This is a genomic window from Gemmatimonadaceae bacterium, from assembly GCA_036496605.1.
Lineage (GTDB): Bacteria > Gemmatimonadota > Gemmatimonadetes > Gemmatimonadales > Gemmatimonadaceae > AG2.
Map to the genome: position 1 here is coordinate 1 of DASXKV010000068.1, position 115343 is coordinate 115343.

General features: G+C 62.8%; 97 protein-coding genes (1 of these 97 running past the window's edge). 39 read left to right on the top strand and 58 right to left on the bottom strand.

Annotated elements, in window-relative coordinates:
- On the bottom strand, nt 1-3058 hold a 3058-nt coding region (locus tag VGH98_25475), incomplete at its 3' end, for an Ig-like domain-containing protein (GenBank protein HEY2379357.1).
- A gap of 570 nt (nt 3059-3628) precedes the next feature.
- Nucleotides 3629-3853: a hypothetical protein gene (locus tag VGH98_25480; protein ID HEY2379358.1), complete on the bottom strand. Its 225-nt coding sequence runs from the start codon at nt 3851-3853 to the stop codon at nt 3629-3631.
- A gap of 686 nt (nt 3854-4539) precedes the next feature.
- Here VGH98_25480 and VGH98_25485 point away from each other — a divergent pair.
- Genes VGH98_25485 through VGH98_25495 form a run of 3 tightly spaced genes read left to right on the top strand, consistent with a single transcriptional unit; the run spans nt 4540 to nt 8247 of the window.
- Nucleotides 4540-5958, top strand: coding sequence for an O-antigen ligase family protein (locus tag VGH98_25485; GenBank protein ID HEY2379359.1), 1419 nt, complete (start codon nt 4540-4542; stop codon nt 5956-5958).
- On the top strand, nt 5955-7199 hold the full coding sequence (locus VGH98_25490) for an ATP-grasp domain-containing protein (protein HEY2379360.1): 1245 nt from the start codon (nt 5955-5957) through the stop codon (nt 7197-7199). Before VGH98_25485 ends, VGH98_25490 begins: the two co-directional genes overlap by 4 nt.
- Nucleotides 7200-7209: 10 nt before the next feature.
- The gene (locus VGH98_25495) at nt 7210-8247 is read left to right on the top strand and encodes a polysaccharide deacetylase family protein (protein ID HEY2379361.1); all 1038 of its coding nucleotides are present in this window, start codon (nt 7210-7212) and stop codon (nt 8245-8247) included.
- Between the two features lie 5 nt (nt 8248-8252).
- Here the strand turns inward: VGH98_25495 and VGH98_25500 are convergent, their stop codons facing one another.
- Genes VGH98_25500 through VGH98_25510 form a run of 3 tightly spaced genes read right to left on the bottom strand, consistent with a single transcriptional unit; the run spans nt 8253 to nt 10648 of the window.
- Entirely contained in the window at nt 8253-8948 is a 696-nt protein-coding gene (locus VGH98_25500) for a hypothetical protein (protein ID HEY2379362.1), read from the bottom strand.
- Nucleotides 8945-9814, bottom strand: a complete 870-nt coding sequence (locus tag VGH98_25505; GenBank protein ID HEY2379363.1) for a YdcF family protein — start codon at nt 9812-9814, stop codon at nt 8945-8947. The genes VGH98_25500 and VGH98_25505 overlap by 4 nt, the downstream gene beginning before the upstream one ends.
- 30 nt (nt 9815-9844) lie before the next feature.
- Complete coding sequence (locus VGH98_25510; protein HEY2379364.1) at nt 9845-10648, bottom strand: hypothetical protein; 804 nt, start codon at nt 10646-10648, stop codon at nt 9845-9847.
- Between the two features lie 391 nt (nt 10649-11039).
- Here VGH98_25510 and VGH98_25515 point away from each other — a divergent pair, with 391 nt between their 5' ends.
- The 5 genes from VGH98_25515 to VGH98_25535 all read left to right on the top strand — a co-directional run bounded on the left by VGH98_25515 (nt 11040) and on the right by VGH98_25535 (nt 17959).
- A complete protein-coding gene (locus VGH98_25515; GenBank protein HEY2379365.1) occupies nt 11040-12077 on the top strand; it encodes a glycosyltransferase family 2 protein in 1038 nt (345 codons plus the stop codon).
- Between the two features lie 37 nt (nt 12078-12114).
- Complete coding sequence (locus VGH98_25520) at nt 12115-13200, top strand: hypothetical protein (protein HEY2379366.1); 1086 nt, start codon at nt 12115-12117, stop codon at nt 13198-13200.
- 211 nt (nt 13201-13411) lie between these two features.
- A complete protein-coding gene (locus tag VGH98_25525) occupies nt 13412-15400 on the top strand; it encodes a CDP-glycerol glycerophosphotransferase family protein (protein ID HEY2379367.1) in 1989 nt (662 codons plus the stop codon).
- A 77-nt stretch (nt 15401-15477) separates the two neighbouring features.
- Entirely contained in the window at nt 15478-16776 is a 1299-nt protein-coding gene (locus VGH98_25530) for a cytochrome P450 (protein ID HEY2379368.1), read from the top strand.
- A 91-nt stretch (nt 16777-16867) separates the two neighbouring features.
- Nucleotides 16868-17959 carry a hypothetical protein gene (locus VGH98_25535; protein HEY2379369.1) on the top strand — a complete coding sequence of 364 codons (1092 nt, stop codon included), beginning with the start codon at nt 16868-16870 and terminating at the stop codon, nt 17957-17959.
- A gap of 253 nt (nt 17960-18212) precedes the next feature.
- On the opposite strand, the gene VGH98_25540 is transcribed toward VGH98_25535, so the two are convergent.
- Genes VGH98_25540 through VGH98_25580 form a run of 9 tightly spaced genes read right to left on the bottom strand, consistent with a single transcriptional unit; the run spans nt 18213 to nt 27047 of the window.
- Entirely contained in the window at nt 18213-18686 is a 474-nt protein-coding gene (locus tag VGH98_25540) for a flavin reductase family protein (protein ID HEY2379370.1), read from the bottom strand.
- Between the two features lie 9 nt (nt 18687-18695).
- Nucleotides 18696-19430 (bottom strand): SDR family oxidoreductase, encoded by a 735-nt coding sequence (locus VGH98_25545; protein HEY2379371.1) that lies wholly within the window; start codon nt 19428-19430, stop codon nt 18696-18698.
- On the bottom strand, nt 19423-20829 hold the full coding sequence (locus VGH98_25550) for an AMP-binding protein (protein ID HEY2379372.1): 1407 nt from the start codon (nt 20827-20829) through the stop codon (nt 19423-19425). Before VGH98_25550 ends, VGH98_25545 begins: the two co-directional genes overlap by 8 nt.
- On the bottom strand, nt 20816-21079 hold the full coding sequence (locus VGH98_25555; protein HEY2379373.1) for an acyl carrier protein: 264 nt from the start codon (nt 21077-21079) through the stop codon (nt 20816-20818). The genes VGH98_25550 and VGH98_25555 overlap by 14 nt, the downstream gene beginning before the upstream one ends.
- Nucleotides 21080-21131: 52 nt before the next feature.
- Complete coding sequence (locus tag VGH98_25560) at nt 21132-22580, bottom strand: pyridoxal-dependent decarboxylase (protein ID HEY2379374.1); 1449 nt, start codon at nt 22578-22580, stop codon at nt 21132-21134.
- Nucleotides 22581-22593: 13 nt separating this feature from the next.
- Nucleotides 22594-23592, bottom strand: a complete 999-nt coding sequence (locus VGH98_25565) for a homoserine O-succinyltransferase (GenBank protein HEY2379375.1) — start codon at nt 23590-23592, stop codon at nt 22594-22596.
- Nucleotides 23589-24935, bottom strand: a complete 1347-nt coding sequence (locus VGH98_25570) for an O-acetylhomoserine aminocarboxypropyltransferase/cysteine synthase family protein (protein ID HEY2379376.1) — start codon at nt 24933-24935, stop codon at nt 23589-23591. The genes VGH98_25565 and VGH98_25570 overlap by 4 nt, the downstream gene beginning before the upstream one ends.
- Nucleotides 24935-25843 carry an amino acid--[acyl-carrier-protein] ligase gene (locus tag VGH98_25575; protein ID HEY2379377.1) on the bottom strand — a complete coding sequence of 303 codons (909 nt, stop codon included), beginning with the start codon at nt 25841-25843 and terminating at the stop codon, nt 24935-24937. The genes VGH98_25570 and VGH98_25575 overlap by 1 nt, the downstream gene beginning before the upstream one ends.
- Before the next feature lies 1 nt (nt 25844).
- A complete protein-coding gene (locus VGH98_25580) occupies nt 25845-27047 on the bottom strand; it encodes an acyl-CoA dehydrogenase family protein (protein ID HEY2379378.1) in 1203 nt (400 codons plus the stop codon).
- 305 nt (nt 27048-27352) lie between these two features.
- Between VGH98_25580 and VGH98_25585 the strand changes: the two genes are divergently transcribed.
- Both VGH98_25585 and VGH98_25590 read left to right on the top strand, forming a co-directional pair.
- Nucleotides 27353-27802, top strand: coding sequence for a phosphopantetheine-binding protein (locus VGH98_25585; GenBank protein ID HEY2379379.1), 450 nt, complete (start codon nt 27353-27355; stop codon nt 27800-27802).
- A 153-nt stretch (nt 27803-27955) separates the two neighbouring features.
- Nucleotides 27956-28798 (top strand): alpha/beta hydrolase, encoded by an 843-nt coding sequence (locus VGH98_25590; GenBank protein HEY2379380.1) that lies wholly within the window; start codon nt 27956-27958, stop codon nt 28796-28798.
- Between the two features lie 16 nt (nt 28799-28814).
- On the opposite strand, the gene VGH98_25595 is transcribed toward VGH98_25590, so the two are convergent.
- Nucleotides 28815-29225 carry a nuclear transport factor 2 family protein gene (locus tag VGH98_25595; GenBank protein ID HEY2379381.1) on the bottom strand — a complete coding sequence of 137 codons (411 nt, stop codon included), beginning with the start codon at nt 29223-29225 and terminating at the stop codon, nt 28815-28817.
- Nucleotides 29226-29362: 137 nt separating this feature from the next.
- Here VGH98_25595 and VGH98_25600 point away from each other — a divergent pair, with 137 nt between their 5' ends.
- Both VGH98_25600 and thrA read left to right on the top strand, forming a co-directional pair.
- Nucleotides 29363-31177 carry a long-chain-acyl-CoA synthetase gene (locus VGH98_25600; protein ID HEY2379382.1) on the top strand — a complete coding sequence of 605 codons (1815 nt, stop codon included), beginning with the start codon at nt 29363-29365 and terminating at the stop codon, nt 31175-31177.
- Nucleotides 31178-31227: 50 nt separating this feature from the next.
- Entirely contained in the window at nt 31228-33711 is a 2484-nt protein-coding gene (gene thrA, locus VGH98_25605) for a bifunctional aspartate kinase/homoserine dehydrogenase I (protein ID HEY2379383.1), read from the top strand.
- A gap of 59 nt (nt 33712-33770) precedes the next feature.
- Here the strand turns inward: thrA and VGH98_25610 are convergent, their stop codons facing one another.
- Complete coding sequence (locus VGH98_25610) at nt 33771-35303, bottom strand: GMC family oxidoreductase (protein ID HEY2379384.1); 1533 nt, start codon at nt 35301-35303, stop codon at nt 33771-33773.
- 414 nt (nt 35304-35717) lie between these two features.
- Here VGH98_25610 and VGH98_25615 point away from each other — a divergent pair, with 414 nt between their 5' ends.
- The 8 genes from VGH98_25615 to VGH98_25650 all read left to right on the top strand — a co-directional run bounded on the left by VGH98_25615 (nt 35718) and on the right by VGH98_25650 (nt 46090).
- Nucleotides 35718-36746 carry a FemAB family XrtA/PEP-CTERM system-associated protein gene (locus tag VGH98_25615; GenBank protein HEY2379385.1) on the top strand — a complete coding sequence of 343 codons (1029 nt, stop codon included), beginning with the start codon at nt 35718-35720 and terminating at the stop codon, nt 36744-36746.
- 34 nt (nt 36747-36780) lie between these two features.
- Entirely contained in the window at nt 36781-37956 is a 1176-nt protein-coding gene (locus tag VGH98_25620; GenBank protein ID HEY2379386.1) for a glycosyltransferase, read from the top strand.
- Nucleotides 37953-39119: a glycosyltransferase gene (locus VGH98_25625; protein HEY2379387.1), complete on the top strand. Its 1167-nt coding sequence runs from the start codon at nt 37953-37955 to the stop codon at nt 39117-39119. The genes VGH98_25620 and VGH98_25625 overlap by 4 nt, the downstream gene beginning before the upstream one ends.
- A 308-nt stretch (nt 39120-39427) precedes the next feature.
- On the top strand, nt 39428-41386 hold the full coding sequence (asnB, locus tag VGH98_25630; protein ID HEY2379388.1) for an asparagine synthase (glutamine-hydrolyzing): 1959 nt from the start codon (nt 39428-39430) through the stop codon (nt 41384-41386).
- A 26-nt stretch (nt 41387-41412) separates the two neighbouring features.
- Complete coding sequence (locus VGH98_25635; protein HEY2379389.1) at nt 41413-41682, top strand: acyl carrier protein; 270 nt, start codon at nt 41413-41415, stop codon at nt 41680-41682.
- Nucleotides 41683-41994: 312 nt separating this feature from the next.
- The gene (locus tag VGH98_25640; GenBank protein HEY2379390.1) at nt 41995-42924 is read left to right on the top strand and encodes a response regulator; all 930 of its coding nucleotides are present in this window, start codon (nt 41995-41997) and stop codon (nt 42922-42924) included.
- Between the two features lie 555 nt (nt 42925-43479).
- Nucleotides 43480-45009, top strand: a complete 1530-nt coding sequence (locus VGH98_25645; protein HEY2379391.1) for a sigma-54 dependent transcriptional regulator — start codon at nt 43480-43482, stop codon at nt 45007-45009.
- A gap of 25 nt (nt 45010-45034) precedes the next feature.
- Nucleotides 45035-46090 (top strand): HAMP domain-containing sensor histidine kinase, encoded by a 1056-nt coding sequence (locus VGH98_25650; protein ID HEY2379392.1) that lies wholly within the window; start codon nt 45035-45037, stop codon nt 46088-46090.
- Nucleotides 46091-46105: 15 nt separating this feature from the next.
- Here VGH98_25650 and VGH98_25655 read toward each other — a convergent pair whose 3' ends face one another.
- The 4 genes from VGH98_25655 to crcB all read right to left on the bottom strand — a co-directional run bounded on the left by VGH98_25655 (nt 46106) and on the right by crcB (nt 49027).
- Nucleotides 46106-47500, bottom strand: coding sequence for a citrate synthase (locus VGH98_25655; GenBank protein HEY2379393.1), 1395 nt, complete (start codon nt 47498-47500; stop codon nt 46106-46108).
- A 61-nt stretch (nt 47501-47561) separates the two neighbouring features.
- The gene (locus VGH98_25660; protein ID HEY2379394.1) at nt 47562-48275 is read right to left on the bottom strand and encodes a hypothetical protein; all 714 of its coding nucleotides are present in this window, start codon (nt 48273-48275) and stop codon (nt 47562-47564) included.
- The gene (locus VGH98_25665) at nt 48272-48592 is read right to left on the bottom strand and encodes a DUF190 domain-containing protein (protein HEY2379395.1); all 321 of its coding nucleotides are present in this window, start codon (nt 48590-48592) and stop codon (nt 48272-48274) included. Before VGH98_25665 ends, VGH98_25660 begins: the two co-directional genes overlap by 4 nt.
- Before the next feature lie 42 nt (nt 48593-48634).
- A complete protein-coding gene (crcB, locus tag VGH98_25670) occupies nt 48635-49027 on the bottom strand; it encodes a fluoride efflux transporter CrcB (GenBank protein ID HEY2379396.1) in 393 nt (130 codons plus the stop codon).
- A 142-nt stretch (nt 49028-49169) separates the two neighbouring features.
- On the opposite strand from crcB, the gene VGH98_25675 reads away from it, so the two are divergent.
- Both VGH98_25675 and VGH98_25680 read left to right on the top strand, forming a co-directional pair.
- A complete protein-coding gene (locus tag VGH98_25675; GenBank protein ID HEY2379397.1) occupies nt 49170-50633 on the top strand; it encodes a CopD family protein in 1464 nt (487 codons plus the stop codon).
- A gap of 18 nt (nt 50634-50651) precedes the next feature.
- Nucleotides 50652-51644, top strand: coding sequence for a threonine/serine dehydratase (locus VGH98_25680; GenBank protein ID HEY2379398.1), 993 nt, complete (start codon nt 50652-50654; stop codon nt 51642-51644).
- Nucleotides 51645-52200: 556 nt separating this feature from the next.
- Here the strand turns inward: VGH98_25680 and VGH98_25685 are convergent.
- Genes VGH98_25685 through VGH98_25695 form a run of 3 tightly spaced genes read right to left on the bottom strand, consistent with a single transcriptional unit; the run spans nt 52201 to nt 54883 of the window.
- The gene (locus VGH98_25685; protein ID HEY2379399.1) at nt 52201-52608 is read right to left on the bottom strand and encodes a hypothetical protein; all 408 of its coding nucleotides are present in this window, start codon (nt 52606-52608) and stop codon (nt 52201-52203) included.
- Nucleotides 52605-53570: a M14 family metallopeptidase gene (locus VGH98_25690; protein HEY2379400.1), complete on the bottom strand. Its 966-nt coding sequence runs from the start codon at nt 53568-53570 to the stop codon at nt 52605-52607. The genes VGH98_25685 and VGH98_25690 overlap by 4 nt, the downstream gene beginning before the upstream one ends.
- A gap of 29 nt (nt 53571-53599) precedes the next feature.
- Nucleotides 53600-54883: a VWA domain-containing protein gene (locus VGH98_25695; GenBank protein ID HEY2379401.1), complete on the bottom strand. Its 1284-nt coding sequence runs from the start codon at nt 54881-54883 to the stop codon at nt 53600-53602.
- 73 nt (nt 54884-54956) lie between these two features.
- Between VGH98_25695 and VGH98_25700 the strand changes: the two genes are divergently transcribed.
- Nucleotides 54957-56240 carry an MFS transporter gene (locus tag VGH98_25700; protein ID HEY2379402.1) on the top strand — a complete coding sequence of 428 codons (1284 nt, stop codon included), beginning with the start codon at nt 54957-54959 and terminating at the stop codon, nt 56238-56240.
- Here the strand turns inward: VGH98_25700 and VGH98_25705 are convergent.
- From VGH98_25705 to VGH98_25720, 4 genes are all read right to left on the bottom strand, one after another.
- On the bottom strand, nt 56156-56779 hold the full coding sequence (locus VGH98_25705; protein HEY2379403.1) for a cytidylate kinase-like family protein: 624 nt from the start codon (nt 56777-56779) through the stop codon (nt 56156-56158). The genes VGH98_25700 and VGH98_25705 overlap by 85 nt on opposite strands.
- A 105-nt stretch (nt 56780-56884) precedes the next feature.
- The gene (locus tag VGH98_25710) at nt 56885-57472 is read right to left on the bottom strand and encodes a GNAT family N-acetyltransferase (GenBank protein HEY2379404.1); all 588 of its coding nucleotides are present in this window, start codon (nt 57470-57472) and stop codon (nt 56885-56887) included.
- Nucleotides 57469-58773 (bottom strand): magnesium chelatase, encoded by a 1305-nt coding sequence (locus VGH98_25715; GenBank protein HEY2379405.1) that lies wholly within the window; start codon nt 58771-58773, stop codon nt 57469-57471. Before VGH98_25715 ends, VGH98_25710 begins: the two co-directional genes overlap by 4 nt.
- A gap of 324 nt (nt 58774-59097) precedes the next feature.
- Entirely contained in the window at nt 59098-61206 is a 2109-nt protein-coding gene (locus VGH98_25720; protein HEY2379406.1) for a molybdopterin oxidoreductase family protein, read from the bottom strand.
- A 256-nt stretch (nt 61207-61462) separates the two neighbouring features.
- Between VGH98_25720 and VGH98_25725 the strand changes: the two genes are divergently transcribed.
- Entirely contained in the window at nt 61463-61714 is a 252-nt protein-coding gene (locus tag VGH98_25725) for a hypothetical protein (GenBank protein HEY2379407.1), read from the top strand.
- A gap of 71 nt (nt 61715-61785) precedes the next feature.
- Here VGH98_25725 and VGH98_25730 read toward each other — a convergent pair whose 3' ends face one another.
- The 14 genes from VGH98_25730 to VGH98_25795 all read right to left on the bottom strand — a co-directional run bounded on the left by VGH98_25730 (nt 61786) and on the right by VGH98_25795 (nt 78200).
- The gene (locus tag VGH98_25730) at nt 61786-62835 is read right to left on the bottom strand and encodes an NAD-dependent epimerase/dehydratase family protein (GenBank protein ID HEY2379408.1); all 1050 of its coding nucleotides are present in this window, start codon (nt 62833-62835) and stop codon (nt 61786-61788) included.
- A 5-nt stretch (nt 62836-62840) separates the two neighbouring features.
- The gene (locus tag VGH98_25735; protein ID HEY2379409.1) at nt 62841-63914 is read right to left on the bottom strand and encodes a hypothetical protein; all 1074 of its coding nucleotides are present in this window, start codon (nt 63912-63914) and stop codon (nt 62841-62843) included.
- 75 nt (nt 63915-63989) lie between these two features.
- Nucleotides 63990-65318: a heterodisulfide reductase-related iron-sulfur binding cluster gene (locus tag VGH98_25740; GenBank protein HEY2379410.1), complete on the bottom strand. Its 1329-nt coding sequence runs from the start codon at nt 65316-65318 to the stop codon at nt 63990-63992.
- On the bottom strand, nt 65315-66487 hold the full coding sequence (locus tag VGH98_25745) for an FAD-binding protein (GenBank protein ID HEY2379411.1): 1173 nt from the start codon (nt 66485-66487) through the stop codon (nt 65315-65317). Before VGH98_25745 ends, VGH98_25740 begins: the two co-directional genes overlap by 4 nt.
- The gene (locus VGH98_25750; GenBank protein HEY2379412.1) at nt 66484-67959 is read right to left on the bottom strand and encodes an FAD-linked oxidase C-terminal domain-containing protein; all 1476 of its coding nucleotides are present in this window, start codon (nt 67957-67959) and stop codon (nt 66484-66486) included. The genes VGH98_25745 and VGH98_25750 overlap by 4 nt, the downstream gene beginning before the upstream one ends.
- Nucleotides 67956-68618 (bottom strand): LON peptidase substrate-binding domain-containing protein, encoded by a 663-nt coding sequence (locus VGH98_25755; protein HEY2379413.1) that lies wholly within the window; start codon nt 68616-68618, stop codon nt 67956-67958. Before VGH98_25755 ends, VGH98_25750 begins: the two co-directional genes overlap by 4 nt.
- 90 nt (nt 68619-68708) lie before the next feature.
- Nucleotides 68709-69602 carry a diacylglycerol kinase family protein gene (locus VGH98_25760; GenBank protein HEY2379414.1) on the bottom strand — a complete coding sequence of 298 codons (894 nt, stop codon included), beginning with the start codon at nt 69600-69602 and terminating at the stop codon, nt 68709-68711.
- Entirely contained in the window at nt 69599-73105 is a 3507-nt protein-coding gene (locus VGH98_25765; protein ID HEY2379415.1) for a glycosyltransferase, read from the bottom strand. The genes VGH98_25760 and VGH98_25765 overlap by 4 nt, the downstream gene beginning before the upstream one ends.
- A gap of 164 nt (nt 73106-73269) precedes the next feature.
- Nucleotides 73270-74163 carry an RNA polymerase sigma factor RpoD/SigA gene (locus VGH98_25770; protein ID HEY2379416.1) on the bottom strand — a complete coding sequence of 298 codons (894 nt, stop codon included), beginning with the start codon at nt 74161-74163 and terminating at the stop codon, nt 73270-73272.
- Nucleotides 74164-74486: 323 nt separating this feature from the next.
- The gene (locus VGH98_25775) at nt 74487-74693 is read right to left on the bottom strand and encodes a hypothetical protein (GenBank protein ID HEY2379417.1); all 207 of its coding nucleotides are present in this window, start codon (nt 74691-74693) and stop codon (nt 74487-74489) included.
- 121 nt (nt 74694-74814) lie between these two features.
- On the bottom strand, nt 74815-75405 hold the full coding sequence (locus tag VGH98_25780) for a 3D domain-containing protein (protein ID HEY2379418.1): 591 nt from the start codon (nt 75403-75405) through the stop codon (nt 74815-74817).
- The gene (gene aroB, locus VGH98_25785) at nt 75402-76487 is read right to left on the bottom strand and encodes a 3-dehydroquinate synthase (protein HEY2379419.1); all 1086 of its coding nucleotides are present in this window, start codon (nt 76485-76487) and stop codon (nt 75402-75404) included. Before aroB ends, VGH98_25780 begins: the two co-directional genes overlap by 4 nt.
- A gap of 50 nt (nt 76488-76537) precedes the next feature.
- Complete coding sequence (locus VGH98_25790; GenBank protein ID HEY2379420.1) at nt 76538-77083, bottom strand: cob(I)yrinic acid a,c-diamide adenosyltransferase; 546 nt, start codon at nt 77081-77083, stop codon at nt 76538-76540.
- Nucleotides 77084-77165: 82 nt separating this feature from the next.
- The gene (locus VGH98_25795; GenBank protein ID HEY2379421.1) at nt 77166-78200 is read right to left on the bottom strand and encodes a serine/threonine-protein kinase; all 1035 of its coding nucleotides are present in this window, start codon (nt 78198-78200) and stop codon (nt 77166-77168) included.
- A gap of 142 nt (nt 78201-78342) precedes the next feature.
- Here VGH98_25795 and VGH98_25800 point away from each other — a divergent pair, with 142 nt between their 5' ends.
- The gene (locus tag VGH98_25800; GenBank protein ID HEY2379422.1) at nt 78343-79365 is read left to right on the top strand and encodes an NAD(P)/FAD-dependent oxidoreductase; all 1023 of its coding nucleotides are present in this window, start codon (nt 78343-78345) and stop codon (nt 79363-79365) included.
- Nucleotides 79366-79406: 41 nt separating this feature from the next.
- Here VGH98_25800 and thrC read toward each other — a convergent pair whose 3' ends face one another.
- A complete protein-coding gene (gene thrC / locus VGH98_25805; GenBank protein HEY2379423.1) occupies nt 79407-80735 on the bottom strand; it encodes a threonine synthase in 1329 nt (442 codons plus the stop codon).
- Nucleotides 80732-83257, bottom strand: coding sequence for an aspartate kinase (locus tag VGH98_25810; protein ID HEY2379424.1), 2526 nt, complete (start codon nt 83255-83257; stop codon nt 80732-80734). The genes thrC and VGH98_25810 overlap by 4 nt, the downstream gene beginning before the upstream one ends.
- A gap of 870 nt (nt 83258-84127) precedes the next feature.
- Here VGH98_25810 and VGH98_25815 point away from each other — a divergent pair.
- On the top strand, nt 84128-85162 hold the full coding sequence (locus VGH98_25815) for a YihY/virulence factor BrkB family protein (protein HEY2379425.1): 1035 nt from the start codon (nt 84128-84130) through the stop codon (nt 85160-85162).
- A 183-nt stretch (nt 85163-85345) separates the two neighbouring features.
- Here the strand turns inward: VGH98_25815 and VGH98_25820 are convergent, their stop codons facing one another.
- The 4 genes from VGH98_25820 to VGH98_25835 all read right to left on the bottom strand — a co-directional run bounded on the left by VGH98_25820 (nt 85346) and on the right by VGH98_25835 (nt 89143).
- Complete coding sequence (locus tag VGH98_25820; protein ID HEY2379426.1) at nt 85346-86128, bottom strand: DUF2071 domain-containing protein; 783 nt, start codon at nt 86126-86128, stop codon at nt 85346-85348.
- 5 nt (nt 86129-86133) lie between these two features.
- Nucleotides 86134-86448, bottom strand: a complete 315-nt coding sequence (locus tag VGH98_25825; protein ID HEY2379427.1) for a MazG nucleotide pyrophosphohydrolase domain-containing protein — start codon at nt 86446-86448, stop codon at nt 86134-86136.
- A 133-nt stretch (nt 86449-86581) separates the two neighbouring features.
- Entirely contained in the window at nt 86582-87499 is a 918-nt protein-coding gene (locus tag VGH98_25830) for an ABC transporter permease (GenBank protein ID HEY2379428.1), read from the bottom strand.
- Complete coding sequence (locus VGH98_25835; GenBank protein HEY2379429.1) at nt 87500-89143, bottom strand: ABC transporter substrate-binding protein; 1644 nt, start codon at nt 89141-89143, stop codon at nt 87500-87502.
- A gap of 230 nt (nt 89144-89373) precedes the next feature.
- Here VGH98_25835 and VGH98_25840 point away from each other — a divergent pair, with 230 nt between their 5' ends.
- The 7 genes from VGH98_25840 to VGH98_25870 all read left to right on the top strand — a co-directional run bounded on the left by VGH98_25840 (nt 89374) and on the right by VGH98_25870 (nt 100953).
- Nucleotides 89374-89532: a hypothetical protein gene (locus tag VGH98_25840; protein HEY2379430.1), complete on the top strand. Its 159-nt coding sequence runs from the start codon at nt 89374-89376 to the stop codon at nt 89530-89532.
- Entirely contained in the window at nt 89532-91823 is a 2292-nt protein-coding gene (locus tag VGH98_25845; GenBank protein HEY2379431.1) for a BamA/TamA family outer membrane protein, read from the top strand. The genes VGH98_25840 and VGH98_25845 overlap by 1 nt, the downstream gene beginning before the upstream one ends.
- A 15-nt stretch (nt 91824-91838) precedes the next feature.
- Complete coding sequence (locus tag VGH98_25850; GenBank protein HEY2379432.1) at nt 91839-96491, top strand: translocation/assembly module TamB domain-containing protein; 4653 nt, start codon at nt 91839-91841, stop codon at nt 96489-96491.
- A gap of 4 nt (nt 96492-96495) precedes the next feature.
- On the top strand, nt 96496-97434 hold the full coding sequence (locus tag VGH98_25855) for a diacylglycerol kinase family protein (protein HEY2379433.1): 939 nt from the start codon (nt 96496-96498) through the stop codon (nt 97432-97434).
- Nucleotides 97435-97468: 34 nt separating this feature from the next.
- Nucleotides 97469-98848, top strand: coding sequence for a sigma-54 dependent transcriptional regulator (locus VGH98_25860; protein HEY2379434.1), 1380 nt, complete (start codon nt 97469-97471; stop codon nt 98846-98848).
- A 298-nt stretch (nt 98849-99146) separates the two neighbouring features.
- The gene (locus VGH98_25865; GenBank protein ID HEY2379435.1) at nt 99147-100136 is read left to right on the top strand and encodes a P1 family peptidase; all 990 of its coding nucleotides are present in this window, start codon (nt 99147-99149) and stop codon (nt 100134-100136) included.
- Nucleotides 100137-100155: 19 nt separating this feature from the next.
- Nucleotides 100156-100953 carry an SH3 domain-containing C40 family peptidase gene (locus tag VGH98_25870; GenBank protein HEY2379436.1) on the top strand — a complete coding sequence of 266 codons (798 nt, stop codon included), beginning with the start codon at nt 100156-100158 and terminating at the stop codon, nt 100951-100953.
- Here the strand turns inward: VGH98_25870 and VGH98_25875 are convergent, their stop codons facing one another.
- Nucleotides 100954-101394, bottom strand: coding sequence for a hypothetical protein (locus VGH98_25875; protein ID HEY2379437.1), 441 nt, complete (start codon nt 101392-101394; stop codon nt 100954-100956).
- A gap of 24 nt (nt 101395-101418) precedes the next feature.
- Here VGH98_25875 and VGH98_25880 point away from each other — a divergent pair, with 24 nt between their 5' ends.
- The 6 genes from VGH98_25880 to VGH98_25905 are packed head-to-tail and all read left to right on the top strand — an operon-like array spanning nt 101419 to nt 106943.
- Nucleotides 101419-102402 carry a DMT family transporter gene (locus VGH98_25880; GenBank protein HEY2379438.1) on the top strand — a complete coding sequence of 328 codons (984 nt, stop codon included), beginning with the start codon at nt 101419-101421 and terminating at the stop codon, nt 102400-102402.
- Nucleotides 102399-103133 (top strand): HAD family hydrolase, encoded by a 735-nt coding sequence (locus VGH98_25885; GenBank protein ID HEY2379439.1) that lies wholly within the window; start codon nt 102399-102401, stop codon nt 103131-103133. Before VGH98_25880 ends, VGH98_25885 begins: the two co-directional genes overlap by 4 nt.
- Complete coding sequence (locus VGH98_25890; GenBank protein HEY2379440.1) at nt 103130-103735, top strand: hypothetical protein; 606 nt, start codon at nt 103130-103132, stop codon at nt 103733-103735. Before VGH98_25885 ends, VGH98_25890 begins: the two co-directional genes overlap by 4 nt.
- Nucleotides 103736-103745: 10 nt before the next feature.
- Nucleotides 103746-104291, top strand: coding sequence for a hypothetical protein (locus VGH98_25895; protein ID HEY2379441.1), 546 nt, complete (start codon nt 103746-103748; stop codon nt 104289-104291).
- Complete coding sequence (acpS, locus tag VGH98_25900; protein ID HEY2379442.1) at nt 104288-104674, top strand: holo-ACP synthase; 387 nt, start codon at nt 104288-104290, stop codon at nt 104672-104674. The genes VGH98_25895 and acpS overlap by 4 nt, the downstream gene beginning before the upstream one ends.
- A gap of 55 nt (nt 104675-104729) precedes the next feature.
- On the top strand, nt 104730-106943 hold the full coding sequence (locus VGH98_25905) for a cytochrome c/FTR1 family iron permease (protein ID HEY2379443.1): 2214 nt from the start codon (nt 104730-104732) through the stop codon (nt 106941-106943).
- A gap of 42 nt (nt 106944-106985) precedes the next feature.
- Here the strand turns inward: VGH98_25905 and VGH98_25910 are convergent, their stop codons facing one another.
- The 10 genes in view from VGH98_25910 to def are tightly spaced (at most 60 nt apart) and all read right to left on the bottom strand, a layout consistent with a single transcriptional unit that may run on beyond the window.
- Nucleotides 106986-107849 carry a prolipoprotein diacylglyceryl transferase family protein gene (locus tag VGH98_25910; GenBank protein ID HEY2379444.1) on the bottom strand — a complete coding sequence of 288 codons (864 nt, stop codon included), beginning with the start codon at nt 107847-107849 and terminating at the stop codon, nt 106986-106988.
- Between the two features lie 60 nt (nt 107850-107909).
- On the bottom strand, nt 107910-108971 hold the full coding sequence (gene tsaD, locus VGH98_25915; GenBank protein ID HEY2379445.1) for a tRNA (adenosine(37)-N6)-threonylcarbamoyltransferase complex transferase subunit TsaD: 1062 nt from the start codon (nt 108969-108971) through the stop codon (nt 107910-107912).
- A 6-nt stretch (nt 108972-108977) separates the two neighbouring features.
- On the bottom strand, nt 108978-109727 hold the full coding sequence (locus VGH98_25920; GenBank protein ID HEY2379446.1) for a hypothetical protein: 750 nt from the start codon (nt 109725-109727) through the stop codon (nt 108978-108980).
- Between the two features lie 7 nt (nt 109728-109734).
- Nucleotides 109735-110286, bottom strand: a complete 552-nt coding sequence (locus VGH98_25925) for a TlpA disulfide reductase family protein (protein HEY2379447.1) — start codon at nt 110284-110286, stop codon at nt 109735-109737.
- A gap of 35 nt (nt 110287-110321) precedes the next feature.
- Nucleotides 110322-111017, bottom strand: coding sequence for a ribulose-phosphate 3-epimerase (gene rpe / locus VGH98_25930; protein HEY2379448.1), 696 nt, complete (start codon nt 111015-111017; stop codon nt 110322-110324).
- The gene (locus VGH98_25935) at nt 111017-111742 is read right to left on the bottom strand and encodes a PASTA domain-containing protein (GenBank protein ID HEY2379449.1); all 726 of its coding nucleotides are present in this window, start codon (nt 111740-111742) and stop codon (nt 111017-111019) included. Before VGH98_25935 ends, rpe begins: the two co-directional genes overlap by 1 nt.
- Nucleotides 111739-113169, bottom strand: a complete 1431-nt coding sequence (gene rsmB / locus VGH98_25940; protein ID HEY2379450.1) for a 16S rRNA (cytosine(967)-C(5))-methyltransferase RsmB — start codon at nt 113167-113169, stop codon at nt 111739-111741. Before rsmB ends, VGH98_25935 begins: the two co-directional genes overlap by 4 nt.
- Nucleotides 113147-113863 carry a thiamine phosphate synthase gene (locus tag VGH98_25945; GenBank protein HEY2379451.1) on the bottom strand — a complete coding sequence of 239 codons (717 nt, stop codon included), beginning with the start codon at nt 113861-113863 and terminating at the stop codon, nt 113147-113149. The genes rsmB and VGH98_25945 overlap by 23 nt, the downstream gene beginning before the upstream one ends.
- 8 nt (nt 113864-113871) lie before the next feature.
- Complete coding sequence (fmt, locus tag VGH98_25950) at nt 113872-114825, bottom strand: methionyl-tRNA formyltransferase (GenBank protein ID HEY2379452.1); 954 nt, start codon at nt 114823-114825, stop codon at nt 113872-113874.
- Between the two features lie 3 nt (nt 114826-114828).
- Nucleotides 114829-115343 carry the 3' portion of a peptide deformylase gene (def, locus tag VGH98_25955; protein HEY2379453.1) on the bottom strand. Its footprint extends 46 nt past the window's final position, so 515 of the gene's 561 nt are visible here — the last part of the coding sequence; its start codon lies beyond the right edge, outside the window; the stop codon is at nt 114829-114831.

Sequence of the window (115343 nt, forward strand, 5' to 3'; positions counted from 1 at the left end):
CGGCCGTCGCCGTGACACCGGCATTTCCGGTGGCGACGGCCGTCACCGAGCCGGTGGCCGAGACGGTGGCCACGACGGTATTCGTGCTCGCCCAGGTGATCGTGCGCCCGGTGAGCACATTTCCGCTCGCGTCCTTCAGCATCGCCGTGGCCTGCGTGGTTTGCCCCACGATCAGATTACTCGTGCCTAACGACACGCTCACCGTCGCCACGGCGGCCAGGGTCACACTCAGGCTGGCCTGGCCGGTGATGCCGCCACTTGTCGCAACGATGTTCGCGCTGCCGGCACCGACCGCCGTCACGAGACCCGAGCTGTTGACCGTCGCAACGGCGGTGTTCGAGCTACTCCAGGTGATCGTGCGCCCAGTCAGCACATTGCCACTGGCGTCCTTGAGTACTGCATTAGCCTGCGTCGTCCCGCCTACGATGACGCTGGTTGCGCCTAACGCTACGCCTATTGAAGCTACCGGCACGACCATCACTACGACCTGAACTGACCCGCTAACACCGCCGCTGGTAGCGGTTATGGTCGTAGTCCCCGCGGCGAGCGCCGTAATGAGTCCGGTGGCGCTTACGCTCGCCGCAACCAGATTGGAGCTCGACCACGTCACAGTGCGTCCCGTGAGTACGTTGCCACTGGCATCCTTGAGTATCGCCGATGCTTGAGCTGTTTGACCCGATGTCAAAGTATCTGGACTCACCGCAACGCTGACAGATGCAACCGGCGTGGGCGTCACCGTCAGAGAAGCGGAACCCGTGACTCCCTCACTCGTTGCGGTGATGTTCGTACTCCCAGCAGCGACGCTGCTGACAAGCCCGTTGACATCGACCGTCGCGACGGTCGAGTTCGAGCTCGACCACGAAATCGCGCGGCCCGTAAGAACGTTGCCCGCCGCGTCACGAAGCGTCGCTACCGCCTGGGTGCTCTGTCCGACGCCGAGCGATGGAGCATTCAGTGTGACCGTCACTGATGTTACTGGCGCGGGCGCCGACGCATTGACGGTGAGAGTGGCCGCGCCGCTGACGCCCTGCGATGTAGCCGTGATCGTCGCGTTGCCCGCTCCGATCGCGTGGATAAGGCCGGTCGCGTCGGCGGTAGCGACATCCGAGTTGGAACTCGACCATGCGACGGTGGGTCCGGTGAGAACCGAGCCGCTCGCGTCGCGCAATGTGGCCGTCGCTTGCGTGCTCTGCCCGACGGTGAGTGATGCAGCGTTCAGCGTCACGCTTACTGAGCTAACGGTACTCGTGGGCGGTGGAAGTGACGCGCCGAGCTGTTGTCCCACTGAGATGTCGTCGACATAGAGAACGCGCTGTTGAGACGAGGCGGTCGCACCGTCGAGCATCAACGAGTTCAACTTCAGTGAATTGTCATTGCGGAAGGTGAGGCCGGTCCACTGTCCCACCAGTTGACCATCGAGCCACATCGCTTGTTGGCCGTTACTCTGGCCAACGGTATTGAGCTTCACCCAGAAATCGAGGCGGTGCCACGCGCCGACACTGATTAGTCGGCTGGCGGCGTAGGTCACACTCCCCATGCCCTGACCGACGCCCGTGCACGTCACGCCGTCGGACGACGTAGGCATCCCTGGATACCACGTCATGAATGTCATGTCCAGCGAATTGGTCGACGTACCTGCTTTGATCGTGGTGGCGAAGAAATCTGATCCCGTTGGGCAGTCGGTAGATCGCCCGAAGGCCGACCATTGATCGTCTGTGCGCGATCCGCGGAGCGTCAAGAGCGTCGTGGGGCCGGTCCAACTCGGATCGAGGCGAACCCAATAGCTCGCGAAGATCGAGTCATAACCTGGCATAAAGAAACGGGTCAACCAGCCGCCGCTCTGTCCAGCGGGATAGGTCACTTGCAATACATGCGTGCCGGAGTGCGCCAACGAGGCGTTATTCAGAACCTGCTGCTTCCGAGTGTTCACGCCGTCCTGCCACGCAGCCAATGTCCCCGATTCGAAGCCCTCGCCAAAAACAGAATTGTCGGTTGGCGCGCTGATCGTGAGTTGGGCGCTTCCGCTCACACCTTCGCTCGTCGCGCTGATCGCGGCCGTTCCCGCTGCCACCGCGGTGACGAGTCCGAGCGTGTCGACAGTCGCCACGCTCGTGTTCGAACTCGACCAGGCGACGCTGCGTCCAGTAAGAACGTTGCCGCTCGCATCGCTGAGCTTGGCCACGGCCTGCGTGCTCTGTCCGATGCTGAGCGTCGATGAATTGAGGGTCACTGCCACAGAGGCCACCGGCGCCGGAGGCGGTGGCGCGGTCGCCGGCATAGCGGGCAACACCTGCACATCGTCGACGTATAGTTGCTCGGTGATCGGCGCGATTGCTTCTCCATCGAGCATGAGCGAATTGAGCTTGAGGACACCGTCGCTTCGAAGAATCAGCCCCGTCCATTCGCCGACCAACTGTCCGTCGAGCCACGTTCGTTGCACGCCATCGCTCTTCCCGACCGTGTTCAACTTTACCCAGAATTCGATTCTGTGCCAAGCGCCACGCGTTAGGCGACGGCTCGCTGAATAGGTGGTTGCGGTTCCCTGACTTTGACCGAAGCAGCTCACGCCGTCTGTCGAAGGTGGCATCCCTGGATAGTAGGTGGAGAAGCTGAGGTCGAGGTTACTCGCGGCGGAGCCTAACGCGACGCTCGTCGCAAAGAAGTCCGAGCCGGTCGGGCACACACCAGCGTTGCCAAAGGCTGACCACTGGTTGTCCGTGCGAGAACCGCGCAGGGTCAACAGCTTGGTCGTGCCCGACCAATTCGGATCGAGGCGCAGCCAATAGCTGACGTAGGCCGAATCGAAACCCGGCATGAAGAACCGCGTCAGCCATCCGCCGCTCTGGCCAGCAGTATACGTCATGTCGAGTAGATGCGTGCCGGAGTGCGCGAGTGTTGTGTCGTTGAGCACGTGATGTATCGCCGGATTGACGCCGTCCTGCCACGACGAGAGGGCGCCAGACTCGAAGCCATCGCTGAAAATCCCGTTGTCCGTTGCTGCTGCTGGGACGGCTCTTCGTTCACGCGGAGAATCGTCCGTTCGAGGGGAGGTGGCCACGTGTTCGGTGCACGCTAAAACGAGCGCGCCTACGGCCAACAAGGCTGCACGAGTGAATCGCATCGGTCCTCCATCAACTCCGCGTCTTCCCGGCAGCGCATCATCGAGGGGCCGGGGCCGTCAAGTCCCGGGACCGATCGATACACGCGTAGCATCGCGCTATCTAACGAATAGACGCGAGCCATACCGCCGAATCCGTGGCGCCGATAGTTTAGTTGATTCTAAACAGCATTAGCGAGGCGGCGCTCAACGCGACATCGGTGCACACGGTGCTGCGTCAACGTGCCAACCTGAGGCCGGGCCACGTACAAGTCGTGTACCAGTTGTCGCATAATCATGCGATTCGCAATGCACGCGTGCTTTTGTCCGAACATTACGTGCGGCACATCACGTCGGTTGTGTGCCACGAATCGAGATTGTGATTTGCTTGTGCAGCGAAGCGATCGCTGCCGTGAGATCTCGTTGCAGTCTCGTCTGTCGAATCGCCCGAGCGAAGCTTGCAGAGTAGCGCCTCGAAGTCGCTGGCGCGCCTAACGCGAGCGTCCGGTAGCGCCTAACGCCTCACGATGCTCACGGCGCGGGTGGGGCGGTCATCACGACCAGGTCGTCGTACCAGAGCGACTGCGCGACCGGCGAGCCGTCGCCGATGTAGGGAGCGATGATGAACTGGTCCGGATTCCCGTTGCAGCCGCTCACGGCACGATTCTCCGTGATGCCGGTCAGATCCTGATTGATGCGCGTCACGTCGATATTCTGCGCATCCTGCGACTGAATGGAGCGGGTGCCCGCCGTCACTCATCCAGTTGTCCTCGATGTACGTCGTCAGGTAGTTGAACGACGGGCCGGCGAACTGGTCGTCGAGGGTGCTCAGGAGATAGAACTCGTGGGGATGGCAGTTATGGGCCGAGCCGACCCAGTTCGTGCTGTGCTTGATCCAGTACCGCACGTACACGGCATCGCTGGGCGTGAACAGGTGTCGGGCGTTGACGTTCGGATTCGGCTTCACGCGGCCTGCGCAAAGTTGACCTGTAGCGAATGTACGCTGCCGGTTATTTGGTCGGTCGACGAAGGCTCGTCAGCCCGGAGCGGCGTCCAACTCGTATAGAGTTTGAGCGCATTGTTCTAATGACCCGGAAGGACGGCTCGGTGGGCCATATCGGGGAAGAGCGATGACTGTTGGATGTGCGCCCGATAGTGACAATTCGACCATTGCCAACGATATGCGCAAACTCACTAGAGCTACCTGCGCAACCGCTAGCGCCGGAGGGCTCGACCGCGCTCCGGCCGCTCCTGTTGCATCTACGCAACAGGTGCGGGGTCATGCGAGAGCCGCGTGACGACCGGGCTGCCGCGTCGTGGCTCCAAGTGATTGTCGGTCAGGGAGTTCCGTGTCGGAGGCGAACACACTCCATTCGCTGCGCTTCTTGCTCAACGACCCGTCGTCGTTTGCCAGATGAACTAATGCCTCAGCACCATTCATTGTGCGTGACTTGTTAGCGCGACCAATCGAGGGCCGCCACGTCGGCGGAGCCGACGGGTCGATCAGCGGCGCGCCGATATTGCGCGGCGCGCCGGTATCGCCCGGTGCTTCCGCAAATCGCCGACCGAAGCGAGATCCGTTGATGGGCCTCGTTGCGCTCATGGTCCTGACGTACGTCTGGCGAATTCAGGATATCCTGGTGCCGCTGGCGCTGATCAAGTTTCCAACTCTCATCGGGCTGGCGGCGCTCGCGGCATATGCCTTCGACAAGAGACGCGTCAGGCGCCTTCGTCTCGTTCGATCCCCAGTTCTCACGATACTGATTGGATTTGCGTTCGTCATCGTCGCCGGAGTGCCGACGAGTCTACTGGCGAGCAGCACCCTTCAGTTCCTGCTGAAAGACTTTCTGCCGAATGTTTTCATGGCTGTCCTCGTCGCCGTCTGTATCCGCACTAGGCGCGACCTCGACTGGCTACTCGGCGCGCACATGATTGGAGCAATGCTGTACGGCCTATACGCGCTCCTGTTCTTCGGCGTCGATGCCACCGGCAGGTTGGATCACATGCTTTACTACGACGCGAACGATCTGGCGCTGGCGACGGTCAGCACGCTGCCCGTGGCGATCTACTTTCTCCGAGATCGCTCGCCACGCTGGCAGCGGCGGATGGCGTTCTGCGTTGCGCCCGTATTATTGCTCAATTTCATCCGCTCGGGATCCCGCGGCGGGTTCCTCTCTCTGATCACAATCGCCGTTTGCCTGATGTTCGGCTATCGGCCCATCAGGACACGGCGGCGAATTGCCGCGTTTTCGTTGTGTATCGGCGCGATCGCGGCGATCGGCGGAAGCGCGTTCTGGGATAAGATGAAGACGATCCTTGCCCCGGACGATGATTACAACATGCAGTCGGAAACGGGCCGCTGGCAAATCTGGCAGAACGGCCTCAGCATCGTTAAGCAGCGGCCATTTCTCGGCGTCGGCGCGCAGCAGTTCCCGGAGGCTGAGGCCACACTGTCGGACCTTGGGCGCGAGCGCGCGGAATCGGGCGGGCGACAGCTTCCTTGGCAGGCGGCGCATAACTCCTACATCTCCGTGGCCGCGGAGACTGGCGTCTTCGGCTTTGCGCTCTTCGTTTCGCTTCTGCTCACGACCATCGGAACTGCGTTGTTGATGATCCGCGAAGCTCGTGTCAACGGGTCGGGTGAGTTGGCGGCGCTCTCCCGCGCACTCGCCATCGCATTCGCGGGGTATGCTGTCGGCGCGTTTTTCCTCACCGCAGAGTACAAATCGATACTGTATCTCAACATCGGGTGCGTTCTTGCCGTTCGAAAGCTGCTGAAGCTTTCGCAGGCGAACGCGTCTGCGGCACGGAGCGTAGATCCGTGGGCACTGCCAGGGCGCACGAGATGGCGGCAAGCATGACGGCGAGCGCCCCCAACCAGACGGCTTACGATCGAGCGACGTTCGCGCCGTCGCGGCGGCACTCCGTTCTCGTCACGGACGGCGAGCAGCGATCGGCGTTGGCCGCGGTGCGCGCGCTCGGTCGCGCGGGACACCGAATCACGGTCTGCTCGACTCGGGCGCGGTGTCTCGCCGGCGCTTCACGGTACGCCGACGAGGTCGCGCGAGTGCCCGATTCCTTGCGCGATCCGCAATCGTTTATTGAACACTTATCCCTTCTCGTGCGGCGTTCCAACATCGACGTAGTGATCCCGATGACGGACGCGTCGATGCTCGCCGCCCTTGAGGGCGCGGACCAGCTCGCGCCGGCCATCATTCCGGTCGCGGAGATCGAGCCCTATCGCGCGGTGTCCGACAAGGAAGGCGTTCTGAAGGTCGCACCGCGCTTTGGGATTGCCGTTCCGGCGCAACGGACGCTGACGCTCGACCATGCGCGGGCGATCGACGAGTTCGAAATATCCTATCCCATCGTCGTGAAGCCCGCTCGGTCGGTGGGGGAACACGGCGGCCGGCGATCGCACTTCTGCGTGAGCTACGCGCGCAACGCCACGGAGTTGACCAGCGTGGTGCGAAGTGCTGATCCCGCCGCTTTTCCGCTCCTACTGCAGCAACGCGTAGTGGGACCGGGCGTGGGCGTGTTTCTCCTCCTATGGGACGGTGAAACGATTGCGGCGTTCTCGCACCGGCGGCTTCGTGAGAAGCCACCTTCCGGTGGCGTGAGCGTGTATCGCGAGAGCATCGCTGCCGATCCGGATCTGGTCGCGCGCTCTCGAGCGCTCCTCGAGCATTTCGGCTGGCGAGGCGTTGCCATGATCGAATACAAGATCGACGAGCGCACGGGAATACCCTACTTGATGGAAATCAACGGTCGTTTCTGGGGATCACTTCAACTCGCTGTAGATGCTGGCGTCGATTTCCCGAACCTGCTGCTGTCGGTGGCGGTGGACGGCGAACGTCCGTCGACGCCGGAATATCGCGTTGGAGTGCGAAGCCGATGGTGGTGGGGCGATGTGGATCAACTCATCACGCGATTGCGCCGCTCGGCGCGCGCGCTCACCCTGCCTGAGAATTCCCCTACCAGGTGGCAAGCGGTTCGTGAGTTCCTGCGCGTAGGGGACAGCGCCGATCGAAACGAGATTCTCCAGCTCGACGATCCGTGGCCTTTCGTTCGCGAGACGATCGACTGGTTCCAGAAGAAGTAATTCTCAACTCATGAGCTCATCACGGCAACCGGCAATCGAGTCCGGCCTTAGCTCGAGGATTTCACTTCGCACCGCGATCCTGCCGCTGCTCGAGCGTTGCTTCAAGCGGGGGGGCATTCTCGGCTATCACGCGATCGTCGAGCAGGACGTTCCCTCGCCGGAGATGCACGTCAGCCTGGGGACGCTGCGGGGTCAGCTGGAGTATGTGCGTGATTGCTACGATGTGGTTCCGCTTCGGGAGCTCGTGCGTCGATGCATCGACGGGCGCTCGATGGATCGTTGTGTTGCGATCACGTTCGATGACGCGTACGTGGGTGTCGAGCGACTGGCTGCACCCCTGCTCGCTCGTCTCGATCTGCCGGCGACGGTGTTCGTGGCGGTGGGTGCGGCGGAAAATGGCGCCGCATTTTGGTGGGATCGACTGGAGCATGCGCGACGCACGAGCCCTGACATTCTCTGGCCGCGCATACTCAGTGACCTCGGGATCAAGCAGCTGTCACCATCCGCGGAAGCGTTAGGCATCGTGCGTGGTCACATTCTCGGCCAGCACGCGGGGCGTCTTCCGCTCGAGAAAATGGATTGGGCCGAGCCGTCAAACGATTTGCTCCGATCCATGGATTTCGCGGCTCTCGAGCGCCTGGCGAGTGATGAGCGGTTCGAGTTTGGATGTCATACGGTGACGCATCCAGCGCTTCCGTACCTCTCCAGCGATGAGCAGCAGCTCGAAATGACGCAGGCGCAGCGGCGCCTCGAAGAAATGCTGCCGCGCGTCGTCCCGGTCGTCGCATATCCGTTCGGACTTTACGATCGTGCCACCCTCAGCGCGGCCGCGAGCGCGGGCCTTCAGGCTGGCGTTACGATGCAGGCACGCGCCGTCGCGCGCGGCGATCTGGCGCTCGCCTTGCCGCGCGTCGGTGTCTCGGAGGACTGGTGTCAGAGCGCGATTTCACTCCGGCTCAATGCGGGCATGCGGCCATTGTTCAGGGCGAGGGCGGGGACGCACCCGCACCTGCCAGTCTATTCGCCGCTCAGTATTGGTGGTGCCTAGCGGCGCTACATGCCGGCCACACCGCGCGACCCCTCGAGTAGCGCCGCCCGCAGACCGGATATGCATAGTGCCACGTCTTCGTAGCAGTGCGCGACGGCCGCCGCGTCCAGTGTATATGGATCGGGGATCTCCAGCGAGTCTCTTGGTCTTGAGCTGTCGAAGGCGCCGAGGAACCGAAGCTTCGCCTCGGCTTCGGGAAACCGCGCGATGCATTCCGCTTCGTTCTCGAAGTCCATCACGACGATAACGTCGGCGGCGCGGACGAGCTCCGCCGTCAGTGGCGTCGCCAGATGCGCCCGGAGGTCGATGCCTAATGATTGTGCCGCGGCGATGCCGCGAGGATCCGCCGACCTTCCGGAGCGGGCGTGCAGCCCGCCGGAGCCGATGACAACTTCCGGGTGGCTCGCATGGAGCTCTCGCGCTAACAGAGCAGCGGCGAACGCGCTTCGCAGGATGTTGCCATGGCAGACGAAAACCACATGATGGTATCCCGCGGCGGGACCCGAATTGGCGCGGCGCTCACGCCGAGCGAGCCGGCGAATTGTTTGTCGCAAGAACACGCGGCGCGCGCGCGAATCGAGTTCGGCACATCGACGCGCGAACCGACGCGTCCGCTCCGGGACCAGAGAAGAGAGCGCGCGTCGAACGGCGCGCGCAGGGGCGGCGGTGGCTGCTGCGAGGGCAATTGCAAAGTTGCTCATGCGGGCGCCGGCGCCTTCCTTTGCGGGAGCCAGCCGCGCAGAGAGTATTCCGCGGTGGCAGTGACTTCATATACCAACTGTCCGAACACAGCCAGTCGATCGGTCGGATCGTCTGACATTGGCCGACCGCCCGGCGTGCGAAGTCGCGCCGCCACACAGGTCACATCGAACCCCACCGCCTCGAAAACGGCGCATGCGCGGCGCGTATGCATGGGCGACGTGATTACCGCGATCCGTCGCATTCCTCGTGGCAGCAGGAGCCTCGCCGAGGCGACAGCCTCATCGCGTGTCGTACGACCGAGTGGCGTGCGGAGCCAGTCGACTTGTTGGTCGAATAGCCCTATGAGGCGTGCCTGATCGATCTCACTCGAAACGAACCCCGTCGGAAAGAAATCCGCGGTCGTGGTCGTAACGAGCGAGCGAGCCTTTCCCTCGCGCATGAGCTCCAATGCCATGAGCAGGTGGTCTGCGGCCTCGCTCGAGATCGTCGTATCGGGATTGATCCCGGCACTCAACGCGACGACGGCGGCGACGCCTGACTGGGGAATCGCGTCCTGTCGCACCCAGCGCGCGGCGATCGCCTGGGAGAGCGGGCTAAGGACGACGACAATGGTGACTAAGGCTGCCAGCTGAAAGAGAACAATCAACGCGCGGCGCAACCGTGTCGCGCCGACGAGCAACCCGAGGCCTGTTAGCAGTAACACGCCCGGCGTATCGGCCAGTTTGGCCGGCAGGATCTGGAGAGCGAAGCAAACGCACCACAAACCCGTGCCGAGTGCGCCGCCCTCGAGAGCGCGTCGAATCGCCTCCCGGGATAACAACATCGGCGGATTCTCAGCCACCGTTGGGGCGAGATCGCCAGCCACGAATGAATCGATCTGGGTCGGCAGCGTGTGCTACTTATGTATGGCGCGAGTGGTCAGAAAAACACCGTAGATCCCCACGATGCCTGCAATTAGCTGCACAGAGTTCATGAGGCTCCACTGTCGCTTCGAATCCACGAGAATCTCGTCACCGGCTTTGAGATTGAGATGATCCAATGAGCGTCCGTCGGCGAGCGCGATGCGGACGTTATCCGAGTCCCAGATCATCGTGCCGGCTCGTCGCACGACCGTGCTCGAGAGGTTTGACTTCTCGACGACGCCGGCCTGCATGATGACGTCGGCCAGCACCGCGTCACTCGGCGTCAAGTACCACCCAGGCCGACCGACTGCGCCCATCACGGCGAGACGAAGAAGCGGCGTTGCCCGAACGGAGGGATTGCGTACGTACTTACTGAGATATGCGGTGACTGTGTCCGCAAGCTCCGAGCGCAGCACACCATCGAGCGATAGATCAGGAATTTTCGGCACTTTCGTGAACTGTAACATCTTGCCAGCCCGGACCGTCACCGTATCGACTCCGCCCAACGGGAGGAAGTTGGAATTGTCGGGCGTGAGCACGCGCGGAATGTCGATCGACAGGATGATTCGGTCGCCCTCCTGAAAATCCCCGTCCCGGAGCCGCGTCTGGAGCACAGTCGCTTCGGCTTCGCGATGCTCGCTCCGCGCATTGCGCGCAGCCAGCTCGAGCTGCGCGCGCGTTTCGAACCTTGACTCTCTGGGGGCGCCGGCGAGCGACTGCGCGCCGCTGCGATGTCCGAACGCCAACATGAGCAGCACCGCGATTATGAACGCGGGCTTGACGTGCCTACTCCTCATTGGTCCAGCTCCTTGCCGCGGCAAATGCGCCGTCAGATGTCTGTCATACGTGAGTCCTCTCGCCGACCCGCCGTTCATGAATAGCGTGAGGCAAGCGCAGGCGGAGGGTGCAATCGCCATACCTGGTGCGTGCCCGATGGTAAGTGTCGTAAGAGACTATCCGCCAAGGAGATGTCACATCTCCCTCGGATAGGTGCGCCGTCAGCGCAACACCTGATTGCGCGCACGCATCACTATTGTGGTGTGCCTGTCGGTCTGTGACGCGCATAGCGCGGACGAATGGGTGGCACCAGGGTTGCTTCCGCCCCGATTCGTAATGCTCAGCAATGGTGCGCGCCCCGTACGGTCTCTGACCCCCACACTATTCGAGTCCCCTGTGCAGAGGGGACTCGTGACAGTCGTGATCCCGACGTACAATCGATCGGCGATCGTGGGCAGCGCGATCGAGAGCGCGTTAAAACAGACATACCGCGATCTCGAGTGTGTCGTGGTAGACGATGGCTCGTCGGACGACACGCGCGCCGTCGTCGAAAGCTACGGCCCGCGCGTCCGTTACATCTATCAAGAGAACGCGGGCGTCACCGCGGCCCGCAACCTCGCCATACGCCATGCCCGCGGCGAGTTCTTGGCGTTCCTGGACTCCGATGACTTGTGGCGACCCTGGAGAATCGAGAGCCAGGTTGCCGCGTTGCGCCGCCATCCGGAAGCGGGATTGGCATGGACAGACATGACAGCCGTGGAGCGTTCGGGCCACGAGATTTGCGAGCGCTATCTGCGCACGATGTACGCGGCGCACACGAGAGTGAGTATCGAGGAAGAGATGGGGCAGGTTGCCACACTCGGGGCTCTCTGTGCGGCGGTGCCGGCCGAGCATGCGTCGGCCGCGGTACGTGTTGGAGATTTATTCAGTGAGATCCTGCTCGGGAATCTGATGCACACCTCCACTGTCCTCGTGCGTCGCGATTGGGTGGAACGTGTAGGAGGTTTTGATCCCACGTTTGTCCGCGCCGGCGAGGACTACGAGTTCTACGTGCGTCTTTGCTCGGTGGGTCCTGTCATCTTCATCGACGCACCGTCGACGCTCTACTGCGTTGGCGCTCCGGATCAGTTGACGCGCCCGTCGATGCTTCTCGAGATCGCGCGGAACAATCTGCGCACGATCGAGAAGTGGGTGCCGCACGCCGGCCCACACCTTACGATTCCGCGCCGAACCATTCAGACGAGATTCGCGGACTCTTACGGCTGGCTCGGCGAAGCCGAGCTGGATGCGGGAAATCGCCTCGCCGCCGCCCGCGTACTGATGGCGAGCATTGCGCGCCGGCCGCGGATCGACCGTCGTGGGCTGCTCCTCGCGATGTGTTTCATGCCTAACGGGTTATCAACGCGCGTGCGGGAAGTGCGCTCCAGGCTCCGCTCTCGCTTGAACTAGCCCGCGCTTGTACCCACTAAGTCTCAGGGGTCGCTCCGTGCCTAACGGCAGTCTTCAACATCGCATTCATCGCATCACTGGCTTCGGCTCTGCGCGCGAAGCCGCCGAGAAGGAACTCGACAGCCAGGGAATCGTTCTGCCGTTTCCGCAACGCGGGGAATGGCACCAGGCAATCGGAGAATGGAGCTCTGCGCTCGTAGTTGCAAGCGACGCGGAGGGTCGGGCAAGAGCGGCGGCGGGCATAGGAATCGGGCGCAGTCGGGCGCTTCCGTGGCATTGCATCTATCAGGTGGAGCGCCTCGCGTCGAGCGAAACCGACGTCGAGGTGGCGCTGGTGAACGGCATTGCCGACGCTGCGCACTCCGACCCGTTCTGCATTCGGGTACGACTCGGCATATTCGAGCCCGATCCAGAGCGACGGTTGCGGCTTGGTACATTGCTGGGAGAATGCGGTTTCATAAAGGCTCAACAGCCGGAACGGTACCGGCGTACGCCGTCACTCGATCTGCAGGCCTCAGAGGAGCAGCTGTTTTCCAAGGTGGCATCCAGCGCGCGCCGCAACGTGCGCGCGCCCGCCAAACGCGGCTTTCAGCTCGTGCCGTTGACCGACCCGTCCTACGCCGGCAGGCTAGAGGAGTTGATGGACGAGTCGTTCCGGCGAACGGGTGGGACCGCGATTCAGCTGCCATGGGAAACGATCCTGCAGCGGTCCGGACATTCGCCTAACCGCTCCCGCGTCATCGGTCTCTTCAAGCCTAGCGAGGTCGCGCCGAGCGGCCTGATCGCGTTCGCTTGGGGCTGCGTCAACGGCAATTACGTGACATACGAGGCGGGGGCAGCCACGCGCCAAGAGAGTTTAGGGAATTTGCCTCTGGCGTATGCGCCACTGTGGGATCTCATTGCCTGGGCGAAACGCATCGGTGCGACGTGGTTCGACTTTGGCGGCGTACCCGCGGTCGACGAAACAGCCACTGCCGATCCACTCAGCGGGATATCGGACTTCAAGCGATTCTTCTGCGAGCGCATCATCGAAGTCCGCGACGAGTGGACTCTCGAGCCACGTCCGGTGCGCGGAATGATCGCACGGAAAGTCAGCGCCGCCGCGCAGCGGTTTCTGCGATAGCTCGGCCGCGCGCGGCGACTGTGGCGGGAGTGCCACAGCCGGGCATCGTCCCCTACATGTCGTACGATGTTCCTGCACGGCGTCGAGTGCGTTCTCGATTGCGTTGAATGCACTTAGCTAGCGCGGGCGCGAACGCACGGCGGCGAAGAACGCGGCACCGCTTCTGCGCCTATACGGCGCGGTCCGTTCTCTTCAATCGTCTTCGATCGAAATGCAGCTTCATCATCAGCGCGATTCGTCTGTCAGCGACGACAGTCAGGCACCTCTCTTCGTCGTCGATCTTGCTAGCTCCCGCCTTGCGCAACCGATGGTCCGGCGCGCCGCTCGCCGCGCAATTGCTCGCGCCGTGGCGGCTGCGCATAATGGCAAGGGGCGGATCCCGCGGCCTCGCGTATTGCTGCACGGTGAGGACGGCACTTTTGTCCGCATCGGTGACATCGAGCTGCTGAGCACATTGGACTATGCGCTACCCCATGTCGGCTCCGCGGATGAGCCTTGGGTTAACGAGGCGTCGAACGAACTACTGTATGGCAGCGGCGCGCAATTCTTCCCTGTGGTCGACGGCGTATCACTGGCCGATCTCTGCCGACTCGAAGTCCAGGACTATTATCTGGATTACGCCCATCTTGCAGGCGCGCTCTGTCGAGTGCTCGCCGAGAAGCCGACCTCGATTTGCACGATCTTCACGATCGATCCGGAACGCGCCGACGCGCTGCGAATATCGATTTCCGATCTCGTCGCCGACGCCAAGTCGTGGACTCCGCCGTTCATCGCCGGACTTCGACAGATTGGCCGAATGCTGCATCGGATCCGACGCCGTCGTGCCGGTGGGCAAGCCAAGCGCCTCTCGGCGATCCGGAGCTCGCCGAGGCGCGCTTCGCTCAAGGCACCGGTGCTATTCGTATCCGAGGCCGCGCCCATGGCGCAGATGTTCGATGTCGTCGAGCGACACTTGAAGAAGTTGAACGATGAGCGTTCGCTTCGGCTGGAGCTCACCGGGAGCCGCGAAACGATCGCGATCGAGAACGGCGCGGCGGCGGTCGTCGCGACCTTCGGACATCCGTCGGCGCTGGTGCGTGGTAGACAAGGAAGGTTCAGCGGCCAGTGGCGAACAACCGCGCGGGAATCGCACCGAATCGTGATCGAAAAGCCGTATATCGGTGCCGCGGGCGTGGGATCGCTGCGCGCACCCGTTAGGCATCTACTCGAACATCTGTACTCGGAGCGTTTCGATCAAGTCTTCGAGCACCTCGAGTTCGCCCGTGCCTTCGTCGACGTCGCTCGGCCCGAGGTGCTCGTTGTTGGCAACGACCGGTGGTGGGTTGGGCAAGCATTCGTGAGGGCCGCGCAACAGCGCGGGATTCCGACCGTTCTCATTCAGGACGGACTGGCGTGTGACAAGGCGAGCTGGTCGTGGATCTCCGCCGATCACGTTGCGGCGTTCAGCCCCGTGCTCGCGGAGCTCCTCGTCTCGCACGGCGTCTCGCGCGACCGGATCGCGATCACCGGGCAGCCCCGATATGACTCGTTATGCAAGAAGCGGTATACGCGCGACTCCGGGTCCATTCGGGCTGCGCGCGCCAAGCTGGGCACGAGCACCGGTCCTTGCGTCCTTCTCGCGACTCAGCCACACCAAGACGCTGATCGAGTTGCGAAGGCGGTAGAAGCCCTGCTTCAGATCGATGGTGTGCACGTGTTGCTTCGTCCGCACCCGAGCGAATTCGTTGGGAAGTATGCCCACTGCGTGATGGTAAATCCGGGCCGAGTTTTACTTGCCAGGGGGATGGACATCGACGCGCTACTCGATGCGGCCGACGTCGTCGTGACCGAGTACTCAACGGTCGCTCTCGAGGGTGCGATGCTGGGCATCCCGGTGATCATCGCCAGTTTCCTTGGCGACCGCTCGGATCCACGCGTGTTCGATGGTTTCAGCGTTGCCGTTAGGTCGCCGGAGGCGCTATACGAGGCTGCACAAGCGTTCTGCCAAAGCCGCACAGCGGAGCACCTGATTGATGCGGAGCGATTGCACTCGCTCGTTGGACCGCTCGATGGTCAATCGGGACTTCGAGTCGCCCACCTGATCCACTCACTGCGGAGATCTCATAAGCACCAAAATGATTTGCGCTCTCGCTCTCTTCTGCCATTGCAGGGAAGCGACACGCCGTCGGGGGCGGAGGCGACGTTGTCCGCGCGTCATTGAAGTGCAACCTCAGTTGTTGAGTGCGAAGACGACCGCCTAACGCGTCTCGCCGAGAACTCTTGTAAAGGATGGGATCGATGGTCACCGAGCATGCGCTGGTTCCGCCAGGACCCACCGAGCCTTTCACGACCGGAGAGGACCTGCTGACCTGGATGGGGGATCAATTCGATCAGTTCGGCGACATTTTCAAGGCGCTCATCTACGGCACAACGGTCTACGTGGTGCGAGACCCAAGCCTTGCGGAGCACGTGCTCCGCAAGAATTGGCAGAACTACGTGAAGGGACAGGCGATCAAGCGCGTCGCTTTCCTGCTCGGTAGTGGTTTGATGGCCAGCGAGGGCGCACTCTGGAAAGCACAGCGACGAATGATCCAGCCCGCGTTTCACCGGGACGTGATCGAGCGTCTATCGACCCTCATCGTCGAGGTGAACAACGCTCTGCTCGCGCGATGGGAGCGCGCCGCACTGCTAAACGAGCAGGTGGATGTCACGACAGACGTCAGTCGAATGATCCTTGATATTGTCCTTCGGTCGATTTTCAGCTCGGACTACGATGAAATCGCTCCCTACTTCGACTTGGTATCGTCGGAACCGGAGCGTAATATCGAATTCGCTCAGGGATTTCGCTCGTTAGGGCGCGTCATTCTCAATGTTGCTGCCCGACGACGAGATGAAACCGCGAAGCATGGTGACCTCCTTGACATCCTGATGAACGCACGCGACCGCGATACGGGTAGGTTCATGCCCGACGGTCAGTTGGCGAACGAGGTGAAGACCCTCATCGTGGCGGGCCATGAGACAACGGCAACCACTTTGAACTGGACGTGGTATCTCTTATCGCAACATCCGGAGGTCGAATCCAGGCTCACGAGCGAGCTTGAGCATCTCGAAGGCGACAGCTTCCCGGCTTGCAGTGATCTGCCGCAGTTCCCGTATACACGCCAGGTGATTGAGGAAACACTACGTCTTTACCCAGCGGGTTGGCTTCTGACGCGAAGAGCGATCAAGGACGATAGTCTCGGAGAATACGTCGTGCCCGCCGGGACCGAGATCTATATCCCAGTTTTCTTTATCCAACGGCACCCCGCCCTGTGGACGAGTCCGAGTCAATTCGATCCTGACCGATTCTCTCCCGACAACGCGCAATCGCGTCATTCGCTGGCGATGCTTCCGTTTTCCGCTGGTCCGCGAAACTGCATCGGGGAACCGCTTGCTCGGCTCGAGATGCAGATCCATGTGATGATGGTCGCAAAACGCTTGCGACTATGCTGCAGCAAGGAAACGGCGAGCCCAGAGCTAGACGTAGGGGTAAACCTTCGTAGTAAATGCAACTTCTTCATGAGTCCGACGATGAGGACTTCCACAAACCCGTGCTGACTCGAGATCAATGAGTTTGACAGCGATAACATGCGCCGCAGAGCCGCGCATTCGAATTGATCTCTGCCGTGAGGTGGACATCGAGCCAGCGATGAGCTTTCTGCACGAACATTGGGCGAAGAATCACATCCTTTCGAGAGACGCAGCTCTTTTTCGCTGGCAGTACGAGGCCAAGCTTCGCGACGGTCGGGAGGATGCGCCGACGGTGCTTCTCGCATGGCGCTGCAATAAAATCGTCGGTATGCTGGGCCTGACGTTCATGCGATGGCTTCAGGAGGGATTGACGTACACGGGCGCTTGGTCATCACATTGGTTCGTCGTGCCCGAGTTGCGAACCTCACCTCTTTCGCTGTTGCTGATTCGTGAGGCTTCGCGGCTCGGCATCGAAGTGCTTGGCACGGTTGGAACTACTTCGCACTCGTCCAGCATTCTGCGCGCTCGGGGATACGACTGGATTCCTGAAATTCCGCGCTGGGTCGGCATCATCGATCAGACCAGCACTGCGACGCTGCTGCTCGCAAGCGGGATTCCCGCTTCGCAGCGTGACGAGGTGACCTCGTTCTGCCAGGAGCGCGTCGTTCGGCACACGCATGCAGCAAGTCATGCGGAGGACTGGCAGATTGTGGAGTGGAGCGACAAGCTCGGGGACGAGTGGGACGTCTGCTGGAACCGAAGCGCCGCTCGAGGGTTCGTTGGAGTAATCCGGAATGCCGCGTACTTACGATGGCGTTACGCGAGGCACCCACGGTTCAAATATGAGATCCGGCTTGCGCGTCATTGCTCATCCGGCGTTGGAGGGCTGCTGGTCTTTCGTCTCGAGACGGTGAGGGGAAGGACCGAGCAGGTGGCGCGCATCTGTGAGTTGTTGACCGAGGGACCAGACGCAACTAACAGCTTGCTCTCGCGTTTCGTTGGTGACGCGAGACAGGCCGGCATTTCGTTTGCCGATTTTTATTGCTCGAAGCCGATTCAGGGTCTCTCGGAAGCTGGATTCAACATTGAGCGAACGCTAACAGACCCATTCACGCTTCCTTCACGATTGCAACCAGTCGAGCAGGGCGGACGTCCACTGAACTCGGCGATTCGATTCCCCGCCTCCTTGCGCGGCAGCCTTGAAGATGCAGTGGCCCGCGGCGCGTTGTATTTGACAAAGTCCGATGGCGATCAGGATCGGCCGAACTAGCCGCACGAGTTTTTTTATCCGGAATGCGTAAGACCCAACGACGCAGAGTATTGGGCAAGAGGCCAGGATCTCGAATGGTATTCCACGGCGGTCGCGCTCGGCACGATCTGCGTGATTGTCCGCGTTGGCCAATGACCGGAATGTGGCATGCCACGTCACTGAACAAGCAACGTGATCCACTCACAAGCGCTGGGACGTTGATGAGCGACGCCGCGACCGCGTTGGTGGTGCTCGCACTCTCGAGCGCTCAACGCTAGCTCACGAGCTGAGCGTAGCGGCCGCGATAATGCAACAGCGGCCGTGCTTCGCCCATCGTTCCGCGTTCCACTTCGGCAATGAAGATGGTATGGTCGCCAGCTTCATAGTGCCGAACGAGCTGGCACTCGAGGTGAGCAGCCGCGTCGTCCAGTAACAAGACGTCGTTTTCCCCGCGCGTGAACGGAACGCCATCGAATCGATCCGCGTCGCCCTTGTCGGCAAATCGACGAGAGTGCGCCTCGTGCTCCGATGCAATGATGCTAATTCCCAACTTTGGGTGACGCAGCATTAAGCCGTGCATCGAGGCACTGTGATCGACGCAGACCAGGACGAGTGGCGGTGACAGGCTGACGGAGCAGAACGCGCTCACGGTCATGCCGACGTCGCGCTCGCCATCACGAGCCGTAATGATCGCGATGCCCGATGCGAACCGTCCCAGAAGATGTCGGTAAGTGTTGGAGTCGAGCATCGGCTCACCTCACGCGGTGTTGCCGGCATCCACGGTCAATGTGGTGCCCGTGATGTTCTTTGCCTTGTCGCTGAGCAGGAATGCGACGGCATTCGCGACGTCGTCGATTTCCGGCATTCGGCGAAGCGCGCTGCGTCGAGCAATCTTTTCTCGTTGTTGCTCCCCGAGATCGCCCGTCATGTCGGTATCGACGAATCCAGGCGCCACCGAGTTGACAGTAATGCCGAGTGGCCCGAGCTCGCGGGCGAGTGACCGCGTGAATCCGAGCAGTGACGACTTCGTGGTGCTGTAGACCGACAGCCCGGAGTAGCCAGTCACGCTGACGATCGATGAGATATTGACAATCCGGCCACCCTGACCGCTCATCATCGATCGCACGACGTACTTCGTCAAAACGAGGGGCGACAAGGTGTTGATGCGCAGGAGGGTCTCAATGTCCCCGTCCTTCATCGTGGCGAGGACGCCACTCGTGCCGATGCCCGCATTGTTAACGAGCCCAAAGATCGGCCCGTAACTCGTTCGAATATGCCTAACGAGCTCCGGCAGCTCGTTGATGCTTCCAAGGTCGGAGGGTACAAACTCGATCGAGCCACCCTCCGGGGATGCCGCTTGGTTCATCGCATCGGTAAGTGCCTCGCTCTGACGGCGCGCTACGGCGATTACGCGATGTCCGATGGCGCAGAGCGTCTTGGCAATCCCCAGACCGAGGCCACGGCTACCGCCGGTGACGATAACGTTAGGCATCGCGTCGCCCGAGCTTGCCGGAGGGTGTCACCGCGAGCGACGACGTGAAGCGTATCGACGCAGGCACCTTGTGCGCCGCCAGTGACTGACGGCACGCGGCCAGGATCTCGGCACGGGTGCTCTCGATCACCGCCGGCTCGAGTCCATTCTCACTGCCGGTGAGAACTACCTCGGCCGTGACGATTGTTCCGGTAATTGGACTCTTGCGTGCTTTGACGAGCGACATACGCACGCTCGGATGTCGATTGATGATGGCTTCGACTTCCTCGGGGTGGATCTTCAGGCCACCAACGTTGATGATTCCACCCCGTCGACCCGCGAAGAAGTATCGATCGCTGCGACGCTCGACGACATCGCCGGTGTCCACGAACCCCTCCGCGTCGCGGAGCGACTCGCCGTGGCTCCCGAGATAGCGGAGCGCGGTGCGCGGGGAGCGGATTCGCAGAGTGTCATCTTCGACTCTGAGATCGACGCCAGAATCGTTAGGTTCCAGGAAAGATGCCGGAAAACCAGCGAAGCCGTCGGTCACGTCGAACGCGACGCCGGCTTCTGTCGAAGCGAAGGCGTGCGCGACCCGTGCGTGCGGGAAGATCGACTGTAGGTGATCGATGATTGTTTGGTCCGCGATCTCGCCCGACAGGCGAGCATAAGTTGGCGAGAGTTCGCGTACGAGGGGACTCATCAAGGCGCGTCGCCAATGCGACGGAGTGCCGGTGATGTGCGTGACGCGATGCTCACGTCCACGTGTCAGGAAATCTGTCGCGCTCTCCCCCGGTGCGGAGAGAAGCAGTGACCCGCCTCCAAGTAGGGCTCGAAGAAGTATCTGCAAACCACCGTAGCGCCGGATGTCATAGAACGTTGCCCATATGAGCGGCCCCGCGAGGCTTCCGGCGGGCTTGATTGCGTCACTCAGCGTTCCGAGCGTGTGCACGACCATCTTCGGCACACCCGTAGTACCGGACGTGAAGAGAATCCACTCCGTCGTCGCGTTTTCCGCTTCGCGGTTCGGCGCCGCTGGACGAAGATTCCGCTCGATCGAAACGATGTTTTCCACGCCGACACCCGAGAACGCCTCGAGCGGGCGATCCGAAGCGATCGCATCGATCTGCGCCGTCGCAACGATGTAGGGGAGGTGCGCGTCGTCGAGGTCAGGCGGACAGAGCACGAGACGCCGTGCGATTCCGTCCAGCTCGACGACTGCCAGCGCAAATGCGAGTTGGTCTGCCGTCGAGATCAGCACCGATCGACCGCGCAACTCCTCGAGGCGCCCGCCAAGGGCGGACGCTTGCGCGAGATCGGAAAGCGCGATCGTCGTGTCGCGCGCCCAGAGCAACCGGTCATTCTCGATGCCGGCGCGTCGGAACGATTCCCAGAGCGACGTGCTACTACGCACTCGCATTCTCGTACATCGTCTCGTACATCTTGACGAAATCGCCGAAGGTCACGGGGAACTGGGCATCTTCCGCCGCGGTGAACGGATCGATGCCGAGCGAGTCCTCGAGTCGAGCGACGACGATCGCGAACGCGAGCGAATCGAGTCCGGAGTTCATCAGCGAGCGATCGTCGGTGAGCGGCGCCAGCTTGTGACGCTGTTCGCTCGCAACCTGCTCGAATTGCGTCACGATAGTCGATCGGATGCTTGCAGACATCGGAGAGTCCTCGGGGTTGTTCGGTGTGTAGGGGAAAGAAGAGCTGATACTGTCAAGCGGACGCAGTCGCTAGGCTCGGTTCCGGTCGGCACGCGTTCATCAAAGCGTCCACGAGCTCCCGAATGTCGTCCATGGTTGCTTCACCATGCGTTAGGCAGATTCTGATCACGTCGCGCCCTTCGTACTTCGCCACAGCTACCCATGCGCGCCCGGATGCGAGCACTCGTGCGGCCGTGGTATGTACATCGGCGGCACTTGGGGGCGGCTCGACACAAAGGACAGCCAGGGTCGAGTCATTCGCGATGCGCCACTCTCGCTCGATGAGCATGTCGCGTAAGCCAGCAATGAGATCGACGGAGCGCTCGACATGTTGCGCGTATCCGTCCCAACCAGCCGCAGCGAGCGACAGGAACAGGCGCACGCCGAGGAAGCGCCGCGACCACTGGGCGGTGGTCACGTACGGATCAATAGTGACTGTGTTCGACGGCATGAATCCAGTGGACACCTGGAATGTTTTCGACAAGATGAGTGGATCGCGGGTGATGAACATTCCGCAGCCCATCGTCGTCGCGAACCACTTGTGTGCATCGATGGTGACGGAGTTTGCGTGCTCGATGCCGGCCAGTGTGCCTCGCAGCCGCTCTGACGCGACCACCGCGCCACCCCATGCCGCGTCGGCGTGCAGCCACAGACCGCGATCGCGCGCGAGCTCGGCGCACCGCTCGATTGGATCGATCATGCCGGCGTTGGTCGTCCCTGCGGTCGCGACGATCAAGAACGGAACGCAACCGCGTGCCACATCTTCATCGAGCATTGTGGTGAGCGCATCGACACTCATACGGCCCGTGCCGTCCGTCGGCACTTGCCGAACCGCTGACCGACCGATACCTGCTTGGTGCCCGATTTTCACCCACGCGAGGTGGCTCTCACGTGAGATGTAGAACACAGGTGGTCCGCTGAACGAGCGCGCGCCCTCGGTGGCGAATCGATCGTTCGCATGGGTGAGCGCGCAGAGCACTGCAGTGTAGTTCGCTTCCGATCCACCGGAGGTGAAGTGTCCCGTGGTCTCCGGCGGCAATCCCGCGCGTCGCGCGATCGCACGAATCACGTGCGACTCGATCTCGACTGCGGCGGGCGATGTCGTCGCGGTCGCGAGTTGAGGGTTGAGGGCTCCCGTTATGCGGTCTCCACACAGCGCCGGGAATGTCGGGGCAGGATTGAAGAGCCCGAAGTACCGCGGATTTGTCATGTGAACGACGCCATGCTCGATCTGGTCAATCGTCCACGCGAGGACCGTGTCGAGAGTCCGCGGAGCACTGAAGTCGAAGTCCGCGAGCTCCGATCGCAGGCGCGTCATTTCCAGCGTGGGCACGACCGGTCCGGATGCAATACGGTCGTTGGCGCACAACAACTCGCGAGTCAGATAATCGTCCCAATGCACGCGCTCTTCGTGCGACGGAAAGAGTGCTGGAACGGGCGGCATCGGGTCGGAGGTGCGCATCTGGTCTATGGCCTCATACCGTCGGCACAGCGGCGCCGCCTAACGACAGCACCTCCGGCTCGCGTTGCGCGACAGTATGCTCCAGCCAGTTCGAGTAAAGTCGCACAGCCACGTCATGCCAGACATGCGCGGGCAACGCGTCGCGACCTGGAAACTCGTCGAGCAGCTCACGGATGCGTTGTCGCTCAGCGCGCTCTCGAAATGCATTCAACTCGTGTGTCGTGTCCTCGTCGAAGTAGCCGCGCGGTAGCTCCGGATAGCGATCCATCGTACCAGCGAGAAAGCGACCAACGTCGCGCCTGTATTCGCGGAACAAAGCACCCGCGTCGTACTCAGGGTGTCCCTGGTAGAACAGGAAGGGCGTGCCGCGCCTCAGCACGAATGCATCGGCCCCGGCGTGCTCGGAGAACGAGAGGATTTCGTAGCCTGCGGCAAGGAGCTGATCTGGATCGAGCGTGTTGAGACGTGAATGTGGCATACGCCATGAGATGGGCAATCCGGCGAGCAGCGAACTCTCACATGCCTTCGCGCACCGGAACACACCCGAGATCTTCGCGCCGAGTCTTTGTCGCTGGATACCGTGCAAGTGAAGCACCGCGGCGTGCGCCGCAAGGCAGGACCAGACCGTCGGCGTGCCCGATTCACTTGCCCATTCGACGAGCCGGGTGAGCGATGGCCAATACACTTCCTCGGGAAGCGTGAGCGTGCGCGGCTCGGCACCGGTGACAATGAGACCATCGAACCCGCCACTCCACAGCGACTCGATCGGCTCGTAATGCTCGGCGACATAGCGGCGGGCGCCCTCTCCACGGATCAGCTCAGGGAAAGAGAAGAGCCGGAGTCGAACATCGTACCGGGCACTCGCCGCGGCGAGCAGGTCGCTGAACTGCTGTTCGGTCGTTTCGAGAGCGGCGTCGGGCATATTGTTCAACAGCGCGATCACGAGCGGCTCATGCCGCTCTTGATCGTGCGCGGTCCTAGCGCCGTTCGTCGGACGACGTGACGAGTTCATTGCCCGGCCACCCGAGCGACTGGCGATCGTGTTACCCTCGCCACTCCCGGCAGTGCGCTCACCCGTGGCGGCACGGCGACGTCAAGCGCCTGATCGAGATCGGCGAGAATATCATCGATGTGCTCGATGCCGATGCTGACCCGGATCATCTCAGGCTTTACCCCCGCCTTCAATTGCTCGGCGGTCGTCATCTGCCGATGCGTTGTCGATGCCGGGTGACAGGCGAGTGACTTCGAATCGCCCAGGTTCACGACGCGCTTGATGAGCGATAACGCGTTGTAAAATGTCGTTCCCGCCGTTAGGCCGCCACGGAGTCCGAACGTCATGATCGAGCACGCGCGCCCAGCGAGATATTTCTGAGTCAGCTGGTAGTACGGACTTTCCGGAAACCCGGCGTAGTTGACCCACTCCACACGCGAGTCGTCGCGGAGGAACTCGGCGACTCGCTGTGCATTCTCCACGTGACGATCCATGCGCACCGCCACCGATTCGATTCCCTGTAGCAGAAGAAACGCGCTGAGTGGGGAGAGCACGGAGCCGAGCGTGCGCTGATAAACGCTGCGACACCTTCCTATGTATGCGGCGTCGCCAAAATGCTCGGTGTAAACGAGGTCGTGATACGACGAGTCGGGCTCCGTGAACATCGAGAATCGCGAGCCGTACTTGGACCACTCGAACTTGCCCGCATCGACGATGATACCGCCCATGGTCGTGCCGTGACCGCCCATGAATTTCGTGAGCGAATGGAGGACGACATCGGCGCCGAACTGGATCGGGCGCAGCAAGACTGGAGTCGGGACCGTGTTGTCGACGATCAGCGGAACGCCATGCGTGTGCGCGACGGTCGAGAGGGCTTCGATATCGCACACGTTGCCAGCCGGATTGCCGACACTTTCGCAGTAGACGGCGCGAGTATTCTCGTCGATGAGTGCGTCGATTGCCTCGGGGCTGTCGTCCACCGCGAAGCGGACGATGACGCCCATTTTCGGCAGCAGGTGCGCGAAAAGCGTATACGTTGTCCCGTACAACTGCGGTACGGAGACAATGTTCGTTCCAGGTGCGGTCACGTTGAGCGTCGCAAAGTGCAACGCGGCCTGGCCGGAGCTGACGCTCAACGCGCCTAGCCCCCCTTCCATCGCGGCGACGCGCCGCTCGAGCACGTCGCTCGTCGGGTTGCTAATGCGCGAGTAGCGGTAGCCGTCGACTTCGAGATTGAAGAGGGCGGCAGCATGCTCGGCGCTCTCGAACTCGTACGCTGCCGACTGATAGATCGGCACCGCCGTCGTCGGTGCACGACCGTCGGCCGTGTACCCGTAGTGAAGCGCGATCGTCTCCGGACGCATCAGAGGGAGAGCGTGTCTCGCACTTCGGATGGCCACGCTTCGAGATCGAGGCCGTGCGTGGCGAATAGCGCGATCGTCAGGCGATCGAGGCCGAACGCCGCGCACGCGGTGTGAGCGACGGCGCCGTCGTCGGTGCCGAGTCCCCACGTGGTACCGAAGTGATCTTGGTGATAATTGAAGCTCATGCACGCCGTCGGCGCTTCCTCCGAATTCACCGGCACGAGGAGCTCGAACTTGAGCGCTTGCTCAACCTGGTTGACGGCCATCAGCTTGCCGGCGCGTCCGAAGAACGGATCGCTCGCGGGAGCGAGCGTGAAGGGCAGGCCCAGCTGATTCGCCATCTGCTCTGCCTTGGCCTTCCAGCTTTCGCGAAACGCGAACGCCGTCTCGGGTGCGCCAATGCAGACGTACTCGCGCATACGGAATGCCTGCATGCGACCGAGCTCCGACGATGTTTCGCGACGGAAGCAGTAGGACTCGACGTCGACGATCACACCGGTGCTCGCCACGTCGCCGCGCGCGGCGATGATCGGGTACACCTGGTAACAGGCGGCTGGCGTCAGCACGAGATCCGTCGCCACGAGAGCGTCTACCCATTCCTGGCCGATCGCTTTCCCTTCAACGAGTGCTCGGATCTTCGCCTCCGTACCTGTCATCGTGCTCACGCAGCCAAGCAGATGCGGAAAGCTCTTGAGGTAACCCGATTTCTCGAGCAGTGCACGACTCATTACTGGCGGGAAGCGCAGCACTTCCGTGCCCTCCGGCCGATTCCGCGTGATGAGCGCCGTTAGGCCGGCGATCACGTCTTCGAAAACACCCGTCCTGCCCTGCACACCGTTCGCCGCTGTCGGCTGCAGGATGGAGGAGGTGATAGCCTCGAGGCGTTCAGTAGATACTTGAGTCGACATCTCAGTCTCTCACGCGAGCAGGCACCTCGAACAGCAACAGCGAGCTTGCCGTACTGGCGAGGATGCGTTCGTTGTTGATCATGATCGCCGAAGACAACACGTCGCGCAGATTCCGAGCGACGCTGAATTCACCGTCGTTGCGATACCCCGAAAGTCCGCACGCTTGAAGCGCGCTCAGTACGATCTGAATCGCCATCTCCGACGAGTTCACCTTCAATAGGTTCATCCCCGCTTGGAAGTCGATTGCCTCGAGGCGCTCGCCATCCTTCGCTGCCTGCTCGTAGCTCGCCACCGCGGACGCGATCGTGCCGCGCAGCGCGCGAAGTGACATCATCGCGCGCGTGAAATGCGACGCGCCGGGAGCGGCCTGGCCGTTACTTCCCTGAGCCGCGCCCTTGCGCACGAAGCGGCGCGCATGTGCGACGGCGCCGGCGGCAATCCCACACCAGACACCACTCCACGTTAGGTGCGCGATCGGCACCATGCTCTGCGGATGAATGCGTTCATACGATTCTGGGATGACCTGCTCGGCGCCAGCGCTACCACGCAGCGTAAAGCCCGTGCTGCAGGTGCCGCGCATGCCCATCGTGTCCCACTCCTTGATCTTCTCGAGATCGTAGTCGCCCTTAACGAACGCCACGAGCACTTGATCCGAGGGCGTGGCATCGGCCGCGCGCCGCGCGGTGAGGAGGATACCATCCGCTTCGGCACCGTACGACATCACGGTGCCATTCTTGACCAGCGACATGCGGGAGCCATCACGCTCCACGGCGCACGCGCTGGCGCGTACCGCGCCACCCATCTGGTTCTCTGTGGTGGACGACGCAAATAGCAGCTGCTCATCACAGAGTCGCCGAAGCAACTGCTGGTGCCACGGACTGCTGCGCGCGTGGCGCAGAAGGATGACAACCTGGATCTGATGCATCGCGAAGATCATCGCCGACGAGCCGCATGCCGCACCAAGCATGTAGCAGATATCCACCACATCTGAGACCGACGCGCCGTCGCCACCCAATTCTACGGGTACCAACATGCTCAAGAGCCGATGTTGCCGGGCCGCCGCGAAGGTCTCGTGCGGGAACCGGGAGTCGCGGTCTACGTCAGCTGCGTGCTCCGCGGCTGCCGCTGCTACGAATCGTGCGCGCGCGGACGGGTGAGCAGCGGGCGTATGCGTCACGGTATCGGGTGCATCCATGGTCTTCATGCGCAACGCCTTGTGTTCAAGGGTTATACGGCGAGTTGTGGGCCATGTTACGGAGTGTCACGCGGACCTGTTGCACAAACGTGGATCGTGTGGATGATCCGAGACGCGGCTAATGCACGACGCAGACCGACATATGGCTCGCTCCCGGCTAGCGAGCGGTTACCGCGATCTCACTATTCTCAATCCAACGATCTTCAATGAAATGATGGCGTTGCGTCATGCGTGAAGCTCGGTGAGAGGCCTCGCGAGCAGGCTCAGGCGCCCCGCCAGTGCAACAGCGACTTGTGGCGTCCGGTCAACAGTTCATGGAGTCCTTGTCCGGGAATACCAAGGAAGGCACGGTGGCGCGCTCAATGCACGAGGCGAGCGTCGTCAGATTCGCCATTGATAACGTGTCGCTGCCCTCTATTTTGACCGCAACCATCCTTCGGTCTGAACGCCGTGCACCAACCGCGATGCCGGTTGGCGCGTTCCACCAATGCATCCAAATGTCTGACGTGAACGCGCAGCCCGTCGACGACAGAATCGCCGGCGTTGTTCGGCGCTTGCTGGCCGAGCACTCTGTCGACAGGGCAATTGGCCCTGACGAGGACTTGCGGCAGGCCGGATTGAGCTCGCTCGACATGGTGAGCCTGGTACTCTCCATCGAGGAAGAGTTCGACCTCATGGTCCCCGAGGTCAGCATCATGCCTTCCAATTTCCGGTCGATCGCGGCGATTGGCCGGCTCGTCGAATCGCTGAGGAAGCCTCGCTGATGCTTTCCGTTCTCGCTGCCTAACGCAGTCCTCGCTCGGGACTCGACCGCACTAATGCCACTTGATCGTCACGCGAAGCGCCTGTTGGAAATGATCGCTGCCGGGAAGGGAGGTGTTATTAGCGAACTCACTCCCGACTCGATCCGACGATCGATGACGCGACTGGCAGAGGCCGTAGATGTCCATCACGTTCCGGTGGGGCGTGTGGAAGATCGCGAGGTGATGAGTCCCGGTGGTCCGATTCCGATCCGGATCTACACACCCTGCGAGGCGGGTACAGATCGGCTTCCGTGTATCGTCTACTTCCATGGCGGCACGGGGGTCTTTTGCGGGATCGAGACACACGATGGGCTGTGCCGGCTGCTCGCGAGCTCCAGCGGATGTAAGGTCATATCGACGGAGTATCGCCTCGCTCCCGAGCATCCCTTTCCGGCTGCAATCGAAGACGGAGCATGTGTCACGCGCTGGGTTGCCAAGCAGGCTGCGGATCTCGAGTTGGATCCCACACGCCTCGCGGTGGCGGGCGATTCAGCCGGCGGAACGATCGCGGCGGTCGTCTGTCAACTCGCCGCGCACGAGGGTGGACCTCGCATTGCGCTGCAGGCGCTGCTTTGTCCGGTCACCGATCTTGCGGAGGAGTCAGAATCGCGTCACCTGTTTTCCGAAGGGTTCTTCATCGAGCGCTCAACGCTCGAATGGGCGAAGTCGATGTATTGTGCTGGGGCAGACCTCAGGGATCCCCGCATTTCGCCGCTCCGAGCGAAATCGCTCGTGGGATTGCCGCCCGCGCACGTGCACACCGCGGAATTCGATCCGATGCGCGACGAGGGCGAAGCGTATGCGAGAGCGTTGGCCGCGGCCGGAGTGCCCGTGCGCTACACGTGCCATACAGGGCTGATTCATCACTTCTATTGTATGGCGGGCGCAATTCCGTATGGCCGCGCTGTGTTGACCTCAGTCGGCGCCGCGATGCGCGAGGCCCTCACTGTCGTTTGAACCGCGCCGATCGGGGTTAGTGCGGGGCGAAGAACTCGATATATGAACCGATGCGGCCATCGCGGATCTCGATCATGTCGACCAGCTCGGTCAGCACGGTCGTCCCGGTGAGACGCGAAAAGATCTTTGCTCGCCAGTGCACGGCGGCTTTTGCACCATCTATCACTAAGGACAGTATTTGCTCATCACTGAGCTTGAAGGTTCTGATCATGATAGCGAGCAGCGGCCGATATTCGTCGGCTCCGACGGCTGTAACGGCGACGGGAGTCGAATGACTTGCGCCCGCGATCTGAAAGCGCGCGTCTCGGGAGAACTTATCGTAGACAGCGGCTACGTCGCCGCTGACTCGCGCGGCGTAGAGGTCGCGTAGCAAGCGTTCGGTCTCCTGGCGATCAATCATCGCGTGATCTCCCAGCCATGCATCCATGATTTCCACTCAGCGACTCCGGTACCGACCAACCAAGCGAAGCATCGTATGATTTCTGCGATTCGGCAATGCCACGCGCTTCGAGCGGACAAAGAGCCCGTTCGTTCGTCGCACGCGGACGGGCGGGGGTCGTGTTGATGCGCTTGGAAGATGCGAACTCGGGTACGCAGATGCCGGGCGGCGACACGCCGAACAAAGCGTGGGCGCGAGCGCTTGCCCTCACCGCACCTATTGCGCAGAACCCAACGACAACCCTGCCGATTCGCGTCAGTGAGATGGCGGAAACGTGGGGCGAGAGGGTGGCGCTCATCGGCGAGGACGAGACGCTGAGCTATCGCGGGCTTGCCGAGCGCTCGAATCGGTATACACGCTGGGCTCTGGAGCACCGCATTTCGCGGGGCGACGTCGTCTGCCTCGTTATGCACAATTGTCCTGAGTATCTCGCGGCGTGGCTTGGTATCACTCGCACCGGTGCGATCGCGGCCCTCATCAACACGAATCTCGTCGGCGAATCGCTGGCGCACGCGATTCGCGTGGCGTCCTCGAAGGGCATTGTCGTGAGCGCGGAGCTCGCGCCGCTGGTCGCGGCGATTCGAAGCTCGATAGATGCTTCGTTACCCTGCTGGGTTCAGGGCGGCTCGATGGATGGCATGGTGAACATCGACGAGTCGCTACGGCGACACACGGCCGCGGCGGTCACTGCTGGCGAATGTGCGCTTCCGTCGACGCGTGATCGAGCGCTGTACATCTACACGTCCGGGACAACAGGACTACCAAAAGCGGCCGTAGTCAGTCATCACCGCGTACTGCAGTGGAGCTACTGGTTTGCCGGTCTGCTCGACACGAGGGAGCATGACAGGATGTACAACTGCCTCCCGATGTATCACAGCGTCGGAGGCGTCGTGGCTCTTGGCTCGACCTTGGTGAGCGGTGGCTCGGTCGTGCTTCGACGAAGGTTCTCGGCGCGAGCCTTCTGGGACGACATCGTGGGCACCGAGTGCACGCTGTTTCAATACATCGGTGAGCTCTGCCGATTCCTGCTCAATTCGCCGCCGCACCCGCGCGAACGCGCGCACCGGATACGGATTGCCTGCGGCAACGGGTTGCGAGGGGACATCTGGGCGTCGTTTCAATCGCGATTCGACATTCCCAGAATCCTGGAGTTCTACGCGGCCACCGAGGCGAACTTCTCGTTATACAATTGCGAAGGACGGCCGGGAGCCATTGGCAGAATTCCGCCCTTTCTGGCGCACCGCTTCCCAATCGCGCTGGTTGCGTTCGACTTCGAGACCGGTGAACCGCTGCGCGACGAGCATGGGCGCTGCCGCGCCTGCCGCGTTGACGAAGTCGGCGAAGCGCTAGGCAAGATCGCAAGCGACGGATCTTCGCCGGAGGCGCAGTTCCATGGCTATACAGATCCGACGGCCTCCGAACGCAAGATCCTGCGTAACGTCCTCGTCCCAGGGGATGCGTGGTTCAGAAGCGGCGATCTGATGCGACGCGATGCAGCAGGATTCTATCACTTTGTCGACCGTGTCGGAGAGACGTTTCGGTGGAAAGGCGAGAACGTTTCGACTGGTGAGATCGCGGACGCCATCGGCGCGTGGCCTGAAGTCAAGGAAGCGGTGGTCTTCGGCGTCGCGGTGCCAGGTTATGATGGTCGGGCCGGCATGGTCGCGCTCGTCGTCGATGCCGACCTCGATGTCAGCGGTTTTCGTGCACACCTAACGGCTCGCTTGGCCGAATACGCACGTCCCGTGTTCGTCCGCATCCTCCGCGAGATCGAGACGACCGGCACGTTCAAACCAAGAAAACTGGACCTCGCGCGGGTCGGCTTCGATCCGAGTATGACGGCGGATCCATTGTTCGTGAACGACCGCGAAAGCAACAAGTTCATTCGACTCGACGGCGCGGTGTTCGAGCGAATTCGGACTGGCCAGTTCCGCTTGTGAGCCGCCCGTTCGAGCGCGCGCCTAGCGTTTCAATTTCAGAGAACCGATCGATGACGACCGACCAGCCAACCTGCATTGTTCACAAATTCGGCGGCACCAGTGTGGCCGACGCGCATTGCTTCCGACAGGTCGCGAGAATCGTCGAGCAACGACCGGAGCACCGACGGCTGATCGTTGTTTCCGCGATGGCGGGGATAACGGATCAGCTGGTTCGTGCCGTTCATGTCGCGGGAAAGCGGGATCTGGGATACCGAGAGATCATGGCCGCGGTGGGGGCGCGCCATCGGAAAATAATCGCCGAGCTGTTGGCAGCCGACGTTGCGGGCGAACTCTGCGAGACGCTCACGCGCGACCTGGCAATTATCGAAGAAGTGCTTCACGTGACAACCGTCCTGCACGGCTATTCGCGCAACGGCCTCGAGCTCGTGTCGGGGTATGGCGAAGTCTGGTCCGCGCAGATTCTCGCGGCGCTGCTTCGGCAGGAGCACAGTGACGTCGATTGGTTGGATGCGAGAGATGTCCTCACGGTGAGTCGCACCGATAGCGGCGCGGACGTCATGTGGCCCGAGTCGCGCGCGCGGACCGACGCGTGGGTCGCGACGCGTGGCAGTCTTCCGAAAACACTCGTCATTACGGGATTTGTCGCCTCGACGGAGGAAGGGCTGGCGGCGACACTCGGTCGCAATGGGAGCGACTTCAGCGCTTCGATCTTCGGCACGCTCTTCGACGCACAGGAAATTCACATCTGGACTGACGTCGATGGCGTGATGAGCGCCAATCCACGCCTCGTCGCGGAGGCGGTGACGCTTGACACGCTGACCTACGAGGAGGCCATCGAGCTCGCCTACTTCGGAGCAAAGGTGATTCACCCGAGCACGATTGCTACGGCAGTTGAGCGGAATCTTCCGATCTTCATTCGGAACACCTTCAATCCGCAGCATCCGGGGACGCGCATTCAGGCGTCCTCCGGGTCCACGCATCAAGTGAAGGGACTCGCGACCATCGAGTCCGTCGCGCTCGTCAACGTCGAAGGCATCGGTATGATCGGAGTGCGCGGCATCGCGCAACGACTCTTCGGCGCGCTCCGCGATGAGAATGTTTCCATTCTCATGATCTCGCAGGGAAGTTCTGGTAATTCGATCTGCTTTGGCGTCACTGATGCGCAAGCGGAACAGGCGCGGAACGTCGTCGAGCGTGCATTTTTCGCGGAGCGAATGCACGGGCAGATTCGCCGCATCGACGTCACGACGGGCTGTAGCGTGCTCGCCGTCGTGGGGGAGGGAATGGCCGGCAAGCCTGGCGTCGCGGCGAAGTTTTTCAGCGCGCTCGGGAAGGCGGGAATCAGTCTGCGCGCCATCGCGCAGGGCTCCTCCGAGCGGAACATCTCCGTCGCTGTCGCCGCCGCCGACACACAACGCGCCTTGAGGGCAGCGCACGCTGGTTTTTACCTCTCTAAACAGACCATCTCGATTGGTCTGGTCGGGGCTGGTAACATCGGCAGCACGTTGCTCCGCCAACTGTCACAGCGGCTGCGTGGCCTCAAGCAGGATTTCGACATCGACTTGCGTGTCCGCGCGATCGCAAGCTCGGAGAAGATGCTGCTGTCGGACCAGGCCATTGACCTCGACCAGTGGCGCGCTGAGTTGAGCGCGCGGGGTGAGAAAACCGATCTGACGCGTTTGGCCGCGCACGTGTATGACGACCAACTGCCGCACGCTGCGATTATCGACTGCACCGCAAGCCAGTCCGTGGCGGAGCTCTACGGCACCTGGCTCGAGCGCGGCATTCACGTCATCACGCCTAACAAGCGCGCCAATACCAGCGCGTTGAGCTACTATCGCCGGTTGCGTGAGGCAAATCGGACCGTTGGCGCCCACTATCTCTATGAGACGACGGTCGGCGCGGCACTGCCAATCATCCAAACACTGCGCGACCTCGTTCAGACTGGCGACGAAATCGTCGAGATCGAGGGCATTCTCTCCGGGACCCTCTCGTACTTATTCAACAGCTTCGACGGCAAGCGCTCGTTCTCGTCTTTGGTCAAGGCGGCGCGCGAGCTTGGCTATACCGAGCCAGATCCCCGCGACGATCTCTCCGGCGCTGACGTCGCGCGAAAGATCATCATTCTTGCCCGCGAAATCGGAATGACAGTCGAACTTGCAGACGTTGATTTGAAGGGCCTCGTCCCCGAGGAGCTCACGCAGGGTCCCGTCTCGGAATTCTTGTCGGCACTGCCGAAATATGACGAGCACATGGAACAACTTCGGCGCGAAGCGGAGGCCAAGGGTGAAGTGTTACGCTACGTCGGCCGCGTCGGGCGAGACGGGAAGGCAAGCGTCGCTCTCGCGACCTACGCCGCCACGCATCCTTTTGGCCGAATTCAACTCACCGACAACATCGTTCTCTTCCGAACGAGTCGTTACAACGAAAACCCGCTCGTCGTGCAAGGGCCGGGAGCTGGGCCTGAGGTCACTGCAGCAGGAGTGTTCTCGGATCTTCTTCGTCTCGCGTCCTATCTCGGCGCGTCGCTCTGATCGGACGTGATTGCCTGCGCGCGGCCAGTCGACAGCGTGTCACGTAGTGTGCCGTCCGTTCAACGCCCCGGAGCGATCGGCAACGGGATTGAGCGGGACTGCAGCCGTGGGGAATTCGAAGACGCTGCCCTCGCCGATGACCGCGTTCGGCCGGCGACATGCGTCGCGACGCGCAAGGCATTGGCCGCGATTGTCAATCCAGTGTTGACGGCGCCGGGGGTCGTTAGGGCGCTCGCGTCCACGATGTAGAGGCCGTCCACGTCGTGAGCCTGGCACGTTGGATCAACAACAGAAGTCGCAGGATCGATTCCCATTCTCGCTGTGCCGACACCGTGCCAGCGTGTATCGTACGCTCCGGGCGCGAACACCGGGTAGCCCGCGGCGCGAAGGAGGCGCTTCGCATGGCGCCGAATGTGCGCGAAGGTCTTGACGTTCTGCTTCGGAGGGTTCATTAGCGTCGCGCCACTGTCGGACAGATGAAAACCGGTGTCCGGAGCGGGGACTCCCTCTGTCATGATAAACATCTGAAGGCTATTGCGCAGCAACGCCGCTGCGAATGGGCGATAGCGGCGCGACATGCCTAACGGCTCGATGTAGCCAGCCGCCTGTATGACGCCGGTCGGATACGGCCAATCCGGTGCCGACTCATAGAATGAGTGAATTGCAAACGTCTTCTGATGAAAGGGACGTCGTTGCACGCCTCGCTGCAGAGCAAAGATCCACCCTTGCGTGTGAGCGGTAAAGTTGCGCCCGAGGGTGCCGGACCCGTTTGCTAATCCGTTCGGATGATGGTCATCGCGAGATCGCCAGAGCAGGACCGGTGTCCCCATCACGCCGCACGCGATCGCGACGATTGGCGCATGAATCGTGAACTCCTCACCGCCGCGCTTCACGCGAACTCCGACTGCGCGCGTGCCGTTGCGCGACGTCAGAATCCGCTGACAGCTCGTGGCGTGTAGGACATTCACCAGCCCTGTGCCGATCGCGGGCCGCAGCGCGCCAATCTCGGCGTCTACCTTCGCGTCGCGCGGGCAGAAGTATGCATCGCAGTGCTGGCAGAGAACGCACGCTCCGCCTCGTACTGGATCGTAGTCGAGCGCTCGCGGTATGTGAGAGACCTGCACACCGGCTCGCGATCTCAGACGCTCGACCAGCTCGCACACAGAACCCTGGTGAGGAATTGGGTCGTGTGGCCACGGCGTTGATCGCGGAGGTTCGGTTGGGTCATTCTCACTCGAACCGTGCACTTTGTAGAGACGCTCGGCAGTGGCGTAGTACGGCTCGAGATCGCCATAGCTTATTGGCCAACCGGGCGAAATCCCAGCCTCCATCACCGTCGGCCGGAAGTCGATCTCTCGCAGCCGATACATGGATGCGCCGTAGAACTTGGTCAAACCACCGATATAGGGTTTATCGCCGAACTTGTAGACATGGACCGGTGAGAGGTCCTTCGCCGTGTGCCGAATCGGCTCACCTTCATCGACCACTACAACGGTGAAGTCATGTCGGGAGAGCTCGTACGCGAATGAACTTCCGCCGAGACCTGTACCAACAACGACGGCATCGCAGCTCAGATCTTTATTAGTGGACACAGATTCAAAGAAATCGATTCAGCGGGCACGCCTGTCATCCGCCACCGTGATCTTTTCGCGGAGGCAACTCCGGCATAACAAGTTTCTTGCCGTGCCGAATTACCATCGTGTCTCGTGGCGCCGCACTCGGATAGCACCGATTCTGGTCGCGCTGCCCGCAGCGATTATGTCTTGCCGTCACTCCGATTCGTGGCGTGGACGCCACAGTCTGCGGCAAGTCGGTATGCTCCAAACGGGCCCTGCGTGCGCTAACCCGCACCGCCACATCGAATAAGCAGGTCCGAGCAGCCCCGCTTCGAAGAGTGAAGGCGTTGGCCGCCGACCTGCATTCAGGCGCAGCGAACTTTGGCATCGCAGCCCCTCTACAAACTCTTCCATCAATGCTCAAATGATCATCACCCGGAGTGCCGCGCGATGACCATCCGGGTTAGTCGTTTTACCGGTAACGGTGCCGATTGGGATCGCTTCGTTCGAAGTCAGCCGCACTGGACGCAGTTTCACTTGTACGGCTGGCGCTCTGTGCTCGAGCGCGTCTTCGATCACGAGTGCATCTATCTCGAAGCCCGTGACTCGACCGAGGCGCTGGTGGGCGTGCTGCCACTCGTTCGGGTGCGGAGCGTCGTGTTCGGGCATTACTTGGTCTCAATGCCCTTCGTGAACTATGGTGGCCCTCTCGGGAGCGAAGCGGCGGTTCGCGCGCTCTGCGATGAGAGCGCACAGCTTGCCGAGCGAGACGGCGTACGGCTCCTCGAGCTTCGGAGCCGAGTTCCGCTCTCGACGGATCTCGCAGCATCGCATCGCAAAATCACGGTGCTTCTCGATCTGCCGTCGTCGGAGGAAGCTCTCTGGAGCAGCTTCGACGCGAACGTCCGAAGACGGGTCCGCCGGGCGCAGAAGGAGGGCATCGAGGTGCGTGTTGGACTCGACCAGCTCGAAGCTTTCTACAAGGTGTTCGCGGTGCACATGAGAGATCTCGGCACGCCCACCCAATCGCTTGAGTTCTTTCGAGCCATCGCGGAGCAGTTTCCGAACGACGTGCGCTTCGCCTGTGCGTATCTCGGTGACCTACCAATTGCTTGCATATGCGGCTTCCGCTGGGGAACCGAGTTCGAAGTCACCTGGGCATCCGCGCTTCGATCGCACAAGCATCTCGCGGCGAACATGCTGGTGTACTGGTCCCTCATGCAGCAAGCGATCTCGGAGAATGCCCGCACCTTCAACTTTGGTCGGTCCACCCCAGGGAGCGGCCAGCATCGTTTCAAACTGCAGTGGGGAGCGGCGCGGGATGAAACGCTCTGGTGGTATCAGCGATCGGACACGCGCGACCTGAGTACGCCCTCGCCAGATCAGAGTCGTTATGCGCTGGCGACTCGAATCTGGCGTCGGCTGCCGGTGGCGATCACCAATCGCCTCGGCCCTTCGATCGTGCAGTATATCCCGTGATTCGTCGTTGGCAGCCACGCGAAGGATCCAGCCGGTGATCTCACCGCTCGCGACCTCGGCCACGCCAGAGAAGCAGTTCGGCGTATCGAGCCGCGCCAATGTTCTCCATCTCATTGCGCCCGGCGAAGTCGGCGGAGCCGAATCCGTCGTGCGGTTGCTGGCGAGCCGCCAACGATCGTTAGGTGCCCGGGTGGGCGTTGCCGCGATCGTACAGTCGGAGAGCGGAGCGGCGGATTTGCTCAAGGCGTTGGAGGATGCCGGGGTCGAAACGCATCGAGTACGCGTGGGGGGACGGGATTACCGGCGCGAACGGAAGGCGATCGCGGCGCTGTGTAACGAGACTGCACCCGACATCGTGCACTCACACGGCTATCGCGCGGATGTTGTCGACAGCATGCATGTGCGCCGTGACGTGCCGATCGTGACGACGGTTCATGGCTTCACCGGCGGCGACCAGCGGAATCGTCTCTACCAGTGGCTCCAGTGTCTGTCGTATCGACGATTCGATGCCGTGGTTGCGGTTTCGGAACCATTGCGCGGCCAGCTCGCTCGGCGAATCGGTTCGAGCCACCTGCATCTTCTACCGAACGCCTACTCACCCGACGAGGCAATCCTATCGCGCGCTTCAGCGCGTGCCGCGCTCGGCGTACCTAACGATGACTTCCTCGTTGGATGGGTCGGACGTCTGTCACGAGAGAAAGGGCCCGACGTGCTGCTCGATGCGCTCGCGCATGCCGAGATGCCCACGGGAATGCGCGCGATATTCCTGGGTGACGGCCCCCTCTCGACGACGCTTCGCGAACGTGCAGCTCACCTGGGTCTCGGACAACGCATCTCGTGGACGGGCAGCGTTCCGAATGCCGGCCGGCTGCTGTCGGCGTTTGACGTCTTCGTGCTCAGCAGTCGAACGGAAGGGACACCGATGGTTATTCTCGAGGCCATGGCTGCCGAAGTCCCGATCATCGCCACGCGCGTCGGTGGAGTCCCGGACGTTCTCGCGGCCGGTACCGCGCTTCTGGTATCACCGGACTCGCCATCGGAACTCGGGAAGGCAATTCGCGCGGTGCTCACGGATCGCGGTGCCGCGATGAGTCGAGCTCGCGCAGCGCGGCGGCGTCTGGACGCGGAGTATCGCGCAGACGTGTGGGCCGACCGATATGAAAACATCTATCAACATGCACGCGCCCGCGCGGCGCAACGGCTATCATGACGATTCTCGCCCTGGCGTTCGTGCTCGCGGCACCTGCTCTCTTCCTCTACGCGTATGTGGTCTATCCCGCGCTGCTGTGGCTCGCGGGTTTGACCGTTAGGCTCGACCGTGAGATTGCCGAGATGGAGTGGCCGACCGTTACCGTCACGCTCCCCGTGTACAACGAGGAACGGAACATTCGCAACAAGCTCGAGGAGTTGCTGCAACTCGATTATCCAGCTGAGAGGCTCCAGATTCTGGTCATCTCTGACGCGTCGACCGACGACACCGACCGGATTGTCGGTGAATATGCGGCGCGCGACGTTGAGCTGCTGCGACTTGCAACCCGTCGTGGCAAGACCGCGGCGGAGAATGCGGCGGGACGAGCCGCTCGCGGAACGATCATTGTCAACAACGACGCGACCGTTCGCATACCGGCTCACGCCCTCAAGGAACTCGTTAGGGTCTTTGTCGATCCGACGATCGGAGTGGCGTCTGGTCGTGACGTTAGCGTCGGCGTCGGAACGAGCGAGTCGAATCGCGGTGAATCGCAATACGTCGGATATGAGATGTGGTTGCGTTCGCTCGAAACACGCCTGGGCTCCATTGTCGGCGCTAGCGGCTGCTTTTATGGCATACGTTCCGCGATCTACAACTCGAGCTTTCCCGAGGAGCTGAGCAGAGACTTCGCTTCGGCGCTGATGGCGCGCGCGCACGGTCTACGCGCGGTGTCGGTCGCCGATGCCGTGTGTTACGTCCCTCGCGCTGCGGCCTTGGGCACAGAATTCCGTCGCAAGGTGCGGACGATGGCACGTGGGTTAGAGACGCTCTGGCAATGGCGAAGTATGCTGAATCCGTTCCAGCATGGCGTGTTCGCGTTCATGCTACTGAGTCACAAGCTATGCCGATGGCTCACGTATCTACTCGTGCCGTTCGCCTTCATCGGTCTTGCGATGCTTTCCCTGAGCTCCGCGCCCGGCGCAATTCTCTTGGGTGTCGCGATCCTCGGGGTCGTCATTGCAGCTATCGTCTGGCGTCGGGCCCAACGAGCCGTGCGAGTGAATCGCGTCGAGGCGTTCTTCGCCTTTTCACTTGCCTCCGTGTGCGCGGGCTTCCTTGCATGGGTAAAGGTGCTTCGGCGACAGCAAAGCGCCATCTGGGAGCCGACGCGGCGACCAGCATGAACTAAGTTGCACAAGCGCTCGCCTAACGATGAGTCGTTGCGTCTGACTGTCGCGCGCTCGCCACAAACGCAGCCCCGCACGTAGGATTTCGCCTCACCCCCTGGGGCGGGGCGACGTAACCGCCTGATTGCAAAGGTTTTCCCAGGTGGACGCCGAGTGTGCCGCCATTGGCGGCGAGGCGTCGCAATTGCATGCGGGTGCGCTGGAAATCCCGGTGCGTGTGAGATTCACTCCGAAAAGCTCACCTGCCGTCGCGCTGATTGGACCGTGAGGGATAGCAAGAACCAGCTGCTCAGGGGACGCTCGGAATGAGTGGGTTCGCGGGAATCGCTCGGAGTTCGGCGCGACCGATCGCGCTAGAGACGCTGCGGGGGATGGCGAACGCCATTTGCCATCGAGGGCCCGACGATTCGGACACGTATCTCGGAAGACGTGTTGGGATAGCGCACGTAGGGCTACGCACCATTCGTATCGAGAGCGCCGGACAAATACTGTCTACCGCAGATCGAAGCATTGTTGTCGCTAGCACCGGCGACATCCACAACTATCGCGAACTCCGCCGAGAGCTAGAAGGCGCCGGCTATCGCTTCCGCACAGCGAGTAGCTCCGAGTTGGTCATTCACGCCTACCGACGTTGGGGTGAGGCGATGATGGAGCGACTGAACGGACAAATGGCGCTTGTCCTTCACGATCAGCACAACGACGTGCTGCTCCTGGCGCGCGACCGGTTTGGCGTCCGTCCGCTGTTTATCTCGATCGTCAATGGCGATCTCTATTTCGGCTCGGAAGTAAAGGCGCTCTTCGCATCGGGCGAGGTAGCAGCGAGACCTGATTTGCGGGGATTGGATGAGGTCTTCAGTCTCTGGGCGACTCGCGCTCCCCGAACGGTATTTCGCGATGTGCGCCAGATCGAGCCGGGTTGCTGCTGTACTTGGTCCGATGGTCGGTTACGTGAGAGACGCTACTACGATCCCCGTTATCGCGAGAGCACCATCGAGCCGTCCGGGGCGATTGAGACGCTCGACGAGTTGATGAGAAGCTCTGTTTCTCAGTGTATGAGAACCGACGCGTCGGTGGGTGGATACCTCAGCGGAGGTCTCGATTCGTCGATCACGTGTGCACTGGCTGCCCGCGAGACACCCGGAACGTTTCGTACGTTCTCCGTCTCTTTCGATGACGCGCGGTTTGACGAAAGCGAGCAGCAACAAGAGGTCGCATCACGCCTCTCGACGGAGCACCTCGACATTCGCGTGAGGCCGAACGACGTCGCTGAGGTTTTCCCCGATGTCGTATGGCACGCTGAAACGCCACTCGTACAGACGGCACCCGCTCCCATGTTCCTGCTCGCCCGCGCAGCGCGGGACGCAGGCGTTAAAGTCGTACTGACCGGCGAGGGTGCCGACGAGCTCTTTCTCGGCTACGACGTGTTCAAAGAGACGATGGTTCGGCTGTTCTGTTTGCGACAGCCGCATTCTCGCATTCGCCCAAGGCTGTTCGACAGGCTGTACTCGTATCTGGAGGGAACCGCACAAGCTGGCGAATTCTGGCGACGATTCTTCCTCAACGCTGGCTCGCTGGATGACGCTCTGTTCTCGCATGCTCCGCGGTTTCTCATCGCGGCACGGATCAAAGACTTTTATTCAGCGGAGAGCCGTCTCCTGCTTGCGGGCAGTGATCCGCTGGCTGAGTTGCGGCAGTCGCTGCCGGATTCGTTTGGAAACTGGTCGCCCGAGAATCGCGCCGCTTATCTCGAGCTCACCACAGTACTCCCGTCAATTCTCCTGAGCTCGGTGGGCGACCGAATGTCTATGGCGCATGGTGTCGAACGGCGGTTGCCGTTTCTCGATCATCGCGTATTCGAATTTGCGGCTGCGCTCCCGTCGTCCAGCAAGCTTCGCGGACTTCGCGACAAGGAGATTCTGCGGCGGTGGGCCTCACAGTTCCTCGGTAAGGAGACGGCGAGCCGACCGAAACAACCATATCGCTCGCCGGATGCCGTCTCGTTCTTTCAGGGCGACACGGCAGAGTATGTGCGCGAGCTGCTCAGTCCCGGGGCAATCCGCCGCACGGGCATCTTCGACGCGAACGCGGTCGCTGGGCTGTGGCGGCGCTGTCTATCAGGCCGCGTGATCAGAACGGCAGAGAACCAGGCGCTTGTCGCCATTCTCTCGACACAGCTGTGGCATCGGTCGTTCATCGAACAATCAATCGCCGGAAGGCAGCCGCGGGACGCAAGTTCGACTCGAAGTCTCGCCTTCATTTCCTGACCCAACTCACGACTGTCTCGACTGCCATGTCCCAGCACGAAATCATCGCACGCGTGCGCGAGTACGTCGTAGAGAATTTCCTCTACACCCGCCAGGACTACGAATTCCTCGACACCGATTCGCTCCTCGAACACGGAATTTTCGATTCGCTCGGCGTATTGGAGTTGGTGATGTTTGTTCAAACCGAGTTCCGAGTGTTGGTGAATGACGACGAGATCACAGAGGCGAATCTCGGATCGCTGACGTCGATCGGGCGCTTTGTCCAACGAAAACGGTTCGAGCACTTGGCTGCCTAGCGTTGCGAGCCGCCTCGACAAGATGCCGCCGGGACTGGAAGGGCAGTCCCTCTCGAACATCTGTTTGCCTCGCGATTCATGATCGCAGGAGCACGTTAGTATCGTCTCATAATTCCGACGAATTGTGGCACCGGTGCGGCAGATTTCCGAGAGCGCCAGAAGAGGCGCCGAGAGGCATCTACAGGCGGACCAATGACTTCGCGCAATTGTCCGCCTATGCACAGCTCCTGCTGATACGCACGTGCGCGGTCGATGCGGACTTTGCGCTCTGAACCCGCGTTCCAGCTCCGTTGCACTCGCATAGCCACATAAATGTCCGCACCGAATCGCCGATCTCGGCCACCACTGGTACTCATCGCCAACGATCAAGAGTGGTCGGCTCGATCAATCGAGAGCGTGTTGGGTCCGCGCGGCTACGCAGCGCTACGGGTAGCGACCTCGCAACGAACGCTGGAGCTCGCGCGGATCGCACAGCCAGATGCGATCATCCTGGACATGGCACTGCCCGATGTTGGCGGACGAGTGGTGTGTGAGCAACTCCGACAAGATCCACACATTGCTGTCAATGTGCCGATCATTCTCACGACGTCCGCAGTAGCGAGTCGGAGTGAGCGGCTCGATGCCTACGCCGCTGGTGCGTGGGAGCTTTGTGCGGAGCCATTCGACGTCGAGGTGCTCCTGCTCAAGCTCGACGCCTTCGTCCAGGCGAAGCTTGCGGCAGATCGCATTCGCGAGGAGACACTGGTCGACGAAGAAACGGGTCTCTACAATGCGCGAGGTCTCGCGCGCCGAGCTCGCGAGATCGGCGGCGAAGCGATTCGACGCAGTGACGCGCTGGCGTGCGTGGCGTTCAGTGCGGTCGGAGAGGGCGATTCGACCGAAGCACTCGACGCTGATCGAGAGATTGCCGAAACGGTCAGCCGCATTTGCCAGTGCAGTGCCCGTCTTTCGGACGCCGTGGGCCGCATCGGGCCGAACGAGTATGCGATCGTCGCGCCGGGAGCGACCGAGGATGGCGCCGAGCGCATCATCGCTCGGCTGCGCGATTCTCTGGAGTCTGTTCCGGTTCGGATTCACGAACACGAACGTCGGTTTCGGCTCGCGGCGTCCGTGGCGGCGGTGACCAATCTTGCCGAGTCAGCAGTCGACGCGATGGAGCTGCTGTATCGCGCGACGACGTCCCTGCGCCAGGTGAGAGCTGACACTCAAACGACGAGCAGCGAAACGGCCGTTAGGCACTGAGGCTTTTCGAGACTTCAGTAATCGCCGTCGGCGCGCCGCTCGATCCGACGTGCTCGTCCCGGCAGATCGTGCCGCCGCGCCCGAATCATTCGGGCATGATGACGTGCGCAACCCGGCGCGTCGTGCTCCCATGCAAATCTTAGTGTGCTCGAATCGTGACGCGTTTCCGCGAAAAAGTGAGCGGGAGCAAATCCGAGTCCATCGACACGTCTTGAAGAGACAGCAACTTGACTTTGGATCGCCGTGGGATGTGTTGCACGCAAGCAACAGAACTTGGGGAGTAGAGCCCTCGATTTAGTCAAGGGGCCGAAAAAGATTGATACGCGCGCGCAACATGTGATGTTGCAGCCCATCGTTTTCGTGCTTGACAGGTCGTCCCAATAGCCTTAGAAAGTGGGTGCTTGTGATCTGTCTCACGTCGGCGCCGCTCTTCCCCAGCGCAGTAAGGCTGTCCCTCGAGATCGCCAACGAAATGCATACGGCTCCATCGATGAGCGGTGGAGACCGGACCACGCTGTTCGACACAGTACCGGATTCGGACCGAAGGAGGGCTGAATGGCTACTGCATCTTTCTCTCACGTTGGCTCTGGGGATGATTTTTCAAAACCAAACGCACCGAGCGTTGAACAGTTCGAGATCTCTCCGGAGCAGAGAGAATCGATACAGGTTCTAGTCATCGACGATGACCGCACGCTCCGCGAGGGTTGCGCGAGCATGCTGCAGATGAGCCGGTACAACGCGAGCTTTGTCGGGCGCGGCGATGAAGCGCTCGAGCTGCTCAAGCGGCGGCGCTTCGACATCGTGCTGTGCGATCTGTACATGAGCGGCGTCCCTGGCATGACCCTCCTGCGCACGGCGCTGGCGACGGACAAGGATACGCTCGTGATCATGATGACGGGTAATCCGAGCGTGGCTTCGAGCATCGAGGCGCTCCGTGCCGGCGCCTGGGACTACCTGCCGAAGCCATTCTCGGCGACACATCTCGACGTCTTGCTCGGCAGAGCCGCGCACGCGGTCATCGTCGCACGCGAGACGCGCGAAATGCAGCGGTCGATGATCGCAGACGTGAGCAACAGCGAGAAAGTGCTGCTGCTCGGCGCTGCTCCTTCATTCACACGCGCGGTCGAGTTGGCGCGTCGCGTCGCTCAGACCGACGCGTCGGTGATGATCACGGGCGAGAGTGGTACTGGTAAGGAGGTTATCGCTCAGTTCATCCACCGCCACAGTCGTCGCGCCAGTCGCAAGCTCGTTCCGGTGAACTGCGCGGCGTTACCCGAGCCGCTGCTCGAGTCGGAAATGTTCGGCCATCGCAAGGGCGCGTTCACTGGCGCCGATCGCGACAAACCCGGTCTCCTCGAGACGGCAAACGGGGGGACCCTGTTTCTGGATGAGCTGACGGAGATGTCTCACCCGATCCAGGCCAAACTTCTGCGCGTCTTGCAGGACGGTGTTCTTCGCCGTGTCGGTAGCGAACAGCAGGATGCCGTGGTCGACGTGCGCTTCGTCTCCGCGACCAACAAGAATCCCGAGGACGCAGTCCGTAAGGGCATTCTTCGCGAGGATCTGTTCTATCGGCTTCGCGTGGTGCCGATTCGCCTGCCAGCACTCCGCGAGCGAACGGAGGACATCCCGATCCTCGCGAAGCATTTTATGGCGCACTATTGGAGTCGCCACCGCCGCCGCAACGAGGCAATGCCCGTTTTGCGTCCGGAGACGATGGACTTCCTTCGTACGCTGACGTGGCGCGGCAACGTCCGCGAGCTGCAGAATGTCATCGAGCACGTCGCGGTGCTGGCCGAACCGGGCCAACAGCTCACACCTGGCGATATCACGCTATACGACGACGTCTCACCGGCGGCCGCAGAGACTGGCATGCCTTCGGGCATGCTCGAGGGAGCATTTCATTCGGCGAAGGACCGTCTGGTCACCTATTTCGAGAAGGAGTATCTCTCGCGACTCGTTTCGCGAGCGGGTGGGAACATGTCGAAGGCCGCCCGGCTCGCGAGCATCGATCGGACGACGTTGTACCGGCTCATGGAAAAGCACAGTGTCCACCGAGAAGATGCGGGGGACGCCCCCTGCTGAGCAAGCGAAGCGGATAGCTCGACCAGTGCTTCGCGTGCTGGCCGACGGGGCCAGCGATACGTCTGAGTTGCTGCGCTCGGCGGCGGAGCGAGTTGCGAGCGCCATGGCCGATGTCGACGCCGAGGTGAGGCGTCACATCGGGTTACTCTCGAGCGCGGTCACGCAGGCAAGTGCAGGTGAGGTTCCGAATCTTGGAATCCTGCCATCGTACGCGCCTGCGCGGCGACTGCTCGATGCGCTGCGCATCGAATATCTGAGCGCCGCGTCCGAGACCCCGCACCTATCGGCGGCGGCATTGCTGTCCGTGTTGCGCGGCATCGAGACCGTGCGATGCGCTCTCGATGCCGACGCGGCGCAGCGGCTCGCGAGCCGCGTCGTGAGCTCCGACGCGCTCGAGACGATCGTCGCTGTCGCGCACGACATGCGCTCGCCCCTCACGTCGGTCTTGTTTCTCGTCGATGCGCTGCGAAAGGGACACAGCGGGCCGATAACGGCGCACCAGGAGCGGCAGCTGCTGCTCGTCTACGGCGCTGCGTTCGCGCTCAGCTCATGCGCGTCCGATTTATTGGACCTGGCGCGCGGTGGCGATCTCTTGATGGAGAGTGTGCCGGTCCCGTTCTCCATCAGCGAGTGCATTCACGTCGTTCGGGATATCGTCCAGCCGATCGCCGAAGAGAAAAAGCTCGAGGTGCGATTGGTAGCGCCGCAGAAGGGCGATCGTCGGCTGGGGCAGCCGGCGGCCATCACGCGCGTTCTGCTGAACCTAACGACGAACGCCCTCAAGTTCACCCATTACGGTAACGTCACCGTCGCGGTCACCAGCATCTCGAGAACGGGCGTAGAGTTCTCCGTTCGCGACACCGGTTGCGGCATCCCGCGTGAGGTACTCGACACGCTTTTTGACGCATTCCGGCATCAGTCGCAGTACGGCAAGACGGTGTTCTCCAGTGCCGGGCTTGGCCTATCGATCTGCCAGAAGCTCGTCTCGGCGATGGGTGCCACGCTCGGCGTCGAAAGCACCGACGGCGAGGGGACGTGCTTCTCCTTCCGGCTGAACCTTCCCCTCGCGCCCCGCATCTGAGCGCTTCGCGGCACTCTACTTCTTTCGTCCGTCCTTGTTGGTCTTGGGGAATTTCTCCTTCAGCCGCGACTCGAATTCCCGCTCACCGTATCCGATGTAGATCTGCCGCGGCCGCGCGATCTTCTGCTCCTTGTCGTTGAGCAGTTCCTCCCATTGCGCGAGCCATCCGGCCGTGCGCGCTACAGCGAAGAGCACGGTGAAGAAATCGGTGGGGAACGCCATCGACCGGTAAATCAGCCCGGTGTAGAAATCGACGTTGGGGTATAGCTTGCGCGACACGAAATAATCGTCGTGCAGCGCGACCTCCTCGAGCTTGAGTGCGATCTCCAGATCCTTATCCATGCCGATCTGCGCGAAGACCTGATCGGCGAGGCGCTTCACGATCTTGGCGCGCGGATCGTAGCTCTTGTACACGCGGTGGCCGAAGCCCATCAGCCGGCTGCCCTTGCCGCCCTTCACGCTGTCGATGAACGTCGGCACGTTCTTTGGATGGCCGATCTCCTCGATCATACGGAGGACGGCCTCGTTCGCGCCGCCGTGCAGCGGTCCGTAGAGCGCCGCGATGCCCGCAGCGATTGCGGAGAATGGATCGACTTCCGAAGAACCGACCGCACGAACAGCATTGGTCGAACAATTCTGCTCGTGATCGGCATGTAGAATGAAAAGCACCTCGAGCGCCTTTACGAAGATCGGATTCGCCTCGTATTGCGGCTCCGACATCCGCGCGACCATACTGAGGAAGTTCTCAACATAGCCGAGGTCGTTGTCAGGGTAAATGAACGGCAATCCCTTACCATGTCTGTAAATAAAGGCGGCAAGTGTCGGCAGCTTCGCGAGTAGTCTAATGATCGAGATGTACCGCTGATCAGGATCCTTGATGTTCTTCGCTTCGGGGTAGAACGACGATAGCGCAGCGACGCTCGAGCAGAGCATCGACATCGGGTGCGCGTCGTAGCGGAATCCCTCGAGAAAGCGTTTGATGTTCTCGTGCACGTAGGTGTGATACGTGATGTCGTGCACCCATCGGTCGTACTCGTTCTGTGATGGCAGCTCGCCATTGCGCAGCAGCCATGCGACCTCGAGAAACGTTGCGCTCTCCGCCAGCTGCTCGATCGGATAGCCGCGATATCGAAGAATTCCTTTGTCGCCATCGATGAACGTGATCGCGCTCTTGCATGACGCCGTGTTCATGAAGGCAGGATCGTACGTCATCATTCCGAACTCTTCAGGGGCGGTCTTGATCGGTCGCAGGTCCATCGCGCGGATCGCCGTGTCGCCCTCGACGCCACCCTCGAGTATCTGCACCGGATAGCTCTTGCCCGTCCGGGAGTCTTTGATGTCGAGCGAACCCGTTGCGCGCAGCTCCGTACTTGGTGCCGTCGGCGCCGGCGCCGTAATCGTATCGGTCATGCCCAGTCTCTCCGCTGTGTATTCCGGCGGCCGGATGCATCCCGAGCCGCGCACTCGCAATCTATTCGCGCACTGCGGCCAGTGGCATCGGGCGAAAATGTCGCCGCTGACCGGTCACGCAGTGAGCCCTTACCGGACACTCCCCACAACGCGCGACCCGCGCCGTACAGACGAGCGCGCCCAGTTCCATGAGCGCCTGGTTGTGCGTCCAGCAGGCGGGCCCGGTGCGCGGGAGCAGCCTGCCCGCGATCTCCCAGATGACCCGTTTCCCAGCGGCCGTCTTGAAATCCGCTTCTGGCGCGAAAGCGCGACGGATGACGCGCGCGACATTTGTGTCGACGAGCGCGGCGCGGCGCTGGTAGGCAAAGGACGCCACGGCACCGGCGGTGTACTCGCCGATCCCGGGGAACTCGCGCAGCAGCCGGGGGTCGTCAGGCAATGACTCGTTATGCACGCTTCCGGGTCGCGTCACCTCCCGCGCGAGACGGTGGAGATTGCGAGCCCGAGCGTAGTAGCCCAGCCCTTCCCACGCCTCGCGCACTTGGCGCGGCCGCGCCCGCGCGAGGCGGGTGAGCGTCGGAAAGAGCTCGAGAAAACGCGCGTAATATCCAAGGACTCGTGAGACCTGCGTCTGCTGCAGCATCAGCTCCGAGACCAGGACCCGATAGGGATCTCGCGTCCTGCGCCAAGGCAGATCGCGGCCGTTTCGTCGATACCACGCGCGAAGCCGGCGACTGAACTCGCGGTCGCGCCGGCGCTCTTCCGCGCCCGTCATATCGCTGGCTGGTCACCCGCGCGGTACATGATTACGCGCGCGCGCTCCAGCGTGATCAATCCACCGCCGATCATCTGGTCGAGCTCGGGGAGGATCGCCTGAATGCGCTCTTCTGTCTCGATGCATTCGACGACAATGGGGAGATCGAGCGAGAGCTCGAGAAAGCGATCCGTTCGAATGTGGCTGCTCGCCCCGAAACCCATGATGGCGCGATACACCGTAGCACCGGCGTAATGCTTCTTTCGCAACAACTGAACGATCTCGCTGTAGAGCGGATGACCGTTGTATTTGTCACGTTCACCGATATGGATGCGCATCAGGACACGTTCACCGGTAAAACCGTGCATCACGTCACCCGATCAGCCATGAGTTCGCGTGGCGACCAGCGCACGCGCTGTCGTGATCCCCAGCCAGGTCGCCGCGAGGGATAGCACGATGCTGAGCACGACATAGGTCGAGGCGCGCGCCGACTGTCCTTCTTCGAGCAGCATCATCGTGTCGTAGCTGAACGTGGAGAAGGTCGTGTAGCCGCCGCAGAATCCGGTCGTGAGGAGTGCGCGCACCTCAAGCGAGATCGCGTCCGTGCCCAGCGCATAGCGAAAGATCAGACCGAGAAGAAACGATCCGGATACGTTGACGAGGAGCGTTCCCACGGGGAAGTTGGGCCCAACGCGCTGCTGGATGATTGCGGCGAGCGCAAATCGCGCTACGCCGCCAACGGCACTGCCGATCGCCACGTAGCACCAGATCATAGTGCGGCGTTCGGCCGTGAGCGAGCGCGTATCGACGCCGGCGCGGAGCGTCCGTTAGCTTGCTGGCGTTGGTCTCTGAGCACGCTCCGATCACCTGTCATTGCGACGGATGCAAATTAACCGATTTGCTCATTGGAATCGTGTGACAACGCGCAGGCTCTTCCTGCGCGGCGGCTTCATTGCCGCATTAGCGACTCTGGCGCTTCCCGTCGCGCTCCTCGCGCACGCGCATCTGCGTCGCAGCGAGCCGGGGGCGAACGCTCGGCTCGAGTCATCTCCCAGTGCGATCCGATTGTGGTTCACCGAGCGGCCGGAGCTCCCGTTCACACGTATTCAGCTCCGCGCCGCCGACAGCACCGAGATTCCGCTCGGTGCGTTGGCGCGAATGAGCGACGACGCAATGGGCATCTGGACGCCGATTTCGACATCGCTCGCGGCGGGTACGTACACCGTGATCTGGCGAACAGCGGCCGCAGACGGACATGCCACCAATGGGCGTTTCACCTTCATCGTTGCCGCCAGTACCACGCCTGTGCCGGCGACGAGGGACACGACGAATCGCGGTTCAGGCGCAAATCCTCTCGTTCATGTCGACAGCACCGCGGAGGAACGGGCCCCGCTCAACGTCACTGCGGCAACACGTTGGGTGGAGTTCATCGCCATGCTCGCCGTCGTCGGCGCGATCGTCTTCCGGCTTCTCGTGCTGCGACTCGGCGAACGCGCCCTGGCGACCGTGATTTCGCCAGAGACTCGGAACGACATCTCGGACTCGGTGCGCCGGTTGGCTCAGAGTGCGCTCGTGCTCTTGTTGATGGCTTCGCTGTCGCGCCTCTACGAGGAAGGGAGCTCGGTGCTTGGTCCCGATCGCGCGTTCAATCGATCGGCAGTCGAGACGATCGTATTTGGCACGAGCTGGGGTACTGGCTGGTTGCTTGGGTTCGCGGGGATCGTTGTCGCGGGTCTCGGCTTCACCGTCGCGAAGCGTTCGCGGACGAACGCCGGTTGGGTGATTGCCGCGTTAGGCGCTCTCGCCATTGTCACGGCGCCGGCGCTTACCGGCCACGCGAGGGCGACGCAGCCGGTGGGTGTCGCGGTCTTCGCGGACATGCTCCACGTATGCGCCGCGTGCGCGTGGATCGGCGGATTGATGACGCTTCTGTTCGCGGCTGTCCCCATGGTGCGCGGTGCCCGCGCGACAAATGCCATCGGCTCCGGCCCTCTCGTCGCCGGCTTGGTGCGCGCCTTTCACCCCATCGCACTGACTTGCGCAGCGCTCGTCATTCTGAGCGGGTTGTGCGCGGCGTGGTTGCGACTTCCGACGATCGAGGCGCTCTGGTCCTCGACCTACGGTCGCGTGCTGTTGATCAAGCTCGCGTTCGTTGCGATTGTCGTGGTGATGGGCGCCATCAACTGGCGGCGGATGCTTCCGTCGCTTGGCGACGATCAGTCGGCGCGCCGCATAAGGAGAACCGCGGGCACGGAGCTGACTTTCGCCGTACTCGTGCTTGCGGTGACTGCCGTGTTGGTGTCGACGCCGCCCCCGGACAGCGTCGACCACAGTGCAATGCGCGTGACCGTGCGCGCTTCACCCGCCCCGAGCCCCTAGCCTTTAGCCTCTCGTCACATGACCGCAACCGCGCCCGCCACTTGGCCGATTGTCCTGGAGGATGTCGAGCGCGCGCGTGAACGTCTCGCGCCGCATCTGACACCAACGCCGCTGCGACGATATCCACTGCTGGATTCCGCAACGGGCCTGACGCTCTTCGTGAAGCACGAGAATCATCAGCCAACTGGATCGTTCAAGGTGCGCAACGGTGTCTCGTTCATGACGTCGCTGTCTGCGGCAGAGCGGGCACGCGGTGTGGTCGCGGCATCGACAGGAAATCACGGGCAAGGCATCGCCTACGGCGCGCGGTTGGTCGGCACGAGCGCCACGATCTGCGTACCGCGCGGCAACAACCCAGAGAAGAACGCCGCGATGCGAGGCTGGGGCGCGACCGTGGTCGAGGAAGGACGCGACTATGATGAATCGGTGTGCACGATGGAGCGCATCGCGCGCGAAGAGGGACGCGTGATCGCGCATTCCACGAACGACCCGCGGATCATCGCCGGTGCAGGAACAATGACGCTCGAGATCCTCGAGCAAGCTGGCGACGCCGGTATCGATGCGCTCGTGCTCGCGGTGGGCGGGGGGTCTCAGGCAGTTGGAGCGCTGACGGTCGCGAGGCGCCTGGCGCCTACTCTCGAGGTTTACGGAGTGCAAGCTGCGGGAGCCGCCGCACTGCACGACTCGTGGCACGCGCGCGAGCCGCGCACGACGGAGAGTGCCAACACATTCGCCGAGGGAGTCGCGACGAGGAAGACTTATGAGCTCACCTTCCCCGCGCTGCTCGAGGGATTGGCCGGATTCATCACGCTCACGGACGCGGAGATTGCCGAGGGCGTGCGGATGATCCTGTCGACGACGCACAACCTCGTCGAGGGTGCCGGCGCCATGGGCGTCATGGCGGCGATGAAACTGCGCGATCGCCTAACGGGCAAGGGCGTCGCGGTGGCGTTCTGCGGCGGCAATCTCGATTCCGCGGTGCTGAGAAAAATTCTGAATCGAGAGATGTGACCGCATGGAGGGCCGGGGCCGCCGCCCCGACCCGCCTTCGCTGCGCGCGGCGAAGACTCGGGGCACCTCACCGCCGGCGTCGTACGCGACGACGTGGCCCTGCACTAAGGGGAACGCCAAAGGCCGAAAAGTTACTAGTCCGTAAACGAAGTGCGGCCCACGCGCGCGTTTCTGTCGAGCGAAACGGCGTTCGTGTCGTATGAAGCCGCGGTCGTGTCATGTAAAGCGTCGGTCGTGTCGTATGAAGCCACGGTCGTGTCATGCGAAGCGACGGTCGTGTCGTATGAAGCCACGGTCGTGTCATGCGAAGCCGCGGTCGTGTCATGCGAAGCCACGGTCGTGTCGTGAACTGCGGCCGTCGCCTGCAAAAAGAATCAGGGTGACTACCAACATTGTCGCGGTCGCCTCATGCATGGGCGCGGTCGTGTCACACATTGCCGCGGTGCACTCGCTCTGAGCCGACGTCGCCTTCAGTTTTGCGCGCGTCGCCTAACGAAGTGTTCCGGTCGCGCTCTATTTTGTCGCGGGCGCCTCACGATTTGGTAGCGACCGCTACCTATGCGGCACCGGCGCGCGAGTTTTTGCCGCGGTCGCGTTCAGAGTTGGACCGGTCGCCTTTCGATGTGGAACGTTTGCCTTTTTTGGCGGACAGGCGGCGCGGGCTCTTGGCGGAGTAGCGCTCGATCAGCTCCTCGACGAGATCGTAGCAGTACGGACGATCGAGGTCGGTGGAACTGTCGACAAGCGTTTTCATCGAGTCGCGCAGCGAGCGGTATGCGGCCTGGAGATGATTGTCGTAGGTGTGCACGCTGATGCCGTGTCGTGCCGCGACCTCGGCCCGTTTTCGGTGCTCGAAGAAGGTTTCCTCAGTGATCTCACCCTGCGTTTGCGATAGGTCGTCGATATGATAGCGAAGGATCTGATGGAGCTCGTCGACGTCGCATGCCGCCACCATGCGCTTCATCTCTGTTGCCTACTTCCGAACAGGTGATCCACCAGCGCGTGCAGCGCTGCCGCCATCTCGTCTCCGGCCTCGATCGCGACCTCGGGAGAGGGAGCCTGACCCTCTCTCCACCAACGCTTCGGATCTCCCCTCAGAGCCCCGAGCAGTGTCGCCCCGAGCACGCCCCCACGAGGGAGGGGCGGAGGAAGCTCGACGGCATAGCTGTGGGCGCAGCCGATCTCACCATATACAAAGTCGATACAGCTCCCGCCCATCGGGACCTCTGTGAGTGCAGCGGCTTGGGCTCGGTATTCGGAGCGTCCCGCGAGTCGGTTCGCGGCTGCCACGGCGGTCGCGGCGGCTGCCTTGTGCTGGGCATGATGCGGACTCGGCTCCTTCGAGTGACACCAAGGATAAAGCCATAGACGCCCGAAGCCGTGAAAGTCCACGAGGAGCTGAAGGTTCGTTAGGCTCTTCAGTTCGGAAACAAGGCTCTTCACGCAACCGGCGCTCGCGGGGCCCGAACCCATCCACCGCCGTAGCCTTCTGCCCAACAATCGACTCAAGAGAGGCGGCGCCTCGCCCCACCGGTACGGAAAATTGAGATTCGGGTTTTCTCCGTTCTCCGTCGTTTTACGGAAGCGCTCCCCGGCCCAAGTTCGTTGGTACCCGTGGGCATCCACGACGGGCAGCAGATACCAGGTGGCACGACCGCGAAGCTCGCTGCTCCGAATCAGCTCGTCCATCAGCCGAAGGACCACTGCAGGACCAATCCACTCGCACGCGTGGAGCCCTGCCTGCAACCAGATGTCGGGTCGCCCATCGTTGACGTCCGATGCCGACGCTGATCCCATCCTCAGGATTGCCAGTCCTTCGCGATGCAGCACCGACGCCTCGGGAAATTGGTTGGCCGCATCTTCCAACCGATCGACGATGGCTTCGTACGAAAGGAAAACTTCGGCGTCGTGCATTCGGAACGTCATCGCACCGAAGAGAAAGCGAGACGCGAGGGCTAGCTGACTTTCCGCGTCTTTCGCTTCAGGAAATCCATCAGAATGAACTGCCCGAGCGTCATCGTCGTCGTGAAGTACGCCTTGCCACGGCTGATCTCAGAGACGCGCTTCACGAATTCGACGAGAGAACGATCGCGAGCGAGCATGAAGGTGTTGATCATGATCCCGCTACGCCGACAGTTCGCGACCTCCCGCAATGTCTGTGCAATAACAGTCGCGTCGAGTCCAAATGAATTCTTGTAGATCTGGCCGTTCGGCATCGTCAGCGCGCTCGGCTTACCGTCGGTGATCATGATGATTTGACGCATGTCTTTCTTCTGCGCGAGGAGCAATCGTCGCGCGAGCTTCAACCCTTCCGACGTATTCGTGTGGTACGGTCCGACCTGCGCGGTGGCGAGGGCAGCGAGAGGGATTTCCTCCGCTGAGTCGTGAAAGAGAATGACCTTGAGCGAGTCGCCGGGAAACTGCGTGCGGATGAGATGCGTGAGCGCCAGCGCGACCTTCTTTGCCGGCGTGAAGCGGTCCTCGCCGTAGAGAATCATGGAGTGCGAGCAGTCCAGCATAAGGACCGTCGCGCAAGACGAGCGATACTCGGCCTGACGCACCATCAGGTCCTCGTAGTCGAGGTCGATCGGGACTTCGATCTTGCCCGTTCGCGCGAGGGAGTTCTTCAGCGTCTCGTTGACGTCGAGATTGAGGACGTCGCCGAACTCGTACGGCTTGCTGTATCCATCCGCCTCGATGCCGGTGGCGAGATACTGCGTATCGTGGCTACCGAAGCTCGATTTGCCTAACGAGCCGAGGAGTCCCCGGAGTGTCTTGTAGCCGAGGAAGTCGATGCCTTTGTCGGTGAGATTGAACTGAACGTCGCGCGCCGCGGCCTTCGCGATGCTGCCCGGACCCTCCATCGGCTGATGGCCGGCGGGCATCTGCGGTGGCGCGTCCATCGACAGGTAGCCCTCATTGATGAGACGCTGGACTAATTCGTCGAGCAGCTTGGCGAGCTTGGCCTGCCCTTCCTCGTCGCCCTCACCGCGGAGGGCCTCGAGCATTTCAGGACTGAACTGGCCGCTCTCGATGAGGGCATTGAGAATCGCCTGCTTGAGCGCCTCGACTGAGCGATCGCCGTCATCGCCAAAGTCCCACCCATAGTACGGCTGCTGATTCTTGCCGCCCGCGAATCCCGACTGGAGCAGGAAGTCGGCGAGCTTGTCGAGGAGCGACTGGAGATCGACCGCGTCGGCCATCTCCGGACTGAACTTCGTGTAGGTATGAAATCGCATCGCAGCCTCCCTCTTCAAAGCATACGCCGTTGCCGGCAGGAAGTCACGGTGCGACGAGGCAGATAGATTGCCTGTGCCAATGCTTGCCAGCTTCAACCCATTCCGGGCGCTTCGCCACCGCAATTTCCTGCTGTTCTGGTCGGGTCAGACACTCTCGCTCATCGGCACATGGATGCAGTCGATGGCCGAGGGGTGGTTGGCGTTCGAGCTGACGAGGAATGCATTCCTCGTCGGGCTCGTCGCGGCGTCGCAGGCGCTGCCCATTCTGCTGCTCTCGCTCTATGCGGGAGTGCTGGTCGATCGCGCGAACAAGTTGCGTCTCGTCACGATATGTCAGACGCTATTCGCCATCCAATCGACGTCACTCTGGGTGCTCGCCTGGACGCATCACATCACGATTCACTGGCTTGTCGCGATGGCGTCCATCAACGGGATCATCAGCTCCATCGAGATCCCGGCTCGGCAATCGCTGGTGATCGAGCTTGTCGGGCGTGACGAGCTGCCGGGTGCGATCGCGCTGAACTCCAGCGGATTCAACCTGGCGCGCATCGTCGGTCCCGCGGCCGCGGCAATCGTCATCGCCAAACTCGGGATCGCCTGGTGCTTCGGTGTGAACGCGATCAGCTATATCGCGGTATTGATCGGCCTCTTCCTCATTCGCCTTCCCGCCTGGGTTCCAATCCAGCATCGAGCATCGCCGTTCGAGGGAATCATCGAGGGTGTGCGTTTCATGCGTGGAACGCCGTCGGTGGCGGCCGTGATCGGAATCGTGACCGTGTATTCGATCCTCGGCGCGCCTTACTTGACTCTAATGCCCGTTGTCGCGGGCGACCGCCTCGGACTCGGCGCAAGTGGCTATGGCTTGCTACTCGCGTGCGTCGGCATTGGAGGCCTAACGGGCGCGCTTACGCTCGCCGCGATAGGTGATCGCCTGCCTCGGCACGTCGTCCTCAAGCGTGCGTCATACGCATTTGCGAGCTTGCTCATCCTGTTCTCCTTTGTGCGTTCGCCGGGTCTCGCCTATCCGGTCTTGCTGCTGATCGGCTTTGCGATGATTGTGAACAGCGCGCAGGCGAACGCGATTCTCCAGCATCTCGTACCCGATGAGCTGCGCGGGCGGATCATGGCCGCTTACTCGTTCATCGTAGTGGGACTTTCGCAGGTCGCGGGATCGTTTGTGGCCGGAGGAGTTGCGCGGGCGTTCGGTGTCGCTTGGGCGATCGGCAGCGGCGGAGCATTGATGCTCGCCTATGCGCTCTGGGCCTATCGGTCCTACAGCAGCGTCTTCGTCGCGAGCTCGACGACGAGCTCCGCGGCACCGTCGAGTCCAAGCCAGCCGGTGTCGATGCACACATGATAGTTGGTCACGTCGCGCCACTCGCGATTGAAGTGTCGTCGAACGTACTGCTCGCGGTTCCTGTTCATCTCGGCGACGACGCGCTCGGCGTCCTTCGGTGGGACACGGAGCCGCGTGATTGCTCCTTCGATCAGCTTCGGGCGGATGGCGTAGCAGAAGACGTGCAGTGAGTCGCCGCGATTCGCGAGCAGGCACTGCGCGCCGCGACCAACAAACACGGCTGGACCTTGATGCACGGCCTCTTCGATGACGCGACGCGTGATATCGACGACGCGCTCCTCGGTCATCATCACGGGCGCTTCGGGGATCGCCGGCATGGATTCCGGAGTCCCAAGCGACAACGTCGTCGCGAGTCGCTCGACGATCGAAGGAATACGTTCGTCGCGCGCGGTGACTTCCGCTCTCGTTAAGCCCGTTCGCTCGGCGACGGCATCAATGACGGCGTTGTCGAACAGCGCCCAGCCGAGGGTCCGCGCGACGCGCTCGGCGATCTCGGACCCGCCGGCGCCGTACAGGCGCGAAATCGTGATGAAGGGCAAGGGAGGGGTTGGAGGCTAAGGGGCAGGCGCTCGGGGAGTAGGGGCTACGGTAGTAGTCGTGGGGCTGCTGGAGCTCAGTCTCATTACGATCTTACCGGTCACTCCCTAACCAGAAAGCACCTTTTGGCGCACCTCTTCCACGACCGTAAAGCCGGACGCGGCCCACGCGGAACTCGCGCCACCACCGGGCACGTTATGCAGCCGCATCTCGGTGAGACCGCGCTCCGCGCACCAGACCTCGGCGCAGTGGACGAGTGCCTTGAGAACGCCGGCGCGCCGCCGTCGCGGACGGACGTACACCGAGGAGATGTAGCAGTAGCGATCCGGATGGAGCAAGGGTGAATTGAAGGTCTCAACGCAGCGCAGGATACCGGCAACCTCGCGATTCGCCTCCGCCAGCAACATCACTTCGTGGGGCGAGCGAAGCTGGGCGCCAAATACTTCATAGGCGCGCTCGCGCGCGTCGGCACGCAGCCGGCCATAGACGGGATGATTGCCGTTCTCGCGCAGAAGTGCCAGGCGAAGCTCGACGATCACCGGCAGGTCCGCGAAGGTGGCGCGCCTCACGGCGATGGTCGGCCGCGTTGCGCTTTGACGCACGGTCACGGCACGGGTCCGACCTAACGATTGCGTGACGCCCGCAGCGGAGGCGGCGGTCCCGTCGTCGCGCCCGGTCTCGCCCCGACGCTTCATGCCATTCCGCCCCCAAACAGATCCTGCCCGGGCCGGCGTCGCGGCTCGGGCAACGCCCGCCCGTATGCGCCGCCGTCGGAGCGTGAGATCTTCTTGCGGGCAACGAGCGCCTCGAGAACGAGCTCGCAGGCGGCGACCGACGTTGGCGCATCGTCCGCCATTGCAAGCCCGACACGCCTAACGACCGCAAGCAAGTCAGGGACGACGTCGAATCCCTTGAGCACCGCCTCCGAACGCGCATCGTCGGTCACCTGCAGCGCTCCACCTTCGTCGAACCACATCACAATCTCGTCCGTATTCACGCCGCCGGCGCGATCCTGAAACGTGGCGTCGGCGGCACGACGAATCAGCTCGCGGGCGATCGCGTTGCCGCCGACCAACTCACCTTCGTACTCCAGCTCGATCTTTCCCGTGATCGCCGGAAGCGCGGCGTAGATATCGGCCACTCGCGGTACCACCTCGGTTTCGCCGCTGGTGATCGCGCGTCGCTCGGCGTTCGAGATGACATTCTCCATCACCGTGATCGGCATCCGCTGCGAAACGCCGGAGCGCTTGTCGATGCGACGATCCGTGCGCGCCTCGAACGCGATGCGCTCGATCATCTCCGCGACGAAATCGGGAATGCGCACGGGGCGATTGTCGCGATCTGTCCACGCTTCCTGGCGCGTGATCGACATTCCGAGATCGACAGTCTCGGGGTAGTGCGTAAGGATCTCGCTGCCGATTCGGTCCTTCAGCGGCGTAATGATCTTGCCGCGCGCCGTGTAGTCCTCGGGGTTCGCAGTGAAGCACAGCTGGACTTCGAGCGGGAGACGCACCGGATATCCCTTGATCTGGACATCACCCTCCTGCATCACGTTGAACAAACCAACCTGCACCTTGCCCGCGAGGTCTGGTAGCTCGTTGAGAGCGAAAATGCCGCGGTTGGCTCGCGGGAGCATGCCGTAGTGGATCGTCAGCTCGTCGGAGAGAACGTGCCCGCCACGCGCTGCCTTGATTGGGTCCAGGTCGCCGATGAGATCAGCAATCGTGACATCCGGGGTCGCGAGCTTTTCGACGTAGCGGTTGTCGGCACCGACCCACGCAATCGGGGTCTCTTCGCCGGCCTGGTTCAGCAGATTCCGCGCGAACTTCGAGATGGGCGCGAACGGATTGTCGTTGACTTCGCTCCCGGCGACGATTGGGATCGCCTCATCGAGAAGCGTCGTCAACGCGCGAAGGATTCGCGACTTCGCCTGACCACGAAGACCAAGGAGAATGAAGTTGTGCCGCGAGAGGATCGCGTTCACGATCTGCGGCATCACGGTTTCCTCGTACCCAATCACGCCAGCAAATAGAGGCCCCCCTTTGCACAAGCGTGCCAGGAGATTTTGACGCATTTCGTCCTTCACGGAACGGAGGGCGCGCTCCGGCACACCATACGGAGAGCGCTTCAGGGCGCCGAGAGTTTCCGGGTACGACGACACGGCATTCTCCTAAGTCGGATGAAAAACGGGCTCTCTGACAATGAAGCGCTGCGGATTGGTCGAATGCAAGCTCCGTTTGTCTTCCTTCGTCCCTTCGTCGATTGCGCTCCTCGACGGCAGGGGCAGCGCACCTCAGGATGACGAGATTCTCGTTAGGTATCAATCGGCGAGACTCACCTGGACGAGATTGTCGTAGAACACCGGACCGTGGCCGAGGTCGGTCTCGCGTTGTGAGGTCGTCTGATTCGCGTTCGCCCCGTCGGCGGCGTACTTCCCCCACCAGATCGATGGTGCCCAGACAACACCTTCGCGAATGGATTCCTCGACGCGCGCGACAGCCGTGAAGGCACCACGGTCATTTCGGATGACAACGCGAGCACCAGCAGAAATCGCGCGTCGCTCGGCATCGCGGGGATGCAAAACACACTCGGGCTCGCGTGCCGCTCGTTTGAGCGCGCCGATATTCACAAACGTCGTATTGAGAAACTGATGCGCTGGCGAGGAGATCAGCGTCAACGGATATCGAGCAGCGAGCTCCGGCACGTTCTCAGGAAACTCATATGGCGGTGTGAACGACGGGAGCGGATCCAATCCCATCTGAGCCATGCGCTCCGAGTAAAACTCGCATTTTCCGCTGGGCGTCAGGAATCGGCCCTCGGCGAAGGGCAGGTACGGCGTCGGAACATTCAAACGCGCCCAACCACGCTGGAGCAGCGCATCGAGAGTAACCCCACGGAGCTTTTCGGCGTTCGTGTCGAGCGCTTGGCGAATCAACGCGAGATCGTCGTTGGCAAAGAGGGATTGATCCAGCTTCATTCGAGAGGACAGCAGGCGGAAGATCTCGCTGTTTGGTTTCGCTTCCCCCAGGGCCGCGATCGACGGTTGATTCAGCGTGACGTGATGGTGGCCGTAGGCGAAGTGGATGTCCCAATGCTCGAGCTGCGTCGTTGCCGGCAGAACGATGTCCGCCCAGTCCGCAGTATCGGTTTGGAAATGCTCGAGGACGACAGTGAAAAGATCCTCACGCGCCAGGCCCTTCAGCACCGCGTTTCGGTCAGGCGCCACCGCTGCCGGATTGGAATTGTAAACAACGAGCGCGCGCACCGGTGGACCACCGACGCCGGCGTCCGGCATTGTGAGCGCCTCGCCGAGGCGGATCATGTTTATCGTCCGAACCGGCGGTGACAGATCCGGTCGTTCGAGCGCTTGTTTATTGAATTGGAAATTTGCGCTCGTCGAAAGCTGGACGCCGCCACCGGCGCGTCGCCAGTGACCGGTAATCGCGGGCAAACAAGCGATCGTGCGCACTGCCATCCCGCCGCCGGCGTGGCGCTGCAGACCATAGTTCACGCGGATGAATGCAGCTCGTGCGCGGCCATACCGTTCGGCAAGGTCGACGATCTTCGCGGCCGGTATCCCAGTGATGCCCGCTACGCGCTCGGGCGAGTACTCGTGCGCGCGCGCTCGCAGTTGATCTTCACCAAGCGTGTGCTGCGCGAGATAGTCGCGATCCTCGAATCCTCGATCGAAGAGCACGTGCATCATCCCGAGCGCGAGCGCGGCGTCGGTACCGGGCCGGATGGGAATCCACTCGTCGCACTGCGCGGCGGTTCGCGTGCGAAGAGGATCTATGGCGATGATCGGCGCGCCGCGGCTTCGCGCTTCAAGCACGAACGGCCAGAGGTGCGGATTGGACGTCAACGTGTTCGTTCCCCACAGCAGTACCAGATCGCTCTCGGGGATTCCTTCCGCGTCCGCGCCGATGTTGGCGCCGACGCTCATCCGCATGCCAACCGTTCCTGCCATCGAACAGATCGTGCGGTCGAGCATCGACGCGCCCAGCAAATGGAAGAAGCGGCGGTCGAGGGACGATCCCTGCACGAGTCCCATCGTCCCCGCATACGAGTACGGAAGAATGGCCTGGGGACCTTCGGGCGAGCGTGCAATCCCGCTCAACCGGTCGGCTATCTCACTCAGTGCTTCGTCCCAGCCGATGCGGGCAAATCGCCCGCTTCCCTTGCGACCGACACGCCGCAAGGGATACAGCAATCGGTCGGGATGGTACGTGCGCTCGACGTATCGATTGACCTTCGTGCAGAGAAAGCCGCGGGTGAAGGGATGGTCTGGATCGCCGGCGACGCGGACTGCGCGGCCCCCTTCGACCGTGACGAGCATTGCGCACGTGTCGGGGCAGTCGTGCGGACACGCGCCGTGCACGACCGCGGTATCAGGGAGCGAAGTTGCGACTTCAGCCGACTGTGCGCTCATGGTGTTATTTTGCGCCGGAATGTTGCAAAGCTAGAGTGCACGGCCGGGAGGGGCTAGCAGGAAAGTTGTGATACGCGACATTCGGGCGGGCGAGCTGTCCGTACAAAGCCCTTGCCTAAGCGGCACTTGACGTTGCGCTCGCTCCTTGACAGCATGCCAGTGACCCGTAGCTTACACGCCGCCTGTATTGATCCGAGCATCGCCGCTGCGAGCGCGGAAACGTTTCGAAATCTTGTACCCCTCTCAGGAGATCTGCATGAAGCGCCTGGCTCTCGTCGCCGCCGTGTTCGCGGTCGCGGCTTGCGCGAAGAACGACCAAGCAAAGCAGGATTCCGCGGCTGCCGCCGCGGCTCCGGCTCCGGCCCCCGCGGCCGCCCCGGCTGCCGCTCCGGCGGACACCGGGATGAAGATGGACACGACGCACAAAATGGACACGACGAAGGCGATGGATACGTCCAAGGCGGCGTCGAAGAAGAAAGGCGCCAAAGGCGCCACGAAGAAGCCGTAAGCTTCGTACTTCGTAGGATCGTTGGTAAAAAGGGCGCGACGTCGTCGCGCCCTTTTGCATTTGCGATACGCCTAACGGCCGTGCGCCTTCCACCAGCCGAAGGCGTCTGGAATAGAGGTCTCGGGACGAAGTTGCGGATCCCATCCGAGCTCGCGGCGCGCGCGCCCGGAGCTGAATGGATTGTCACGCGTCATGAAATCGATCGAGGCAGTCGTGACGACGTTCATGCCGCCGGCCGTGACGAGTTTCACGATGCGTTTGACGATCCTGAGCCCGCTCTGCGCCAGCCAGCGAGGGATGTTCACGGAATGGACGGGGTGGTCGAGTCCAATGCCTGCGAGGCGATAGAACTCTCTCCAGGAGACGTTGAAGTCGTTCGCGAGATTGTAGACCCGGCCGCCGGCTCTCTCCAGCGTCGCGGCGCGGACTGCGCCGTCGGCAACGTGAGACGCATGGACGATGGCCATGATCGCGCCGCCGCCGCCGATGAGGGGAGCCACATGCGTTCGCAGTAGACGCGCGACGCGCGGTACGAATTGCCGGTCACGTTCGCCGAAGATGACGTCCGGACGCACGGCCGTCGCCCAGATGCGTCCTTCGGCGTGAGCCGCCATGACCAACTCCTCCGATTCACGCTTGGACCGCGCGTAATACGCATGCTCGGGAAGTGGATCGAGCGGCATTGTCTCCTCGACGCCAGTTGCGTTGCTCGATGCATAACGAGCCTGCGGTCCGTAGACGGCGACGCTGCTGAGCTGCAGCAGACGGGCGCCGCTCCGGGTGGCCGCGCCGATCGCGTTGCGTGTCCCGTCGACGTTAGGCACGCGATAGGCGTCGTAAGGATGGATGCGGCTCGGGGGCGGCGTGACGGCGGCGGCGGTATGAAAGATCACCTCACAACCGCGGGCCGCCTCGACGAACGATCGCAGGTCGAGAATGTCGCCCGGAGCGCACTCCACGCCCTGATCCTCGAGCCATGCAACAGGATCCCAACCGTTCGCGCGCCTAAGCGCTGGCCGTTGGCGGAGGATGGTGCGGACACTCCACCCGGCCGCGCGAAGGCGCTCGACGATGTGCGATCCGACGAGTCCGGTCGCCCCGGTTACGAGCGCGGTCGGCACTCCCGTTAAGCAGGGAAGGGAAGATGAGCGACATCGACACGTGTCTCGGCCTCTTCCCAACGAGCGATCAAAGACGATCCGAGCTCGACCTCGCGTCGCACCATACCGAGGGCGATGCCGCCAAGACGAGGCGACGCCGCCGTGCTGCGCACGTCCCCGACATCCTTTCCGGTCGCGTCAAAGAGCGTCGCTCCCGACGCCGGTGGTTCGGGACTCGCTGCGCGCAACCCGCGCAGGTTCTTGTTGACGTGACCGCGGAAATGGACGCGCGCCACAGTCTCTTGCCCGGTGTAGCAGCCCTTGGTGTACGAAATCGCATGCAGCTCCTCGAGATTGGCCTCCTGCGGCAAGGTCGATTCATCGATGTCTACGCCCCACTCCGGACGACCGGCCTCAACGCGCGCGATCTCCCACGTCTGCAGCCCGCCTGGCGTCGCCTTCGCCGCGAGCGCGCGCTCCCAAAGCAGCGCGTACGTCTCTGCCGGCGCAAACAACTCGAATCCTTCGATCTCGAGATCGGGAACTCGCGCGACGAGGACACGAGCGCCTTCGATGATGACTGCGGCGTGGGAATACGCCGGAAGCACGCCGAGTGCGCTGCTGCTCATACCCGTCATTTCACCGACGACGAGTCGCGCCGACGCGCCGAAGACACCGAGGTCGCGCACCGCATCACTCTCGTCCGTGTAAGGCGCGAGACGTGGATTCACGTACTTGCGCACCGTCGACATCCAACCTTCTTTCGCGCGCGGAGGCACATCGACGAGGAAAGAGCTCTCATCGCGAAAGATGCGGACGTCCGCGATGATCTTTCCTTTGGGGGTCAGCGCTGCCGCATATTGCCCCTGGCCGGGCACGATTGAGGCGACGTCGTTCGTGACGAGACCGGTGAGCATCTCGCCAGCGTTCGCGCCGGAGATGCGCATTCGGGCGCGATGCGTGCGGTCGAAGACGACTGCATAGCGTTGCAGCGCTTCGTATTCCGTCGCGACGCCGGCGTATGACAGCACCACGCTCCGACCGCTAATCTCGCCGAGCAAAGCCGTGTCAACGTGAGTCGGTATCGGATGACCGGACATGATGGAGAGATAATGGGTGCTAGGTGCTAGGTGCTAGGTGCCAGGAATCAGCATTCGCTTAGCACGGAGCACCTATCACCTCTCAGCATCGTTCAGTCCCGCGTACGCTCGGTCCAGCAGATCCACCGGATGCACCACTCGTGTCGCGCTCGATGCGCGGCGCAGCCCTGCGCCAATCTGCATCAAGCAGCCGGGATTTCCGGTGGCGACGAGAGATGCGCCGGTCGCGATGATGTTACGGAGCTTGGGAGCCAGCACCATGTTCGATGTGTCCGGCTCGACGAGATTATAGATCCCGGCGGCGCCGCAACAGTGCTCGGCGCCTTCGAGCGGGACGAGCTCCAGTTGCGGAATTGCGCGCAGGATGGCGAGCGGTGGATCGGCGATCCGTTGCGCGTGCAGCAGGTGGCATGGGGCGTCGTAGGTGGCCTTCGCGCTGACAGGCGCGCCACGCTTCGGTCCTGCCGCGACGAGCAGCTCGCTCACGTCGCGGACGCGCGACGACACACGCGCCGCTCGCTCCGCCCACTGCGAGTCCTCGGCAAGGAGATGAGCATACTCTTTCATCATCGCGCCGCATCCAGCAGCGTTGGCGCAGACGTAGTCCGTATTCGATCGCTCGAACGCCGCGATGTTCGCACAAGCGAGCTTGCGAGCGCCGCGCAGATCGCCCGCATGAGCATGCAAGGCTCCGCAGCACTGCTGGCCCGGCGCATCGACGATCGAATAGCCGTTGACCGTGAGCGTCCGCGCCGTCGCGCGGTTCGTCGGGGCGAGCAAGCCCTCCATGACGCAACCGAGTAAGAGCGCGACTGTGCCGCGTGAGCCATCGCCGAGCGCGACATAAGAAGTACGTGCGCCGTCGCTCCCGGTCGACGCGAGCATTGCCATCGCGAAGCCGAAGCGACCGGGCATGCGAGAGAGCAATGCGGGTATGCGCATCGCGCGCAGCACACGCGACATGAACATCGCGAACGTCAGCGCGACTGGTCTCTCGAACACCCAGAGAATCGCGCGCGCGGCGAACGGCAACTTGCGCTTCTCGGCGATGGTCGCGCGCGTCGCCTCGAGCAGGTGGCCGTAAGGCACACCGGAGGGACACACCGTTTCACACGCCCGGCAGCCGAGGCATCGATCGATGTGCGTTTCGAGCGACGGATCCTCGATCGCGAGGGAGCCCTCGAGCGCAGAGCGCATTAGGAGAATGCGTCCGCGAGGACTGTCATTCTCGTCTTCGAGAGTCAGATACGTCGGACAGCTTTGAAGGCAAAACCCGCAGTGCACACAGGCGTCGATGCCTGGACGCACCTTCGCGAGTGGCGTGTCAGGCAAGGCGCAGGGTGCCTTTCGAGAGGGTTGTGACGGGATCTCGCGCTCATGGGCCAACGGGCGCGTGCTATTCACGTCATTTCTCCGAGGATTCCAGGATTCAACACGTGGCGTGGATCGAACGCCGCCTTGATACCATGCTCGAGCCGATTGCGGATTGCGGTCGGTGCGAGTGAGCGCCAGAGCGTCGTCGGGAGGCGTTCATACACGCGCCCGCCGTCGCGTTGCGCTTCGAGCATTCCTTCGAGCGACGTGTCTTTCTCGGGCTCTGCACTCGGCAGCACGATACGGACGACGCCACGTCGGGGGTCACCGTGGCAGTAACTCCCCAGCCTCTGCTCGACGAACCGTGTTGCATCGTGCCAGGTTGCGGCGAACTCCGAAGGCCGCCGGGAGAGCCGCAATGCCGCTGCGCGTGCCGGCTCTGCGGACCGAAGATTCTGCCAAACGGTGGGATCGACATCGTGCGCATCGCCGACGTTTCGGAGCTGCTCACATTGCGCGCCCACGGCGTCGTCGTTGCCGCCGAGCCTAACCAGCAGAACGGCGGGACCATTTCCGATTATGAGCCGGCGGGCCAGCGCGCCGTCGAGCAACTCGGCCGCGAGGGGAACAAAGGGCATGCGATGCAGACCCGAGCGGACGCGCTCGATTTCATCGCCACCACCGCCGATGTCGATCGCGAGCGTTGCCTGCACACCAGGCAGCGCGCGGAGGCGCAGCGTCACTTCCGTTATCACCCCGATCGATCCCCATGAGCCCGTGACGAGTCTCGTGAGGTCGAAACCGGCGACGTTCTTCACCACGCGTCCGCCGCCGCGCACGATGTCACCAGCTCCGGTTACGAATTCGACACCGAGGGTCATGTCACGGGGCGTACCGAAGTGATGCGCGAGTGGGCCGTATGAGGCGGTCGCGATCGTCGCACCGATCGTCGCTTGTGAAGCGTCTCCATATGGATCGAGTGTGAGCCACTGTCCGTGGACGGAAGTGGCACGCATGATCTCATCGAGGGTTGTACCGGCGCGGGCCGTCAATGTGAGATCGCCGGGCTCGTATTCGACGATTCCGGCAACGCGGCGCATAACGAGCGTGTCATCGGCGCGCACAGGGCGGTTGGCATCGAGCCAACTGCCACCACCGACAATCCGCAGAGGGCGCGATTGCGCCGCGGCGTCACGCACGCACTCGCGCACTTCGGCGACTGAAGTCGGGCTCGTCGTTGCCGTCGACGGCGCGGTCACGCACGCTCCGCGGTTGCACGCGCGGCAGGCGCCATGTGCCATTCGCGGCACGAGTGAATCGGCACCACCTTGCCGGGATTGGCGCGACGCTCGGGGTCGAACACATCGCGCAGCGAGCACATGGCGCGGAGCGACTCGCTGGAGAAGATCGCATCCATGTATGGAAGCTTGTCGATGCCGATGCCGTGCTCGCCGCTGATCGTGCCGCCGGCGTCGATGCATGCACGCATGATCTCGCGCATCGCCGCGTGCACGCGAGACGCCTGGTCGGGGTCGTTCGCGTCGTAGCCGATGTTGGGATGCAAGTTGCCGTCGCCGGCGTGGAAGACATTGCACACGGTGACGCCGTACCGCTCACCGATCTCATGGACGCGCGCGAGCGTCTCGGGCAGCTTCGTGCGCGGTACGACGGCGTCCTGTACGACGAGGTGAGGAGAGATCCGGCCCATCGCGCCGAAGGCTTTCTTGCGACCCTGCCAGAGCTTTGCGCGCTCTGCCTCGTCGGCGGCAACGCGAACGGTGCGCGCGCCTGCTTCGCGCGAGAGCCTAACGACTGCCGCGAGATCGGCCTCGAGGCCGGCGACAGGACCGTCGAGCTCCACGAGTAACACGGCGGCGGCATCTGTCGGGTAACCGGCGGCGTAGATGGACGCCTCGACGGCGTGAATCGTCGCCGCATCCATCATCTCGAGTGCCGCGGGGAGAATACCACTCGCGATGATCGCCGAGACGGCGCGGGCGGCCGCATCGATCGAGTTGAAATCGGCAAGTAGCGTGCGGATCGCTTCGGGGATGCGGGCGAGTCGCACCGTGATCTCGATCGCGACGCCGAAGCAGCCCTCGGAGCCCACGAATGCGCCGAGCAGATCGTAGCCCTCAGACTCGCCGGCGGCGTTGCCGAGCGTGACGACATCGCCGTTAGGTAGAACGACTTTGAGTGCGACGATGTGGTTGAGGGTCACGCCATACTTGAGGCAGTGTGGACCGCCGGCGTTTTCAGCGACGTTACCGCCAATCGTACAAGCGGCCTGGCTCGACGGATCGGGCGCGTACAGCAAACCGTGTGCGCTCACTGCGCGCGAGAGCGCGACGTTCACCACGCCAGGCTCGACGACCGCGAGCTGGTTCTCGGCGTCCACCGACAGGACGCGCGTTAGGCGGTTAAGCCCGAGGAGGACGACATTATCGGCGAGTGCGCCGCCGGAGAGACCGGTGCCCGCGCCGCGCGGCACGAACGGTACGTGGCTGCGCGCCAGTTCGCGGACGACAGCGATCACCTCGTCGCCCGTCCCCGGGAACACCGCCACCGAGGGTCGTTTGACGTATCCGGGAAGCCCGTCGGAGCTATAGGCGAGCAGTTCACCGGGACGCAACAGGACTCGACGGTGACCCACCATCTTCGCCAGACGCTCGGCGAGCGCGCCGTCGATCGCGCCCCGTTCGCTCTCAATCACACCGTCCGTGGTCGTCATTGCTCCAGGTGGGTGGCGTGGCCATTCGTTTTGGCGAGCGTGTGCACCTGTGCGCGGCTCACGAGCGTGCCTAACGCGTCGGTGAGGACGCGATCGAGATGGCCGAGGCGCTCGAGCGGCGAACGTGACGACAGAATCTCCTGCCGGGCGTCCAGGCCAATGTCGATCATTGACGCAATGGCGAACGAGAGGATTGCTGCCTCGTCAGGCAGCTCGGGAAGCGGATCGGGATCGTCCGCGAGGGTGCGCGCTGCGCGCCCGACACGCCGGAACAAGTCGCGCACGCGCTCGGCCAGCGCGTCGAGCTCCGCGCCAATCTCGAACTCATCCTCGATTGGAGCTGCGGTGCAGACGTGGTACGGATGCGACGAGATAACGAATGACACGAGCGCGAACCGATCGGTGCCCCGGACGAGAATGTTCGACCGTCCGTCAGGCAACGTTTCCTTGTTCACGATCTCGGCGACGCAGCCGATGGTGCCCGGTGGGATCTCGGCTTCCGCAATTCCGTCGGGAAGGCGGGCGATGCCGAAACGCCCATCACTGTCGACGCAGTCAGCCAGGAGCTGGCGATACCGCGGCTCGAAGACATGGAGCGGCAAGGCCATCCCCGGAAAAAGAACCAGAGGCAGGGGGAAAAGGGGAAGGTCGAAGTTCACAGGATAAGGTATGTGCGCGAGTGCGTGTAAGAGAAGCAGGGCGTACGTCGAGGGGCGGCTCTCGAGGCGTCGGTCCCGAGGCCCGCCCCTCTAGGCTTCTTCAGTTGTCTTCACGACAACAGTCAAAGCTCGCCGAGCGAGTCGCAATTCGAGTGGCGGTGACACACGCACGATCTCGCCGTCGATGCCGACGTTCCATGCGAGCACGCCCTTCTTCGCTTCGATGCGAACGTGGTCGACGAGGAAGCTCTGCATTGCCGGCGTTCGTGAGGCGGACTGGAGGCCGCGAGCCGCGGCGGCAAAGGCGAGCGCGAGCATGCGTCCACCGGTGCGGGATTGCACGACCATCACGTGCAGGCCAGCGCGTCCGCCGCGTATGCGCGCGCCGAGGCTCGGGAGACGGAGCTCTCGTTCGCCGACGCCCACGAATACGAGCGGCGTGATGTACTCGCGTTGCACTCCATTCACCTCGAGCGTTACGCGAAAGGTGCGGAGGCGAAACAGTATCCGAAATGCGGCGGCGACGGAGGCGAGCCAGTAACCGAGGCGGTGCTCGAGACGCTCGCGCGTTCGCACGTACGTGACGTAGGCACCCACGGAGCTCGTGTTGAGAAAGACGCGACCATTCACCTCTCCGACGTCGATGCTGCGCGTCGTCGTTCCGACAGCGACGCGCACGGCATCATCGAGGTCGGTTGGGAGGCCGAGGTCATGCGCGAGATGATTGAGCGTCCCACCGGGCAGGATGGCGAGCTCACATGCCCTTCCGCGTAGCGCATCGGCGGCTGTTGCGATCGAGCCGTCGCCACCGGCGACGAGCACGCGGCGCGCGCCAGTCTCGACGGCCTGTCGTACTCGCGCTCCGAGCTCGGTTGGCGCGATACGCTCCACCTGGAATGCGCCCGATTTGTCGAGAGCGTCGCACGCATCGTCGGCCGTACCGGCCTCGCGATTGACGAAGGCGAGTATCCGGCTCCCGCTCACGCGCTGCGACCTGCCTCCATGGCCTCCAGCTCCACGGTCGCCTTTCGCTCCAGCTTACCCCAGCCGACGACATGACCGCGAATTGCCGCCGCGAACGATTTAACAACGACCCAATACATAATCTGTCGATAGGCGAAGCGCTGGATGAAGATCAACCAGGTGAGCTGCCGGTCTTCACGCGGCTCCATGAGAAACGCGATCATCGCAGCGGCCCAGTCGACGAGCAGGAAGACCGCGTAGTACGTCAACACCTGCTCGAGATTCACTAGGGCATAGGTTGCGCCATGAGAGGTCCGCGTCGCCCACACCGAGAGAAGGCTGAAAACGAACATCAAATCGGCGATCGGCGAGAGCGCTGGCAGGAGCAGCTGAAAGAGCCACACGTTAGGCAGCGCGATCCAGCCCAAGGTTCCGTACCGGCGATGGAAGAGCGTGCCGCGATGCTTCCAGGCACACTGGAGCGTGCCGAACGACCAACGGAAACGCTGGCGCGCGAGAGCGCGCAACGTATCCGGCGCTTCCGTAAGCGCGATGGCGCCGTCCGCGTAAGCGACGGAGAAACCGGCACGCCGCACAGCCAGGGTCAAATCCTGATCTTCGGCAAGTGTGTCCTCTCGAAATCCGCCCACCTGATGCACCACGGAGCGACGCCAGGCGCCGACGGCGCCCGGTACGACCGTTATGCAATCGAGCAACGAAAAGGCGCGCCGATCGAGGTTCTGGCTCGTCACGTACTCGAGCGCCTGCCATCGGGTGACAAGATTGATCCGGTTGCCAACTTTCGCATTTCCCGCCACGGCGGCGACGTGCTCGTTGGCGAGGGGTTGGACGAGCTCCGCGATCGTATCACGCATGAACAGCGTGTCTGCGTCGAGGGCAACGATGATCTCGTGCTGCGCGTGCGCGATGCCGAAGTTGAGTGCACTTGCCTTACCACCGTTGGCCTTGTCGAACACACGCACTTGCGCGTGGTGTCCATGCGTCGCCCGAGCCTGCTGATACGTGCCGTCGCGCGAGCCATCGTCGACGACGACGATCTCGAGCGGACCGGCATACTGCTGCGCAAGCAAGCTGTCGATGGTCTGGCTGATGACCTTCTCTTCGTTGTATGCCGGAATGACGACGCTCACCGCAGGTGCGAACGTCGTCGGCAACGAGCGATCCTGGTGCCGCTTGATGCGCTGGATGAGCGCGAGCGCTCCAATCACCACCAACCGGCCAACGCCGAGCACGACGGCGATCGTGAAGATCCAGAAGAGGAGCCACTCGACGATACCCAGAAGCCCGAAGCCGCCGATGAGGAGCACCCGCTCCATCCCACCCATCGCGCCTAACGGCGGCATCGCCTCGTCGCGCGTGAGCCCGGCGAGTTGAGAGACGAGAACGAGCGTGTCGCCCCGCGCGCGTAGCGAATCGATGAGCGGACCGAGCGCGGCAAGCGTGTTGGCGCGGTTGCCGCCGCCGTCGTGGAGGAGCACGACATTGCAAGCCGTGGTGCGCTGTCCCCGGGCGAGCGAATCGGAGCAATCGCCGCGGTCGGTTGGATCCTCCGGTCGAGTGTCGAGTACGTTCTTGATGATCGAATCCGGTGGCGGATTCTGCCAATCCTCCGAATCCACGTGTAGTCCGACCGTGATGTAGCCGCGCTCCGTTGCGAGCGCCACGGGAACGAGCTCGTTCCGCGTCGTCGGCTCAGCGTCGCCGAAGTATGGAGGCCGGAAGAGCGCGGTGCGTCGATCGAGCATGGCTTCGATGAGACGCTCGTTGGCGTCGAGCTCGATCTCGGTGCGCTTGCGGCCCGTTAGGCCGAGATTCGGATGAGAATAGGTGTGATTCCCGATCTCGTGCCCCTCGCTGTAGATCCTCCGCAGGAGCGGCAGGTGGGCGTCCGCATTCTCGCCAATCACGAAGAAGGTCGCCTTCACACCGCGTGAACGGAGCGTGTCGAGGATCGGTCCGGTCCAGGAAGGATCGGGCCCGTCGTCGAAGGTGAGCGCAACCCAGTGGGGGTGTATCTCCTGCGCGCCGAAGCGTTGGACGATGTACGGCGTTGGATAGCTCGTGAATTCCTGCCCGACGATCAATCCGTTCGTCGAGTCGACCCTGATACGCCGAGTACCAGCCACCGGCTGGGCACGAATGCGCAGGATTTCCCCTTCGCCATCGATCTCCGGGTCGTAGCCGGGAAGGGCTGTCGTTAGGCGCTCGGGGGAGAGCAGGTGCCCGTCGTCGTCCAGTGCGCGCCAGAGCGATGGATCCTCGGAGCCCAGTCGCCAGAAAGCCACGCCCGCGACACCTAACGACTGCGCCACCTTGATCTGGTTATACGCGGTAACGCCGTCGAGATACCAGATCTCGTGGTCGGTCGAGTCGGGGCTTTCGAATGTCACGACCGGGTTCAGCGACGCGCGATCCATGCGCACGACGGCGCCGCTGTCGCGGAGCACGCGCATGACGTCCTGAAACGTGGCTTCGTCCGCGGCGATTTTCCCGTTGCGGTCGTTCCAGTCGTAGCCATAGGCGCCGACCATGAGTATCAACTTATCCCGCGGGACGATCGCAGCGATGGCGCGCGCGCGGTCCGCGTAGAATTGCTGGCTTGCCACTGGGCCCGGATCGCCACCGCTGTAGTGCTCGTCGAAGATCATCGCGAATACCTGATCGACGGATCCGGCGATCTCGCGGAGATCACGGTCATCGATCGAGGCAGGAACCGCATAAGCGACGGACTTGCCGAGCGGTCGCAGCGAGTCACGGAGCTCGCGCGTGAACAGCATCGCGAGCTCGTGCAGATGCGGGAAATTGTCCGCCGCTTCGAAGTCGACGAGCACGCCAGCGAGTCCGTTCGCGCGCACCACCTGCGTGAGCTGCCCAATTGCCCGCGCCCGCGCCGCGGGCCGCGTCAGTAGCGCCTGCAGCTCGTGCTGCCCGAACTGCTGCGCGACCGAGTTGAAGTTGCTCACCATCAGCATCAGTCGCGGCCGCCTCTCGACCGGCTCCTCGAGGACGCGCGCCATCGCCCGCTTGCCGCTCAGCGTGTCGACACGTAGCGAATCGCCACCTCGTGCGACGAATGCCCACTCGAGAACGACGAGATCGAGCTGCCGGAGATTGGCATCCAGGGACGCGTACGAGTTGTCGTCCCAGTTGACGAAGAAGCCGCCGATCAGTGGGTCGCCTGCAGGCGGACGCTTCTGCCCGTTGGACGGAACCGAAGGCATCCGGGTGACGTGGCGGGCTGGCGGAACATGACGGAGGCTCGTGGCCAGAGCCTGCTGAAAGCGGCGCTTGGCGAGGAGTCGTGCCCGCTCCGTGAGCCTAACGATAGGCTTCCGCGTGAGCGACTGCGGGTGAAGCGTCGGGATGTTCGGAGCAAAGAGCAGACTCAGACCCAGAGTCAGCCCGATCGCGGTCGTGATCACGCCGAGGACGATGGCTGCGCGCCGTATGCGCTGCCATCGCCGGCCGGATCTGTCGATGAAGACGGGGGTGCGGTGCTGCATGGAGAGAGAATCGAATGATAGCAGAGGGGCTAGGGCGACGCGTCAGGCGCTGGGGTCAAACCCCAGCCCTTAGCCCGAGACCAGACCCTAGCCCCTCGATTGGACGAACGAAAACCGGGGACCGATAGGTCCCCGGTTTACTGCCGCAGGCAACAAAGTAATTGTTACGCCGCCCAGAATCCGCAGAGGGCGCGGCCGTCGGGCGATTCGCGGAGCTTCTCGAACGCCCGTTCTCTGATCTGGCGAATGCGCTCACGAGTAACGCCCATGAGGGCGCCGATCTTCTCGAGCGTCATCGCCTCGGAACCCTCCTCGAGGCCGTAGTAGAGATAGAGAATCTTGCGCTCGCGGGGCGAGAGGTATTTTCTGAACACGCGATCGATGAACTCGCGCATGAGCTTGTAGTCGCAGCGGTCTTCGATGTCCGCGCCATCGACGCCGGCAAAACGTTCGCCGAGGGTCGAGGCTTCTCGATCAGACCTGTCGATGGGGGCGTCGAGCGAAACTTCGGTTGCCGACATCTGCTTCGCCGCGCGGACCGCCTCGGGCGTTTCTTCCAGCAGGCGGCTGGTCTCTTCTTCGGTGGGGTCGCGCTTCAGAACTTGAGCGAGGATGGTCTCGGCGCGAGCCAGACGAATGAGCTGCGAGTTTTGGTTAAGTGGGATCCGGACCGACCTGGTTTGCTCGGCGAGAGCCTTGAGAACCGCCTGTCGGACCCACCAAACCGCGTAAGAGATGAACTTCACGCCCTGGTCCGGATCGAACTTCCGCACCGCCTTGAGAAGTCCCTCATTCCCAATGGCGACGAGCTCTGAGAGATCGAGTCCGTGCCCTTGGTACTTTTTCACATAGGAGATGACAAAACGCAGGTTGGCGGTGACCAGTCGCTCTGCCGCCTTTTCGTCGCCTCGCTGGGCGCGTCGGGCTAACCGTCGCTCCTCTTCCGGGTCATCTATAAGAGGCAGCTTTTGAATATCCTGCAGGTACTGGTCGAATGCGGTCGAGGGCGAAGAACGAAAGTAGCCTCTGGTAGACCTGGTCTCCGTCACTTGCTCCATACACGCTCCTCACCGCGGGGGTCAGTGGAGCGAGCACCATGGCGGGGCGGCGGCGCCCATCGCGCGATAGTCTCGCGAGAGGTAGGGCTAGGGGTCAGGGGCGGCTAGGGTAATGGCAGGCTTTCGAAGCGTCAATACTGAATTGTGAGCTTCGTCTCATCAAAATGGCCGCGAATCCCAAGCGTAACGAGTTATCCGCCGGTGTGACGGCTAGTTAGAGGTTACTTCACTTTGGCCACGAAAATTTGAGGGCCGCTTCGTCCCCAGCGAAGCGGCCCCCTATTTGTCGTTACAAAACGATACGGCGGCTGCCGAAGAGCGCCTCAGCCCGCTGGCGGCTGCGGCCCCGAACCCGGTGGTGGCGGATCTCGAGGCCTCGTCCGGCTCGTCGCCATCAAGACGCCGATGCCCAGCAAGACAATGACCCCAACGACGATCCAAGTCTGCGGGATGTTGAGCAGATAGGCGCCAAACGCGAGCCCAACGGTCAGGATGATAAATCCGATAAGGTAGGTCGCGAAGGAAGACATGTCACAAAGGGGCTAGGGTTTTGGGGCTAGGACTAGGGCGTCAGGCGGCGGCAATTTGCGCCGAACGCTAGCACTAGGCTCTAGGCCCTGGACCCTTCCGCACCTCGCATACCACCAGCCTCTACTTCGCGGCCCCCGCCTGCACGACCTGGAGCTCCGGCCGAGGTAAGAGCATCGCCGTTCCGTGCTGGCGGCCAAAGATCGTCGCCTCTCGGCAGGTCGGCACCCAGACATCGATATGGGCGCCGCGAATCTTCGATCCGGTGTCATCGATCAGAAAGCGACCGAGATACTTCTCACCGGCGTAAAGCTCGATATATCGGGACAGCGGGAAGAGCTTTCGATCCGCAGCGACGATCCCGGGCCGAACATAACGCCCGCGCCGTGTAGTGCCGCTCAGACAATAAGCGGTCACCAGCACGGGCACCGGCTCTCCTGCTCTGAGCGGCCGATGCATCGTTTTCGTCCAACTCTTCGTTGCGGCGAGAACAAGGACTCCTTCGAGCGGAACCGGCTCCATGGGCGCGGCGCGCGGGATGGGTGTGGCAGCAACGACTTCGGCGGCGGCTCGTGCGTGGGCCGCGGCGCGTTGCTCGTCCCGAATGCCGAAGGCGATCACGATACCGAGCGCCAGCGTCGCGAGGGCGAGCCCGCTCGAGAGCGCGCCTAACGAGGCGAGCGCGCCCAAGCGATGCTGTAACCGCCGAGTCATTGCAGAACCTCGAGCACGATGTCGTCGGACACCGCAGTGCCCCAGCCGCGATCGCCGCCGGCCATCGCGCCAATGCGCGCCGGCAACGCGTACTCGACGACTCCGCCCCGCACCTTCTTATCACCGCGTGTCGCCGAGAGAATCTCGTCAGGCGTTTGGTTCCTGGGACGCGCGGCAGGCAGACCCGTGCGCTCGATTCCTTGGCGAAGTCGATCAGTGGTTCCCGGTTCGGCGATGCCTAACCGCTCCGCGACGCGACTCTCGAGCACCATTCCCACCGCGACTGCCTCACCGTGGAGCATGCGAAAATCGCTGCGGAGCTCGATGGCGTGACCGATGGTGTGGCCGAAGTTGAGCGTCTTTCGAACTCCACCTTCCCGCTCGTCACGCTTCACGACGTCGGCCTTGATCGAGACGCTACGCACAACCACGCGCTCGAGCGCAGCCGCAGCGCTGCGACTGCCAGCGACGATGTCGGGCGCGGCGCCGACGACGTAGTCGAAGTAGCCGGCGTCGGCGATGACGCCGTGTTTGATTGCTTCCGCGAGGCCGGCGCGCAGATGCTCCTGGGGCAGCGTGCGAAGCACGTCCGGATCGACGACGACAGCCGCTGGCTGATAAAACGCGCCGACGAGATTCTTGCCGGCAGGCGTGTCGAGGCCGGTCTTCCCACCGATCGAAGCGTCGATCATCGCAAGAAGGGTCGTCGGCACTTGGATGTACGGCACTCCGCGCATGTACGTCGACGCAACGAAACCGGCGAGATCGCCGACGACGCCACCGCCCACCGCGATGACCGCCGCGTCACGTCCGAACCCGTCGGCGAGCATCAAATCTGTCAGAGTGCTCCACGTCGCTCGCGTCTTCTGCTCCTCGCCGGGTGGAATCGTGTAAAGTCGAGTGCGGCCTTCGCCCAGTGCGGCGCGCACCCTCCCACTGTAGAGTGGGGCGACGCTCTCGTCGGAGATCACAGCGTAGCGATGCGCCCGGGCCGTCGCGGCCGCCACGCGTCCGATTTCGGCGAGTGCGCCTCGCGCGATGAGCACGCGATATGTCGGAAGCTCAACCTCGACCGGATCCATGATTAGCGGACGGTCTTAAGACGATTCCGGTTACGATGATGTGACGGAGATCACCATGTGACTTCGCCCGTTCCTGCGCGGCGATTCGCCACCCTCGCGAGTGTGAAAAGCAGATCAGAGAGCCTGTTGAGATAAATGACGACGACATCGGGTATTTTCTCGCTCTCTCCGAGCGCGACGACGCGTCGCTCGGCGCGCCGGCAGACCGTTCGGGCGACATGCAGGGCCGCCGCTTTTGGTGAGCCACCGGGAACGATGAAGGACTTTAGGGGTTCGAGCTCACCATCCCCCTCGTCGATCGCGTATTCCAGCTGCGTGATCCGGTCGGCGTCGACGCGTGCCTTCTCGAGGTGCTGGCGCATCTTTTCGCGGTCGGGTGTTGCTAGCAATGCGCCAATGGCGAAGAGATCGCGCTGAATTGGAACGAGCACTTCATCGATGCGCGGCAGCTGCTCGATCGATCTGGCGAATCCGATCGCTGCATTGAGCTCGTCGACGTCGCCGTAGGCTTCGACGCGTGGGTGGCTCTTGGCGACACGTCCGCCACCAAACAAGCCGGTGTCTCCGGAATCGCCAGTACGGGTGTAGATGCGCACGTTCGAGGTGCTAGGCTGCTTAGGTGTTAGGTACTCGGTGCTAGCAGTGTGAAGTCTAGCACCGAAGCACCTATCACCTCAGCTAGCCCCTTACCCCGAGGCTTTTCTTCCACCAACTCCGATTCAGCGCCGACTTCAGGTTCGTGAACTCCGTGTCCTCGTCGTCGACGGTCGGTGGCTGGTAGGATCCTGGGAAGAGTTGCGCGAGATGGGTCTCGAGCTTGTCGGGGCTCGCGACCTCTTGCTGCGCCAGCACCCACTGGTCCAGAGCGTGGCCGAGCGCCGCGGCGGTGGGCCGACGCGACGGATCGCGCTCGAGGGCGGCGAGTATGATGCGCTCGAGCTCCTCGTCCAGATTGGTGACGAGATCGCGGATCGATGGCAGCGGATCGACGGCAATCTCTGCCAGCGCTTTGGCCGTGATGTCCTCGCGGAAGAGCCGCTCGAGCGCGAGGAGCTCGTACAGCACGAGACCGAGCGAGAACACGTCGCTGCGGCCGTCGACTGCGAGACCGGTGAGCTGCTCCGGACTCATGTAATGCTTCTTCCCGATGCGAATGCCATCCGATGCGGGATCGATCGAGGTGCGCGCTTTCGCGATTCCAAAATCGGCGAGCTTGATGTGGCCGTCCCAGGTGACCATCACGTTTCCAGGCGACACGTCGCGGTGGACGATGTCGAGACGATGGCCGTCGGGTCCAACGAAATTGTGCGCGAAATCGAGGGCGCGGCAGACGCGGCTGGCGATGTACGCCGCGAGGGTCTGCGGCATCGCTCGTCCGACGTCTCGATGGCGATCGATGATGCTGCGCAGCGTTGGGCCGGGAATGAACTCCATCGCGATGAAGTAGTCGCCAGCCACTTCACCGAGCTGATAGATCTGCACGATGTTACCGTGCATCAGGTTGGCGGAGAGCTTCGCTTCGTCGATGAAGAGCTGAAGGAATTCCGGCCGCTGAGCGTAATGAGGATGAATTACCTTCAGCGCGATGCGCTTGGAGAAGCCAGAGGGTCCGAGCTGCTGGGCTTCGTAGACCGTCGCCATGCCACCTTCGGCAATCTTGTTCACGAGCTTGAAAGTGCCGTGATACTCGAGGTGGCGATTCGGATCGATCATTAGCGCGGAGAGTTGAGCGCGGAGCGTGGATCGTGAGACGTGAGGGATGCACGAGACCGAATGTCGAGCGACTTCAAGTAGATTTCGCCGTGAGCGAAGCGAGCGGCTTGTATCAGTCCGGGCGAGCGGCGAACGTTAGCGGATGGCTGAGGAGATCAAAGACATTACCATCATTGGCGGAGGGCCAACGGGACTCTTCGCCCTTTTTTACGCGGGCATGCGAGGTGCGTCGGCGCAAATCATTGATGCGCTTCCGGACGCAGGCGGACAGCTGACCGCTCTGTATCCCGAGAAGTACATCTTTGACGTTGCCGGCGTTCCGCAGGTGCTCGCGAAGGATTTGGTGAAATCGCTCGTCGAACAGGCGGGACGCTTTCAACAGCCGATTCACCTGACGCACCGCGTGACCGGCTTAGAGCAGGACGGAAATCAGTTCGTCCTCGTCACGGAAAAAGACCGATTTCCGACGCGGACGATCATCGTAGCGGCTGGCATCGGAGCTTTTTCGCCCCGCCGGTTGCCGCAGCGATGCGCGGAGCCGTGGTACGGCCGCGGGATTTACGACGTCGTGACCGATCCCGAGGCATTTCGTGATCAGCGAGTGCTGATCATCGGCGGTGGCGATTCGGCGTTCGATTGGGGGACGCAGCTCATCGGACGCGCCTCACGAGTTGCGCTGGCGCACCGCAGCGATCGATTCCGGGCGCACGACGCAACGGTCGCCGAGTTTCGAGCGGCGGTAAGTTCGGGTAGCGCGGATCTCTACGCCTTCCACGAGCTGCACGACATCCAGTGCCGGAACGGAGGCGAGCACTTCTCGCATGTCGTGTTGCGTGACATCAAGGCGAAGTCGACGCGCGACGTCGAGATCGACGTCGTGCTGCCGATGCTCGGCTTCGTGAGCGACATGGGCGCAATCGGAGAGTGGGGCCTAACGATCGAGAAGGACGAGATCGTGGTGAACAGCCAGATGGAGACTGGCCGAGTGGGCATCTGGGCTGCGGGCGACGTCACGACGTATCCTGGAAAGCTCAAATTGATTGCGACAGGATTCGGTGAGGCAGCGACGGCGGTGAATCAGGCGGTCCACTGGATCTATCCCGAGAAGAAGGTCGCGCCTGGGCATTCATCGAACATGGCTATCTTCGGCCAGAAGGACGACTGAACGGCCGGGTGCCCAGGGACCAGGTCCACCGGCGACGACTTCTAGTGAGCGGATTGTAGAACGCGTTGCACTGCGCTCAACTGCGCATCGATCTCGATCGGCCGGTTTGCGTGCGTCGGCGCGGGCTCGGTTTCGCGGTGGTACTGAAGAAGGATCCCGGGGTCCTTGAGGATGTGCCCCGTCAGCACGGCGACCACCACCTCGTCGGGGCGGATCACGCCTCGCCTAACGAGCTCGCGAACTCCGGCGACACTGGCGGCGCTCGCGGGCTCGCAGCCGACGCCCGAGGCGTCGACGATGGCTTTGGCCTCGAGAATCGCGGCATCGGAAACGTCGAGGACGACGCCATTCGTCTCACGGATGACGCGCACGGCGCGGCTGTACGAGGCCGGATCGCCGATGCGAATCGCGGTCGCCACGGTCTCGGCGCGCATCGTGTGTCGCGTACGGAAATCGTCGCGATAGCTCGCGGCGAATGGCGCGGCGCCGGAGGCCTGCACCGCCGCAATGCGCGGCATCTTCTCGATCAACCCGAGATTGAAGGCGTTCTCGAGAGCAGCGCCGAAGGCTGACGTGTTTCCGAGATTGCCCGCGGGGAGCGTGATCCAGTCCGGCGCGCGCCAACTCAACTGCTGGAGCAGCTCGATCACGATCGTCTTCTGCCCAGCGATACGGTAGGGATTGATCGAGTTGGCGAGGTAGACGCCGAGATGCTCGGCGGCCTCGCGCGCGAGACGCATACAATCGTCGAAGTCGCCGCGAACGAGAAGCGTCCGCGCGCCGTACGCAAGCGACTGGGCGAGCTTGCCTAACGACACATGACCGCTCGGCACGAGGACGAGCGCGGGGAGCCCTGCGTGCGCGGCATAAGAGGCGAGCGAGGCGGCAGTATTTCCAGTGGAGGCGCAGGCAACGGCAGAGGCCCCGACCCGACGCGCTTGCGTGACCGCCACCGTCATACCGCGATCCTTGAATGATCCAGTCGGATTTGCTCCCTCATGTTTGAGCAGCAGCGCGTTGACGCCGGTCCATTTCGAAGCGAACGCGCGCTGCAGGAGAGGCGTATTCCCCTCGGGATGCGTCACGACATCGCTCGCCTTCGCATCGGGCAGGACCAGCTCCCGGTAGCGCCAGACTCCGGAGGCGTCGAGCGGAATCGCGTCACCCGCCACTGGGTCATACCCCAACGCCGCCGCGCGACGCCCATCGAAGCGCGCACGGAGCTTCTTTCCCCTCTCGGCTGGCGCCTTGTACTCCAGCGCCAGCAGTCCACCGCAGCGAGGGCATTGAGTGATGATCTCCAGCGCCCCAAGCTCGTTCCCGCAATCGTCGCAGCGTTGTTTCGTGTGCGACGTCTCGATCGACGTCATCGCGACCCCGCGATCTTGAGGACGTCATTGAGGACGCCGGCAGCGGTCACCGCCACGCCAGCGCCCGGGCCGGTGATGACGATCGGGTTGGTGCGATATCGCGACGTCGTTATGGCGAACTGGTTATCCGTACCCGTGAGCGTGGCAAACGAGCTGCCCAACGAAACACCGACGAGCCCGACGTGTACGCTGACTGGCGTTACGGTCGCGCGATAGCGCAGCACATTCTCCGCGGAGCGCGCTCGGTCTACTCGCTCGTGCCACGCGCGATCCATCTCGTCGAGTCGAGCGATGAATTGGCTCAAGGTCGCGTCGCGCAAGTGGGCCGGTACCAGTGACTCGACTTCTACGGCTTCGAGCTCGCCCTCGAAGCCGAGCAATCGGCTCAGAATCAGCGCCTTACGAGCGACGTCCATACCAGAAAGATCTTCGCGCGGATCGGGTTCGGTGTAGCCCAACTCCATTGCGGTACGGAGCGCCGCGGAGAAGGATGCACCGCGTCCGAGCTCGCCGAAGAGGTAGCCGAGCGTTCCCGAGGGGCAGCCTTCGATCCGCAGGATCTCATCGCCCGACTCCTGCAATTTCTTGATTGTGTCGATGATTGGGAGTCCGGCGCCGACGGTTGCTTCATGGAGCAGGCGTCGGCCGCGCGCCGCGGCGGCACGCCGCAGGCCTCCCGTCGAACCGCTCGCGGAAGCGAGTGGCCGCTTGTTGGCGAGCACGATGTCCATTCCGGCGTGCAGCGCGGTCTCGAGTATGTCGGCCGTGTCTCCAGCTGTGACGTCAACGAGGATCGGTCTCGAGAGCGCGTGCTGCGCGACATCGTCGAGCGCCTGGCGCGCGTTTGCGCGAATGCCGCCACGCATGTCGGCGAGTGCGACGCCTGACTCCTTTTCCTTGGTGAGCGCTGCAAGTTGGCGCCCGGGAATGCCGCGCGGATTGAAAACGTAGCCGCTGCTGTCGATGACCGCGACGACGCGAGCACCGTGTGGTCCCTGCGCTTCTTTCGCGGTCGTTAATTGCGCCCCGAGCTCGCGTCCGATGCGTCCGAAGCCGAGGATCACGACATCGGCTTTGTTCGATACGGACGCAGCGCCGCCGCCGATCTTGCTGAGACGGAACGCGTCGTGGACGGCGCGCTGAACGCGCGATGCGCTCTTCTCGTCCACGACCACGGAGATATTGAGCTCCGACGCGCCCTGTGCAATCGCGATGACACTTGTCTTGGTACTGGCGATTGCCTCGAAGAGCCGCGCTGCGACGCCGATCGTTCCGGCCATACCGAGGCCTACGATAGCGAGGATCGCCGCGCCTGGTCGCACGTCGATTCCTTCCACCTCACGTGCCTCGAGTTGCTGCGCAAAGGCGTCGCGAAGCGCCGCCTCCGCCTCGCTCGCGACGCTGCCGGGCACGGCGAGACAGATCGAGTGTTCGGAAGACGCCTGGGAAATGAGCGCTACCGAAATTCCAACCTTCTGCAGGGCGTCGAAGGCGCGCGCGGCGATTCCGGGAACGCCGACCATTCCGTCGCCCGAGATCGTGACAAGTGCTTGATCTCCAATGGTCGTCACCGCGCGCACGGGATGACGTTTCTCCGCGCCGCGATCTCGGCGGGTACAGATCTCGGTGCCAGCAGCATCGGGGTCGGCGAGGGGGCGGATGAAAAGCCGTGTTTTCTCGGTCAGACCGAGCAGCGCTCGCGGATGCAGAACCTTCGCGCCGTAGTAGGCCAGCTCCGCCGCCTCGCGCACGTGCACCCGCGGGATAAGCCGAGCATCCGGTACGGCTCGAGGGTCCGCGGTGAGCACGCCCGGGACGTCCTTCCAGAGCGTAACCGTCGTTGCGCCGTTGCCTAACGACCGCCCGAGCAACGTCGCGGTGAGGTCGGATCCACCGCGGCCGAGGGTCACGAGAGCGCCTTTCGGTCCACGCGCGATGAAACCGGGCACCACCGGGATTATGCCGCGCTCCATCCGTGGCGAAAGCTCGTCGCGGACGGCGCGCCCGGTACGCTCGAAATCCGGAGTGGCATTCCCGTGTCTGCCATTGGCGTGGATGACGCGTGTTGCGTCGACGTATTCGGCGGAGAAGCCGACGCTGACGAGCGCCGCGGTGAAAAGATGGGCTGCCAGTCGCTCGCCACGGGCAACTATGCGATCGGTCATGGCGGGCGTGAGTCGCTTCGGCGAGGCAGCGACCGCCCGAGCGATACGCGCAAGGTCGTCGAACTCGCGGTCCATGTTTCTCTGAAGACTCTTCAACTCGTTCGAGTCAATCATGAGCTCGCGCGCCGTGCGAACGTGACGGTCGCGCAATACCGCGATGAGTTCCGAAGTCCGAGCACGATCGCGACGCTTCGCCGTCGAGGCGATCTCGAATAATCCGTCCGTAACGCCGCCCATCGCTGACGCGATGATCGCAACGCCGTGCTGTTGGCCACTGGCGACGATTCCAATGGCGTGACGGATCGCTTCCGCGTTAGAGAGCGCAATACCGCCGAATTTGTGAACCACTGGATTCATGCCCCACAAAGTGCGACGGTATGGGCATCTGCTCCAGTAGGATGCCACAGCGAGTCCAGAGCGACGAGCCGTCACATTCAGCTCGTTGTCATTTCTTGCCTGGCTGCGAGCGAAAGCAGTGCACGTCTGGCTCGAAGAGCAGAGCGGGACGCCGTTCGTCTGACCCGGACGGCCCGAAGTTCGTCAAGCGACGTTCCACGCCGAGATGGACTCTCCCCGAATGGAAGTTCGCGCACATCAGCTCGACGTTCGCACACAACGAGGCGCTGTCTCGACTCAGCGTGATCGGCGCAGAGGTCATCGAGCGGTGGTCATCGCTCAGCGAGTCGAGGACAGTAGACAGAAAGTTGAGGATAGGACACCGCGACTCGTGGTCGGATGGCATCGACTCCAGGACAGGAGACCGCGACTCGTGGTCGGATGGCACCGACTCCAGGACAGATGACAGGGACTCGTGGTCGGATGGCACCGACTCCAGGACAGATGACATCTAGGCGTTGGTAGATGACATCGAGTCGCGGACAGCTCACGTGAGCAAGCCGTCAGCCGAGGTGAGGCGCCGGCAAGGTCACGTGAGGCGCCCTCCCAACGTCAGTGCAGCCGAAAAAGAAACCAAAGACGGCCTAACGATATCCACGCCGCGACGGACGCACACGGCGTAGCGGTTCTCTTGCGTCCACTACCATATATGGAGTTGCGCCATGGAAGGTCGACCGGAAGTCGTCTCGATGGCCCGACGCTTTTCCGATCGCGGCGAATGACCTCAGTGACGTGCTCAGTGACGCGTCCGCTCGCTCGCGACGCGAGACGAGCTGGGGTACGACGCTTGCCCATCCAGGAGTGGACCCAAGGCGAGGGATTGCAAGAGTCATGGTCGTTCGAGGTTATGACATCGCGGCGCTCGCGAAGAAGACCTGGGGCGAGATCGGGAAGGATAAGGTTTCCGTGTATGCCGCGCAGATGTCATATAGCCTCTTCTTCGCCCTCTTTCCGTTGCTGCTCTTCTTTGCCGCACTGCTGAGCCTCGTCGCCGATAGGCAAACCGTAATGGCCGAGTTCAACGGCCGCATTGCCGCGGCGCTTCCCGGCGATGTCGCCTCGCTGCTCGGCAAGACGATCGAAGAGGTGATCTTCGCCAAGGGCGCGCCGGGCTTGTTGTCCTTCGGCCTGTTGACGGCGGCCTGGTCCGGCTCGAGCATTTTCGGCGCGCTTCGCGCGGCGCTCAACGCGGCCTACGGCGTCGAAGAGACGCGACCCTGGTGGATGCAGTACCTGGTCCAGCTCAGCATGCTCATCGTCGCAGGCGCGGTTATAGTCGCCTCGACGATGATTCTCATCAACGGCGAGGGCATCGTTGCTTGGCTGGCCACTCATCTTGGCCTCGAGCGCATCACGACGCTCATCTGGACCGTGATTCAGTTTCCGCTGGCGTTCATCGCCCTCGTCGCCGTGCTCTGGATGATCTACTATGTTCTGCCGAACTGCCGGCACCAGGATAAGCGTATTCTCATCCTCGGCGCTCTCCTCGCGACGCTTCTCTGGATCGCGGCGACGCTCCTATTCCGGCTATATGTGCAGAAGTTCAATCAACTGAACCCCGCGTATGGCGCGATTGGCGCCATAATGGTTTTGCTGACATGGATGTACTACTCGTCGTACGTACTGCTTGCGATTGGCGAGCTGATGGCCGAGCTGCAAGCGGGGAGCGGCCGGGTCGACCAGCCCGTCGAGAAATCGCCCATGGCAGGTGCGTCGGTGCCACGGCGATATGCTCTGGTTCCCTCGCGCGGCGCGAGATCGGCGCGCTTCTGCGGCGCCTCGCTGAAGGCTCGGCGCTGTGCGCTATCGCTGCGACGCTCGGCTTTCTCCGTGTGCTCTCGCTCGTCGCCGGACTTGTTCTTGTGATCGGGGACCAATGGCTTCCGCAAAACCGCTTTGAGCTCGGCGCGTTGATCGTCGTGATCATCGCTGGCGCCTCAGCTGGGACGTTCACTCGCCGTGGCCTAACGATCCTCACACAGTGCCGTTGACAGCGGATCCAAACCGAATACTCACCGGAACGACGTCGGGCAGACGGCGTGACTCCAATTATCGCTTTTGGGGCGAATTGGCGTCGGGCACTCGCGTAGGCGACCAGACGACGACATCGAGCCGGGACGCAAAGGAGAGCCGCGGGGCAGTCGACGGAAGCTCGATACCCCCGGCGCTGGCCATCGTATTTACCGAAATATCGGCTTCGGCCGGTTGCAGCGGCCATGGATGATGATGAATTTCGGCGCAACGAATGCGTGCAGCGTGATCGATCGCGTACAGGGAATAGCGCTCAGTGAGCCAGTGATCGAGTGAGCCGGGCTTCGCGCGGCTGATCGGCCCAATCGGTCGATAGCGCGCGCTCAGCTCCGCCGGACGGCCGCGGGAGTCAATACGCCGGCTGTGATACTGGAGGGTGCCGTCAGCAGCGGCGCGGATGTTCATGCTCGCGCGAAAGTACGGAAGGAAATACGTCGCGCGGGCGGCAGCGACCGCGACGGCGCTACCAGCATCGAGGCTGAAGAAATAGACGCCAGGCTTGCTGCCTAAGGTGACATATGTTCGTACGTTGAGCTCCGGAAACTCCGAGACGATCGGAAGCGCCGGTAACCAGCGGGCGCGCAGATGACTGAGATAGAACGCCGCGATCGAGACCCACGCGCGTCCCTCGAAGAGATCGATGGGCAGGGATGGTGGAACGATACGTCGCAGTGCTTCGGCGTCGACCGGCCAGTGAGCGAACAGCAAATCGGTCCAGCGCTGCGCCATGATCCACGGACTACTCGGGAGCGGCCATGGGCGATGGCCAATTTCGCCCGTTGGATCTTCGGTCCAGAACATGTCGCCTAACGCGGATCGCGCGCCTGAAATCCCTCTGGGTGCCGCTGCTCGAGCTTTCGAATGTTCGCCACGGCGACGTCACCTAACGAGATGCCGAGCGCATCGGCGGTGACGGCGACACACCAGAGGACATCGCCGAGCTCCTCGACGAAACGTTCGGTGCTCGTTTCGCGTTGCTGAAACACGCGCTTCCGCACGAGGCCCAAGACCTCGCCCGCCTCTTCGGCCAATCCCGCGGCCGCGTCGAGCAGGCGCTCATCGGCCGTGAGCACAGGGTTGACGGTACGAAGGGCAGAGCGTTGGAAGTCGGCGAGATGCACAGGGGCCAGGGCTAGGGGATTGGGTCTAGGGATCGGGGCTAGAGAGGAGCTAGCGGAGCTGCTAGGTGCTAGGTGCTAGGTGCTAGGTGCTAGGTGCTAGGTGCTAGGCGCACCAATTACCTGGCACCTCCGTTCACCGATAGCTCACCCGCGGATCCGCCTTCGCATAGGCGAGATCCGTGATGAGATTCACCACCACGAAGACCGCGCTGAGAAATAGCACCGTTCCTTGAATGGCCGGCAGGTCGCGGCGGCCAATGGCGTTCACGACATAGCGGCCGATGCCCGGCCACGAAAACACCGTCTCGGTGAGAATGCTCCCGGTGAGATACGCGCCGAAGTCGAGGCCGACGACGGTAATGATTGGAATGAGTGCGTTCCGCAGGGCGTGCTTGATCGTGACCGCACGCTCGGCGAGGCCCTTGGCGCGCGCCGTCCTCACATAGTCCGCGCCCAACGACTCGAGCATTGCCGAGCGAGTCATGCGCGCGAGAAAAGCGATCGAACGCATGCCGAGGGCCAGGGCCGGAAGGATCAGGAAGCGCATGCGCCCGTAGCCGGATGGCGGCAGGACGCGCAGCGTGACGGCGAAGAGAAGAATCAGCAGCAAACCGACCCAATATACGGGGAATGAAATCCCGAGATAGGCCACGCCTAACGACAAACGATCGAACCATCCGCCCGGGGTGCGCGCACTCAAGACGCCGAGCGTGATGCCGACGACCACGGCGAGCAGCATCGCCGCGCCGGCGAGCTGGAGCGTTTTCGGAAAGCGCTCGCGAATGTCCTGCGTGATCGGCCGGTTCGTGATGTACGATCGTCCGAGATCGCCGCGGGCGACGCTCGCGACATAGTGTCCGAATCGCTGCGGGAGAGGATCGTCGAGATGGAGCTGCGCGCGTAGCCGCGCGATCGTCTCTTCGTCGGCGTGCTCGCCGATCATCGCCTGTACGGGATCGCCGGGCGCGATGTACAGCAGGAGAAACGCGACGAGAAGTACCCCGAAGAGCGTCGGCACCGCGAGGAGCAGGCGTCGCAGAAGAAAGGACATTCAGGGCGTGGAGGGAGGAGCGTTGCGCGTGGAGCGCGGAGCGTTCGGCGCGACGTGTGGGGCACTGTCCGCAGGTGTGCTCTGCCCTCCGCGCTCCGCGCTCAGCGACACATCGAGCCAGCGCTGGCCATTGAAGATCACCGGCGGACGAAATCCCTTGACCCACGGTTGGACGGCATACAGCTCGTTATAGAAGTACAGAAACATCATCGGAGCGTCGACAAAGCCGATCGAATCGGCGCTTCGCAGGAGAGCCGCGCGTTTCGTCGCATTCAACTCTCGTCGCGCGGCCAGCACGGTGGAATCAAAGCGCGTATTGGCGTAGAACGACACGTTTCCACCCGATCCTTTGTTGCCGCTGTACAGCAATGGATAGAGAAAGTTCTCCGCGTCGGGATAATCGGCGTACCAGTCCTTAAGAATCATATCCGTCTCGCCCTTTCGAGCAGCCGCTCGTGACGCGGCGGACTCTCGCTGCACAACCTTCGTCCGAATGCCGACGGCGTTCAAATACGCCTGGATCGTCTCTGCGATGCGGACGTAGATCGGGGTCATGGACACCCACAGCTCGACGTCAATTCCGTTCGGATGGCCTGCGGCGGCAAGAAGCTGTTTCGCTTTGGCGGGGTTGAAAGGATAGGGACGACGAGCGCTGTCATAGCCAGCGAGTGCCGGTGGAATAACGCCAGCGGCTCGTGTGCCGCGCCCTGCGACGAGTCGCTCGATGATCGTATTGATGTCGACTGCGTAGTTGATCGCCTGACGGACGCGCGGATCGACGAGCGGGCCGCGCGTGGTATTGATTCCAACGTACACCAGCTCGAGCGCGGGGGTGGAGCTGAGCATCGGGCGACGGCTTTCGTCATCCTCCCATTCACGGATTTGGCCGGCTGGTATCTGAAGGACATCGACGTTCCCGCTCTCGAACTCCGCGACGGACGTGCTAGGCTCGGCAATGATCCGCGCCTCGAGGGACTCGGCCTTTGGTGGGCCGAGGAAGTACTGATCGTTCCGGGCAAAGAGGAGATAGTCATCGTGGTGCCAGTCGATCAATCGCCAGGGTCCGGTACCTATCGGTCGCTCGCCAAAGTTCGGTGCGATGCGTTGCGGAACGATGGACGCAACTGGCATCGCGAGCAGCTTGAGGAATGCGGCGAGTGGCTCCTCGAGCGTGACGACGATCGTGCTGTCGTCACGCACGGAAAGCCCGGCGACGGTCTTTGCTTTCTGCGTGTGAAAATCTCGGGCGCCCTTGATCGGATACAGAAACTCGCTTGCAGAGCTCCTGGTACTGGGCTCGAGCGCTCGCTCCCAGCTGGCGACCACGTCGCGCGCGCCGAAGGAACTGCCATCGTGGAAGTGGACGCTGCGGCGCAGGTGAAACGTGTATGTGCGGCCATCCGACGAGAGGTCCCATCGTTCGGCGAGGCCCGGCTCGACCTGCGCCGTTGGGGTAAAACGCGTCAATCCGTCGAAGATATACCCGACGGCGCGGCCCGTCGGTACATCAGTCGAGAGTGCGGGATCGAGCGAGCGTGGATCGTAGTTGTCGCGTGAATCGATGAGCGTGCGTCGATCGGGCGCTACATCGCCGCCAAAGCACGCGACGAGCGCGGCGAGACCGACGAAGAAACCGCGGCGCACGCCGCGGTATAACGGGGAATTCTCGATGCGCGTGGGAGAAGATGGGCGCCGTTGACACGCTAGCATGCGCGCGAGAACTTACCCGGCCGCGCCGCGAAGCGTCAATCATACGTGCCCGCGCATTGACGTCGTGATGCCGGGCGCGTCCTGTATCGACGGGCGTGTGGGCACTCCCGAACCAACGGGGCGGGTCGTGGTATGTAGGGGGAGCGCTCTCATACGAGGTTCGAATGTCCGCACAGAGTGATCTGCTTCGTGCCGAGGAGCCAGGCGTGGACCCGAATTACAACTACCGGCCGCTTGCTGACGCTCGCCCCGACGATGCGCCGCTCGTGTTGAATCGTTCGGGAGGATCATCACTCACCGCGCCGAATTGCCGCCGGCGGTGATGCGGCGATTCTTTTTCGCGCTGCTGGCTTGGGCGGGTGTCGTCCTCGGGCTCCTGGCGGGGGCCTCGTCGGCGAGCGCGCAGGATATTGGGTGTGACCCCGGCGATCGGGAAGTGCGGAGCCTCGACTTCATCGGCAATCACGCCTTCACCGACGACGAGCTTGCGTTGCGCATCGCGACGACGCCGTCGACATGGTCGCGACGACATCTGAAAGTGTTCGGGACGCGGCGCTGCCTCGACATGGACGAGCTGGTCCGCGACAAGTACCGCCTGCAGCTACTGTATCGACAGGCGGGCTACTACAACGCCAAGGTCGACACGCTGCTCACGCCGGCCGGGCCTGATCAGGTCAACGTCAAGTTCCTGATCGACGAAGGGAAGCCTGTTCTCATTTCGCGCCTAACGATGGCGGGCCTCGATTCCGTCAAGAATCGTGAGCAGATCCTAAGTGGCTTGTGGGTGGCAGTCGGGAAGCCGTACGACTTCAATCGAATCCAGGCCGATGTGGCGACGGTGCTCGCGCGGCTGCGCAACGTCGGCTATCCGCAGCCGGACTTTCTGCGCAATTATGACGTCGACAGAGACTCCCTAACGGCGCACGTCGCGATCACCTTTTTGCCCGGTCCCCTGGTGCGCATTGGCGCCGTGAACGTCTACGACACGCCTAATAAGGGGAAGAAGCAGGAGATCAGCGATCGAATCATTCGCAAGCTCGTCGGCATCGGTCCTGGCGACACGTTCAAGGAGCAGGCGCTGATCGACGCGCAGCGGAATCTGTACCAGACGAGTGCCTTCAGATATGTAGAGGTCGTGCCTGTGGTCGATACGGCGAGGCTCGTCGCCGATTCGACCATGGATCTCAAGGTTACGCTGATCGAGGGCTACATGCGCGACCTCAACACTGAGTTGGGTTGGGCGACCCTCGACTGCTTCCGCGCCCGCGCGCAGATCGTCGACAAGAATTTCCTGGGTGGCGCGCAACGACTGGAGCTAACAGGTCAGGCGTCGAAGCTTCTCTGGGGCGTGATGCAGACTGATTTCACCCGCCAGAACCTCTGTCGCTACGACTATCTGAACGAAGACCCGTTCAGCAAATCCAACTACTCCTTGAACGCGACGCTTCGTCAACCGGCGCTCTTCGGGACGTGGGCGACCCCGTCGTTCTCACTCTACACGGAGCGACGGAGCGAGTACAAAGCGTATTTGCGTACGACCTACATCGGTGGCGAAGCCTCCCTGCTCAGAGCGCTGTCGTCGACGGCGTCGCTCCGCGTCGGCTACAACATCGAGTATGGAAAGACGGAGGCTGACCCAACGCTCCTCTGCGCTGGCTTCAGTCGCTGCGATTCCGCTTCCATTCGTCAAACTCTCAGCCTGCTGCCCTTGGCGGTATTCAGCGTTGCGGCAGCACGCGTGCGTACCGACAATCCCGTGAACCCGACGGACGGGTACGCAATTCGAGCGGAGTCACGTAACTCGGCGACTTTCCTCGGATCGAGCTCCCAGCTCACTTTCGTGAAGGGTGTTGGCGACGCGGCGTGGTACCATCCAGTTTCAGGCGGTGTCCTCGCACTACGCCTCCACGTTGGATCAGTCTGGGGCGGCGCCGACGTGAATGGCGTTACACAACCGCCGCAGCAGGAGCGTCTCTATGCCGGAGGCGCCGCCAGCGTTCGAGGATATCCGCAGAACGAGCTGGGATCGCTACTCTACGTTTTCGAGGACACCTCACAGAAGCAGATCCAGATCAAACACGTTACCCCGGACACGGTCTATTTCGTCTTTAGCGACTCTGCGAAGCAGAACCGAGTTGTACCGGTGGGCGGCAACCGCCTTTTGGTTGGGAGTGTCGACTACCGAGTGCGCTCGCCGATTCTCCCGAGGCTCTTGCAGTTCACGTTTTTCACGGATGCAGGCACAGTTTGGAACTGGGATACCAGGTTTCCTCTTGGCGGATTCCACCCCAGCTACACCCCGGGAATAGGGCTCCGGGCCTTCACTCCGCTCGGGCCCATTCAGATCAATGCGGGGTACAACCCATCCGACCCGGTCTTAGGTCAGGCGCTGTTCACGCCGAACCGGGATCTCGCGCAAAAAGGCGGCTTCGTCAACGTGTATTGTGCAGTGCCGGACGGAACGTCCGCTGCAGATGCATCGAAATCATTTTTCAAGAACGGCCAGTGGCAGCAGGTTCCAAATACGGTGTGCAATCCCACTTATCGGCCGTCGCTGCCGGCACATTGGTACAACAGATTTACCATTACTTTCTCGATAGGTCCCGAGTTCTAATCGTCTAGTCCCTGTATGATCAGGCGTCGCCGGCTCGTCGCTCTCGTCAGCGCCGTTGCGTTGCTCGTGATCGGGTTCGTGACGGTCGTCACGGGCCTGTTCGTGACGCATACGAGCTACGGGCAGGAAGAACTGCGGCGCCTTTTCCAGGGACAGTTGGCGAGCGTGATCAAAGGCAAAGTGTATCTGGGCGCGGTGAGCGGCGGCTTCCTCACCGGCATCCAGATCGATAGCCTCGCCATTCGCGATGCGGACAACGACTCGTTGCTCCTCAGCACCGGACGCATAACGGCGAGCTATGACCCGCGCGACGTGATCGACAAGCGTCTCTTGTTACGCGATGTCGACGTCGAGCATCCGGTGATCTACATCCGGCAACACGCGAGCGGCCGATGGAACGTGAAGGAAGTCTTCGGCGGCTACGAGAAGAAAAGCAACGGGCCGAAGACGCCCGGTCGGAATTTCGGTGACTTCTTCGTCATCGATTCGGCTCGCGTCCACGACGCGACATTCGTGCTGCAGATGCCTTGGACGCCCGATGACACGTTGCGCGGAGCGAAGCTCGACAGCGCCGTCAAGAACACGCTTTCGCGTCCGGACAAGGAGATCCGCCGAGTGATCGACGAAGGGAAACCGGGATACGCGCGGACGTGGCGGTGGACGAAGCTTTCCGCAGTCGCCTCCCACATCCGCCTCGCCGATCCGGATAGTGACAAGCTGGGCCGCCTCTTCGTATTCGATTCGGTTCAGTCGGTCGAGAGCGACCCTCCGTTCAAGTTCCGCAACATTCGAGGTTCATTGCGCAACCTCGGCGATTCGATCTGGCTCGACGTCGCGCACTTCGATCTCCCGCAGTCGACGGGCTCGGGCAAAGGAAAGATCGTTTGGGGCAGCGATCTCCCGGTCCGCTACGATCTCGCCATCACCGGTGATTCGGTCGCGCTCAACGACGTCGCGTGGGTGTACCCGACGCTGCCGACGACGGGGGGCGGCAAGACCACACTGCACATCGGCAACGAGCCGACCAACCTGCACATCATCGATTATAAGCTTACTAACATGGACGTGACGAGCACCGGCTCGCATCTGATCGGCGACATGACATTCGCCGTCGGAGGGCCAGTGCTGGCCGTGAAGGACGTGAAGATGTCGGGTGCGCCATTCGACTTCGATCTGCTGCGGGCGCTGAATGGCAAACCCTTTCCGGTCGACTGGCGCGGGCAGCTCTACGGTAGCGTGCGCGCTCGAGGCGGACCGCTCGATCGATTCTACGTCGACGAGAGTAACGTGATCTTCCGCGACGCCCACGTGCCTGGCGCCAACTCGCGCGTCGGCGGTCATGGTGAGTTGAACATCCTGCAACCGGCGCTCACCAGCTTCCGGAGTTTCGCGGTCAACGCCACGTCGGTCGATCTGCGGTCGATCGAGTTCCTGTATCCGAACTTTCCGCGACTCGGCGGGACCATTTCCGGAACCGCGACACTGGACTCCTCGTGGCTCGACATTCGGTTCGCGAATGCGGATATCATCCATCGCGATGGTCCCGGTGAACCGTCGCACCTGACGGGAAGCGGGCGCGTGACGTGGGGACCGAAGTTCATGACGTACGACATCGACGCCCAGGCGCAGCCGATCTCGTTAGCTATGCTGGCGCGATCGTATCCCAAGCTGCCACTCACCGGCTTGATGAGCGGGCCGGTGAAAGCGAACGGCACGATCGAAGACTTGCAGCTGACGACCAACCTGCAGGGACCGGCGGGAGCGCTGAGCTTCGACGGCCGCATCGACATCGATCCGCCAAGCTACGGCATTCACGGCACGGGCCAGGCGACCGGGCTCGCCCTTCACGAGCTGCTCGATCCGACGCGGCTCGATGGCCCCGTGAAGCCGGCGACCGTCACCGCTCGGTACGAGATCGGATTGAGCGGTGACTCTCTCCCCGATCTCGAGGGGAACGTCTCGGTCGATGTCGCGCGCGCCAACGTCGATGGATTGCGGATCTTCCCGTCCACGGGGCGGCTTCGCTTTGCGGACAGGCGAATCTTCGTCGACACGCTACGCCTCGAGACGACGGCGGCAACGGTTCTCGCTCATGGCGCCCTCGGTCTGCCGCACGGGATTTCGGACTCGCTCCGGTACCAGCTGATCGTCGATTCGTTAGGCGGCCTCCGCCGATACCTCGTGAGTAGGACACCGGAAGACACCGCCCTCGCCGATTCACTCGGCGGGCAGGTGACGGTGAACGGTACTGCGTACGGGCGGGTCGATAGTTTGGACGTGGCCGGCGCAGTGATCGGCAACGGCTTGCTGGTGGGCAAGAACCGCGGTCGCATCGTCGGCGGACGATTTGCGATTCGTAATATCCTCAACGATCCCGTCGGCAACGCGTCGCTGCGGTTCGATACCCTCACTATAGCCGGCGTCGTCCTCGACTCGCTCGGTGCCGATCTCCGCCTCGCGGGGCGGTCGCAGGCGACCTTTGCCATCGGTGTTCGCAGTGACAACGGTCCGAGGGCCAACATGGTCGGCACCGCGATAGCGACCGGCGGCGCGATCGGTGGCCGTCAGGCATCGACGCGCTTCGCGATCGACTCGTTGGGCCTCACGATCGGGGACAGCAAATGGCGGCTCGCCGGCGGCTCGCATGTCACACGCGACACCCTCGGTCTCGCGATCGATTCGCTGGTGTTGGTGAATGGCGCCGGCGGCCGGATCGCCGTGCGCGGCTCGGCACCCCAGTCGGCCCCGGTGTCGCTCGACGTCGCCGCCGACAGCGTTGGTCTCGTCGACCTGGGCGTCCTGGGACAATTGCCTGCGGCAGTGAGCGGCTTCGCCTCGGCGCACGGACGCATTACAGGGACGCGCGCACAACCAGACATCCGGTTCGATGCGCGCACGACTCGGTTGGCGTACGGCGGCATGCAGGTCGAGCGGGCAACCGCGAGCGGAACCTATCGAGATCGTAGCCTCGACATGTCGGTTGATCTCTTTCGAGACAATGTCGCGGCGCTACATGCGACGATGGGCGTTCCGGTCATTCTTACGCTCTTCGACGCGCAGCGGCTGGGCGCGCCCATTCACGGGTCGATTCGCGCCGACAGCGCCGACTTGTCGGTGATCGAGATGCTCTCGTCGTCGTTGCAGAAGGGATCTGGACGCCTAACGGCCAACCTCGAGTATTCGCTATCGCCGACGCACAAGTCGATCAACGGACTCATCGCGGTGCGCAACGGCCAGATGACCGCACAGAACCTCGGTATTACCCTGCGAACGATCAACGGAACGGTGCGCTTCGATGGCCGGAGTGACACTGTTCGCATCGACGTTTCCGCGGCAAGCGGGACGGCGCCTGGCGCACGGCTCGCTCTGCGCGGAACGATCGGCTACGCCAAGTGGGACGAGCCACGGTTCAACCTCGCGCTTTATGCAAAGAACTTTCACGCGATCGAACGTCGGACGCTCGCGGCTCTGGATGTCTCGACCGCAGGCGACTCGCTCCATCTCACCGGATCGATGGACGCAGCCGCGCTTACCGGGACGATCCGCGTCGATCGCGGGGAAGTATATCTCCCGGAGCGGGATATTCTGCGCAAGCAGGTCGTCGATCTCAGCAGCGAAGGGATATTCCAGATCGTCGATACGACGGATCTTCGGGCGCGCCAGATCGTACCTAACGCGCCGTCGCGTCTCGTGGAGGGGCTGCGCCTGGACGACGTTCACATCGTACTGGGCGATGAAGTGTGGCTGCGATCGCGCGAAGCGAATATCAAGCTGGGCGGCTCACTCGACGTAAAGAGCGCGGAAAAACAGAGCGCCTTCAGCGCGAATCCGCGGAATCGATCGAAGGGCCCGGATTACGGACTTGCTCTCTCGGGAACGCTGACCGCCGATCGGGGAACGTACACGCTGGATCTCGCTCCTGCGCCGGTGCAACGAGAGTTTAGCGTGCAGAAGGGAACGATCCAGTTCTACGGAGGATCGGCAGACTTCAATCCATATCTCGATATTACCGCGCAGCACTCGGTGAAGCGCTCCGGTCAGCCGGATCTGAATATCGAGGTCCATCTGAGCGGATATCTTATCCCGAATCCGTCGATCGATTTGAGAAGCACAAATGAGCCTTATCTGTCTACGTCGGATCTCGTGAGCTATCTCGTCACCGGCCAGCCGACGTACGCGTTGAGCTCGGGCGATCTCAACGTCGTGCAACAGGTGAGCAATGTCGTCGGGCCGACGCTGAGCTCCGTTGCCGAGTCGAGTCTCCGCGGCGTCGGACTCGGAAACTGGTTCGACCTGATCACGATTCAGAGCGGCGCCGCACCGACGGCGCTGCAGAACAGCTCGCAGCAGTCGACGATCAAGGACTATTTCTTTGGCGCGCGCTTGGGCGGAGAAAAGCAGCTCTCGAACAACCTGTTCTTCAACTTCAGCGCCGGGCTGTGCTCGCTGAATCGTGAGTATCTTGGCACCAACCAATCAGCGCTCAACAACTTCGTCGACGCGTTAGGCGGGCACATCGAGTGGCGCTTCAATCCGCAGCTTTCCGTGCAAGCCGGTACGGATCCGCCGACCTCCGCGCTCTATTGCCGCAATAACTACTCTCTCGGCAGCGTCGTCGCGACGCCGCGGCAAGTGGGTCTATCCGTTCTCCGAACCTGGCACTTTTAAGCCGGTGGAGCGCGCGCCTCGGGTAATCAAGCGCGCCCTCCTCGTCGCCAATCCGGCGTCACGTTTGGGGCGGCGGCGTCTTCCCCGAGCACGGGCGGCGCTCGAGAAGGCGGGCGTTCGCGTCGACGTGGTATTCACCGAGCGACCTGGGCATGCCACGGAGATCGTTGGCGAGCGCTCGGCGGGGTATGATGCGGTCTTCACGCTCGGCGGGGATGGCACGGCCATGGAGGCAGCGGGCGCCCTCGCTGGCACGATGCGCCCGCTCGGTGTGCTTGCCGGCGGTACCGGCAACCTGCTGGCGCGCGCTCTAGGCATCCCGCTCGACCCAAGGCGTGCCGTTCCAAGACTGCTCGACGGGGACGAGCTGTACATCGACCTTGGGCGGATCACGAGCTCCGACCCCCCCCGTTATTTCGCGGTCGCGGCCGGTGTCGGGATCGACGCGGCCATGGTCGCCGAAACGCCAACGTGGCTCAAGCGTCGTTTGGGTGTACTCGCTTACACCATAACGGCCACGCGTGCGGCACTTCGGGCAGTTTTACGCCAGGAGTTCTTTCAGGTGCGGCTGTCCGTGGATGGCGAGGAGTTCGAATCCGCGGCGGCTGCGGTCATGATCGCGAACTTCGGGGCGGTGCTCAGCGACCGAATCACCTTCGGTCCTGGCATTCGCTTCGACGACGGAGTACTCGATGCTTGCTTCTACTCTCCGAGGAATTTGCGCGACGCCATGCGAATCATGTGGCGTCTCTTGTGGCGCAACTTCACCTCGGATGCGGCCATGCTCTATCGGAGCGGGCGGCACATTCGCATCGAGACCAAGCCGCCGCGGATGGCACAGGCAGACGGCGAGCTGCTCGGCATGACTCCCCTGGAGATCGAAGTCGAGCCGCGCGCTGCGAGGTTGCTCGTGCCGAAGCAGAAACCCCCGAAAGGCGCATGAGACGCGACGGGCATCTGGAACACTGCATCCATACATGGCCAGCGTACTGATCATCGACGACGAGCAAGCGATTACTTCGGCCCTCGGAATGTATTTCGAGCGGTCGGGGCACGAGGTCATCCGCGCTCACACTGGCGAGGAGGGCATCGGAGCCGTCAGGCGCGCCCACCCCGATCTCGTGCTGCTCGACCTGCGCTTGCCCGACCTCAATGGGTTCGAGGTGCTCGAGCGGCTGAGAGAACACAACCCAGTGGTCATCATGATCACGGGCCACGGCGACGTCCCTGACGCCGTGCGCGCGATGCAGGCCGGTGCTGAGAGCTTTCTCACCAAGCCGATCGAGCTCGGCCACCTTGGCGTGGTCGCAACCAGAGCACTCGAGAAGGCTCGGCTTCGCCAGATGAACCGTTATCTCGCGGATCGGCGCGGCCGTCTGCCGGCGACCGCGCTTCTGGGGACGTCGCCGCCGATGCGAGAGTTGGCGCAGCAGATCGAGCTCCTTGCGCGCAGTGATCGCACGACCGTGCTGATCACCGGTGAGAGCGGCACAGGGAAGGGCTACGTCGCCCAGTCGATCCACCGGGCGAGCGCGCGCGGTGAACGACCGCTGGTTGAGATCAATTGCGCGGCGCTCTCCGGGGCTACTCTCGACGCCGAGCTCTTTGGGCAGGAATTGACGCCGAACAATGGCTCCGACGCGTTGCGTCCGGGGCTGCTCGACATCGCCGAGGGTGGCACCCTTTTTCTCGACGAGATTGGCGATCTGGATCCGCTGCTTCAGCCAAAACTGCTACGCGTGTTGGAGGGCAAGAGCTTCCGCAGACTCGGCGGCACGCGCGAGATGACCGCGGACGTTCGGCTCATCGCGGCAACGGGGAAAGACCTGGTCAGCGCCGTGACCGACGGGGGCTTTCGCGAGGATCTCTACTACCGACTGAGCGTGATGCCGATCAATCTCCCGCCGCTCAGAGCTCGATCCAGGGAGGATTTGCTCGAGCTGATCGCCCGGCTCGTCGAAGAGTTACGTCCGAATCTCGTCGAGGCGCCGACGGAGGTCGACGACGACGTTCTTGAGCGTTTGCTCAAGTACTCGTGGCCGGGAAATATTCGCGAGTTGCGGAACGTTCTGGAGCGCGCGATGATCATGGCGCGTGGGCTGGAGCAGGTCGGTCTCTTGCACCTGCCGATGGAGGTTCGGGATGCCTCCGGCGGTGGTGTCGACCATCACGTGCCGCGTACGCTTTCGGAGGTCGAGCGCATCCACATCGACCGTACGCTCCGCGCGCACAACGCCAATCGAACACGCGCGGCGCGCGAGCTTGGTATTTCGCGCGCGACACTGATCAAGAAGATCAAGGAGTATGGTTTGGAGGCAAACGAACCCCGTGCTCTTCGACAGCGTGCGATTGGCTAAGACGCAGAGGGTAGAGGGTAGATCGCGGTGCGGAGCGTCGGTGCGTCTTCGCTTTCTGCTCTCCGCGCTCTACGCACGACGCTCCACGCACACCGCTCCACGCATTAAACTCCAATGACCAAACTCCAGGAACACGACGCGATGCAATGCCGTTCATGCGGCAACGAGGAGCGTGCGTCCGAGGGATATCCGTGCATCGATTGCGGCACTTTCATCTGCGTGATCTGCAACCTGCGTGGCGTGACGCGCTGTCGCGCCTGTCAGGCGAAACAGCCCGGAGCGAAAACCGGGTGACGTTGTGACCGCGGACTTCCGCGCGCTTGGCGTCGCTGTGGGACACGCGACGAACAACGACGGCGCGACGGGAGTCACGATCGTGCGAGGCATCGACGGGCCGTTGCGTGCCGGTGCGACTGTGTTCGGACGCGCCGCCGGCACGCGCGAGCTTCACACTCTCGCCGTCGATCATCTGGTCGACCGTATCGACGCCGTGATGCTCACGGGCGGTTCGGCTTATGGACTGGACGCGGCAGCCGGCGTGATGCGTTGGATGGAGGAGCGCGGCCGCGGCTTCGCTGTACCGGGCGGCATCGTGCCGATCGTACCGGCGGCGGTGATCTTCGATCTTGCACCTCTCGGCCGGTTCGACGCGCGGCCGACCGCGCAAATGGCCTACGACGCGTGCGAGACCGCATCACCTAACGACGTTGCCGAGGGCTCGGTTGGTGTTGGAACGGGTGCGACCGTTGGGAAGATCGCGGGGCCGACGCGGGCGATGAAAGGCGGCATCGGCTGCGCGGTCGAAAGCAACGGAAGCTGGCGCGTCGGCGCGCTGACGGTCGTGAACGCGCTCGGGGACGTCCGCGATGCGAGTGGCCGAATCATCGCTGGCGCGCGGGCCGACGAGAGCTCTTCCAGACCGACACGGTTTCTTGACGCGGCTCGTCAGCTTGCGACGTCGGCCGAGTCGCGGCTCGGCGGGCGCCTCGGAGCCGCGGCGACCAATACGACGCTCTCCATCGTCGCGACGGATGCGCCGTTAGGCAGGGTGGAACTCACGCAGTTGGCTCGCGCTGCCGGCGCCGCGCTCTTCCGTCGAATCACTCCGACGGGGACGACCGTCGACGGCGACGTGATCTTCGCGCTGGCCCCCCCAGTGCCGTCGGGGCCACTGGGGAACGCCACGATGTCGATCGAGGCCCTCGCCGTGGCGGCGCTCGAGGCAGCAATCGAGAGGGCCGTACGTACGGCGCGCGGCCGTGACGGAGTGCCGGGTCTCGCCGACTAGCGCAACGAGCCCCGAATTCATGTCCCTCGACAAACGCGCCGACCGCGAAGCGATCGCCGTCTCGACGGTGGACTGCGCCCTCGTCGTGGCCGCGGTCGCGCCGATGCTCGCCGAGCCCCATGTGTCGAGCGGACAGGTCTCGCAGCAGCTTGCGAGACACGCGGTGTCGATTGTCGAAGACCAAGGCGATTGGCTGCTCGTGCGCGGCCGCGACGAATACGAAGGATGGATGCATCGCGGTTATCTGTCGCGGGGAGCGGCATCCGTCGATGACCCTGCGCATCTCGTGTCGTTAGGCTGTGTGGTACGCGGTGGGGATGGCGAGCAGCGGGCGCTCCCCTTGCGCGCGATGCTCGCTTCGGACGAAGTGATCGAATCGGGCGACGCCGTTCGCGCGACGAAGCTCGCGATGAGATTTCCAACGACAGCCGACGCGATTGGCCGCAGTGCCGTCGAGCTTTTCGTTGGGACGAGCTATCAGTGGGGCGGCGTGACTCCATGGGGCGCCGATTGTTCTGGTTTGGTGCAGAGCGTGTTTGCCCTGCACGGCATCTCCCTCCCACGTGACGCGTGGCAACAAGCGCGAATTGGCCGCGACGCGGGATGCGAGATCCTCGCAACACACTGCGGCGATCTTTTGTTCTTCTCCGATCGCCCCGATGCGCACGTCACGCACGTCGCAATCGCGCTTGGCGAGCGTCGCATCGTTCACCTGGCGCTCGGACGCGGCGGCTACGCCGTTGAGCGACTCGACGACGGTGACGACTATGTCGCGAAGCTCAGATCGAGATTTCTCTTTGCGCGCTCGGTGCTGTGATCAGCTGACCATCGTTTGTGGTGCCACCTTGAGCGGCGTCCGCACCTGCAGGGGCACGTCGGCGGTGTGCGCGGTATCGAGGCCGATCGCCATCACGTAACCACCAGCGACATCGATTGGCAGGTCGATCTGCGCGATGAGTGGCAGATCCATCTCCGCGATCCCGGGTGGCGGAGCACCGACGTTCAGTTCGCCCGTGCTGTTCCACAGTTCGGTGCCATTGGGATTGATCCACCGCAAAGTGACGGTATGCGTGCCGACGTCGAGCTGCGTGCCCTTGAGATGCACGACGAGGTGCGCTCGCGGATGCACGGCGGGAAGCGTCGATACCTGCAGTGCGTCGAAAACGCCGAGGATATTGAGCTTCCCCTCCTGCGAGAGGTTCGCCGCATCGGCGAAAAGCGCGAAGGATACTTGCATCACCCCAACATAGACGGCCATCGGACGCGAGTCTACTTTTCGACCATGGCTTCTCCGCTTCGCGGCACGAGAACGCAGATGCCGGCCGACGGTGCGCGCCTCACGCGGAGCGACGAGCAACAACCGCGTACGAGCACCAGGCCGACCTTCGGCGCGACCGATATTTCGCTGTTGCTCATGGCGCTCATCTGGGGCGTCAACTACACGTCCGTCAAGTTCGGCACCAGCGTCCTGGATCCGCTCGCCTTCAACGGCGTACGCGTCACGCTCGCCGCGGTCGCACTCGTTGTCGTGGCGCAGCTCGCCACGCGCGTTTTCTCGGTCGAGGCCGGGTGGCCAAGCGCGCGGGACGCGATCGTGCTCGCGCTGCTCGGAACTCTCGGGAATGGTGTTTATCAAATACTCTTCGTCGAGGGCATTGCCCACACGCGCGCGGGCGACGCAGCCCTTCTGATTTCGGCTTCGCCCGCGTTCATCGCCCTGCTCGGCCGAATGCGCGGAAGCGAGCATGTGCCCCCGCGCTGGATTGTCGGGATCGGCTTGTCGATTCTTGGTATGGCGTTCGTCGTCATTGGCACCGCGAATTCCAGCGGCGGTCATCGCGCGACAATGGTCGGCGATGTGTTGCTGCTCGTGAGCGCGTTATGCTGGTCGGTTTACACGGTGTATCTCCAGCCGTACACGCATCGCATCGGTGGAATCCACCTCTCGGCGCTGACGATGCTCGGCGGCGTGGTGCCGCTGCTCGTCGTCGCAGCGCCGTCGATCCTGACGACGCACTGGGCGGAGCTGCCACCGCTCGCGTGGGCGAGCATAGCGTACAGTGGGCTTTTCGCGCTGGTCATTGCGTATTTGTTCTGGTACAACGGCGTGCGCGTGCTCGGCCCGACGCGCACGGCTATGTACTCCAACCTGCAACCCGTGTTCGCGCTGCTCGTCGCGTGGCTCGTGCTCGGCGAGACGATCACCGGCTGGCAGATTGCCGGAGCCTCATCGATCGTCACGGGTCTCTTGCTCACGCGATCGTGACCGCCTCTGTCCGCGCCGCACAGCACCGGGCACTCGCTACACGGCTCGTCTTATTCGACATCGACGGCACGCTCCTCCGGACGGACGGCGCGGGGCGCCGCGCCATTCATCGCGCGTTGATCGAGATCTTTGGCGACACGGGACCAGCCGATCATCGATTCGACGGAAAGACCGATCCGCAAATAGTCCGTGAGCTGATGCGCGTCGTCGGGCACGAAGATGAACACATTGACGCGCGCATGCAGGAGCTGTTCGCTCGTTATGTAGTGTGCCTCCGCGAAGAGCTCCGCGATCCGGAGCATCGCGCTGTGCCGCTGCCTGGCGTCACCGAGTTGCTCGCCGCGCTCGACGCGCGCGACGACGTCACGCTTGGACTTCTCACCGGCAACCTTGTCGAAGGCGCGCGCGCGAAGCTCGAAGCGGTTGGTATCGATCCTCGCATCTTCGTCGTCGGCGCATTCGGATCCGATCACGAATTGCGCCCCGAGCTCCCGGCGATCGCGCAGCGACGTGCTCGGGAGGTATTGGGCATCGAGGTGCAGGGCCGCGATGTCGTCGTGATAGGCGACACGCCGGCAGACGTCGAGTGCGGGCGAGAAATCGGCGCTCGCGCGATCGGCGTGGCGACGGGACGCTACTCGACGAACGAGCTCGCGGCGCACGGTGCCGCGGCGGTCTTCAGCGATCTCACGGACACCGATGCTATTGTGCGTGCGATCGTGGACGAATGATGATCGAGCTCGAGCTCAAGGCCGTCGTTCCGGATCTCGTCGCGGCGCGCCGACGCGCGGAGCAGGCCGGTGGACGACTCTCCTACGCGGGACGGCTGGAGGATCGGCGTTATGACCGTCGCGACCAGAGTCTCGCCGAGCGCGATCACGTCCTGCGACTTCGGATCTATCGCGACGCGTCGGGCGCCGTGAGCAACTCCTCGATTGACTGGAAGGGACCGTCGTCGATCGTCGACGGCTACAAGCAGCGCGAAGAGCTCAGCGGTGAGCTCGGCGTCGGTCGCGAAAACTTCCCGCGTATCCTGGAGCAGCTCGGCTTCATCGTGACGATGCAGATCGACCGCGAGATCTGGCAATACGATCTTTCCGGCGCCGCGGTGCGGTTCGAACGCTATCCGCGCATGGATGATCTCGTGGAAGTGGAAGGCTCTCCAGCAGCGATCGAGACCGCGATCGCCGTATTGGCGCTGCCTCGTGACTCGTTCACTGGCGAACGGCTACCTGACTTCGTGCGCCGCTTCGAGGCGCGGACCGGCCGCGACGCTGCATTGAGCGACGCCGAGCTCGCGGGTACGGTCCGTTATGACGTCAACAACGCCTAAGGTCACGCGAATGCCCGACGCCACGCCGCCCTTCGACGAGCTACCCGAGCTTATGGTATCGCTGCGCCGCATCGGCTCGCGGCGGAGCCAACCTAACGAGCTCCAAGACACGGTCGAGGAACAGGAGCGTTATTTTGCACCGCTGCTCGACGCGCGTCGGACGGCGGCCAAGGCAGTGACGAGTGCCCAGGTGATGGCCGCGTTCGAGGGCCGCCGTCTCACCGCGCTCATCGACGCAGCGATTCGTGCGTTCGCCTCCGAACGCTATGCAACGAGGGCGCCGGCGCGCCGGGCATTCGAGGCGGAGCTGTTCGAGCTCATCGAACCGTTGCGTGCCGAGATCCAGTCGCTGCGTCAACTGGCGGAGAAGCCGCTGAGTGCCGATAACACGCAAGAGCAACAAGCCCAGTGGTCGCTCTGGCTGGCGCAGTTGAAGGTTGTCTTCCGCATCGCCGACAGTAGCTGGCCAAGCTTGGCTGAGGCACTCGGGTCGGCGAAACGGGCCGCGGCGTCAGCGCGCGGGCGCCGCTCCTCCGGTGGAGGTCGAAGCGAATGATCCTGGGCATCGGCGTCGACATCGTTGAGATCGACCGCATGCGAGCGATGCTCGATACCAGCGGGGAGAAGTTGATCGCGCGAATCTTCACGGACGGCGAGGCCAGTTACGCGCAAGCGCGAGCCGAGCCGGCGCTCCATTTCGCAGCCAGGGCAGCAGCCAAGGAAGCAACATACAAAGCGCTGTCGGGCAATCACCTCGCGCGGGCCGTTGGGTGGCGGGAGATCGAAGTCTGTCTGCGAGACGACGGTGCGCCCTATCTCGTGCTGCACGGCCGGGCCGAGCAACGCGCAACTGAGATGGGCGTGACACGAGCCTTGATCTCGCTCACGCATAGCAAGAGTGCGGCAGTGGCAGTGGTCGTGCTCGAGCGAGAGGGATGAGCCGAACTCTCACAGGCTACATAGAATCGCGGAATCCCGATACATTCTATCGGCAATGACTCCTGCTGCCGTTCTGATCCGTCGGACTCGGCTACTCGCCGTCGTCGCGCTCCTGTGCGCCTTTTCTCCCTTACCCGGCCAGGAGCACCCCGTGCAGCGGGTCGCGAATATCGTGACCGTCGCGCTCGAGGAGTACGCCAAGGGGATCGACGAGCGAGGCCGCACGATCTCGGCGCAGGAATATCAGGAAGCGGTCGACTTCCTCACGGACGCTCGGCGAACGGCCGACCGTCTGCCTGGCACGCGAGGGGACACGGCGCGGGTGCTGCTCGACTCGATCGTAGCAGCGGTGAGCTCCAAGCGTCCTCCGAGCGAGCTGGCCGCTTTGAATCGCCGATTCGCTTCCGCGTTAGGCAGTGAGGCAGCGCTCGACCTGCCGAATAGTCCGATCGATCTCGCGAACGGCCGCGCGATTTACGAGAATAGCTGCGCCTCGTGCCATGGCATGCGCGGCTTGGGCGATGGGCCGGCAGCAGCGGCGCTCAATCCGAAGCCACCTGCCATCGGGAGCGCCCAGGAGATGCACGACCGTAGCCCTGCGCTACTCTATCGCATCATGTCAGTCGGCGTTGCCGGCACGCCCATGGTCGGCTTCGCGGGCCAGCTGACGCCAAATCAGCGATGGAACGTCGTCTCGTATCTGATGTCGCTCCATTCGAGCAGTGCACAGATCGCCGAGGGCGAGGGCATCTTCGCGCAGAGCTGCACCCAGTGTCATGGCGTCCTTGGAAATGGAGACGCGCCGCTGACACGTTCGTTGAGCCGCCTGCCGCCCGAGATCGGCTCCTTCGCTTGGCAAGCCGAGCGGTCGGATGCGCAGCTTGCGGCGGTCACCCGCGACGGAATGCCCGGGACACCGATGCCCCCGACCCGCGATCTGTCGCCCGCGCAAGTACAGAGCGTCGTCGCATATTTGCGGACACTGCCGATGCACGATCGCGCGCCAGTCTTCGCGTCAGCATCGGGTCGCGATACCGGCACCGACGCTGCAGCAGCCAACGCGCTCTCGTTGCTCGAGCAGTCGCTCACTGCCGTGCGAGCGGGAAGGTTGGGCGACGCTTCCGATCGCGCCTTCGATGCGTACCTCGCCTTCGAGCCGATCGAGACACCGGCGCGCGCGCGAGATCCCGGCGTCGTGTCGTCGATGGAAAAACTCTTCGCGGACTTCAAGGGAGCGGTCCGTACGAACGACATTCACGGTGCCGAGCGCGCGCGCGACGCGATCGAAGCGACGATGCCGAAGGTCATCGACCTCACGCAGCGCACGGGGAGCGCCTACGAGGCGTTCGTTCAGTCTTTCCTCATCATTCTCCGCGAGGGATTCGAGGCGATCCTCGTGATCGGCGCCGTCGTGGCTTTTCTGCTCAAGACGGGTCATCGAGAGCGATTGCGGGATATCTGGACCGGCGTTGTCCTCGGGCTTCTCGCGAGCGCGGTGACGGCAGTCGTGCTAAAAACACTCCTGGGCGCGATGCCGGCGAGTCGCGAGATCATCGAAGGTCTCACGTTGCTGGTCGCTGTCGCCGTGCTGTTCTCGGTGAGCTATTGGTTGATTTCACGCGTCGAAGCGGCAAAATGGCAGCAGTTCATTCGCGAGAAGGTCAACACGGCGCTCGCGCACGGCGGCGGTAAAGCGCTCGCATTCGTGGCCTTCCTCGCGGTGTATCGCGAAGGCGCGGAGACGGCATTGTTCTATCAGGCGCTCTTCGACGAAGGGCCACGCGTCGCACTGCCGATTTCACTCGGAATCATCCTGGGCTTTGCCGCACTTGCCGTGATCTTCACGCTGTTCTATCGCTACGGCGTGCGCATTCCGCTTCGCAAGTTCTTCGGCGTCACGAGTGTTCTGCTTTATTACATGGCTTTCGTGTTCATGGGGAAGGGCGTGCGCGAACTGCAGGAAGGCAACGCGATGCCGATCACGCTCATCCCCGGCGTCCCGCACATCGAAGCGTTAGGCTTGTATCCGACCTGGGAAACGGTGCTTGCGCAGCTGCTGCTCTTGGCTCTGTTCGTGTTCGCGCTCGCGAAGACGTTCTGGCCGAAGCGCTCGGTAGCGCTCCCGACGGTCGTTTCGGACGCCAAGCCGACCATGGATATTGTCGCGGAGCTTGGGGCACTGCGCGAGGACAACGAGCGGTTGCGGGCGCGGCTCGCGGCGCTCGAGGACGCGGTGGCGGAGGAGACCAAAGTGCCGAATGATGAATGACGAGTGACGAGTGGGAATTCACTCGCCACTAATCACTCGTCACTAGCTGCTCGCCACCGGCGCGGCGTAAATGCCGGACTTCTCCTGCGTGACATCGCGTCTCCACCACATCCAGGCGAAACCGGCCAGGACGAAGACGATCGCGATGAACTGCGCCATCGTTAGGCCACCGTAGAGAGTGCGATCGTCCTTCGCCCGCAGGAACTCGACAAGGAAACGCTCGGTACCAGCCAGAACGCAGTAGACGCCGAACAGCCATCCTTCGGCGTGCTTATGGTCGCGCAGCCGCCACAGTATGCCGAACATGATGAGACCGAGCGCGACCTCGATGAGCTGCGTCGGATAGACTGCGACGACCGTGTTTGGATTCATTCCCGGCGGAAACCGAACCCCGAAGTCGTGGCTCATCCACCCCACCGTCGACGGCGGCGCGCCGTTCGGGAACTCGACCGAGAGGAATCCGCCACCCGTCCACGGCTTTCCATAGTCATCCCCAACCGCCCAGCAGCCAGTGCGTCCAACGGCGTACGCAGCGGCGACTGCCGGCGCACCGACGTCGAAGATTCGTAACATTGGAATCTTCTTCTTCCAAATGACGAGCATCACGGCGAGGGTGCCGCCGATCAAGCCGCCCCAGAAGACGAAACCCGAGCGCGTGAACAGCGCGTCCCAATTACCCAGCACCACGACGTAATACAGTTTTGCTCCGACCAGGCCGCCGATGACTGCGGCGAAGATCATGTCGCTCACCGGTTCGGGATCATGGCCGCGGCGCGTGAGCTCGCGCTGGCCGATGATCTGCGCGACGACGAACGCCATGAGCACGGCGACGCCGAAGCCGGTGAAATTGAGCGGCCCGACGGCGTATGAGAGCGGGTGGTGAACGATCGGATCGGAGAGCGTCATGTACGTGCGGTCAGTTTAATAGGCGTGAGGAGCAGGAGCGAGCGTCTTGCGCGAGTGACTTCAGGCGGCGACTCCCGGCAGCGGAAGCGATGCGAAAGCATTGAGGTCGAGCGACGAATGTTCACCGCGCTCGAGATGGAAAAGACCAGCACGAGCGATCATCGCGGCGTTATCCGTGGCCAGACGCGGACTCGGGGCGAAGACGCGTGCACCCAGCTCCGCGCATCGCTCCCGCATCGCGGCGACGAGTGTCCGGTTGCCCGCTACTCCGCCCCCCAGAACGACTCGGGATCGCCTGAATTGTCGCACGGCCCGTGCTGTCTTTTCGACGAGGGTCTCGATCAGCGCGTCCTGAAAGGCTCGCGCAATGGCCGCGCGCGTGGCTGCACTGAGGGGTGACGTTGCAGTCGTCTCGCGGACCGCGTTCAGGACAGCCGTTTTCAATCCACTAAACGAGACGTCGTAATAGTCCGCATCGCCCGGCCGCTGGTCACGGCGGAGCATTGGCCGGGCAAAGCGATAGCGCCGTGCATCAACGGTGACCGCTCCATTCGGTGCCTCACGCTCGATCGCCGGTCCGCCAGGATACGACAGCCCGAGGAGCTTCGCGACCTTGTCGTAGGCTTCGCCGGCCGCATCGTCGCGAGTGCGGCCGAGGAGTCGATACTGGCCCCAAGCCTCGACATCAAGCAATAGCGTGTGCCCTCCCGAGATGAGGAGTGCGATGAACGGCGGGACTGCTTCGGGCCGCTCCAGCGCGGTGGCGAAGAGGTGTCCCTCCATGTGGTGCACGCCGATCACGGGGACGTCGAGCGCGAATGCCAATGCTTTCGCGAAGCTCACACCAACGAGAAGTGCACCGACCAGTCCAGGCCCGTTAGTCACGGCGACCGCGTTGAGCCCGTTGCGAGCCACGCCCGCGTCAGCGAGCGCGCGCTCGACGACAGGCACGACCGCAGTGACGTGCGCGCGCGACGCGATCTCCGGCACGACGCCGCCAAATATTCGATGCACATCCTGCGACAGAATGACGAGCGATTGCATCGACGACTCGTCTCCCGCGCCACTCAGCACCGCCGCCGACGTCTCGTCGCACGATGTCTCGATTCCAAGGACTCGCATCGTCGATCAGTGCTTCGTGCCGGTCGTGGCGCTCGCCGTGGCCGACATCGATGGCACGAGATGCACCTTCACCTGCGACGGCCTCACGCGCAGCCCAAGACGCGTCGTGTCGATATCGACGAGATGAGGGAGTGAATCGGTCGCGGGAATTGCCACCCGTACCGTCGTCACGTACTGGAGGCTAAGGACACGTTGACGCGGTCCGCTCACCTCCACGCGCTCGGGATCTAGTCGTACCGCGACCGGCGGCGAAGGATGCAAGGTATCGCTCACAACCTGCACGCTCGAGTGCACAGGAACAACCCGCGAGCTCGTCGACTCGAATCGGAGCGTCACGCTGCGGGGCTCGACGCCGCGCACGATCGCGTCCACGCCCGGCGGAAGCTCGACATCCGACGTCGATAGATCCACAACGACGGTGTCTGGCGAATTGGCAGCGATCTGTCGCCTGATGATCAGCGGATGCGCAAAGAGCTTCAGCAACTCCTGTGGCGTGCCGACGACGAGTGCGTGAATCGTCGGCGGCGGATCCTTGAGCACAAGGGAGCTGTCGAGTTGCGGCGCGAACTGCACGTCCACGAGATCCTGATTCGGCTCCTTCGCCGTGACGATGAACCAGAGCACGATCGCGATGAGGAGCGCGGTGCCTTTGAGCGCGAGCCGCTGGGTGAATGCCTCGATGAGCCGCCGCCGCCAGGTTGTAATCAGTCGCTGGCTGGCACCGGTCTCCGTCTGCGAAGTCGGCGGCCCTTGCATATCCGATTCAGTCCGCCGCTCGCACGCCTAACAACTCGTCGAACAGCGAGCGACTCCATGGAGAGTTCCAGTCGGCCGCCGAGATCCACTTCCTGCGAATCGTGCCGCCGCGATCGATGACGAAGCTCTCGGGATATCCGGTCGTCTGATACGCGCGCTCGATCTCGTGCGTGGGATCGTGCAGAATCTCAAAGGTGAGACCAAGGTGCCTCGCGTAAGCTCGAATCGAGTCTTCGGATACCGCGTCGTCGATGCTCACGGCGACGATATGCACTCCGCGTGGGCCGTATGCGCGATACAACTCCTCCATGCTCGGCATCTCAATCTTGCACGGCTCACACCATGTCGCCCACACGTTGAGCAAAACCACCTTCCCGCGATAGTCGGCGATCGTTCGCGTTGCACCCGACGCGAGGTCCTTCGCCTCGAATGCTGGTGCAGGTGAACCGACGGCAACGGGGAACAGATCGTCGGCAAACAACTTCACCCCGATGAACAATCCACCGGCGAGGAGCGCCACGACGACGCCGACGATCATCCATTGTTGCTTGACAGTCATACTCTCTCAACGCTCCGCCGCTGGCGCACAACGCATCAGACGCTCACCGCGCATTGATCTCGTAACGCTCCAATCTCCGCCTGCGGATCCCTCGCGGAGAAAATGGCATTTCCCGCGACAAAGGTGTCGGCTCCGGCCCGCCAACAAACTCCAATGGTGTCGCGGGCGATGCCGCCGTCAACCTCCAGCGTTGCTCGGCTGCTCGCTTCGGCGAGCACCTGCCGCGCACGGCGGATCTTGTCCAGTGAGTGCGGAATGAACTCCTGACCGCCGAAGCCAGGGTTAACGGTCATGATCAAAAGGAGATCCAGATCCGCCAACACCTCAACGATACCCGCTAGGGTGGTCGAAGGGTTCAGGGCAACGCCGGCGCGGCAGCCGACCTCACGAATACGGACGAGCTGGCGCTGGAGATGAGGCGACACCTCGGCGTGTATCGTAATCGCCGTCGCGCCGGCAGATGCGAAATCGTCGAAATAACGCTCGGGCTGCACGATCATTAAATGGCAGTCGAGCGGCAGATCGGTGAGCCGGCGGACAGTCTCGATGACCTTGGCACCGAAGGTGATGTTCGGAACGAACTGGCCGTCCATGACATCGATGTGAATCAGATCCGCGCCGCCCGCTTCGCACATCGCGATTTCGTCGGCGAGACGTGCGAAGTCAGCCGAGAGAATGCTCGGTGCGATACGCGGGGAGTGCGGGTGCACCGTCGCGAAGGCCTCTCCCATTACAATCCGACCCGCAGCGTGATTTTAGATCCTGCCGGAACCGCAGCGCCCGCGGCCGGCGACTGCGACATCACCAACGCGCCGCCGTCCGGCTGTCCGCCGTTAGCCGTCGTGACGTCCCCCACAGCGAGGCCGAGCTGTTGGAGGAGCTGCCGTGCTTGCGCGAAGCTCCGACCGACGACGTCGGGAACCTGGATCGTCGCCGGTCCACCGCTGAGGACGAGCGCGACGGGACCAGGTATCGGCGTTTCGGTTCCGGGCCGCGGACGCGTGTCGAGGACTTCGCCGCGCGCGGTCTGGCCCGGCTGTTCCGTAACGTCTCCGACGTCGAAGCCGGCCTGATCTAGAATGCGCTCGGCGTCGGGCCGAGCCATACCGACAACATTTGGAACGGCTGCCATGCGCTGACCGCCGCTGATCGCGAGCGAGACCTTGGTTCCAGCCGGCTCCTTGATGTCAGCGGGAGGATTCTGATCCAGCACCGTTCCTTTTGGGGCCGCGGCGTGGAAGCGGGTCTCACCTTGCTCGGACTCGAATCCAGCTTGCGTCAGCCGCTGTTGCGCAGTTGTCAGGTCGAGCCCGATGACGTTAGGCACCTTGAGATCCTGACTGATGACGCCGGACGGAAATAAGACGAAAGCAGCAACCAGGTAGGCGAGCAGAAAGCCGCCGACGATCGCGATGAGATACGGAATGAGGCGGCGAATGATGCCGCGCCAATTCACTGCTCGCCTCCCAGCCTGCGCAGGCGAGCGGCGAACGCGCCATCGATGCCATGGCGCTGCGGGAGCACGCGCAACCGGCCGGCATCCAGTACCGTCGCCGGGACAGTACCCTCCGGCGGCGGCTCGAGCCGCCATGTCGGGTTCTCGGCGAGGAACGCTTCGAGCGGGGCGTCGTTCTCCTCCGGCTCCAATGAGCAAGTGCTATACACGAGCAATCCACCGGGCCGAACAACCTGTGCCGCGGCTCGGAAGATCGAACGCTGAAGTGCTCCGAGAACGGCGAGGTCCGACGGCTTCAGTCTCCACCGCGCGTCTGGATGCCGGCGAAGTGTGCCCGTGCCGGTGCACGGCACGTCGATGAGCACGAAATCGACCGGTCGCATCGCCGGCATTCGCGCGTCGGCGACATAGGGAAACACATGCGCGATCTCGAGTCTGGCGATGTTGCCGATCAGCCGCCGCAACCTGCCGAATGAGACATCGCTCGAGTAGACCCGTGATGCATTGCGCGACAGCTCGATCGACTTGCCACCGGGCGCGGCGCACAGATCGGCAACGATGGCGCCGGTCGGCACGCACGCGTACTGCGTGACGAGCGTCGAGCCCGGATCCTGAAGATGAAAAAGTCCCTGACGAAATGCGCCGAGGTCGGTGAGCGAGGATACCTGGCTGCTCAGTACGATGCTGTCGCGAGCCAATGGCGCTTCGTCGACCCGCACGCCGGCCGCCTCGAGCATCGCCTCGAGCTGTTCACGCACTGCATGATACGGCCTCGCGACAAGCGGCGCTTCGCCATTGTTGGCGTCGAGCAGGCGACGCGTCTCCTCCTCTCCCCAACGAGCAATCCAACGCGCGATCAACCAGCGTGGGTGGGAGTACTCGAGTGCCAGCGCATCGAGTGGATCGGAGGGCGTTGGCAGCTGAAGCGCGTCGCGTTCGCGATCGAGTCGACGCAATACGGCGTTGGCGAGCTTACTCGCGCCCAGTCCGTGTCGTCGCTTCGCGAGCTCCACGGTCTGCGCGATCGCGGCGTACGCTGGCACGCTGCCCATATGCAACAGCTGAAACGCGCCGAGCCGTAGCAGATCGAGCAGATCGGCATCGAGACGCGCGATACCGTTGCGCACGCGCTCGTTCAGAAAAGCGTCGAGTCGCGACCGGCGGCGCAGCATGCTGTAAACGAGTTCACGCGTCCACCGTCTGTCACGCGCATCGAGGTGGTACTCGTCGCCAACGCGTCGATCGAATGCCGCGTCGAGCAATTCGCCCGCACGCAGATCCGCACAGATCGCCGCGGCGGCGGCGCGTGCATCGGTGACTCCGCCCGTCGTCGCGACTCTTGCCGGCGCGTCGCCTGATGGGGCATCCGCGCCGCCGTCGTTCGATCCGCCAAGCGCCGAGCGGCTATCGTCCCACCTCCGCGTCATAGGCGGAAAGATAGTCGATGACTGCACGCTCGGAATCATCGGCATCCCAGATTCCTCGAATCGCGGCTATGCCGCTCACACCGATGCGACGCAATAGCGCGACGTGTTGCGGGACAATGCCCCCAATAGCGATGATCGGAATGCCCGAAAACCTGACGAGGCGTTCGAGTAGCGCGCGTCCTCCATCGTTCGTCGACGGGCGCGAGTCGAACTCGTCGGCTTTTGTTCCATGGGGAGCCAGCACGTCGCTCACGACGCCCCATGCAGCGCCCGCAAGCCGCGCCGCGATTCCCTCCTCGAGGGAGTGCAGGCTTGCTCCGATGGCTATCTGCAGGTTCGCGCCGCACTGGGCACCCCTCTCGAGCATCACCTTCACTGCGTCAGCGACGTCGAGCGACCGCGCGGTCAGCTGCAGACCGCGCGCGCAGGCGATGAGAGCGACATCGGCACGATCGTTCACGACGAGCCATGCGCCGGTTCGCGCCTGCTCCTCCGCGAGTGTGAGTGCGAGCTCGGCAAAGCGACTCGAGTCATCCAGCGCCATGCGCGAGGCGCGCAGCTGTAATGCACCGCGTGGACCCATCGCGCGCATCACGGTGCGAGCGCGATCGAGGAAATTCGCGCGGCCCACGATCTCGTCATTCGAGACGGCGTGAAGGATCGGAACGACGACCGCCGGCGCTTCGCTTTCCACGCCAGTGGCTACGAGACGGCTGCCGGCGAGGTTTCGAACCGGTCGCCGGCCGCAGCGCCCCGTCCGCGCGCCCATTCGTTAGGCGAAAGCCGGCGCTTTCCCGATGGCTGCACAACCGTGATTCTGGCCGCCCCTTCGCCGCAGGCAACGATCAGTCCATCGTCATCGATCGATTGGATCTGACCGGCAGCCATCGAGGCGCCGTGCGGCGCAAGTTTAGCTCCGAAGAATTTCACCTCGGATCCGCGGAGCATTGTGACCGCGCCAGGTTTTGGATCGAGCGAGCGAATCAGGCGGCACACGCTCGGTGCACTCGCGTTCCAGTCGATCCAGGTTGCCGAGCGCTCGATCTTGTGCGCGTAGCTCGCGAGCGAATCGTCTTGCGGCTGCTCGTGGGCGTCACCTAGCTCCATCAGCGAGAGTGCTTCGACGAGGGTGAGTGCTCCGAGCTCCGAGAGACGGAGAGAGAGCTCGCCATACGTCTCGTCCTCGAGCACGTCCGCGCGTGCCTGGAGGATGATCGGACCCGCGTCGAGGGCAGGCACCATGCGCATGATCGTTACGCCCGTTTCGACGAGTCCCTCGCGAATCGCGGCCTGGATCGGCCCGGCGCCGCGAAGGGCAGGGAGCAGCGAGCCGTGAATATTCACGGTACCGCGCTGCGGTAAATCGATCACTGTCTCGGGCAAGATGTGCCCGTACGCGACGACCACCGAGAGATCGGGCCGCAGGCGGGAGAGCTCGGCCACAAAATCGTCGCCGCGCGGCCGCTCCGGCTGAAGGACGGGGATTCCTTCATCGAGCGCGATTTGTTTCACGGGCGAGGACTGCACCGTCGATCGCGATCGACCCACGGATCGATCGGGTTGCGTGACCACGCCGACGACGTCGAAACCTTCGCCGATGAGCGCGCGCAGCGCCGGCGTCGCGAACTCCGGCGTGCCCCAGAAGAGCGCGCGCATCGCTCAGAGCTCCTCGTCGCGATGGTGGTGCTCGGCGATCTCACCCGGCGTTAGGCGACGAATGTTGCCAGGATACTTCTCCTTTTCCTTCGCCCACTTGCTCGTGGCGGCGCGGCGCTTTAATGCGCTCAGGTAATCGAGGAAGAGCCGGCCGTGCAGGTGGTCGATCTCGTGCTGCAGGCAACGCGAGAGAAGCTCCGTCCCCTCGACCTCGTAGGTCTTCCCATCGAGATCCATCGCTCGAACCACAACGCGCGCCGATCGCTCGACGTCGCCGTAGATCTCGGGAATCGAGAGGCACCCTTCTTCGCCTTTTATTCTCTTCGGATCGCTCTCGACGATTTCCGGGTTGAATAGCACCAGTCGCCGACCATCGACGTCGATTACGGACAGCCGCTCGACCCGTCCAACCTGCGGCGCCGCGAGACCGATACCTTTCGCCGCGTACATCGTTTCGAACATGTCGGCCACCAGCCGGCGGAGCTCCGGCGTGACGTCGCTCACGATCTCGGTTGGTG

What these genes read in the sequence shown, in the direction of transcription:
- VGH98_25560 (HEY2379374.1), bottom strand. Translation starts at nt 22,580, where the DNA reads ATGCGCACCTCCGACCCGATGCCGCCCGTTCCAGCACTCTTTCCGTCG.
- tsaD (HEY2379445.1), bottom strand. Translation starts at nt 108,971, where the DNA reads ATGCGAGTCCTTGGAATCGAGACATCGTGCGACGAGACGTCGGCGGCG.
- VGH98_25870 (HEY2379436.1), top strand. Translation starts at nt 100,156, where the DNA reads ATGTCCCTCGACAAACGCGCCGACCGCGAAGCGATCGCCGTCTCGACG.
- VGH98_25715 (HEY2379405.1), bottom strand. Translation starts at nt 58,773, where the DNA reads ATGCCGCAGATCGTGAACGCGATCCTCTCGCGGCACAACTTCATTCTC.
- VGH98_25510 (HEY2379364.1), bottom strand. Translation starts at nt 10,648, where the DNA reads ATGAGGAGTAGGCACGTCAAGCCCGCGTTCATAATCGCGGTGCTGCTC.
- VGH98_25710 (HEY2379404.1), bottom strand. Translation starts at nt 57,472, where the DNA reads ATGAAGCGTCGGGGCGAGACCGGGCGCGACGACGGGACCGCCGCCTCC.
- VGH98_25815 (HEY2379425.1), top strand. Translation starts at nt 84,128, where the DNA reads ATGGTCGTTCGAGGTTATGACATCGCGGCGCTCGCGAAGAAGACCTGG.
- rsmB (HEY2379450.1), bottom strand. Translation starts at nt 113,169, where the DNA reads ATGACGCGGAGGTGGGACGATAGCCGCTCGGCGCTTGGCGGATCGAAC.
- VGH98_25500 (HEY2379362.1), bottom strand. Translation starts at nt 8,948, where the DNA reads ATGAGCAACTTTGCAATTGCCCTCGCAGCAGCCACCGCCGCCCCTGCG.
- VGH98_25820 (HEY2379426.1), bottom strand. Translation starts at nt 86,128, where the DNA reads ATGTTCTGGACCGAAGATCCAACGGGCGAAATTGGCCATCGCCCATGG.
- VGH98_25695 (HEY2379401.1), bottom strand. Translation starts at nt 54,883, where the DNA reads ATGCGATTTCATACCTACACGAAGTTCAGTCCGGAGATGGCCGACGCG.
- VGH98_25635 (HEY2379389.1), top strand. Translation starts at nt 41,413, where the DNA reads ATGTCCCAGCACGAAATCATCGCACGCGTGCGCGAGTACGTCGTAGAG.
- VGH98_25525 (HEY2379367.1), top strand. Translation starts at nt 13,412, where the DNA reads ATGCAGCTTCATCATCAGCGCGATTCGTCTGTCAGCGACGACAGTCAG.
- VGH98_25770 (HEY2379416.1), bottom strand. Translation starts at nt 74,163, where the DNA reads ATGGAGCAAGTGACGGAGACCAGGTCTACCAGAGGCTACTTTCGTTCT.
- VGH98_25725 (HEY2379407.1), top strand. Translation starts at nt 61,463, where the DNA reads ATGAAGCGCCTGGCTCTCGTCGCCGCCGTGTTCGCGGTCGCGGCTTGC.
- VGH98_25545 (HEY2379371.1), bottom strand. Translation starts at nt 19,430, where the DNA reads ATGCCTAACGTTATCGTCACCGGCGGTAGCCGTGGCCTCGGTCTGGGG.
- VGH98_25920 (HEY2379446.1), bottom strand. Translation starts at nt 109,727, where the DNA reads ATGCAAGGGCCGCCGACTTCGCAGACGGAGACCGGTGCCAGCCAGCGA.
- acpS (HEY2379442.1), top strand. Translation starts at nt 104,288, where the DNA reads ATGATCCTGGGCATCGGCGTCGACATCGTTGAGATCGACCGCATGCGA.
- VGH98_25625 (HEY2379387.1), top strand. Translation starts at nt 37,953, where the DNA reads ATGACGATTCTCGCCCTGGCGTTCGTGCTCGCGGCACCTGCTCTCTTC.
- VGH98_25850 (HEY2379432.1), top strand. Translation starts at nt 91,839, where the DNA reads ATGATCAGGCGTCGCCGGCTCGTCGCTCTCGTCAGCGCCGTTGCGTTG.
- VGH98_25555 (HEY2379373.1), bottom strand. Translation starts at nt 21,079, where the DNA reads ATGTCTGCAAGCATCCGATCGACTATCGTGACGCAATTCGAGCAGGTT.
- VGH98_25535 (HEY2379369.1), top strand. Translation starts at nt 16,868, where the DNA reads ATGAGCTTTCTGCACGAACATTGGGCGAAGAATCACATCCTTTCGAGA.
- thrC (HEY2379423.1), bottom strand. Translation starts at nt 80,735, where the DNA reads ATGACGTCGATCGAGACGTCGCACACGAAACAACGCTGCGACGATTGC.
- VGH98_25495 (HEY2379361.1), top strand. Translation starts at nt 7,210, where the DNA reads ATGAGCTCATCACGGCAACCGGCAATCGAGTCCGGCCTTAGCTCGAGG.
- VGH98_25530 (HEY2379368.1), top strand. Translation starts at nt 15,478, where the DNA reads ATGGTCACCGAGCATGCGCTGGTTCCGCCAGGACCCACCGAGCCTTTC.
- VGH98_25615 (HEY2379385.1), top strand. Translation starts at nt 35,718, where the DNA reads ATGACCATCCGGGTTAGTCGTTTTACCGGTAACGGTGCCGATTGGGAT.
- VGH98_25840 (HEY2379430.1), top strand. Translation starts at nt 89,374, where the DNA reads ATGTCCGCACAGAGTGATCTGCTTCGTGCCGAGGAGCCAGGCGTGGAC.
- aroB (HEY2379419.1), bottom strand. Translation starts at nt 76,487, where the DNA reads ATGGATCCGGTCGAGGTTGAGCTTCCGACATATCGCGTGCTCATCGCG.
- VGH98_25550 (HEY2379372.1), bottom strand. Translation starts at nt 20,829, where the DNA reads ATGCGAGTGCGTAGTAGCACGTCGCTCTGGGAATCGTTCCGACGCGCC.
- VGH98_25775 (HEY2379417.1), bottom strand. Translation starts at nt 74,693, where the DNA reads ATGTCTTCCTTCGCGACCTACCTTATCGGATTTATCATCCTGACCGTT.
- VGH98_25565 (HEY2379375.1), bottom strand. Translation starts at nt 23,592, where the DNA reads ATGAACTCGTCACGTCGTCCGACGAACGGCGCTAGGACCGCGCACGAT.
- VGH98_25830 (HEY2379428.1), bottom strand. Translation starts at nt 87,499, where the DNA reads ATGTCCTTTCTTCTGCGACGCCTGCTCCTCGCGGTGCCGACGCTCTTC.
- VGH98_25665 (HEY2379395.1), bottom strand. Translation starts at nt 48,592, where the DNA reads ATGCGCATCCATATCGGTGAACGTGACAAATACAACGGTCATCCGCTC.
- VGH98_25800 (HEY2379422.1), top strand. Translation starts at nt 78,343, where the DNA reads ATGGCTGAGGAGATCAAAGACATTACCATCATTGGCGGAGGGCCAACG.
- VGH98_25890 (HEY2379440.1), top strand. Translation starts at nt 103,130, where the DNA reads ATGATGATCGAGCTCGAGCTCAAGGCCGTCGTTCCGGATCTCGTCGCG.
- VGH98_25860 (HEY2379434.1), top strand. Translation starts at nt 97,469, where the DNA reads ATGGCCAGCGTACTGATCATCGACGACGAGCAAGCGATTACTTCGGCC.
- VGH98_25660 (HEY2379394.1), bottom strand. Translation starts at nt 48,275, where the DNA reads ATGACGGGCGCGGAAGAGCGCCGGCGCGACCGCGAGTTCAGTCGCCGG.
- asnB (HEY2379388.1), top strand. Translation starts at nt 39,428, where the DNA reads ATGAGTGGGTTCGCGGGAATCGCTCGGAGTTCGGCGCGACCGATCGCG.
- VGH98_25910 (HEY2379444.1), bottom strand. Translation starts at nt 107,849, where the DNA reads ATGACGCTCTCCGATCCGATCGTTCACCACCCGCTCTCATACGCCGTC.
- VGH98_25590 (HEY2379380.1), top strand. Translation starts at nt 27,956, where the DNA reads ATGACGCGACTGGCAGAGGCCGTAGATGTCCATCACGTTCCGGTGGGG.
- VGH98_25685 (HEY2379399.1), bottom strand. Translation starts at nt 52,608, where the DNA reads ATGAAGCGCATGGTGGCGGCATGCGACGTCGACGAGCTCCATCAGATC.
- VGH98_25645 (HEY2379391.1), top strand. Translation starts at nt 43,480, where the DNA reads ATGGCTACTGCATCTTTCTCTCACGTTGGCTCTGGGGATGATTTTTCA.
- VGH98_25845 (HEY2379431.1), top strand. Translation starts at nt 89,532, where the DNA reads ATGCGGCGATTCTTTTTCGCGCTGCTGGCTTGGGCGGGTGTCGTCCTC.
- fmt (HEY2379452.1), bottom strand. Translation starts at nt 114,825, where the DNA reads ATGCGCGCGCTCTTCTGGGGCACGCCGGAGTTCGCGACGCCGGCGCTG.
- VGH98_25575 (HEY2379377.1), bottom strand. Translation starts at nt 25,843, where the DNA reads ATGTCGACTCAAGTATCTACTGAACGCCTCGAGGCTATCACCTCCTCC.
- VGH98_25720 (HEY2379406.1), bottom strand. Translation starts at nt 61,206, where the DNA reads ATGAGCGCACAGTCGGCTGAAGTCGCAACTTCGCTCCCTGATACCGCG.
- VGH98_25750 (HEY2379412.1), bottom strand. Translation starts at nt 67,959, where the DNA reads ATGACGACCACGGACGGTGTGATTGAGAGCGAACGGGGCGCGATCGAC.
- VGH98_25880 (HEY2379438.1), top strand. Translation starts at nt 101,419, where the DNA reads ATGGCTTCTCCGCTTCGCGGCACGAGAACGCAGATGCCGGCCGACGGT.
- VGH98_25690 (HEY2379400.1), bottom strand. Translation starts at nt 53,570, where the DNA reads ATGACGTTCCGAATGCACGACGCCGAAGTTTTCCTTTCGTACGAAGCC.
- thrA (HEY2379383.1), top strand. Translation starts at nt 31,228, where the DNA reads ATGACGACCGACCAGCCAACCTGCATTGTTCACAAATTCGGCGGCACC.
- VGH98_25580 (HEY2379378.1), bottom strand. Translation starts at nt 27,047, where the DNA reads ATGAAGACCATGGATGCACCCGATACCGTGACGCATACGCCCGCTGCT.
- VGH98_25875 (HEY2379437.1), bottom strand. Translation starts at nt 101,394, where the DNA reads ATGGCCGTCTATGTTGGGGTGATGCAAGTATCCTTCGCGCTTTTCGCC.
- VGH98_25540 (HEY2379370.1), bottom strand. Translation starts at nt 18,686, where the DNA reads ATGCTCGACTCCAACACTTACCGACATCTTCTGGGACGGTTCGCATCG.
- VGH98_25570 (HEY2379376.1), bottom strand. Translation starts at nt 24,935, where the DNA reads ATGCGTCCGGAGACGATCGCGCTTCACTACGGGTACACGGCCGACGGT.
- VGH98_25600 (HEY2379382.1), top strand. Translation starts at nt 29,363, where the DNA reads ATGCGCTTGGAAGATGCGAACTCGGGTACGCAGATGCCGGGCGGCGAC.
- rpe (HEY2379448.1), bottom strand. Translation starts at nt 111,017, where the DNA reads ATGGGAGAGGCCTTCGCGACGGTGCACCCGCACTCCCCGCGTATCGCA.
- VGH98_25595 (HEY2379381.1), bottom strand. Translation starts at nt 29,225, where the DNA reads ATGGATGCATGGCTGGGAGATCACGCGATGATTGATCGCCAGGAGACC.
- VGH98_25905 (HEY2379443.1), top strand. Translation starts at nt 104,730, where the DNA reads ATGACTCCTGCTGCCGTTCTGATCCGTCGGACTCGGCTACTCGCCGTC.
- VGH98_25810 (HEY2379424.1), bottom strand. Translation starts at nt 83,257, where the DNA reads ATGAATCCAGTGGTTCACAAATTCGGCGGTATTGCGCTCTCTAACGCG.
- VGH98_25795 (HEY2379421.1), bottom strand. Translation starts at nt 78,200, where the DNA reads ATGATCGATCCGAATCGCCACCTCGAGTATCACGGCACTTTCAAGCTC.
- VGH98_25490 (HEY2379360.1), top strand. Translation starts at nt 5,955, where the DNA reads ATGACGGCGAGCGCCCCCAACCAGACGGCTTACGATCGAGCGACGTTC.
- VGH98_25585 (HEY2379379.1), top strand. Translation starts at nt 27,353, where the DNA reads ATGGAGTCCTTGTCCGGGAATACCAAGGAAGGCACGGTGGCGCGCTCA.
- VGH98_25925 (HEY2379447.1), bottom strand. Translation starts at nt 110,286, where the DNA reads ATGACTGTCAAGCAACAATGGATGATCGTCGGCGTCGTCGTGGCGCTC.
- VGH98_25895 (HEY2379441.1), top strand. Translation starts at nt 103,746, where the DNA reads ATGCCCGACGCCACGCCGCCCTTCGACGAGCTACCCGAGCTTATGGTA.
- crcB (HEY2379396.1), bottom strand. Translation starts at nt 49,027, where the DNA reads ATGATCTGGTGCTACGTGGCGATCGGCAGTGCCGTTGGCGGCGTAGCG.
- VGH98_25765 (HEY2379415.1), bottom strand. Translation starts at nt 73,105, where the DNA reads ATGCAGCACCGCACCCCCGTCTTCATCGACAGATCCGGCCGGCGATGG.
- VGH98_25735 (HEY2379409.1), bottom strand. Translation starts at nt 63,914, where the DNA reads ATGTCCGGTCATCCGATACCGACTCACGTTGACACGGCTTTGCTCGGC.
- VGH98_25780 (HEY2379418.1), bottom strand. Translation starts at nt 75,405, where the DNA reads ATGACTCGGCGGTTACAGCATCGCTTGGGCGCGCTCGCCTCGTTAGGC.
- VGH98_25655 (HEY2379393.1), bottom strand. Translation starts at nt 47,500, where the DNA reads ATGACCGATACGATTACGGCGCCGGCGCCGACGGCACCAAGTACGGAG.
- VGH98_25680 (HEY2379398.1), top strand. Translation starts at nt 50,652, where the DNA reads ATGACCGCAACCGCGCCCGCCACTTGGCCGATTGTCCTGGAGGATGTC.
- VGH98_25640 (HEY2379390.1), top strand. Translation starts at nt 41,995, where the DNA reads ATGTCCGCACCGAATCGCCGATCTCGGCCACCACTGGTACTCATCGCC.